The organism is Halopseudomonas phragmitis (assembly GCF_002056295.1).
Taxonomy (GTDB): Bacteria; Pseudomonadota; Gammaproteobacteria; order Pseudomonadales; family Pseudomonadaceae; genus Halopseudomonas; species Halopseudomonas phragmitis.
Window position 1 is genome coordinate 2,359,403 of the sequence record NZ_CP020100.1, and the last position, 115,343, is coordinate 2,474,745.

A 115,343-nucleotide genomic window follows, 5' to 3' on the forward strand; every position below is an offset into this window, starting at 1 on the left:
GTTGCAAACCGCCAGCGGTCGGATTGAGTGCGCTCCGCAAGCCATGCTTGATGACCTTCAGCGGGTGCTTGGCGAGTTGACTGGCGGCGCTGCGAAGTCTGGCGAGCTGCGCCTGATCGGTCGCCGGCATGTGCGCAGTAACAACTCCTGGATGCACAACTATCAGCGGCTGGTCAAAGGCAAACCGCGAGACCAGTTGTTGATGCACCCCGATGACCTGGCCCGTCACGCCTTGAATGACGGGCAGCAAGTGCGCCTATCATCCCGGGTGGGAGCGGTGACAGTGACTGTCCAGGCCAGTGACGAGATCAGCCCCGGGGTAGTCAGTTTGCCCCATGGCTGGGGGCATGATCGCCCCGGGGTGGCTATGGATGTCGCCCGTGCCCATGCCGGGGTCAGTGTCAATGATCTGACCGATGAGCGTTATTTCGATCCGGTAACCGGCAATGCTGCGCTTAATGGCGTACCGGTCCGAGTGGAAGCGCTCGGTTGAGTCTCCGAGTGAAAAGGTTGGTTGTTTTACGGTAGAATGTCGGATTGAGAGCCAAGGGGCGCTGACTGACGGCGTATGCCCCAAGGCCTGTCCAGCCGGCCAAGAGGAGCATCATGGATACCATCGATACCATCAAAGAACAGATCGCCAACAACCCGGTGCTGATCTACATGAAAGGTGCGCCGAATGCACCCCAGTGTGGCTTTTCCGCCCGTGCCGTGCAGGCGTTGATGGCCTGCGGCGAGAAGTTCGCCTATGTCGACATCCTGCAGAATCCGGATATCCGTGCGACCCTGCCGGGCTACGCCAACTGGCCGACCTTCCCGCAGCTGTGGGTCAAGGGTGAACTGGTAGGTGGCAGTGACATCATCCTGGAGCTGTTCGAGTCAGGTGAGTTGCAGACCATGGTCAAGGCGGCCAACGTCGAGTAACTGTGCCGCTTTCACCAAGCCCGCCGGGTTTATCCGCGCGGGCTTTTTTGTGCCTGATTCTGGGAGTTTCGAGCAGCATGCCGACGTTGCGGATGCAGCGGGGCTTGCGGAGGCCGACCCTAGCCCAACAACCCGGAAAACGGCAGAAACTGTACTGCCTCGCCGCGCCGGGGTGTCTGGCCAGCCGGGATCAGCAGCAGGCCGCTGGCCTGACTGGCACTGCTCAGTACGCCGGAGCTTTGGTTGCCGGAGGGTACTACCTGGCCTGCTTCCAGCCGGGCGCGCAGATATTCATCGCGCTTGCCAGCTCTGGGCCAGTCAAAACCGGCGGGCAGCGACAGGCTCAGCGGGGCTACGTCGGTGCCCCCCTGGCGGCGCAGCAGCCAGGGTTTGACCAGCAGCACAAAGGTCACCAGCACCGCTGCCGGATTGCCTGGCAAACCAATAACCGGGGTGCCATCGAAACTGCCCAGAGTGAAGGGCTTGCCGGGTTTGATGGCCAGCTTCCACAGGTTGACCTGGCCCTGTTCACGCAATACCTGGCCAAGGCAATCCGCTTCCCCAACCGAGACGCCGCCGGAGGTGATGATCAGGTCGGCCTGAGCGGCCAGGGCCCGCAAACGCGCACGGGTCTGCTCGGGGTCATCGGGCAGGATGCCGGCGTCGATGATGACCAGTCCAAGAGCCTGCAGCAGGCCGATCAGGGTGTAACGGTTACTGTTGTAGATCTGCCCTGGCCCTAGTGGTTCGCCTGGTTCACGCAGCTCATCACCCGTCGAGGCCACGGCTACCCGCAGCGGGCGTACCACTTTGAGTTCGGCAATCCCGATTGAGGCCAACAGCCCAAGATCCTGAGCGCGCAGACGTGTGCCGGCTTCCAACACCCGGCTACCAACACAAATGTCCTGCCCGCGTGGGCGTACATTGGCTCCAGGCGTCAGCGGTTGCAGCAGTTGCATCAGGGCGTTGCTGTTGAGCTGGGTGTTTTCCTGCATCTCCACCGTATCGGCCCCTTCGGGCAGTGGCGCACCGGTGAAAATCCGTGCGCAGGTACCCGGTTGCAGGGGTGCCGGCGCCGTGCCGGCGGTGATCCGCTGGCTGATCGGCAAGCCTTGCTCCAGTGCTGTAGCAATATCGGCACTGTGCAGGGCGTAACCGTCCATCGCGCTGTTGTCCCAGGGTGGCACATCCAGGGTTGCCTCAACCGGCTCGGCCAGAATGCGCCCCAGAGCGGCGTTCAGGGATACCTGTTCAGTGCCGAGCGCGGGCTGACTGGCGGCGTGCTCCAGCAGTAACTGCAGCGCCTGCTCGACTGGCATCAGGCTCATGCGCGGCTCTCGCAGGCGTCGGCCAGTTCCAGATGCGGAACGAAGTTGCAGGGCCGGGTACGGCTGTCCAGTTGTTCGCGCAGGATCCGGGTCCAGGCGGTGCGGCAGGCGTTGGTTGAGCCCGGCATGCAGACCACCAGAGTGCGGTTGGCCAGGCCGGCCAGGGCACGGGACTGCAGGGTAGATGTGCCGATTTCCTCGAAGGAAACCTGGCGGAACAGCTCACCGAAACCATCGACCTGCTTGTCCAGCAGCGGTGCTACGGCTTCTGGGGTGCTGTCGCGGCCGGTAAAGCCGGTACCACCGGTGATCAGTACAACCTGAACCTCCGGGCGGGCGATCCAGTCCGAGACCACGGCACGAATCCGATAGATGTCATCGGGGTGTAGCTGGCGGTCAATCAGCCGGTGGCCAGCCTCGCTGGCGCTGTCTGCCAGCAATTGGCCCGAGGTGTCAGTTTCCAGGCTGCGGGTATCGCTGACGGTCAGAACGGCAATGTTGAGTGGGGTGAATTCTCGGGGGGCGTGAGCCATGCTGGATTCCTTTGGCGGGTGATGCATGCGGGTGTTATAACACAGAGCCGCCTGCAACCGGGCTGCTATGAGGTACCTGATGAGTGAGAGCACAAAATTCCAATTATCCGGCCTGTTGCTGGCCGGCGGGCAGGGCAGTCGCCTGGGTGGGCGCGACAAGGGTTTGATGCCCTGGGCCGGTCGGCCGGTTGCCGAGCATCTGGTCGAGCTGCTGCGCACCCAGGTTGGCGAGGTGCTGATCAGTTGCAATCGTAATCAGCAGCGCTATCAGTTGTGGGCCGACATTGTGGTCGGCGATGCGCAACCGGATTACCCCGGCCCTTTGGCCGGTATTCTGGCGGGGCTCAAGGCGTGCAGTGGCAGTCATCTGTTGATTGTGCCCTGTGATTTGCCGCGCCTGGAGCAGGCGCTTTTGGCGCAGTTGTGTGAATTGGCCCGCGAGCAGCCTGAGCGGCCGGTTCTGACGCGTTCGGCAGAAGCCTGGCAGCCATTGCTGGCGGTTATCCCCAAAGCCTGTCTGCCGGCATTGGAGCAAGCCTGGCAGGCCGGCCAGCGCAGCCCGTTGCGCTGGCTGCTGGGTGAGAATGCCAGCGTGCTCGAGTTGCCCGCGGCTGATCCGCAATTGCTGAATGCCAACCGTCTGGAAGACTGGCAGTAGGTATAACTCCCTGCCGCAGCAAAGAATTTTTCATTTGCCCCTTGTGCAAAAACGACTTTTCGGTAAAATGCCGCCTCACTAACGGAGCGTAGCGCAGCCTGGTAGCGCGTCTCGTTCGGGACGAGAAGGTCGCTGGTTCGATTCCAGTCGCTCCGACCAATACGAAAACCCTGACTCATTGAGTCAGGGTTTTTTTATGCGCGTTGATCACGCAAAAAACAGCGGCAGAGTGTGTGCTCTGCCGCTGTGCTTGAGGTGCGGCTTCCCTGCTGCCTGATGAGTTCTGATCGGCTCAGAACCGGTAGTTCATGCCCACTTCGAAGGAGCGCTCCGGCCCTACGTAGATACCTTGACGCAAGCCGGTGATGTAGCGCTTGTCGGTCAGGTTCTTGACTGCACCCTGCAGACGCAGGTTGTCGTTGAGCTGGTACTGGGCCAGCAGGTCATAGACAGTGTAGGAACGCATCTGACCACCCCAGATGCCGCCAGCGGCGTTGTTGGGGATATCCTTGGTGTTGCTCGGATCACCATACTGCTTACCCTGATAGTGAGCGTTCAGCGCGGTGGAGAGTCTGCCGTAGGTGTAATTCAGTGCTGCATTGGCCAGGTACTTGGGAGCATAGGGCAAACGGTTGCCCTTGTTGTCACCGGTACGGAACTCCGACTCGGGCACCCAGGTAAAGTTGGTGTCCAGGCTGAAACCACCACCCAGTTCGACGCCAAGTGCTGCTTCCAGGCCGTAGTGGAGGGTCTTGCCGGCGTTGGACTGCGACAGGTTCGGATCGCTGTTGCCGGTGACTACCTGGTTGTCGAAGTTCATGTAGAACGCAGTGACATCGTAGGTGAAAGCACCGTTGGCGCCACGCAGACCCAGTTCGTAGTTATCCGAACGCTCGCCATCGAGTTTCTGGTCGACCAGGCCGTCCAGGGCAACGCCGTTAGAAGCCGGCGAGAAAGCCCGGTAGGCACCACCGTACAGTTGGGCGGCAGGCACCAACTGGTAAGTAAAGCCGATACCCGGCAGCCACTCGATGTTTGAGGTGTCTTCGGAGTCACCGTTCTGGGTCAGGATCTTGCGGGTCTGCTCATAGGACTCGAAGCGCAGACCGGGAGTGATCGCCAGTCGCTCATTGATGACGAAACGGTTCTGAACATAGCCGGCGATGCTTTCGGCCGAGTCCTTGATATGACGATCATTAATTCCGGTGCGGTCCTGGGCGCGGGTGGCACGGATGCGCTTGTCGTCAGACTCTTCTTTCATGAAGCGCAGGCCGAACTCAGCTTCGTTGATCAGTCCGAACAGGTCATGGTCCAGGCTCAGGCGTGACTCCAGGCCATAACGTTCGAAGCTGCGGTTGTTGCCAGTCAGAGTATCGCGATAAACCCAGCGTCCAGCAGCGTTGGAGGCCGGAGTATCGACATCGTAACGCCAGTAGTCTCGGGTCATCTCGCTCCAGTACGCAAGGGTGCGTAGGGTGGCGCGGTCATTCAGGTGCCATTCATGGTTGATGTCGAAGGCCCTGCGATCAGTCAGGTAGTAGTCGTCAGGTGCCGGGTTGTAGGTCTTGCCGGCCCGGTAATCCTGCAGAAAAATGCCGCGATAGGAGATATTGGCTTCATTGTCGTGCCAGGAGTATTTGACCGACACGTTCTGGTTGTCGCCCAGTGCAGTACCGGCTTTGACCATGATGTCGGTCATTTCGTAGTCCTTGTCCATGAACCCGTCACTGCGGGCATGGGTGGCGACGATACCGGCATAGGCGTCGCCGGACGGGTTGCGGCCGCCGGCTTCAAGCACCGCTTCACGCGTGTTAAACGAGCCAACGCGGCCGGAGACGGCTACGCCCTCTGGCGTCTTGGTCTTGTAGTTGATAACCCCACCGATGGTGGATGGACCATAACGCAGTGAAGACGAGCCCTTGAGAATCTCAATGCCTTCCATGCGCTGGATGCGCGGGTTGAAGTAGCGGTCATTGCCAATAAACAGGCCGGGCGCTACCGGTACACCATCTTCAAGTACCAGCGACTTGGCTTCGCTGGCGGACAACCCGCGAATACCGATGTTACTGACGATGGCGGATTCTTCTTCGGTTTTGGTGTGAACACCGGCTACGCGGCGCAGGACGTCTTCGGTAGAGGTCGGCTGGATGCGCTCGATTTGCTCGCGATCAAGGACCACCACAGCCCCGGTTTGGCGCGAAATGCTGTCCTGCTGGGAACCTACGACTTCCATGGACGGCAGGCGTACGGTGTTTTCCGATTGAGCCAGAACGGCGCCGGGCAGAGTGGCGGCAGCGATGGCCATGGCAAGGAGGTGCGGTGTAAATACTGGTGTTGGCTTCATTCTTGTTCCTGGGTTCAGTTGCCTCTTCTGCTCCCCGCAAAGAGGCTGCAAGCATGTACCGGGCTGGTCTGAAATAGCCGAATGCTCCTGGAGCGGTACGGTAGTGGCATGCCCCATAACCCGAACTGCTCCCCGGGATGCGGGGCTGCATCTGCCTTTCCCTTGAAGGCAGGTCGATCAGCCGGGGCAAAACTAAATGTAAATGATAGTGATTGTCAATTGTCTTGGTTTTAAAATTTATCGTCTCGTGTTCCGAATAGTGGAACTGGTCGTGTTTCATCAGCTCACGCGCTAAAGTGCCGGCATGGACATCAAACAACTGAGCTTTCTGATCGCGCTGGATGAAACCCGCCACTTTGGCCAGGCGGCGGTGCGCTGCCATGTCACCCAGCCGACGTTGTCGATGCGCTTGCGCAATCTGGAAGAGGAGCTGGGCCTGACGCTGGTCAATCGGGGCCAGCGTTTCGAGGGTTTTACCCCGGAAGGGGAGCGGATTCTGGCCTGGGCGCGTAGCCTGCTGGCGGCCCATGATGGCTTGCGGGCCGAGGCTGCGGCCTGTCAGGGGCAATTGGTTGGGACCTTGCGTCTAGGGCTGGTGCCGCTGGCCGGGGTGGATCCCATGCATCTGCTGGCGCGCTTTCGCCAGGCTCACCCGGGTCTGCAGTTTCATCTGCATACGCTCAGCAGTGAGCAGATCTTCGATCAGTTGGCGCGTAACCAGCTCGATCTGGGACTGTGCTATCTGGAGCATCCTGACCCGGCTCAGTTCGACTGGTTGCCGTTGCCGGAAACCCATATGGGGTTACTGCATGACAGCCGCCATTTCCTACTAGAGCAGACCGAACTGGACTGGTCTGACCTTGAGGCACTACCGCTTGGACTGCTGACCAGCGGTATGCACTTTCGCCAATCGATAGATCACGGCCTGCGTAGCCGAGGCGTACGGCTGCGGCCAGTGCTGGAGGTCGACTCGGTTCATCCGCTGTTGCAGGCGGTCGCTGCCGGCCTTTGCTGCGCGGTGGTGCCGCTGGATGCTGGCCTGGAAAACTTCAGTAGCGAGGCTCGATTATTGCCGATAACCGGGGCTGGCACCCTGTCGCGGCCAGGGCTGGTAATGCGTCGCCAGGTGCCGCATTCAGCCCTGGCCAAGGCATGCTTCGAATCCGCCCGGGAGTTGCTGGAGAGTGATTGATAGATACTGTCGATGATGGCATCAAAACCAGTGATTGGACTGTGCCAGCCAAGCCTCCTAACCTGAGCGGTATCGAACTCAGGCCGGTGTTGGTACCGGAGGTGTCCCATGTCAAGCAACGCTTTGCAGGTTGTCGCTGCAACTCCCGCCCACAGTTATACCCTGCTCGACTCGCCGATGCTGCAAACCCCGGCAGCGCTGGCCAGTGAATGCGCCTTGGCGGTCAGTTTCAATGGCCTCAATCATGCGGTTATGTTGACCTCACCGAGTGACCTGGAAGATTTTGCCCTGGGTTTTAGTCTGAGTAATGGGCTGCTTTCATCGATTGATGATGTCTATGGGATTGAGGTGTCCGGCTCCGGCGAACGCTATCAGGTTGAACTGAACATCAGTAGCCGGGCGTTCCAGGCACTTAAACGGCAGCGTCGCCAGTTGGCCGGCAGTTCCGGCTGTGGCCTGTGCGGGGTAGAGGCGCTGGAGCAGGCTCTGCCCAGTCTGCCGCTGTTGACGCCAGTGGCTTTACCGCCATATGAGCATTTCGCTGGTTTGCGCGAGCGTATCAGCGCCGCACAATCGCTGGCACGTGACAGCGGTGCCCTGCATGCCGCGCTGTATCTTGATTCCCAGGGTGAGATCCGGCTCTGCCGTGAAGATGTCGGGCGTCATAACGCGCTGGACAAACTGATTGGCGCGCTCTACCGGCAGGGCCTTGATCCGCGTCAGGGTTGCGTCCTGATCACCAGCCGTTGTGGTCTGGAATTGATCCACAAGGCGGTGCGGGCGCGGATTGGTACGTTGGTTAGCCTATCGGCACCTACTACCCTGAGCGTCGACTGGGCGCGCCAGCACCAACTCAATCTGATTCACCTGCCGCATCACAGCGCGCCACGGGTCTACAGTCATGTCTGACAACACCAAGCTACGCTATCAACCCTATTCAGGTCCGGCCGCCGGTTGGGGCGCGCTGCGCAGTGTCGCCCGGGCCTGGCTCGACAGTGGCCAGCCGATCAAAAATCTCAAGGCCATGCTCAAAACCAATCAGCATGGTGGTTTTGACTGCCCAGGTTGTGCCTGGGGCGATGAGCCGGGCAACGGCGCGGTCAAGTTCTGTGAAAACGGTGCCAAGGCAGTCAACTGGGAAGCTACCCGGCGGGCCGTGGATGCCCGGTTCTTTGCCCGTCACAGCGTCAGTCAGTTGCGCGAGCAAAGCGATTATTGGCTGGAATACCAGGGTCGGCTGACCGAACCGATGCGCTATGATCGGGCCAGCGATCACTACCAGCCGATTGGCTGGGATGAAGCCTTTGCTCTGATCGCCAAGCATCTGCAGAGGCTGGACAGTCCCGATCAAGCCGAGTTCTACACCTCCGGGCGGGCCAGCAACGAGGCGGCGTTTCTCTATCAGTTGTTTGTGCGTGCCTATGGCACCAACAACTTTCCCGATTGCTCAAACATGTGTCACGAAGCCAGTGGCGTGGCGCTCAATGCCAGCATCGGGGTTGGCAAGGGCAGTGTGACCCTGGCCGATTTTGCCCAGGCCGATGCCATTCTGGTGTTTGGCCAGAACCCCGGTACCAACCACCCACGCATGCTCGAACCTCTGCGCGAGGCGGTGCATCGTGGCGCTCAGGTGGTGTGCTTCAACCCGCTGCGTGAGCGCGGGCTGGAGCGTTTCCAGCCGCCGCAGGAACCGCTTGCCATGCTGGGCAATCGGGCCGAACCGCTCAATACCGCCTATTTCCGCCCGGCTCTGGGCGGCGATTTGGCGGTTGTGCGAGCCATGGCCAAGTATCTGTGGCAATGGGAGCGCGAAGCGCGGTCCAGTGGCGCTGCGGCGGTATTCGATCGTGAGTTTCTGGCTACTCAGACCCTGGGGGTCGAGGCGTATCTGGCGCAGCTGGACGCTACGCCCTGGGCGGTGCTGGTCGAGCAGTCGGGTCTGTCTCTGGCTGAGCTGGAGCAGGCCGCCCGGTTGTATGCCAAGGCCGATCGGGTGATCGTCTGCTGGGCCATGGGCATCACCCAGCACCATCACTCGGTGGCGACCATCCGTGAAATCGTCAACCTGCAACTGCTGCGCGGCAATCTTGGCCGCCCCGGCGCCGGCGTCTGTCCGGTGCGCGGGCATAGCAACGTGCAGGGTGATCGCACCATGGGCATCAACGAGCGCCCCCCGGCGGCGTTTCTCGATGCTCTGGAACGGCGCTTCGGGTTTTCCGTACCGCGCCACCACGGACACAATACCGTCGAGGCCATCGGGGCCATGCTGGCTGGGCAGGCCAGGGTGTTTATCGGTTTGGGCGGCAATTTTGCCCAGGCCACGCCCGATACCCCGCGCACGCATCAGGCGCTGATGAACTGCGAACTGACCGTGCAAATCAGCACCAAACTCAATCGCAGCCACCTGATGCCCGGCCACGAGGCGTTGATCCTGCCGTGCCTGGGCCGTACCGATATCGACCGCCAGGCCAGCGGCCCGCAGGCTGTGACGGTCGAAGACTCGTTCAGCATGATTCATGCGTCCTACGGGCAGTTGCCGCCATTATCGACGCAGATGCGCTCTGAGCCGGCAATCATTGCCGGGATTGCCGAAGCGACGCTGGGTAAGCATCCGGTGGACTGGAGCGTGTTGGTGGCCAATTACAAGGCCATCCGGCAACTGATTGCCGAAACCCTGCCGGGGTTTGGAGATTTCAATCAGCGTCTTGAACAGCCGGGTGGTTTCCATCTGGAGCATCCGGTCAGTACCCGGCAATGGCAGACCGCATCGGGCAAGGCTGAATTTGCCGCCCATCCGTTGCCGCCGACCCTGCTGCACAGGCGCATCCGGCAAACTGGCCAGCAACCCGACCTGATCCTGCAAAGCCTGCGCTCACATGATCAGTACAACACCACCATTTATGGCTTCGATGATCGTTATCGGGGCGTGCGCGGGCGGCGCGACGTGCTGCTGGTCAATGCGCTGGATCTTCAGCGTCTGGGTTGGGAAGCTGGGCAAGAGGTCGATATTGTCTCGCTCTGGGCCGACGGCATTGAGCGGCGGGTGCGAGGTTTCACTCTGCTGGCCTATGACATCCCACCAGGACAGGCCGCCGCTTATTACCCGGAGATCAACCCGCTGGTGCCGCTGGAGAGCGTGGGGGAGGGGAGCTACACCCCGACCTCCAAGTTCATCGCTATTTGTCTGGAACCGTGTTCGCTCAAAAATCCTGAGAAACTGTTGGGGGCTTTGCACTGAGCCCATGGATTGCCACGGGCCTACGGCCCTCGCAATGACGAGAAAAGGCAGTGAGCGATGCCTACGTGCTGCGCCTCACCTACCCCGTCATTGCGAGGGCCGTAGGCCCGTGGCAATCCAGTGGGTCAGGCCTGACGTCTGACTCGCTCCACCGCATCCAGCCATCCGCGATACAGGTTGTCGCGCTGGCTGGCGCTCATCTGCGGGGTGAAGTGACGCTCGCACTGCCAGTGCCGGGCGATATCCTCCAGGCTGGCGAACAGGCCGCTTTGCAGGCCGGCCAGGTAGGCGACTCCCAGCGCGGTGGTTTCGGTGACCTGAGGACGGTCGACCGGGACGCCGAGAATATTGGCCAGCGCCTGCACTACCCAGTTGTTCACCACCATCCCACCGTCAACCCGCAAGGCCGCAGTGCTGGTGGCGCCGTCAGCGGTCATCGCTTCGAGCAGATCACGGGTCTGAAATCCGACCGACTGCAATCCGGCGGTAACGATTTCGCCAATGCCGGTATCGCGGGTCAGGCCGAAAATGGCACCGCGCGCTTTCGGGTCCCAGTAGGGCGCGCCAAGGCCGGTAAAGGCCGGTACCAGATACACGCCACATTGCTCGCCGGTCTGCTCGGCCAGGGCTTCGGTATCACCGGCGCTCTGAATCAGCTTGAGGCCGTCGCGCAGCCACTGGATGGCGGCCCCGGCAACGAAGATGCTGCCTTCGATGGCGTAGCTGACTTCACCGTTGAGTCGATAGCCGACAGTCGTCAGCAGCCGGTTCTGCGATTTGACCGGGGTCTTGCCGGTATTCATCACCATGAAACAGCCCGTACCGTAAGTGCTCTTGACCATGCCAGGCTCGAAGCAGGCCTGGCCGATCAGGGCTGCCTGCTGGTCACCGGCGATGGCCCGAATCGGCACCGCTGCGCCTAGCAGATCCGGAGAACTGATGCCGAACTCAGCGGCGCTGTCCATCACCTCGGGCAACAGGCTGGCGGGAATCTCGAACAGCCGCAGCAGCTCGTCGTCCCATTGCTGGGTGTGAATGTTGAACAGCAGAGTGCGTGAGGCGTTGGTGGCGTCGGTACGGTGCACCTGGCCACCGGTCAGGCGCCAGAGCAGGAAACAGTCGACTGTGCCGAAGCGCAATTCGCCGCGCTCGGCTCGCTCCCGGGCACCTGCGACGTTGTCCAGCAGCCAGCGCAGTTTGGTGCCGGAGAAATAGGGGTCGATCAGCAGCCCGGTTTTGGCGCTGACCACGGCCTCATGGCCGTCGGCCTTGAGTTGGGCGCAATAGTCGGCGGTACGCCGATCCTGCCAGACGATGGCGTGGTGCAACAGCTCACCGCTGTTGGCATCCCAGAGCAGGGTGGTTTCCCGCTGGTTGGTGATGCCGATAGCGGCGATGTCCTGAGCCTTGAGACCGGCATTCTCCAGCGCCTGACGGCAGACCTTGAGCGTGCTGGACCAGATTTCCTCGCCATCGTGTTCGACCCAGCCGTCCTCGGGGAAGTGCTGGGCGAATTCCTGCTGGGCCGTTGCCAGTGGCTGGGCGTCACGGTCAAACACAATGGCTCGGCTGCTGGTGGTGCCCTGGTCGATGGCGAGTAGATGGTCTGGCATGGGGCTTGTCCTGCATTTTTTGAATGGATTAAAACTAACTCAATCACCACGCCCGATGGCGGCGAACTGACCTTGAGTCTGGCTTGCCAGGTCCTCGGGTGCCAGCTCGATTTCCAGCCCCCGGCGTCCGCCGCTGATAAAAATGCTAGGCCAGTCGCGAGCGCTGGCGTCGATGAAGGTACGCAGGCGCTTTTTCTGGGCCAGCGGGCTGATGCCGCCAACCAGATAGCCGGTGCTGCGCTGGGCGGCGGCTGGATCGGCCATGTCGGTTTTCTTCACCGCGGCGGCCTGGGCCAGGGCCTTGAGATCGAGCAGGCCATTGACTGGTACCACAGCTACCAGCAACTCGCCTTTTTCGCTGCTGGCCAGCAGGGTCTTGAACACCCGGCCTGGGTCGAGCCCCAGTTTGTCGGCGGCTTCGCCACCATAAGATTCGGCCTTGGGGTCGTGCTCGTAACGATGCAACTGGTAGCTGATGCGGGCCTTGTCGAGCTGTTTGGTGGCGGGGGTCATGCTGACATGTCCATGTAATTGTCTGCATGCGATTCTGCTGGGCGCGCGATAAAACGGCAACAGTGTATGCTCATATGAAATACCACGTTTTCTAGACCCAGGGAGGGTGACTAGCGTGTTCAGAGTTCATCCGAATGAACGGCCCCAAGGCAACCCAGCGGCCTTGAGCGAGTGCGACTTGCTGGTGATCGGAGGAGGGATCAATGGCGCAGGGATTGCCAACGATGCCGCCGGCCGTGGGCTCAAGGTCGTGCTGTGTGAACAGCATGACCTGGCTGCGCATACCTCCTCGGCCAGCAGCAAGCTGATCCATGGCGGACTGCGTTATCTCGAATACTACGAATTTCGGCTGGTGCGTGAGGCATTGGGCGAGCGCGAGGTATTGCTGGCCAAGGCGCCACACATTATCTGGCCGTTGCGCTTCATCCTGCCGCACCGCCCGCATTTGCGCCCACGCTGGATGCTGCGGGCCGGTCTGTTTCTGTACGACCACCTGGGGCGGCGGACTACCTTGCCAGCCACCCGCAGCCTGCGGCTCAACGGCCAGAGCCCGTTGCAGGCAAATATTCATTACGCCTTCGAATATTCTGACTGCTGGGTCGACGATGCCCGGCTGGTGGTGCTCAATGCCATGCAGGCACGCGCGCTGGGGGCTGATATCCGCTTGCACAGCCGTTGCGTCTCGGCTCACCGTGAAGCCGGTTTCTGGCAGGTTCAGATTGCTTCGGCTGAAGGTCGCAGCGAGGTTCGTGCGCGGGCGGTGGTCAACGCCACCGGGCCCTGGGCGGCCCGTGCCACGGAGGAGATCCTGGGCGAGCGCCCCAGTCAGGGGATGCGTCTGGTTCAGGGCAGCCACATCATTGTGCCGCGTCTGTACCAGGGCTCGCAGGCCTACATCCTGCAAAACGAGGATCAGCGGATCGTGTTCGTGTTGCCCTATGAGGGTGACTACTCCTTGATTGGCACCACTGATCTGGATTATCGAGGAGACCCGGCAGCGGTAAGGCCTACCGCCGAGGAAGAGGCCTACCTGCTGTCGGTGGTCAATGCTCATTTTCGTCAGCCGCTCAGTGCCGAGGCTATTGTGCATCGGTTTGCCGGAGTCAGGCCGTTGCTGGATGACGAGGATGGTAACCCGGCAGCGGTAACCCGGGATTACACCCTGACCGTGCAGGGTGGACGCGGGCAGGCACCGCTATTGAATGTATTTGGCGGCAAGCTGACCACCTATCGCCGCCTGGCTGAGGCGGCGCTGGAAAAGCTGCGACCCTGGCTGCCTGGCATGGGTCCTGCCTGGACCGGTCGGCATGCCCTGCCGGGGGGCGATTTCATCAGCCAGGCTGCGCTCAATGCCGAGCTGCAGGCCGATTATCCCTGGCTCGATGATCGCCAGCGCTGGCGTTATGTACGCAGCTACGGGCGTCTGTGCCAGCAATTTCTGGAGGGGGCCGATAGCCAACGTGATCTGGGGCGGGATTTTGGCGCCGGACTTACCGAACGGGAAGTGCAATATCTGCGTCAGCACGAGTGGGCCAGCAGTGTCGAGGATATCCTCTGGCGCCGGACCAAGTTGGGCTTGCGCCTGAGCTCGGAGCAGCAGCAGGATTTGGCGGAGTATCTGGGGCGGTTGGGCTGAAAACTTGGCTAGGTAATGCTAATGGCTCGGGTTTTCCTGGGAGCCCCGAGCATCTGCTCGAAGTTGGGGATGCACGTTGGTCTGCAGCGGGAGCGGATGCTCCCGCCTCCCGGGAGGGGTCTTCAGTGCTCGGGCTTGTAACCCAGGCGCAACCCGCCCCAGTGCCGGCCCTTGATCCACAGCGGCACCGACAGATCATGCATGATCTCGCCGGTATCGCGTTTATAGGTTTGCAATAGCAATGACTGTTGGTGACTGCCGCAACGGCCACCGGTGCGGTCGTTGAACAGGCGTTTGCTGCGGCAGTAGCGGGTGTCGTGCTCCAGGTCGCCGGTCGGCTGGCGGCTGAAGGCCTGATTATGGGTCGGCACGTAGCCTTCGGGTGTAGTGGCGATGGCATACACCAGTTCCGGATGGGCCTGCAGTAGTGGTTCCTGGAGGGCCGGCAGCACGCTGTCGGTGTACTGGTCAAAACGGCTCTTGTAGCGCTGTGGACGGCTGCCGGGAATGGGCGTCAGGTTGTGGTCGAACAGATCTTCCAGGCTGATTCGGCCACTGGCGATATCCTGTTCAAAACGCTGGCTGATCGACTCGGCAGCTTCCCGGGCCGCGTCGAAGAGGCGCTGGTGGTAGGGCGCCAGAGCTACTTCGGCGAGCATCTCGCTGACCTGCTCGGCCAACTCGACCAGATTGTCCGCCTCCTGACCCAACCGACGGGTCTGCTGATCACTACCGGCCAGATCGGCACGTACCTGCTCGACGGCACAGGACAAACTGCTCAACTGATCGCGGTTGGCGGCGCTGCTCTCGGCAATCTGGGCTGTTTCCTGTTTCACCGCCTCGCCATGACGGTTGATATCCAGCAGTTGGCTGCTGGCCTGTTCGATCAGACTGACACTGGTCTGGACCTGGCTGACCAGTTCGCCAATCCCTTCGGTGACCCGTTGGGTTTCCCGGTGCATTTCATCGATGATGGTGGCGACCTCAGAGGTTGAGGTGGCTGTACGAGCGGCCAAACCACGCACCTCGTCGGCGACCACCGCAAAGCCCCGGCCCATTTCCCCAGCCCTGGCCGCCTCGATGGCGGCATTGAGCGCCAACAGGTTGGTCTGGCTGGCGATGGTTTCAATGACCTGGGTGACCTGAACGATCTTGCTGGCTTTGTCATTGAGCTGGTTGAGCATCATCAGGCTGGCATCGGCCTGGCGTGACAACCCTTGCATGACGTCGACGGCCTGATCCAGTGCCTGTTTGCCCGATTGGCTACTACCGCGAGCGGACTCGGCGGCCTGGTCGGCCAGTTCAGCGAAGCGCGAGGTGTTTTCCACCTGATGGGCGATATGTTCGGCGTTCTGAGCCACCTGGGTGATGGCGCTGAGCTGGGAGTGCAGGCGTGCGGCCAGTTGTTCAACCGAGAACGACACCTCTGCTGCGGCCATGGCATTGCGGCTGGTCGAGCGCGACAAATTGCGAGCCAGGCTTTCCAATGCCTGATCAGTGTCCTGAGCGTTGGCCTGGGGAGCTTTGCCGCGTGCTAACAGCCAGGGCAGGGCGGCCAGCAGCAGGCTGAACGGTAGAGTCATGGGGCCGTATTGCAGCAGCAGCCAGAGGCCGGCGCCGAGCTGAATCAATGCACAAAGTGAGCGGATGGCGATACCGTGGGTCATGGCGCCTCTCCTGAATGACGTTATTGTTTTTGGGCCCTCAGGCCATGCGGGCAGTAGGCCAGTTGTCGCAAGGCGAGACAATAGGTCTTTGGTCGGGGTGGGATTGGTTATTGGATGCGGTGGTGGCTGATAAAACGGGTATCCAGCCAGGTTTTCCACCAGCGCGCCCAGCGCCCGGCGGCGGCTAGCGGGCCATAGCTGAGCAGGGCTCGGCCATCACTGGTATCCAGCAACGCCAGAGTGCGTGACTGAGGTTGGTAGCGCTGCAGCGGTTGCTGGCACAGCAGCGCCTGCAGATTGTCCGCCAGAGTCTGGCCCTGGCGGACCGCATGCACGCCGCAGTGGTGACTGTCCGGTACCTTGGCGCAATCGCCACTGGCCAGGATGGCGCTATGACTTAGACTGCGCAGGCAGCTATCGACAGCAATGAAACCCAGAGGGTCGCAGCGCAGGCCGCTGGTCTGTTGGCAGGCATGCGGCTGGGCGCCGGTAGCCAGAACCAAGGCGTCGAATCCCTCCAATTCGATGCCCGACGCCAACAGCAGGCGACCCTGGCGAATACCCGTGAGCTGGTCGAGCTGATAGTCGATACCGCGCTCATGCAGCAGGCGCAGTGCCCGGCGTTGCAGAGTCGATGGGTGCCGAGCCAGTAACGGAGTACTGCCGATCAGGCTGATTCGACTGTTAGGCAAGCTGGCCTGCAATGCCAGGGCCAGTTCAAAGGCCGCCGGTCCGGCTCCGGCCAACGCCAGATTGACGGGTGCATGGCCGTCGCGCCACAGGCGCCACTGTCGATACAGCGTAGCGAAGGGCTTGACCGGGATGACTGGCAGGCTGCCGTCCTGCAGCAGACAGGCCGGGCTGGATCCGATGTTGAGCGACAGCAGTTCGGCCTGATACTGGCGACCGTCGTCGAGCCGCAGCAGACGCTGATCGGCATTCAGTTCGGCGAGCTGGCCGATAACCAGCTCAATGCCCAGGTTTGCGCACAGTGGCTCAAGGGCTATTGCGCAGTCTTCAGGCTGGTAACGTCCGGCTAGTAGTCCAGGCATCATGCCCGAATACCAGGCTTCGGGGTCGGGATTGATCAGCACGCTGCCGGCTGGTGGGCGAAAGCCGCGATCACGCCAGCGGCGCAGGCCGACCAGGTGCGTGTGTCCGGCGCCAATCAGGGCCAGCGGCGTGCTCTGTAACGGGGCTTGGGTCATTTCTGAAGGCTAGCTGGTGCTGGTCGATTGGCCAAGTGACGAGTGGTCTGCTTCGCATCAATGGTGGTTACGATTGCTTAGATTGATAGGTCCGCATGTTGATCATTAATGGTGCTTTTTCGGAATCGACTTTCGCTGTGCGAACCTGATACTCTCCGTCGACTGGTATTCAACCAGCTTGAACGGAGTACGCCGTGACCAACAACAACAGTCTGTATCCCACGACCAAGCGCGCCTGGTTGACGGTTTCCATTTTGCTGCTGGCCTATGTTCTGTCGTTCATCGACCGGCAGATTCTCAACTTGCTGGTAGGGCCAATCCGGGCCGACCTGGGCATCAGCGATACCCAGATGAGCCTGCTAATGGGCTTGTCCTTCGCCATTTTCTACACCATTGCCGGGATTCCGCTGGGCCGGGTGGCTGACAGCCGCAGCCGTCGCGGTCTGATTGCCTGCGGGGTGTTTTTCTGGAGCCTGATGACCGCCGCCTGCGGTATGGCCAAGCAGTACTGGCACTTCGTGATTTTCCGCATCGGCGTTGGTGCTGGTGAAGCGGCGCTGTCGCCGGCAGCCTATTCGCTGATGGCTGACAGCTTCCCGCCGGAGAAGCGCGCCACGGCGATCAGCGTCTATTCCATGGGCATTTACCTGGGCGCCGGGATGGCCTTCCTGCTTGGCGGCATTGTGGTTACCTGGGCCAACGCCCGTGGTGATGTGATGCTGCCGCTGCTCGGGATGGTGCGTCCGTGGCAATTGATCTTCCTGGTGCTGGGTGCCGCCGGGATCATGTTCTGTCTGGTGCTGCTGGCGATCAAGGAACCGACCCGCAAGGGCGTGGGCGCCGGCGTGGCTGTGCCGCTCAAAGATGTTGGTGCCTATCTGTTGAGCATTCGCAAAGCGGTTATTTGCCACAACTTCGGTTTTGCCTGCCTGTCGTTTGCCTCTTATGGCGCCTCGGCCTGGATCCCGACCTTTTTTATCCGCAATCACGGCCTTACCCCGGGTGAGGTGGGTATCTATTATGGCAGTCTGGTGATGGTCGCCGGCTCGCTGGGTATCGTGTTCGGTGGTCGCCTCGCTGATGCCCTGGCACGCAAGGGTATGAAGGATTCCAACATGCGGGTTGGCCTGCTGGCGGCTATTCTGACTTTGTTGTGCAACGTGGTGTATCTGGTCGACAACATGACGCTGCTGTGGGTGATCATGTTCTTCAACGTGTTCACCGTGGCCATGCCCTTCGGCGTGGCGCCAGCGGCGATCCAGGAAGTCATGCCCAACTCCATGCGTGGCCAGGCTTCCGCTATCTATCTGTTTGTAGTCACGCTGATCGGCCTGGGTATCGGGCCGACCGCCGTGGCCCTGGTAACCGATTACGTGTTCCAGGATGACTATGCTGTGCGTTACTCGATCTTCTGGGTCGCCAGCATCATTACCCTCGGCTCCATTGTGTTGTTGTGGAAAGGGCTCAAGCCGTATCTGGAAGCCCGTGAAACCCTGGCAGCCTGGGGAGACCGACAAGAACAAAAGACGGCCCCAGCCGTTTAACCGAAACCGTTTCGCCTGCAGGCGTAGCTAATTGGAAACAGGAGCAGAACCATGACTGATGCAGTTATCGTATCCACGGCCCGTACCGGCCTGGGCAAGTCCTACCGCGGCGCACTGAACAACACCCACAGTGTCGACATGGCTGGTTTCGTCATCGCCGAGGCGGTCAAGCGTGCCGGTATCGATCCGGCCCTGGTTGAGGACGTGATTCTGGGTGCTACCTTCCACGAAGGTGCCCAGGGCAAGAACATGGCGCGTCTGGCCGCCATCCGTGGCGGTCTGCCGGTTACCACTGCCGGCATGTCGCTGAACCGTTTCTGCAGCTCCGGTCTGCAGTCGATCGCCATCGCCGCCCAGCGCGTGGTCAGCGAGAAAATCCCGGCCATCGTCGCCGGTGGTGTCGAGTCGATCAGCCTGTGTCAGAACGACAAGCTCAACATGTTCCACGGCACCAATGAGTGGATCATGAAGAACAAGCCTGAGCTGTACCTGTCGATGATCGAAACTGCCGATATCGTCGCCAAGCGCTACAACGTCAGCCGTGAATCGCAGGATGAGTACTCGCTGCTCAGCCAGCAGCGCGTAGCCGCCGGCCAGGAAAGCGGCAAGTTCGCCGATGAGATCGTGCCGTACAAGGTCACCATGAAGGTTCAGAACAAGGAAACCGGCGAGATTTCCGACAAGGAAGTGGTACTGGATCGCGACGAGTGCAACCGTCCGTCCACCACCCTGGAAGGCCTGGCCTCGCTGCAACCGGTTCGTGGTCCGGATCAGTTCATCACCGCCGGCAACGCCAGCCAGCTGTCCGACGGTGCCTCCGTCTGTACCGTGATGAACAGCAAGGTTGCCGAACAGCTGAACATCGAACCCATGGGTATCTTCCGTGGCTTTGCCGTGGCTGGTTGCGAGCCCGACGAGATGGGTATCGGCCCGGTCTTCGCTATTCCGCGTCTGCTCGAGCGCAACGGTCTGAAGATGGACGATATCGGTCTGTGGGAACTGAACGAAGCCTTCGCCTCTCAGGTCGTTTACTGCCGCGACAAGCTGGGTATCCCGGCTGAAAACCTCAACGTCAACGGTGGTTCGATCGCCATTGGTCACCCCTACGGTGTAACCGGCTCGCGCCTGACCGGCCATGCGCTGATCGAAGGCAAGCGTCGTGGCGTCAAGTACGTGGTCGTGACCATGTGCATCGGCGGCGGCCAGGGTGCAGCCGGTCTGTTCGAGATCGTCTGACCCGGCAGCGGTGCGGTTGCCAGTGAGTGGCAGCCGCGCCGAGTTTTCTCTGCCCAGCCCCGCAGCTTGCTGCGGGGCTGGTATTTGATCCATCCCTGTTTCAATGCGGGTCCCTGCATTACCCGCAGGAGTCCGTGTCATGTCACAAAAAATCGTATCTACCGATGATCTGGCGTTTCTGCTCTATGAGCTGCTGGATGTCGAACGTTTTGTCCAATTCCCGCGTTATGCCGACCATAGCCGCGATACTTTCGATGCCGCTATTGAGCTGGCACTCAAGGTTGGTGCGGAAACCTTCGCCCCGCATAACGCCCTGTGCGATGCCAACGAACCAACCTTCGAAAATGGCAAGGTGGTAATTCGTCCAGAAGTGTCAGCTGCGCTGGACGTGCTGCGTGACACCGGTCTGATGGCCGCCTCGCAGGATTACGAGCGTGGTGGCATGCAGTTGCCATCGGTGATCGCCCAGACCTGCATCGGCATTATCAAGGGCGCCAACGTCAGCACCCAGGCCTACGCCGGCCTGACCATCGCCGCCAGCAACCTGATCATGGCTCACGGCAGCGAAGAATATAAAAAGCGCTTCGCCGAGCCGATGATGGCCGGGCGTTTCTTCGGCACCATGTGCCTGACCGAACCGCATGCCGGCTCTTCGCTGGCAGACATCAAGAGCCGTGCGGTACCGGCAGAGGACGGCAGTTATCGGATCAGCGGCAACAAGATCTTCATTTCTGCCGGTGACCACGAACTGAGCGAAAACATCGTGCATCTGGTGTTGGCCAAGCTGCCCGACGCGCCGCCCGGGGTAAAGGGCATTTCACTGTTTATCGTGCCCAAGTATCTGGTCAATGAAGACGGCTCGCTGGGTGAGCGCAACGATGTACAACTGGCCGGCCTGATCCACAAGATGGGTTATCGCGGCACCACCTCGACCATGCTCAACTTCGGCGAGAAGGGCGGGGCGGTTGGTTATCTGGTTGGTGAACCGCATCAGGGCCTGGCGCAGATGTTCCACATGATGAACGAGGCGCGCATCGGCGTTGGTCTGGGCTCGGTAATGCTCGGCTACACCGGCTACCTGCATGCGCTGGAATACGCCCGTGAGCGCAATCAGGGGCGGCCGCTCAAGGAGCGTGATCCGCAAAGCCCGATGATCCCGATCATCGAGCATGCCGATGTACGGCGTATGCTGCTGGCGCAGAAGGCTTTCGTTGAAGGTGGTCTGGCACTGTGCCTGTTCACTGCAACCCTGATCGATGAGAAAAAGCACGCCGAAGACCCGCTGGCGCGTGAAGAGGCGGCTGGCCTGAATGACCTGCTGACCCCGATCGTCAAGTCCTGGCCCTCACAGTTCTGCCTGGAAGCCAATAGCCTGGCGATCCAGGTGCATGGCGGCTACGGCTATACCCGGGAATACCCGGTCGAACAGTTCTACCGCGACAACCGCCTCAACCCGATCCACGAAGGTACTCACGGTATTCAGGGTCAGGATCTGCTTGGGCGCAAGGTGGCAATGGCCGACGGCAAGTACTACCAGGCGCTGCTGGGCCGTATCCGTACCACCCTGAGTGAGTGTCAGGCGCTGGCAGAGCTCAAGGACGGCGCCCAGTTGCTCGGCAATGCCCTGGCCACCCTGGAAGAGGTCACCACCGCCCTGCAAGCCCTGCGCAAGAGCGATCCGGAACGGGCCCTGGCCAATGCCTACCTGTACCTGGAGTGCTTTGGTCATGTAGTGGTCGGCTGGTTGTGGCTGCGCCAGGCACAGACCGCACTGGCATCGTTGCAGAGCGGTGGTGAGCGGCCCAAGGCCTTCTATCAGGGCAAACTGCACGCCTGCGACTACTTCCTGCGCTACGAGTTGCCCAAGCCGCTGGCCCTGGCCAACGTCCTGCGCGACGCCGACCGCACCACGCTTGATATGCCGGTGGAGTGTTTCTAGGCTGCTTTCCCTGGGAGCCTGGAGCATCTGCTCCAGGATGGGGATGCAGCGGGCTTGCAGCGGGAGCGGATGCTCCCGCCTCCCGGGGGGGAAGCCTCAAGGGCTTGCAGCAGCGCCTACGCCTTACCCCACCTTCCTGAACGTCAGGTTATACCGCAGCGCCCCGGTCAACGGGTGCGCTGCGCGTTGGCCCAGCGGCGCGACGCCGTGAAAGAACAGCCGGCTCGGGCCACCCCAGACCACCACATCACCATGCTCCAGCAGCCAGCTTGCCGGCTTGTTGCCACGCTGCGGGCCGCCAAACAAAAAGCGGATAGGCGCGCCAAGCGACACCGATACAATCGGCGCGGAAAAATCCGCCTCATCTCGGTCCTGATGCAGCGCCATGCGTGCGCCGGTGACATAGCGGTTGATCAGGCAGGCCTCGGGTTCAAAGTCCGGATAGCCACAGCTCGCTGCGGCGTTGACTGCCAGTGCGCGGAAAGACTCGGGCATGGCTGGCCAGCGAGCGCCGCTGAGTGGGTCTGTTTCACTATAGCGATAGCCCAGACGATCGCTGGTCCAGCCATATCGCCCGCAATTGCTCATAGCCGCCGACATGCGTTGCCCGCCGGGTGTCAGCAGGTGACGGAAGGGCGCTTGCGCGCTGATCTCGGCGATGGTTGCAAGCAGATCCTCTGCCTGGACAAGGGCGAAACCTTTGAGCAGCCAGGCACCATCAGCCAGGCAGTGGCGCTCTTCGGTGTTGGGCGGAAAGTCCAGTGAGCCTTGCATGAGTATTCAGACGTCGAGGGCAGAGAGGTTAGGCTAGCACTGACGGGCATGGCTCGGCCATGCCCTGAGACTCCGACAACGACCTGGACAGTGTTTCCTGGGAGCCTGGAGCATCTGCTCCAGGATGGGGATACAGCGGGCTTGCAGCGGGAGTCCGAACGCGGCCCGAGATGCTCCCGCCTCCCAGGGGGGGCATGCCGCGAGCTTGGGATGGGGGTTTCCTGGGAGCCTGGAGCATCTGCTCCAGGGCGGGGATGCAGCGGGCTTGCAGCGGGAGCCGATGCTCCCGCCTCCCAGGAGGGTGGCGAAGGTTAGACCTTCATCCCCGGCAGGTTCAGCGAGGCGGTGTTGCCACCGTCTACCGCCAGGGCCTGGCCGGTGATGTAGCTGGCATCGTCGCTGGCGAGGAAGGCGATGGTCGCGGCGATTTCCTCCGGGCGACCATAGCGGCGCAGCTCGCAGCGCGCACCCAGCTTGGCTTCCTTGTTGTTGGCGCGGGCATAGTCGAACACCGGGGCAGTCATGCCGGTTTCGATCAGGCCCGGACACACGGCGTTGACGCGGATATTGTGTGCACCCAGATCACAGGCGCTGGTCATGGTGAAGTTGATCACCCCGGCTTTGGAGGCGCTGTAGGCGTTGCCGCCGGCACCGGAGCGAATCCCGGCCACTGAGGCGGTGTTGACGATGGCGCCCTGGCCCTGCTTTTCCATCTGCCGTGAGGCGTACTTGGTGAACAGCATCACGCCGTAGAGGTTGACGCTGATGATCTTTTGCCAGGTTTCCAGGCTCTGATCCTGGGCGGTACTGTAGTCACCACCGGCGATGCCGGCGTTGTTGCACAGTACATCCAGACGGCCAAAGTGGGTGATGGTGTCAGCGACGCACTGCTCGACGGCCGCTTCATCGGCTACGTCCAGAGCGCGCTGCAACACTTCGGTGCCGGCCGGCAGTTGCTCTACAGTCTGCTGCAGGCCTTCTTCGTTGCGATCCACCAGCATCAGCCGGGCGCCTTCGGCGGCCAGGCGTTTGGCGGTGGCGCGGCCAATGCCACTGCCGGCACCGGTAATCAGGGCAATTCGGTTTTCGAAACGTTGCATGTGGCGCTCCTTGAAAGGGGTCAGTGGTCAATGCTCGGGTCGTCGGCAGGGACGGCAGCGGTATCGTCGTCACGCGGCTCAATACCGAGCCTGCGCGCCAGAGCATCGCTGTCGATCTGCCAACTGGCGATATCGCGTTCAAAACGCAGCGGCGAAATGCTGATGCGCCCGGCGCGCAGGGCGCCGACGTCGGTATCCAGGCCGATGATACGTTCAGTCTGGCGCTGGAAACCGAGCCAAAAGTAGGGCACATCGCGGGTATCGCGGCGGCTTTCGATATTGATGCCGCCAATGCTGCCGGCGCGGGCGCGGCAGATGGCTACGCCGGTGACCTCAGCCGGGGCGCGGGCCGGGAAGTTGATGTTCATAGCGCAGTCGGTCGGCCAGCCGCTTTCGAGCAATTGCCTGACCACGCCGGGGCCATACTGGCGGGCGGTTTCCCAGTGGGTGTCACTGCCTTTATGGTAGGCCTGCGACAGGGCAATGGCAGGGATGTTCAGCAGGGTGGCAGTCAGGGCGCCGCCGATCGTGCCGGAATAGGCCACCGAGTCACTGATGTTGGCGCCGTTGTTGACGCCGGATAGCACCAGATCCGGTGGTTCTGGCATTAGCTCGCTGACCCCGAGCATCACGCAGTCGCTGGGAGTGCCGCTGACACTGAAGCGCCGTTCGCCAAAGTGATGCACGCGCAGTGGTTGGTGTAGCGAGATCGACATGGAGACACCACTCTGGTCGAGGTCCGGTGAAACGATCCAGACTTCCTCGGCGATTTCATGAGCGATATCTTCCAGCACCTTGAGGCCGGGTTCACGCCAACCGTCGTCATTGGTCAGCAGTACTCGCTTGATTGGTTTACTCATACAACCCTCAACAGTGTTCAGCCCTTCTGGGCGATTTCCCAGCCGATATCAGCCAGCAGACTGGCGCGCTTGCCGACTTCCAGTGCATCGGCGTTGCTGGCATTGCCTTGCAGGGCGCGGTGATAGACACCCTGGACAATAGCTGCCAAACGAAACAGCGAGAAGGCCAGAAAGAAGTTCCAGTCCGGCACGCTGCTGCGGCCAGTGAACTCGCAGTACCAGTCCAGAACCTGCTGTTCCTCGGGCACATTGTGGGCTTTGAGATCCAGACCCTTGAGCCCGCGCATGCCTTCAAGCGCCGCCGACTGGTGATAGGGCAGGCAACAATAGGCCAGATCAGACAGCGGATGCCCGAGGGTTGCCAGCTCCCAGTCGAGAATCGCCACCACCTGCGGTTCGCTCGGATGCAGAATCAGGTTGCCGATGCGGAAGTCGCCATGGGCGATGGTGGTGAAGTCATCCTTGGGTGCATGCTCGGGCAGCCAGGCCATCAGTGCATCCATCGACGGCATGTCGCCAGTACGGCTGGCTTCGAACTGACCGCCCCAACGTTTGATCTGGCGCGCCACGTAGCCTTCGGGCTTGCCGTAGCCTTCAAGGCCCACCGCGCGCCAGTCGACATTGTGCAGCTTGGCCATAGTCTCGATCATCGAGCGGTGGATTGGCAGCCGTTGCTCAATGGCGACTTTCTCCAGCAACGGGTGCGAATACACCCGACCCTCGACGTGATCCATGATGTAGAAATTGGTGCCGATCACCTCGGGGTCTTCGCACAGCAGTCGGGCCTTGGGTACCGGGACGCCAGTTTCACCCAGAGCGTTGATCACCTGATATTCGCGCTCGACCATGTGTGCCGAGGGCAGCAGCTTGCCCGGCGGCTTCTTGCGCAGCACGTAGCGCTTCTCACCAATCTGCAACTGGAAGGTCGGGTTGGACTGGCCACCCTGGAACTGCTTGATACCGATGCCTTTTTCCACGTCGGGCAGACGGCCCTTGAGGTAAGCAGCCAGCTTGGCTTCATCGAAGCGATGGGCGGGCAGTACGTCGATCAGGGTGGCTTCGCTCATGTAGAAGGTCCCATTTTCTTGGAGGTTGTTAGGGAATCTCTGGGTATGCTTTCTGTGTCATTGCGAGGGCTGCAGGCCCGTGGCAATCCATGCGTGGGACTGTGGATTGTCACGTTGGCGGATGGCCGCCCCTGCTCCTCGCAATGACGGGGGTTCAGATGTCCCTCAGGCGATGGTATCACCACCATCGGCGACAATGGTCTGGCCGGTGACGTAAGCACCAGCCGCCGAGGCCAGAAACAATGCCACCCCGGCGATATCAACCGGTTCGCCAACCCGGCGCAGCGGCAGCTTTTCCTCGACCTTGCGCAACCGGTCGGGATCTTCCAGCAGCGCCTGGGCGAAGTCGGTTCGGATCAGGCCGGGCGCAATGCTGTTGACCCGAATACCCTTGGGACCCCATTCCAGCGACAGGTTGCGCGCCAGCCCGGCTTCAGCGGCCTTGGACATGCCATACACACCGATATTGGCACTGGCCCGCAGGCCGGCGATGCTCGACAGCAATACGATGGAACCGCCGCCTTGTTCGACCATGTGCGGGATGACCATATTGCACAGCCAGAAAGTACCCTTGACGTTGGTGCCCATGATCTTGTCAAAGGCCTCGTCGCTGACTTGGTGGGTCGGGCCATAGACCGGGTTGGTCGCGGCGTTGCAGACCAGGATGTCGATTTTGCCGAAGGCTTGCAGGGTCTTGTCGACCAGGTTCTGCAACTGCGCCTTGTCGCCGACATGACAGGCCACCGGCAGGGCGTCGAAACCCTGAGCCTGAAGCTCGCCGGCGACCTGTTCACAGGCATCGGCCTTGCGGCTGGAAATGACTACTTTGGCGCCGGCCTTGGCATATTCCTCGGCAATCGCCTTGCCAATGCCCTTGGTCGAGCCGGTGATGATGGCGACCTTGCCGGTCAGGTCAAACAGTTTACTCATGCTGCTCTCCTATGGATTGCCACGTCGCTGCGCGACTCGCAATGACGAGGGGGTGGATGGGCCTTGTCGACTCCACCACACCACCGTCATCGCGAGGGCCGTAGGCCCGTGGCGATCCAGTTGTTTTACAGATACTGCCCCATTTCCAGCTTGGCGATGGTGCCCAGGTGTACTTCGTCCGGGCCGTCGGCCAGGCGCAGGGTACGGGCCTTGGCGTAGGCGGAGGCGAGGAAGCTGTCCTGGCAAACGCCCTTGGCGCCGTGTACCTGAATGGCACGGTCAATCACGTTGCAGGCCATAGTCGGTGCGACGGCTTTGATCATGGCGATCTGCTGGCGGGCGACCTTGTTGCCGTACAGGTCCATGCTGCGAGCAGCGTGCAGGGTCAGCAGGCGGGCCTGGTCGATTTCGCAACGTGATTTGGCGATGGCTTCGGCGGTGCTGCCGTGCTTGTACAGCGGCTTGCCGAAAGCGACGCGCTCGGCGGCGCGGCGGCACATGGCTTCCAGTGCGCGCTCGGCAATACCGATGCTGCGCATGCAGTGGTGAATACGGCCTGGCCCGAGGCGACCCTGGGCAATCTCAAAGCCGCGGCCTTCGCCGAGCAGCATGTTGGAAGCCGGAACGCGGACGTTGTCGTAAATGATTTCGGCATGGCCGTGTGGCGCATGGTCGTAACCGAATACATGCAGGTCACGCACAATGGTCACGCCGGGGCTGTCGAGCGGCACCAGAATCATGCTCTGTTGCAGGTGCTTGGGCGCGTTCGGGTCGGTCTTGCCCATGACGATGGCGATCTTGCAGTGTTCATTCAGAGCGCCGGAGGACCACCACTTGGTGCCGTTGATCACATACTCGTCGCCTTCACGGCGAATTTCGCACTGGATATTGGTGGCGTCGGAGGAGGCGACATCGGGTTCGGTCATGGAGAAGCAGGAACGGATTTCACCAGCCAGCAGAGGCTTGAGCCACTGTTCTTTCTGCGCCTCGTTACCGTAGCGCTCGATGGTTTCCATGTTGCCGGTGTCCGGCGCGCTGCAGTTGAAGACTTCACCGGCGAAGGACACGCGACCCATGATTTCACACAGGTGGGCGTATTCTTCATTATTCAGTCCGGCGCCACGCTCGGAGTGCGGCAGGAACAGGTTCCACAAACCCTGGCTGCGGGCTTTCTTTTTCAGTTCTTCAAGGATCGGCGGGTGGCCCCACTTGTTCAGTTTGACCTGCTCGTAGAACAGAGCTTCGTTAGGGTAAATGTGCTCATCCATAAAGGCGTTGAGCTGGTCCTTGAGTTCCTGCACGCGGGGGCTGAGTTCGAACATGGTGGTTCCTTGCTGGAGTTGGTTGAGCCGGGCGGCCAGCCGGGGCTGACCGATGAGCTGACCATACAGTCATCCTCCGGGGCGGAGAACCAAGTCCCGGCGGTGGAATGCATGCTCATAAGCAAATGTAATGGTAGTGAGGTACTACTATAGGCGTCAGCGAGATTCGCGCCTGCGCTCAACGCCAGCGTGCCAGATCCTCGGGGTCGTCAAGATCCCACAATGTAGGCCCGAGCCACAGGCTCAGGTTGGCCTCTTGCAGGCGCTGGCGGGTGTCAGCCAGAACCTGAGCGTGACTCCAGCTCATGTCTCGAAAGGGCGCTGGGTGTGGTTGACGCTGGCCGATCAGCACATAGCCGCCGTCGTCACTGGGCAGGATGACGCAATCATGAGTTTGCAGAGCCTCGGCTGCGGCCAATAGATGGGCATTGGTCAGCACTGGGCAGTCGCTGCCAACCAACAGGGCGCCTTGGGGGTGTTCACTGAAAGCTTGAGCCATGCGCTGACCCAGATCCCCGGTAGCTTGGGGGCGAAGTTGCAGATGCTGCTCACGTGCCAGTGCCGCGAACAGCGGATCATCAGTGTCTGGCGCGCAATACAGAACGCGTGGGCCAGGCCAGTCGCGGGTTTGCTCAAGCGTGAGCACCAGCAGGCGACGGTATAGCGCGCAAGCGCCCTTGGCTCCGAGCGCGGGTATCAGCCGGGTCTTGACCTGACCGGGTACCGGCGCCTTGGCGAAGATCAGCAGCGGCAGGGGCGGTGTATCCGAGGGGCGGGGCATGGTTCTGGTTCCTGGCAAGCTATAGGTCGTTGTGCCTGGACGGTTGCCGATACAGTTGTGCCAACCTTTCAGGCGCCACTCCCAGCCAGTACAGCAGTCGCAACCGCCACATCAGCAGTATGGTGGGCAGCGTGCCGTGTTGTTGCCAGCGTCGGCTGGATGTTGTCAGTGGTGTGCTGATACACAGGGGCGGGCTGCGGCGGCGCAGACGTTTGCTCAGCTCAATATCCTCCATCAGCGGAATCTCGGCGTAGCCGCCCAATTGCTCAAACAGGGTGCGGTGCACAAAAATCGCCTGGTCGCCGGTACACACGCCGGTCAGGCGCGAGCGTCGGTTCATCATCCAGGCGACCAGACGCAGTAGCGGTGACGAGGGCTGCAGGCGCACATCGAACCTGCCCCAGGTGTGGTTGGTCGTGTTCGCTTCAGCATCCAATGGCAGCAATTGCATAAAACCTTCTGGCAATCGGGTATCGGCATGCAGAAACAGCAGCCACTCGCCTCTGGCCAGCAATGCCCCGGCATTCATCTGTCGTGCACGTCCCGTCTCGGTGACGATAACCTGATCGGCCAGCGGTTCTGCCAGCACCCGGGTGGCATCATTGCTGTTGCCATCGACGACGATGATTTCCAGTTCGCCGCGCAGCTCCTGCAGGGGCAGCAGGGCTTGCACGATGCCTGCGGCCTCGTCGCGCACGGGCAGGATAACCGACAGCCTCACCGACGCCTCCAGGCGTGATAGTGTGTCAAGCAGGCCAGTAGCCTTTGTGGTGCGTGGTTTCTCTTCCACTGGCCTGCAACGTATTTGTTGGCCTCAGCCAGTGTCGGGTAGCTGTGGACAGTACCGAGAATCTTGCTCAGGCCGATGTTGTGCTTCATCGCCAGCACGAACTCGGCGAGCAACTCGCCAGCATGCTGACCGATGATGGTAACCCCCAATATCCGGTCCTTGCCCGGTGCCGTGAGTACTTTGACGAAACCCTCGGCCGCTTCGTCGGCAATGGCCCGGTCCAGGTCATCAAGGCCGTAGCGGGTAACTTCACAGGCAATCCCTTGGGCCTGAGCTTCAGTTTCGGACAGCCCGACCCGCGCCACTTCCGGGTCGGTGAAGGTACAGTGTGGCAGCACCCGGTAATCGACCTTGAAGCGCCTGAAACTGCCGAACAGGGCGTTTACTGCGGCATACCAGGCCTGATGTGCCGCAGCGTGGGTGAACTGGTAGGGGCCGGTGACATCGCCTACTGCATAGATGTTGGGAAAACGGGTGGCCAGATACTCGTTGGTTTCCAGAGTGCCGTCGGCGCGACGAGCCAGTTTCAGCGTTTCGGCACCATAGCCTGCGGTATTGGCCGTGCGTCCCAGTGCTACCAAGACGCAGTCAAAAGCAATCTGCAGGGCCTGGTCGTCATCCAGTGAGCGGGCCAACAGGGTCGGCTGGCCGTTCATGTGTTCGAAACGCTCGGCCTGACAATGCAGATGCAAGGTCACACCTTCTTGCTGCAGGCTACTGATTACCAGCGCGCTGACATCCGGATCTTCGCGAGGCAGCAGGCGCGGGTTACGGCCAACCAGAGTGACTTGACTGCCCAGACGCTGGAAGGCCTGAGCCAGTTCGCAACCTATCGGACCTCCGCCCAGAACCAGCAGGCGCCTGGGCTGCTGGCGTAACTCCCAGACCGAGTCAGAGGTAACCATCGGCATTGCATCAAGGCCCGGCAGGTCGGGTACCAAAGGCTTGGCCCCAGCAGCGATGATGATGTTGCGGGTGCTTATACTGCGACCGTTGACCTCGACAGTCCAAGGTGAGCTGATACGGGCTGAACCTTTGATCACTTCGACGCCGAGATCGGTGTAACGCTCAGTCGAGTCATGAGGTTCGATCTGGCCTATGACCCGTTGCACCCGCGCCATCACTGCCGCGAAATCGACCGTGGCACTTGCCGCGCTGAAACCGAGCTGGTGAGCCTTGTTGACTTCGGCGATCAACCGGGCCGAACGAATCAATGCCTTGGATGGTACGCAACCGGTATTCAGGCAGTCGCCGCCCATGGCGTGTTTTTCGATCAGGCTGACATCAGCCTTGACCGCAGCGGCGATGTAGGCGCTCACCAGTCCTGCGCTACCGGCACCGATAACCACCAGGTTGCGCTCGAAACGCCTGGGTCTTGGCCAGCCACGGTATACCCGACGGGCCTTGAGCAGGGCGAGCGAGCGGCGTGCCAGCAGTGGGAACAACCCAAGCAGCACAAAGGCACCAATCAGGCCCGGAGACAGAATGCCAGCCAGAGACTCAAGCTGGCCCAGCTCTCGACCAGCATTCACATAGACTACTGTTCCGGGCAGCATCCCCACCTGGCTGACCCACCAGTAGGTCCGTACCGGCAGCTTGGTAAGCCCCATCGCCAGATTGATCAGAAAGAACGGAAAGGCCGGTACCAGGCGCAGGGCAAACAGATAAAAGGCACCTTCCTGGGCAATGCCACGGTCCAGGGCTTCCAAGCGCTGATTCAGTCTGGCCTTGACCCAGTCGCGTAGCAGAAACCGGCTGATCAGCATGGCCAATGTGGCGCCCAGGGTCGAGGCAAAGGACACCAGCAGGGTGCCCCACCACAGGCCGAACAGCGCACCGGCTATCAGGGTCATCAGCGCCGCGCCGGGCAAGGATAGGGCGGTAACCAGCACATAAATTGCGAAGAACAGGCCGCCAGCCAGCCATGGATGGGCATTGACGCCACCCTGGAGCGCGCTCTGGTAGGTTTTGAGGTTATCCAGCGTTAACAGTTGAGCAGCATCCGACGCGAAAAACCCTATGACCAGGGTGATGACCAACAGGCCCAGCAGCAGTCTTGCGATCTTCATGCCAGAGCACCGCCACAACTGGAACCCTGTCCAGCGGTACAGGCGAAGCAGTGGTCGCGGGTGACGATCGGATTGTTGTCCAGTGTGTCGGTGAGCAGATCACGCAGATGGCTGCGATCACGAGCCAGTAGACGCATGGGCAGATCAAGCATCTGATTGAAATCGCAGTCGTAGAGATAGCCCTGCCAGTCAACGCTGACGGTGTTGCGGCACATGAGGTTGGCCAGGTTGGTGGCGCTGAAATTGTCGCGCAGCAGTTGCATGTAATCGTTGAACTGCCCCTTGCTGACCAGCGTGCTGCCAAACCGGGCAATTGGCTGGTTGGTAATGGTGTGCAGATGGTTGAAGACAATGCCGAAGTCTTCCCGCAGATGTTGCTTGTAATCGGCCTCCAGCGCGGCTTGCGGTGGGGGCAAATAAGGACCGAGCGGGTTGTAGACCAGATTCAGCTCCAGCCCGGTGTCAGGTTGACCATAGCCAAGCCGGTTAAGCTGTTTAAGGCCCAGAATGCTACGTTCGAACACCCCATCGCCGCGCTGGCGGTCGACATTATCGCGGGAATAGCACGGCAGTGAGGCGGAAATGCGCACTGCCTGGCCTGCCAGGAATTCCGACAAACCCTCATAGCCAGGCTCGCTGAGAATGGTCAGGTTGCAGCGGTCGATCACCTCCAGACCCTGTGCCCGGGCATGCTGGACAATTTGACGAAAGCGCGGATGCATTTCCGGGGCGCCGCCTGTCAGGTCCAGAGTGGCTACCGGATGGCGGTCGATCACGGCGTATAACACTTCAACCAACTCGTCACTCATGGCTTCAGTGCGGGTAGGGCCGGCATTGACATGGCAGTGCAGGCAGCGCTGGTTGCAGCGGTAGGTCAGATTGACCTGCAGGATCTCCAGATGCCCGCGTCGAATCGCAGGGAAGCTGAGTTGGTCTAATAACGCAAGCATGTTACGCACGAGCCTTGTCCTATGTTTGTCAGTCTGGGCTGGCTTCTTGGAGTGAGTGCAAACCTTGATGTTACACCCTGCTAAAAATCCTCAATGACGTTAATGTATCCAACTGTTAGGGTAGTTAAGGAATTCATCAACATGGAAACGCACATGCTGAAAATGCTGGCAGGTGCCGTCGTTTTGGCGATGGCCGGGTGGGTAACGGCGCAGGAGACGGTTGCGCCACCTCAATTGTCACTGGAACACCAGGAAGCACTGCGCCAGGCGGTTGGCAGCAACAACCGCTCAATCACCAATATCATGCGTGATGCTCACCGTAATCCCGAGCAGACGCTGAATTTCTTCGCCGTCCAGCCTGATCACACTGTGGTTGAAATCTGGCCGGGGGCTGGCTGGTACACCGAGATACTGGCGCCGCTTTTGCGTGAGGATGGCAAGCTGATTGCCGCGCATTTCGACCCGGAAAGCGAGGTGGAGTTTTTCCGCCGTTCGCGCAGCGAATTCGAAGACAAACTAAGCAGACGACCGCGTGCGTATGATCGGGTCGAGCTGACGGTGCTCGACTATGACCCGCAGCGGCCGATTGCCGAGCCGGAAAGCGCCGACCGGGTGCTGACCTTCCGCAATGTGCATAACTGGCTGGCGGCCGGCATGGATGAAACCCGTACGGTCTTCGCCAAGTTTCATGCTGCGCTCAAGCCCGGCGGCATGCTGGGCGTGGTCGAACATCGGGCACGCCCCGGCACCAGCCTTGAAGACATGATCAAGACCGGGTACGTCAGCGAAGATCTGGTGATTGAGCTGGCTGAGGAGGCCGGCTTTACCCTGGTATCACGCAGCCCGATCAATCAGAATCCCCAGGACAATACCGACCACCCCGAGGGCGTCTGGACCCTGCCGCCCACCCTGCGCCTGGGCAATGAGAATCGCGCGCACTACCTGGCTATCGGCGAAAGCGACCGTATGACCTTGTTGTTCGTCAAATAGTCACCCGCGAATCTCCCCAGGCCACATGCGGCATATTGGGTAGGAGCGGCCTGCGGCCGCGAAGGGTTGCCGGTGATGCAAGGCCCATTCGCGCTCGCAGAGCGCTCCTACCAGGCCCTAATCCTTCTGCGTAACTTTACGCCGGAACGCAGTGGGGCTCATGTCGGTCCAGCGCCGGAATGCCCGGGTAAAACTGCTGGGGTCGAGAAAGCCTAGTTCATAGGCAATGCTGGTCAGCGATAGCTGGCCTTCGCTGATCATTCGTACCGCCGCCTCTTTACGCACCTCATCCACCAACTGTTCGTAGGAGGTATCTTCCTGACTCAGTTTACGCCGCAAATGGCGCGGGCTGATGTTCATAGGTACGGCTACCCGTTCGGCCGACACATCGCCGGAGCCGAGTAATAGCTGAATGCGGCGCTTTACCTGCTCCACCAGATCGCTGCTGGGTAGATTGGCCAGCAGGTCCTGCATCGCTTCGGTCAGGCGCGGCAACAAAAAAGGGTCGGCACTGGCCAGCGGTTTGTCGAGCAAGTCGCGGCTGATGACCAGGCTGTAATGTTCCGCACTCACAGCCTCCGGGCCATCCAGCAGGCGGGCACAGGCAACCAGTTCGCTATCCGGACGAATCAGATTGACGCGAGTCACCAGCCCCTGGTTATCCAGGTCCAGTTGGGTCAGTAGCCGAGCGAGGTAGCCGAGAATGGCTTCAATATGCTGGGCATGTGGCGTGCCCTGTGGTTGAAGGCGAATTTCGGTTTCAGCGTCCAGCAGGCGCATCTCCAGCTTTACCTGGGTGCTGACAATCGGAAAGAAGCGGGTCAGGTTGTTGATTGCTGCGCCGATATTACCGCTGGCCTGGGCTGTCAGGGCCAGAGCATTAAGCGGGGTAGGGCAGAACAGGCGATTGATGCGCAGCCCGAGCAGGTCATCTTCTGCCAGTCTGGAAGCTTCGGACCAGACCAATGAGCAAGAGGCTTGTTCGATGAAGGGGCTGCGTTCCTGGCTGTCACTGAACAGATTCTGGACGATACCGGAATGTTTGAGGGTCCGCTCGTAGTGATGCAGAGCCTGTTCGATGACTGGCAGCCAGAAGGCACGTTCACGAATCCTTGCGGTTTTGGACGCCTTTTGGTTATTGAGCATCGCGGGTGTCGGTCCTTGTAATTATGAGTGACAAAATAAACCTTTGTCTCGCTGTGCAGACTATCGATGCGGCCAGGGGGCGTCAATTACCTGAAATGGGATTCCGCATTGCGAAATGTTACACGGCGCTGAATACCCCATAGGGCTTGTAACTGGCATCATGGCATTTCCGCCAAGACCAAGGGTGCATGGGCGCTGAGGAGAGATCGTCGTTCTCTGCTGCCATAGCTGCTACCCAGGCCAATAATAGCGTTTTGACGCGAGTTAGGCTAATTCATGGAAGAGCGGGGCGGGCTGTCCGCCGGGTTGCAAAGTGAACCCATGGTCATGAGTGGACTAGGCGTTTTTGTCTTTGATTCACTTTGTGAATGGCCGTTTTGGTCAAGTAAATTGGCCTTCAAGGGCAAGTCTGAATTGCGCTGCTCATGACAGACTGCCATGGTCCTGAAGGTATCGGATGATACAACAGGTTCAAGTTACCCAAACGGAGCAGCACAATGACAAAAACAAAACAAGCCTGGCAGCTAGCTGCCTTGCCCCTGGCTATTGGACTGGTCAGCTTTGTCGGTTCGGCAAACGCAGCAAACTTCACCATCGGTGAGCTGGAAGGGCAGTTCGACTCTCAACTGTCGGTTGGTGCCAGCGTGTCCACTGCTGGTCGTGACTCTCGCCTGTATTTTGGTAATCCGGCCAACACCGACTTCGGTCAGGGTCAAGCTACCGCGCGGACTTCCGATGACGGCCGTCTGAACTACAAGAAAGGCGACGTTTTCTCCAAGATTTTCAAAGGCTCCCATGACCTTGAGCTGCGCTACGGCAACTCGGGCGCCTTCTTCCGTGGCAACTACTGGTACGATTTTGAAACCAAAGACGGCAGCCAGCGTTTCTACGATATCAGCGATTCCGGTCGTCACCCGCTGCAGAAGGGGTCAGGCGTACAACTGCTGGATGCCTTCTTCTACCATAACTACTTCATTGGCGATAACCCGGGTAACTTCCGAGTTGGCCGCCAGGTAGTGAGCTGGGGTGAAGGTCTGTTCATCCAGAACGGTATCAATGCGATCAACCCGATCGATGCATCCGCTTTCCGTCGCCCAGGCGCGGAAATCAAGGAAGGTCTGCTGCCGGTCGAAATGCTCTACTTGTCGCAGGGTTTGACCGAAAACCTCAGCATGGAGGCCTTCTACCAGCTCAAGTGGCATGAGACTGTTGCCGACAACTGCGGCACCTTCTTCTCAACCACTGATGTTGCCGCTCGTGGCTGTAATGATCGTCTGATCTTCGCTACTCCTGACCTGGAGCCGGGTCACCCAGCTTTGGGTAATGCTGTGCTTGGGCAGCCTGGTTACATCGTGCGTGCATACAAAGATCGCAAGGCCCGTGACGATGGCCAGTTTGGTGTGGCCTTCCGCTGGTTTGTTCCTGCGCTGAACAACACCGAGTTCGGCTTCTATGCCATGAACTACCATAGCCGCAACCCGCTGTATTCAAACATTAAGGGTGGGGTTGGTGCTGCCGGACAACAGACTGTACCGGGTATCGATGGTACTCAAGGTGTAGGTGGCTACTTCTTTGAATATCCTGAAGATATTCGCCTGTATGGCGTTAGCTTTGGTACTGATATCGCCGGCATGTCTGTTGCTGGTGAGCTGAGCTATCGTCCGAACATGCCGATCCAGATCAATACTGGTGACTTGAGCCGTGCAGCGATTGCTGAACTTGTCGCCCCTGGCGATCCGAGCTGGCGTGGTAATGAAAATGCTGCTCCTGGCACCTATCTGCAGGGTTATGAGCGTAAGGAGTTCTGGCAGGCCTCTCTGAGTGCTGTTCACTTCATTGATCGCGTACTCGGCGCCAGCCGACTGTCGCTGGTGGGTGAAGTCGGTGCCAACTACATCAGTGGCATGAAAACCGGTTTCGGTGTGACCAAGTACGGTCGCGACTCTCTGTTTGGTCAAAGCCCGGATGCCAACGGTAACTGTTTCTCCGAAACTGTAGGTCGTGGCGCCAGCTGGTGTGAGGATAATGGCTATTTCACCGACTTCTCCTGGGGCTACCGCATGCGCGCTTCCCTGGATTACAGCAACGTGTTCGCCGGTATCAACCTGAGCCCGAACGTTGCTTTCTCGCACGACGTTGAGGGTTACAGCCCCAACTTCAACGAGAACGCCAAGTCGGTCAGCATCGGTCTGAACGCCGATTACGCCAACAAGTACAACGCCAGCATCAGCTACACCAACTTCTTTGATGGCAAGTACAACACCCTGGTTGATCGCGACTTTGCCGCCATCAGCTTCGGCGTAAGTTTCTAAATCAGGACTCTGGAGACAAGAATAATGAAACTCAAGAAAGCCCTAATTGGTGCCGGTGGTCTGGCACTGAGCATGATTGCCTCTAGCGTCATGGCCCAAGGCCTCACTCAGGCTGAAATCGATTCGCTGGGTACCACTCTGACCCCGATCGGCGCCGAGCGTGCCGGTAATGCTGCGGGCACCATCCCGGAGTGGACTGGCGGTCTGCCGGTCAACGCCGGTGCTCAACTGGAGCGTGGCTTCCGTGAAAACCCCTACAAGGGTGAGCAGCCGCAATTCGTGATCACTGCCCAGAACTACCAGCAGTATCGCGATAACCTGACCCCTGGTCAGGTAGCGATGTTCGAGCGCTACCCGGAAACCTTCCGCATGCCGGTCTATCAGACCCAGCGTAGCGTCAGCTTCCCGCAGGCGATCTACGATCAGGTCAAGGCCAACGCTGGTCAGGCTCGTCTGGTCAACGGTGGCGACGGCATCGAGAACTTCACCCATGGCACTTTTGCCTTCCCGATTCCCAAGGTCGGTGCTGAGGTGATCTGGAACCACATGACCCGCTATCGCAAGAACATCAAGCGTTTCTATGTTCAGGCGATGCCGCAGGTCAATGGCTCCTACACCCTGATCAAGTTCGAGGAAGAAGCCGCCTACCCGCAATACATGCCCGACGTGGATCTGGACAAGGCCGCCAACACCCTGTTGTTCTTCAAACAGCGTGTAAACGCTCCGGCGCGTCTGGCTGGTAACGTATTGCTGGTACACGACACCCTGGATCAGTTGAAAGAGCCGCGCATGGCCTGGGTATACAACGCTGGTCAGCGTCGTGTACGCCGCGCCCCGCAGGTAGCTTATGACGGCCCGGGCACCGCTTCGGACGGCATGCGTACTTCCGACAACTTCTCCATGTATAACGGTGCTCCGGATCGCTACAACTGGACGCTGGTGGGCAAGAAGGAAGTCTACATTCCCTACAACAGCTACCAGCTGCTGGATCCGAACCTGAAGTACTCGGACATCCTGCAGGCCGGTCACATCAATCCGGAGCATACCCGCTTCGAATTGCACCGGGTCTGGGAAGTGCAGGGTAACGTCAAGGACGGTCAGCGCCACATCTACGCTCAGCGTAACTTCTTCGTAGATGAGGACTCCTGGCTGATCACCCTGGCCGACCACTACGATGGTCGTGGCACCCTGTGGCGTGTAGGTGAAGGGCACGTTGCCCATGCCTATAACGAGCAACTGCCGGGCTATGCCGCTGAGACCCTGTACGACCTGTTGGCAGGCCGTTACATCGCTCTGGGCATGTACAACGAGGAGTCTTCGGCTCCTGTGTATGGCACCAGCCCGTCGATGAACGAATTTACCCCGGCCGCCCTGCGCGCCGCTGGTGTTCGCTAAATCGGCAAGCGCTCACCCATTCGGGTGAGCTTGAGAAAGGGAGTCTATGACTCCCTTTCTTTTTGATCAAAAAATAAATGAACGTTCATTCCTTTTTGTAATAGGCTGCTTTCCGACTCAGTAAGCTGGGTTCAGTGATCTTCACACACAAGGACAACAACAATGACAAGAACACGTGATCCGCGGTTGCTGGCCGCACTCCCGTTGGCGGTCGCCCTGGCCTTTGCTCCAGCAGCATTGGCAGGCAGCTTCACCTGGGGAGAGGTGGAGGGCCAGTTCGATAGCGATTTGTCCATCGGCGCAAGCTGGGCAATGTCGAATCCCGATAAAAACTTCATTCACCCCGACAACGGCGGCCGGGCATCAGCGCGGACCACGGACGACGGGCGGCTGAACTTCAAGAAAGGCGATGCCTTTTCAAAGATTTTCAAGGGCAGTCATGATCTGGAGCTGCGTTATGCCAACTCCGGGGCATTCCTGCGCGGCAAGTACTGGTACGACTTTGAAACCAAGGACGGCAGCCAGCGCTTCTACGATATCAGCGACCGTGGCCGTGACCGCCTGCAAAAAGGCTCCGGCATCGAGCTGATGGACGCCTTCTTCTACCACAACTACTCCATTGGCAATAACCCGGGCAATATCCGGCTCGGGCGTCAGGTAGTGAGTTGGGGCGAGAGTCTGTTTATCGGTAACTCGATCAATAGCATCAATCCGATCGACGTATCGGCCTTTCGTCGGCCAGGCGCAGAGGTCAAGGAAGGTCTGATCCCGGTTGAAATGATTTACCTGTCCCAGGGGCTGACCCAGAACCTGACCGCCGAGCTGTTCTACCAGCTCAAGTGGGCACCCAGTGTAGTGGACAACTGCGGCACCTTCTTCTCCGCCAGCGACACCCTGGCCAAGGGCTGTAATGACCGTTTGACCATTGTCCAGGACCTGCCGCACCGTGACCCGGCGCTGGTCAATGGCGGGCCGGCCGGGCTGGCCATGTACAACGTGCGCTATCGCAAGGATCGGGAAGCGCGTGATGACGGCCAGTTCGGGGTGGCGTTGCGCTGGTTCGTGCCGCAACTGAATGATACCGAGTTCGGCTTCTACGCCATGAACTACCATAGTCGGGCGCCGGCGTTCTCCACGGTCAAGGGTTATGCGACCCTGCTGCCGGGTGTGCCGGGCATTGATGGTGCGCGAGGTGCCGGCGGTTACTTCCTTGAGTATCCGGAAGACATCCGTCTGTATGGTGTCAGCTTCCAGACCAGCATCGGCGGCGCTACGGTAGCGGGCGAGCTGAGCTATCGGCCCAATTACAACCTGCAGATCAATACTTCCGACCTGAGTCTGACAGCCTTGCCTGGCGCCTTCCTGGGGGGCTTTGACTATGGTTCGTTCAGCCCGGTTTATAACGGTCAGAACGTAGGGCTGCAGCCCGAGGACGAGATTACCGGTTACCGGCGCAAGGAACTCTGGCAGGCGCAGGTTTCGGTGATCCAGTTTATCGACCGGGTCTTGGGCGCCAGCCGCCTCAGCCTGGCAGGCGAGGTTGGTTACAACTACATCGGCGCGCTGGAAAGCGGCAAGAACGGCACTACCCGTTATGGCCGTGACCCACTGTTCGGGCAAAGCCCGATCACGCCGGTGGTGGGCGGCTTGTGTCTGGCGCATACCGGCGACAATGCCCAGCGCTGGTGCGAAAGTGACGGCTACGTGACTCGTAGCTCTTGGGGTTACCGAGTGCGCGCGGCGCTGGATTACAGCAACGTGTTTGCCGGTATCAACCTGTCGCCAAGCCTGGCCTGGTCCCACGATGTCAAAGGCTATGGCCCCAACTTCATTGAGGATGCCAAATCGGCCAGCCTTGGCCTGAATGCCGACTACGCCAACAAGTATTACGCCAGCCTCAGCTACACCTCATTCTTCGACGGCAAGTACAACACCCTCAAGGACCGTGACTTCATGGCCCTGAGCTTTGGAATGAGCTTCTGATGGCAGCCACTGGAGAATATTCGATGCACAAACAACACACCCTGCTGGCAGCCGGGGGACTGGTCTTGAGCCTGTTGGCTACCAGTGTCATGGCGCAAAGCGTTAGCCCGGCGGAAATCGCCCAGCTGGGCAGTAACCTGACACCTGTCGGTGCTGAGCGTGCCGGCAATGCCGCTGGTACCATTCCCGAATGGACAGGTGGTTTGGGGCCGGATTCTGGTCAGACCGTCGGCGATAACTTCCAGACCAACCCGTTCGCGGGCGAGCAGCCGCAATTCGTGATCACGGCCCAGAATTATCAGCAGTATCGCGACAATCTGAGCCCTGGCCAGATCGCCATGTTTGAGCGCTACCCGGAAACCTTCCGCATGCCGGTCTACCAATCGCACCGGAGCGTGGGTTACCCGCAGGAAGTCTACGATCAGGTCAGAGCTACTGCCGGCCAGGCGCGGCTGGTCAACAACGGTGACGGGATTGAGAACTTCACTCACGGCTCATTTGCCTTCCCGATCCCCAAATCCGGTGCCGAGGTAATCTGGAATCACAACACCCGCTATCGCCTGAACGTCAAACGTTGGTACATGCAAGCCATGCCGCAGACCAACGGCTCCTACACCCTGATCAAGATGGAGGAAGAGGTTGGCTATCCGCAGTACATGCCGGATGTCGATGAGGCCAGCGTGCCCAATACCTTGCTCTACTTCAAACAGCGGGTGAACGCCCCGGCGCGTCTGGCCGGTAACGTCCTGCTGGTGCACGACAGCCTGGATCAGTTGAAAGAGCCGCGCATGGCCTGGGTATACAACGCTGGTCAGCGTCGTGTGCGTCGCGCCCCGCAGGTTGCCTATGATGGCCCGGGTACTGCCTCTGACGGCATGCGCACCTCCGACAACTTCTCCATGTATAACGGTGCGCCGGATCGCTACAACTGGACGCTGGTGGGCAAGAAGGAAGTCTACATTCCCTACAACAGCTACAAGATGGCCCAGCGTGACGTGAAGTACGCCGATGTGCTCAAGGCGGGTCACATAAACCCGGAGCACACCCGTTTCGAGCTGCACCGGGTCTGGGAAGTGCAAGGCAACGTCAAGCAGGGTCAGCGCCACATCTACGCTCAGCGTAACTTCTTCGTGGATGAGGACTCCTGGATGATCACCCTGGCTGACCACTACGATGGCCGTGGCACGCTGTGGCGTGTTGGTGAGGGGCACATTGCCTTCAACTACAAGGTCAAGCTGCCGGGTTACACCATCGAAACCCTGTATGACCTGCTGGCCGGTCGTTACATCGCGCTGGGTATGTATACCGAAGAAGTGTCTGCACCGCAGTTCGACTTTGTTCCGACCTATAACCAGTTCACCCCGGCGGCGCTCAGAGCATCCGGCGTGCGCTAATTGTCTGGGAGCGGATGATCGCGGTTGCGATCGTTTGGGTTTGGGGGCGCCTGGCGCCCCCTTTTTTGTATAAAGCTATTCGTACTGTTGCTGTCAGGCCTTCTTGAGCCCTTGATCCCTGAATGCTGTCGGACTCATACCGGTCCAGCGGCGGAAGGCGCGGGTGAAACTGCTGGGATCGAGAAAACCCAGCTCAAACGCAATGCGGCCCAGGTTCAGCTTGCCATCCTGAATCAGGCGAATGGCCAGCTCCATGCGCACTTCGTCCAGCAGCTTCTCATAGGTGGTGTGGGTTTCACTTAGCTTGCGCCGCAGGTGCCGCGGGCTCATGTTGAATGGCGTGGCCACCAGCTCTTCAGATATCTCGCGCTCGGCAACCAGCACCCGAATTCTCTGTTTTACCTGCTCGGCAAAGTCGACATTCGGCAGATCACCCAGCATATCTTCCAGTGAGGCATCCAGCCGCTTGCTCAGGAACGCATCGGCCGTTTCCAGTGGCACTCGCATCAGTTGCTGGTTCAGACGCACGGCAATGCGTTTTGCTCCAAGCCGGACTCGCCCGTTAAGCGCATCCTCCACCCGCTGGCGGGTTTTTTCATGGTCGCCGACCAGCCGGGTTTCCAGCACCAGAGAAGACGGGCCCTGATCCAACGCTTTCCAGATCTTTGAGCATTGTCCCACCAGTGCTTCCAGATGCAGTGGGTGCGGAGAGCCCTTGGGCTCGAAGTAGATGGTCAAATATTGATCGTCTTCAACTGAGTAGAGCTGTACCTGGGTGCTGAAAACGGAAATGTACTTGATGATCCGGCGGATCCCGGTGCCTATCGTCTCGCTTGAGGTAGCGGCCAGGCCCAGAACCTTGAGGGTATTTGAGCAGAAGGTCTTGCCCAGCTTGAGTCCAAAGCACTCATCACCGGACAGCACTGCTGCCGAATGCCATAAACGATTCATGTCGGTCTGACTGATCTGAGCCAGACTGTGATCTTCAGGCGAGCAATGATGGCGCAGGTCTGCCGGCAAATCCTTCGCTGATTTACCGTACTGCTCCAATGTCTTGCTAATTGCTTTTGCCCAGAATGCCCGCTCCTGCAACCGTTGGCAGGGCAGGGGATGCAAAACCTGATTCATGCCTGAGACTCTCTTGTTTTTATTGTGGAGGTCGGCAGTCTCTTGCTGCCTTAACGGTCTCCAAGATAGTGCAATCCAGATGATTATGCAAAAGGATGCAACAGATTATTCCATGCTGTGGATGATGCCTATTCAGCGCATGAATGTCCTGGTAGGACAAAATATTCGTCCTAATCGGTCAAAACAACTCCGCGCGCCGTGACAGACTAAATCCCGATGCCAGACACCTCCCAGAGGTCTGGCGTCCATGATTCACTCTAACGGAGCAGCACAATGACAAAAAAAATGCATGCTTGGTCGCTCGCGGCATTGCCCCTGGCAATTGGATTGGCCAGCTTCAGCGGCTCAGCGAACGCCGCCAATTTCAACATCGGCCCGATTGATGCCCAATTCGACTCCACCCTGTCGGTTGGTGCCAGTATGTCCACCCAAAATGCGGACAAACGTTTCATTGGGGTCGCCAATGGTGGTCAGGCTGCGGCACGGACCTCGGATGATGGTCGTCAGAACTACAAGTCTGGTGACTGGTTCTCCAAGATCTTCCGTGGCGTTCATGACCTGGAAATGAAGTACGAGAACTCTGGCGCGTTTTTCCGCGGCAAGTACTGGTACGACTTCGAGACCAAAGACGGCAGTCAGCGTTTCTACGATATCAGCGATCGGGGGCGTCCGCCGCTGGTCAAAGGGTCGGGTGTTGCGCTGCTGGATGCATTTTTCTATCACAACTATTTTATCGGCAATAACCCAGGCAACATCCGTATTGGCCGTCAGGTCGTAAGCTGGGGTGAAAGTACCTTCATTGGCAACTCGATCAACTCGATTAACCCGATCGACGTAGCTGCTTTCCGTCGCCCTGGTGCGGAAATCAAAGAAGGCTTGATGCCGGTTGAAATGCTCTATATCTCTCAGGGTCTGACCGACAGCCTGAGTCTGGAAGCCTTCTACCAGCTCAAGTGGCATGCTTCGGCAATCGATAACTGCGGTACTTTCTTCGGTGCCGATACCCTGGCAACTGGCTGTCTTGACCGCCTGGTTGTTGCAGGTCAAGACTTCCCGCAGGGCCAGCAGCCTCCGGGAACCTATATCGTCCGCGCGCAAAAAGACCGTGACGCTTCCGATAGCGGCCAATTCGGTGTTGCCCTGCGCTGGTTCGTACCGGCACTGAATGATACCGAGTTCGGGTTCTTTGCCATGAACTATCACAGCCGTGCGCCGTACTATTCCAACATTGCAGGCTTGCCGCCGGGAGTAGGTAACCCGATTACGGGTCTTGATGGTGTTAATGGTCCGGCTGGTTACTTCTTCGAGTACCCGGAAGATATTCGCCTGTATGGTGTCAGCTTCCAGACCAACGTTGGCGGTACTGCGCTCAGCGGTGAATTGAGCTATCGCCCGAACATGCCTCTGCAGCTCAATACAGGGGATATGAGCCGTACCGCTTTGGTTAACCCGGCAACCGGCCAAGACAACACTCACCGTGGTCTGCAGGTTGGGGTTGGTGATGAGATCAGCGGCTATGAGCGCCAAGAAGTGTATCAGGCGCAAATCACCGCAATTCACTTCATCGAGCGCGTAATGGGTGCCAGCCGCCTGTCGCTGGTGGGTGAAGTGGGCGTCAACTACATCGCTGGTATCGGTGATCTCAAGTTCGGTCGTGACTCACTGTTCGGCCAAAGCCCGTTCGTGGAAGGTGACGGCGGTGCTGGTGTTCTTCCGCCCGGCCAGTGCTCTTCATTCCAGGGGACTCCGGTTGGTGGTTCGCCCAAGGCTGCAAGCTGGTGTGAGAACGATGGTTTCATGACTCGCTGGTCGTCTGGCTATCGTCTGCGTGCTGCGCTGGATTACAGCAACGTGTTCGCTGGTATCAACCTGAGCCCGAGCATCAGCTGGTCGCATGATGTCGATGGTTATGGCCCGAACTTCACTGAAAATGCCAAAGCTATCAGCCTGGGTCTGAACGCCGATTACGCCAACAAATACAACGCCAGTATCAGCTATACCAACTTCTTTGATGGTAAGTACAACACTGCCGTTGATCGCGACTTCCTCGCCCTCAGCGTCGGTGTAAGCTTCTGATAACTGGCCACTGGAGACCATAATATGCGTAAACAAACAACTCTTCTGGGTGCCGGTGGATTGGCCCTGAGCCTGTTGGCAACCAGCGTCATGGCGCAGGGCGTCACTTCTGCGGAAATTGCCCAGTTGGGCAATACCCTGACGCCGGTCGGCGCCGAGCGTGCCGGCAACGCTGCAGGCACCATTCCCGAGTGGACTGGTGGCCTGGGCCCGGATGCCGGTCAGGCTCTGGCTGACAACTTCCAGACCAACCCGTTTGCGGGTGAACAGCCGGAATTCGTGATTACTGCTCAGAACTACCAGCAGTATCGCGACAATCTGAGCCCCGGCCAGATCGCTATGTTCGAGCGCTATCCGGAAACTTTCCGCATGCCGATCTACAAGTCGCAGCGGACCGTAGGCTATCCGCAGTACGTCTATGATCAGGTCAAGGCAACTGCTGGTCAGGCGCGTCTGGTCAACAACGGTGACGGGATCGAAAACTTCAGTCATGGCGTGTTTGCTTTCCCGATTCCCAAGGCTGGCGCCGAGGTAATCTGGAACCACAACACCCGCTACCGGGTGAACATCAAGCGCTGGTATATGCAGGCCATGCCGCAGACCAACGGCTCCTACACCCTGATCAAGCTGGAAGAAGAAGTCGGTTATCCGCAGTACATGCCGGATGTTGACGAGTCGGCCATGCCCAACACCCTGCTGTTCTTCAAGCAGCGTGTAAACGCACCGGCGCGTCTGGCTGGTAACGTGCTGCTGGTACACGACACCCTGGATCAGTTGAAAGAGCCGCGCATGGCCTGGGTATACAACGCTGGTCAGCGTCGTGTACGCCGCGCCCCGCAGGTTGCCTATGACGGCCCAGGTACCGCTTCGGACGGCATGCGTACTTCCGACAACTTCGCCATGTACAACGGCGCACCAGATCGTTACGACTGGAAGCTGATTGGCAAGAAGGAAGTCTACATTCCTTACAACAGCTACCGGATGACCGATCGTGACGTGAAGTACGCCGATGTGCTCAAGGCCGGCCATATCAACCCGGAACACACCCGTTTCGAGTTGCACCGGGTTTGGGAAGTGCAGGGCAACGTCAAGCAGGGTCAGCGCCACATCTACGCTCAGCGTAACTTCTTCGTAGATGAGGATTCCTGGATGATCACCCTGGCTGACCACTACGATGGTCGTGGCACGCTGTGGCGCGTAGGTGAGGGTCACCTGGCCTTCAACTACAAGCAGAAGCTGCCGGGTTACTCGATCGAGACCCTGTATGACCTGTTGGCTGGTCGTTACATCGCGCTGGGTATGTACACCGAAGAGGTGTCTGCACCGCAGTTCGACTTTGTACCGACCTACAACCAGTTCACCCCGGCCGCTCTGCGTGCTGCAGGTGTGCGTTAAGGTCTAAAGCTGCTCATAGATGTTTGGGTTTTAAGGGGCATCCTCGGATGCCCCTTTTTTTATTTGCGCTCGCAGGTCGCAAACAGCGCTCTCTACGGTGACCTAGGCCACAATCTGCTAAACTCCCGGCAACTTCCGTGACCATCAAAGAGCTCTGTCGCCTTGTCCAGCCAATCCCAGTTCAGCCAATTCAATCTGCACGAACGTATCCTCAAAGCCATCGATGCCCTTGGCTTCGAAGAGCCTACTGCCGTCCAGCAAGCGACCATCCCGGCCGCCCTGGATGGCGACGATCTCTACATCATTGCCCGTACCGGCAGCGGCAAGACTGCCGCCTATCTGCTGCCGATCCTGCAGCAATTGCAGCTCGATGAGAGCAAGCCCCTGGCACCTCGGGCTCTGGTTTTGTCACCGACCCGTGAATTGGCCAAACAGATCCTTGATGATGCCCAGCAGTTGGCCCGTTTTACCTTTCTCAAGGCCGAACTGGTCATCGGCGGTGAAGACTTCAAGGTGCAGGCGGCCAAGCTGCGCAAGAACCCGGATATCATCATTGCCACCCCAGGCCGTGCCCTTGAGCAACTGGCCGCCAGCAACCTGGATCTGACCCAGGTTCGTACCCTGGTAATCGATGAAGCCGACCGCATGCTTGATATGGGCTTCAGCGACGACGTTATCCGCCTGGCTGAAGCTTGCAGCGGTCAACCGCAAACCCTGCTGTGTTCCGCCACCAAGGGCAATGCCGGCCTGCGCCGGATGATCGATAAAGTGCTTGAAGAGCCGCGCTGGCTTGAGCTGGACAGCATTCGTGACGACACCCCGGCTATCCGTCAGCAGGTGGTCCCAGCCGATGACAACAGTCACAAGGAAGCGCTGCTCAAGTGGCTGCTGGCCAATGAGAACGCCGGCAAAGTGATTGTCTTCACCAACACCCGGGTCATGGCTGACCGGCTGAACGGCGTCTTGCGGGCAGCGGACATCCGCACCTATGTGCTGCATGGCGAGAAGGATCAGAAAGACCGCAAGCAGGCGATCGAGCGCTTCCGGCAGGGCCAGTTTGCCGTATTGGTGGCGACTGACGTGGCTGCGCGGGGCCTGGATATCGATGATCTGGATCTGGTTGTCAATTTTGATATGCCGCGCAGTGGTGACGATTACCTGCACCGGGTCGGGCGTACCGGCCGGGCCGGGGCCGAAGGGCTGGCAATTTCGCTGGTGACACCTCATGAATGGAACCTGATGTCGAGCATTGAGCGCTATCTGCGCCGTCAGTTCGAGCGGCGGGTGGTCAAGGAGGTGCCCGGCAGTTTCAAGGGGCCGAAGAAGGTCAAGGCATCTGGCAAACCCGTTGGCGCCAAGAAGAAAAAGGCCGACAAGAAAACCGCCAAGCCGAAGAAGCCCAAAGCGGCCAAGCCCGCTGCCAAGCGCAAGCCGTCAGGCGCGCCCCAGGGCCAGGTGGTTGCCAGCCCCGACGGTCTGGCCCCACCCAAACGCCGCTAAGTGTCGGCTACCTGTGTAGCCGCCGCCGGCACAGGTAGCCATAGCCACCGATCAGCACCAACCCGGCAACGATACCAGCGCCGTTGGCATACAGATCATTCCAGTCTGCCACCCGCATGGGGTGGAATGACTGCACATACTCAATCAGCACACCAACACCAAACAGCAAAAGCCCTCGCAGCCACCAATACCAGCGCGGAAACGCCAGATAGCTCACCAGCGTCAAAGCAAACAGCCCGACAGCATGGTACAGATCACTTTGCCAGTGGTAAGTGGCTGGTGCCGGAGTAGGGCGCATGCCCAGATACAGTGCCAACAACAGCATCAGGAAAAACAGCAGCTTGAACATCGGGCGAAAGGCCAGCCAGTACCGCACAATCCTTAGCCACATGGTCTACCCACCAAACTGCCAACTGAGTGCATCAATCGTCATTACTCCGGATATCGTCAACGGGCACAATCACTTCCTGGCGCGACAGGGTCGGCAGCATCTGGCTGATCGTGCGGTTCCAGCGAGTCAGGCCGGTTGCACCAACAAACACCAGATCACCAGCCTTCAGCCTGAAATCACCGGCAAGCAGCAGGGCTTCGGGGGCGCTCGCATCCAGGTGGAAGCGCTGGGTGTATTCGCCAGCATCACGCATGACCCAGATTGCCCGCGGGTCCGCCGCATCCTGGCACAAACCGCCAGCACTCATCAGAGCCTGCAACAGGGTCAGGTTCTGCTCGGAGCCTAGTTGCCGGGGAGATTGTACCTCGCCCAACACTGTGACCGGTTTGTATTCCAAGCGTTCAAGATTCAACAGGTCGCCAGCGCGCAATAACAATTGAGCTGCGGCGGCAGACTGCACGGCCTCTGCCGGCAGTTCGTAGCGCGTGTCATCACGGGTCAGCGTCAGCAAATACTGTGGTTTGGCCTGATAATCCAACTCCAGCAACGCTTCATGCAGTGACAGTGGCTGGCCGGGTAGTGGCAGGCTCGCTCTGCCGTTGAAGCCCGGACCCAGCAGCACGCGGCGGCTATTGGCCTGAGCCAGGCGCACATCCACCTGGGGATTGTCGATAAAGCGTGACAACTGCTCGGTCAGTGCGTGACGAAGCTGCGCCGGAGTCAGGCCGCTGGCGCGAATCTGGCCAACAAAGGGGAAAAACAACACGCCGTTGGCATCAACGGCCCGCACATTGACCCCGCCCTGTTGCTCTGCGCCGCCAGGCACGGTCAATTCGGGATAATCCCACACGGTAATGTACAGCTCGTCCAGTGGCCCGAGCCGGTAAGGCTGTGGCTCAGCCTGGAGTAATTCTTGTGGCAACTGTGCCTGCGCAGGGGAGGCTTGCTGCTGAATCAGTGCCTGATCAATGCTGATTAACTGGGCTTCGGCATCCATCCGGCCAACGGCTGGCTGATGCAGACCAGGCGCCAGCGCGCAGGCTTGCAGCAAAACGGCGGTGGTAATGACTGTCCATAGGCGATAAGAAAACATGAGGTGCTCCTGGCCTCGTCCGGTTGCTTGCTGAAATTCAGGGGCAACATGGTAACCCGTATTGGCTGGCATGCCGAATCGACAAAGCGTGCACTGGCGCACTCTGCGGTATGGCGCAATGACATACACTTGCCGCTTACCGACGACGCACAGGGAGTGCCCGGCATGACAACCACTTACCCCTTCATCGAGCATCACGGCGCCACGCAGGGCGTTACCGGCTCCTGCCATCAGCTCTGGTTGAGTGCCAAAGACAGCCTGCTGATCGACTGCGGCCTGTTTCAAGGCGTGGAAAGCTCCGTTCAAGGAGCTGGAGCCCATAGCCTTGTCATCGAATTCAAACTCGACAGCGTCAAGGCCCTGATCGCCACCCACGTACACATTGATCATATTGGCCGCTTGCCCTGGCTGATCGCTGCCGGCTTCAAGGGGCCTGTGTACTGTACCGAGCCTTCGGCCATGCTGATGCCCACCGTGCTGGAGGATGCCTTCCTGGTTGGCGTGCAGCGTGACCGTGAGCTGGCCAGCAGGTTTGTTGGCATGGTTCAGCCGATGCTGCGAGGCCAGCCCTATGCCCAATGGATTGAAGTGATTGGGCGGGACGACCTGCGCTGTCGCATCCGCTTCAAACCCGCCGGGCATATCCTGGGTTCGGCCTGGGTCGAATGCGACGTACATTACCCCAACGAAAACCGCAGCAAACGGATCGTCTTTTCCGGCGACCTGGGCGCCCCGCACGCGCCCTTGTTACTAGCACCCGGCAATGCCTGGCGCGCCGATACCGTAGTGCTGGAAAGCACCTACGGCGACCGCCTGCATGAAGACCGCCGCAGCCGCCGCCAACGCTTTCAGCGAGTACTGGAACATGCCCTGGCCGATGGCGGCACCGTACTCATTCCCGCATTCAGCATTGGCCGCACCCAGGAACTGCTCTACGAGCTGGAAGACATAATCCACTCATGCACAGCGCAAACAGCTACTCCCCCTGGGAGCCTGGAGCATCTGCTCCAGGACGGGGATGCACGTAAGTCCAGAGCGGGAGCAGATGCTCCCGCCTCCCAGCACCTACCCACCAACTGGCCAACCCTACCCATCATCCTCGACGCCCCACTAGCCAGCCGCTTCACCGCCCTATACCGACAACTCAAACCCTACTGGGACAAAGAAGCCCTCAAGCGCATCGCCAATGGCCGCAAGCCCCTGGCCTTCGACAACCTGCTCACCGTCGAAACCCACGCCCAACACCTGGCCATGGTCAATCGCCTGGCTCACACCCGCCAGCCCGCCATTGTCATCACCGGCAACGGCATGTGCAGCGCCGGGCGCATCGTCAATTACCTCAAGGCCATGCTGGGTGACCCTCGCCACGACGTGATCTTCGTCGGCTACCAGGCCAAAGGCACCCCCGGTCACGCCATCCAACAGCACGGCCCACGCGGTGGTTATGTCAACCTGGAAGGAGAGCGCATCCAGATCAAGGCTGGCGTCCACACCTTGGGCGGCTACTCCGCCCATGCCGACCAGAAAGGCCTGGTGAACTTCATCACCCGCATGCGCCACTGGCCCAGTGAAGTACGGCTGGTGCATGGTGATCCTGAGGCGAAGGAGGGGTTGGCCAGAAAGCTGAAACAGCACGCTGAAGATAAATGCAAGGAAATGAAAATTATTATCCCTTAGTGAGTGGCTGGTGGTCATTTTTAGCCTGATGATGTTTTTTTGATATCCATTTAATGTTTGTGAGGCATTATGGCTTGCGTGGCCAAGGTCATGGCTCTGCAACCCGTCAGAATGTTCAGGCAAATGGTCTTGTCAAGCCTTGTAACACAACAGAAGCCGTGTAACATTCCGAGCTAAGACACTCCTTATCAGGGTGTAAGTCGCTTTATAAAAGGGATCAGCTTGTTCCCGGTTTCGAAGCAAAGGCTTAACACGCAGTGGCTCAAAGCCTGCGCTAGAAGGCAAGAATGTCGAATACAGCAAGCTCGGAATGGTATCTGATACAGTGCAAGCCCCGTCAGGAGCTTCGTGCTGAAGAAAACCTGCGCAAGCAGGGATTCGCATGCCTGTTGCCGCTGTGCTGGACGGAAAAGATCAGGCATGGAAAGCGCCAGTTGGTTCAAGAGCCCTTGTTCCCTGGTTATCTGTTCATCAACCTCTGTCAGTTGACTGACAGTTGGTATTCCATCCGCTCCACCCGAGGTGTGCGCCGGCTTGTCACTTTTGGCAGTCTGCCGGTAGCTATTTCCTCACCCATCATCGATGGCATTCAAGCCCGCCTGGCGCAAGTGGGGGCCAAGCCCCTGTTTCAGCATGGTGATTCAGTCGTTATCACTGAAGGCCCGCTGAAAGACCTCACAGCAATTTTCAACTGCTGTGATGGCGAAGAGCGCGCAGTGATTCTCCTTACCCTGCTTCAGCGTGAGCAAGCCGTAAAAATCAGGCTGGGCGCGCTCAAATCGATAGCTTGATCACAGAGTGTTTCTGAATTTTTCTCTGGAATTGGGGTCAGTTCCAGGTAGGGCCTTATGGTCCATGACAATTTGCTCAATACCTGTCCTCAAGAAAATGACGCTTAATCTTGGGGCGGTAGCGTGCTAGAAGTAGTCCAGTCTAGAGGCATATATTGTGCGTGGCTGAATAGCTGAATAAGTGCCGCCGGGGCCGTTTTGATGGCTGAAAATCATGAGGCGGTAGGGGCATGCACGCGGTTATAAAGGGAACTAGAAGTGAAATTGATACCTGTAATAATGTCTGGTGGTGTTGGCAGTCGACTCTGGCCAGTATCCAGAAAGACCCACCCAAAGCCGTTTATGCTGCTGCCGGATGGACAAAACCTGATTCAGAAAACCTTCTTGCGAGCTACGGGTCTTAATAATGTGGCCGAGGTGATGACAGTTACCAACCAGGAGCTGTTCTTCAAGACCGAGGACGAGTATTTGCGGGCTCGTAAGGTTCGCAGTCCTCTGAGTTTTATACTAGAGCCCTTCGGTCGTAATACTGCAGCTGCTGTTGCTGCTGCTGCGCTGGAGTTGGAGAGCGTATACGGCTCGGACGCCCAGATGCTAGTGCTTGCTGCAGATCACTTGATTGTTGATCAGCCAGCCTTTGCCAAGGCTGTCAGCAAGGCTCAGACTTTGGCTGCCGATGGTTGGCTGGTGACCTTTGGAATTCAGCCTGAGTATCCTGAAGTCGGTTTCGGTTATATCGAAGCAGACACTGATATGCCGCTGGGCGACGGCTTGAAAGTGCAGCGTTTTGTTGAGAAGCCTGATCTTGCTACTGCTCAGGAATACCTGACAGCTGGGAACTACTATTGGAACTCTGGTATGTTTTGCTTTCGCGTTGGAAGCGTTCTAGATGAGTTGCGTAAGCACGCAGTGGATGTGCTTGAGGCCATACGGGTAACTCTCGAACAGTCGCAACTCAGTGAAGGGGATATGCACCGCTGCCTGCGCTTGAATGTCAAGCACTTCGCCGAAGTGCCGGATATTTCTATCGACTACGCGTTGATGGAACGTTCTGATAGGGTAGCCACTGTACCTTGCGATATCGGCTGGAGCGATATCGGTTCCTGGAATGCTTTGAGCGAGCTCACAGCAGCGGATGATACCGGAAACCGCTTGGAGGGCGAGGTATTAGTTCATGATGCGCGCAATAACTACGTGCGAAGCCCTGAGCGCCTTACTGCGTTGGTTGGGGTGGACGATTTGATTGTCGTAGACACTCCCGATGCTGTGCTGGTAGCACACAAGAACCATGCACAAGAGGTCAAAAACATCGTCAGCCAACTCCAGAAGAGCGGTCATGATGCCCACTTGCTACATCGTACCGTTCACCGGCCTTGGGGAACCTACACTACCCTGGAAGAAGGCGAGCGCTTCAAGATCAAGCGTATTGTTGTCAGGCCTGGTGCATCTCTGTCTTTGCAAATGCATCATCACCGAAGCGAACACTGGATTGTAGTCAGTGGCATGGCGCGTGTGGTTAATGATCAGCGCGAGTTGCTGCTCAATACCAACGAATCTACCTTCATCTCCGCCGGTCACAAGCATCGGCTAGAGAACCCCGGTGTTATAGACCTCGTGTTGATTGAGGTACAAAGCGGTGATTACTTAGGCGAGGACGATATTGTTCGATTTGAAGATAACTACGGTCGTGCCTGAGTCAAGCATGCAGAGTGATACATGAAGGTCTTGCATTTTTACAAGACCTACTACCCCGAGTCGATTGGAGGGGTAGAGCAGGTCATTTATCAGATTGCCTCTGGCGTTAAAGAACATGGAGTAGTCTCCAGCGTTCTTTCATTGAGTAGAGGTAATAATTCAGAGCCCGTGAGTATTGGTAGCCATACTGCTCACAAGGCAAAAATGGACTTCGAAATTGCGTCGACAGGCTTTTCCCTGTCTGCGTTCTCACGCTTCAAGGACTTGGCCAGTGAAGCTGATATCGTTCATTATCACTTTCCTTGGCCTTTCATGGATCTTGTGCATTTCGTCTCTAATATCCAGAAACCAACGCTTGTGACCTACCACTCAGATATTGTCCGTCAGGCTTTATTGCTGCAGCTTTATCGCCCCTTGATGGATAGGTTTTTGAGGAGTGTGGACCGCATTGTTGCTACTTCCCCAAATTACGTAAGCACTAGCCAAGTTCTGAGCAAGCACCTCGATAAAGTTGAAGTTATCCCTATCGGCATCAATAAGGCTGCTTATCCTGCGCCTTCGGCTGATACTCTTGCGCTTTGGCGTGACCGGTTTGGCGAGCGTTTTTTTCTATTCGTCGGTGTTCTGCGCTATTACAAGGGCTTGCATATCCTTCTGGAGGCTATGAAAGGCGCCGATTACACATTGGTGATTGTTGGCACTGGCCCGGTAGAGCAAGATCTCAAAGAGCAGGCCCTACATGACGGGCTGGATAATGTCTTTTTCACCGGGGCCTTGCCTGAGGAAGACAAGGTAGCACTGTTGCAGCTCTGTTACGGGGTCACCTTTCCTTCAAATCTAAGGTCTGAGGCCTTCGGCATTTCCTTGCTAGAAGGTGCAATGTACGGCAAGCCGATGATCTCAAGCGAAATCGGAACGGGAACCAGCTTTATCAATGCCCACGATCAGACAGGTTTGGTTGTTCCCCCCGGTAACTCTGCACTACTCAGAGCAGCTATGGATATGCTTTGGGACAACCAAGAGCGTGCAGTCACCATGGGGGCTCAAGCGCAAGCGCGTTACTGGGAGCTGTTTACTGCAAGCCGCATGGCGCAGAGCTACGCTGATTTATATGCCGAGCTGCTAGCCGCTAAATCAGAATAGCAAGAAAGTAGGTACTACTCATCGAATTGATAGCGGCCTCGGGCCGATAGTAAAAGGAAGGAAGCATGACCCATAAAGTTGCACTTATCACTGGCGTTACTGGACAAGACGGCGCCTATCTTGCCAAGTTCCTTCTGGACAAGGGCTACATCGTTCATGGCATTAAACGCCGCTCGTCATCCTTCAATACGGATCGTATTGATGGTCTTTATCAAGACCCACATACTAAAAATCGTAATTTCGTCCTGCATTATGGCGACCTGACTGACACCAGTAATCTTGTGCGAATTATTCAGGAGTGTCAGCCCGATGAAATCTACAACCTTGGAGCCCAGAGCCATGTTGCTGTGTCTTTTGAGTCCCCAGAGTACACGGCAGATGTGGATGCACTAGGTGCCCTGCGAATTCTAGAAGCCATTCGTATTCTCGGTTTGGAAAAGAAAACTCGTTTCTATCAAGCTTCGACCTCCGAGCTTTATGGCTTAGTACAAGAGATTCCGCAGAAGGAAAGCACGCCGTTCTACCCGCGCTCGCCGTACGCGGTTGCCAAGCAGTTTGCTTACTGGATGACGGTCAATTATCGTGAGGCTTACGGCATCTATGGCTGCAATGGCATCCTGTTTAATCACGAATCACCGCTGCGCGGCGAAACTTTCGTGACCCGCAAGATCACCCGTGGCTTGACTCGTATCGCTGTGGGTCTTCAGGACTGTCTTTATATGGGGAACATGAGTGCCTTGCGCGACTGGGGGCATGCTCGTGATTACGTGGAAATGCAGTGGCTTATGCTGCAGCAGGAAACACCGGACGACTATGTAATTGCTACCGGTCGCCAGTATTCTGTACGCCAATTTATAGAAACCTCCGCACGTATGCTTGGCGTCACCGTAGAATGGCGTGGCGAGGCTGAAGAAGAAATCTGTGTGGTCAAGAGCGTGGATAATCAAGCCGTCACTGGCATGAATGCAGGTGATGTTATCGTGCGTGTGGATCCTCGCTACTATCGTCCGACTGAGGTTGAAACGCTGCTGGGTGATCCTAGCAAGGCCAAGCGCGAACTGGGCTGGGAGCCTAAAATCACATTCGAAGAACTGGTCGCTGAGATGGTTGCCGAAGACCTCAAGCTTGCACAGCGCGACGCGCTAATCGAGGAAAACGGGTACCAGATCATGTCCTACCATGAGTGATTGGCGAGCATAGAGAGCAGAGTCTAATGATCACACTTCCCCTTACTACTCGTATCTATGTTGCCGGTCACCGTGGCATGGTCGGTTCGGCTATTGTCAGAAAGCTGCGTGCGCAGGGCTATGAAAATATCGTGACTCGTACCCATGCTGAGCTTGATCTGACCTCTCAGGGCGATGTTCGGGCCTTCTTTGCAGAAGATAGCATTGAATACGTTGTATTAGCTGCCGCCAAAGTGGGCGGTATCCATGCCAATAACGAGTACCCAGCCGATTTTATCTACGAAAACCTGATGATCGAATGCAACGTCATACATGAAGCATTTACTGCTGGTGTGAAGAAGTTGCTATTCCTTGGTAGCTCGTGCATATACCCCAAGCTGGCTAGTCAGCCCATGCAGGAAAGCGCCTTGCTTACCGATACGCTTGAAAGTACCAATGAGCCCTATGCAATCGCCAAAATTGCTGGGATCAAGCTGTGCGAGTCCTATAACCGCCAGCACGGTACTGACTATCGTTCGGTGATGCCGACCAATCTTTATGGCCCTTACGACAACTATCACCCGGAAAATAGTCACGTCATTCCTGCTCTGATTCGCCGCTTTCACGATGCAAAGCGCAATGACGCGGAAGAAGTTGTTATCTGGGGTACTGGCAAACCAATGCGTGAATTTCTACATGTTGATGACATGGCTGCAGCCTGCATCCATGTGATGAACCTTGATGCCGAGATCTATCAGGCCAATACTCAACCTATGCTTTCGCACATCAATGTTGGTACCGGCTGTGATGTAACCATTCGCGAGCTTGCCGAATCGCTTGCTGATGTTGTTGGTTACAAGGGGCGGATCATCTTCGATAGCAGTAAGCCGGATGGTTCGCCGAGAAAGCTAATGAACGTTGATCGCCTGAGAGCTCTGGGGTGGCAGTATAAGATTGAGCTCAAGGAAGGGCTCGCATCGGCGTACCAATGGTATGTTGACAATCTGGATGATGAAGCCATCAGGCTTTGAGGCGTTCGATGCTTTATGGTTTCGTGAAAGACCTGGTTCGGTTCAAAGGCATGATCTTTGAACTGGCCAGGCGCGACTATCAACAACAGAACCAGGGCTCTTATCTCGGGTTCGTTTGGAATTACTTACAACCCCTGCTGTACATCGGCGTACTGTATGGCGTTTTCACTCTGGGCTTTCGCCAGGGAGCCGTACTGGATGGTTTGCCTTTCGGGCTCTACCTGCTGAGTGGGATGGTCTGTTGGCTGTATTTTGCGGCCAACCTGTCGTCTATCACCGGAGTCATTAGTGCCTATTCATTTCTGGTGAAGAAGGTTGATTTCAGGCTCAGCGTGTTGCCCTTCGTCAAGCTGCTGGGCTCCCTGCTACCGCATGTCGTCCTCATTGCGTTGCTGCTGGTACTTGCCAGCTTGAGTGGCTATCCTCCGGGGGTGCACAGCCTGCAACTGCTGTATTACTACCTGTGCATGGCGGCCTTGCTCATTGGGCTGGGTTGGATTACTTCATCCACCAGCCTGTTTGTGAAGGACATTCGCAACGCGGTTGGCATCGTCACTCAATTTGGCCTGTGGTTGACACCAATATTCTGGAGCATTGCTCAGGTCCCTCAGCAGTACCAGTGGATAGCCAAGCTCAATCCGGTCTATTACCTGGTCACGGGCTATCGCGACAGCATTACTGGATCACATTATTTCTGGCAGCGTCCGGAGGAGGGCTTAATCTTCTGGTCAATTACTCTGCTTCTGCTCGCCCTGGGTACGATGGTATATCGCAGGTTGAAGCCTCATTTCGCGGAGGTCGTGTGATGGAGCAGCCTGTTATATCCATCCGGGATGTCTCCAAGTTCTACAAACTGTACAAAGTTAGTAGGGACCGCCTGAAAGAGGCTTTGCACCCATTTGGCAAAAAGTACCACGAGGATTTTTATGCTATTCGTGGCTTGAGCCTCGATGTAAGAAAGGGCGAGATCCTGGGGATTGTCGGGCGTAATGGATGCGGTAAATCGACGTTGCTCAAGTTGATATCGCGTGTGTTGACACCTAATAGTGGTGAAATTCGCGTCCATGGCAAGGTCACGGCGTTGCTCGAACTGGGGGCGGGCTTCAATCCAGAGTTTACCGGACGAGAGAATATCCGTTTCTACTCTACGATCCTTGGGCTGTCAGCAAAGGAGATAGACGCCCTGACCCCGGTAATTATCGAGTTTGCTGAGTTGGGCGAATTCATTGATCAGCCGGTAAAGACTTATTCTAGCGGTATGAAGTCCAGGCTTGGTTTCGCAGTGGCTGTCCATGTTGAACCTGATATCCTTATTCTTGATGAAGTGCTCGCCGTGGGGGATGCCGTCTTCAAGCGCAAGTGTTTTGCAAAAATGGAGGAGTTTTTCAATGCAGGCAAGACAGTCCTTTTTGTTTCACACGATGCGAGTGCTGTGAACAAACTTTGTAATCGAGCGGTACTTATACATGATGGCGGTATCATCCTTGACTCTGTGCCGAAAGAAGTAACCAAATTTTATGAGAAGCTGATTTTCGCTAAAGAAAAAGACAGGGCTGCCATACTGTCTGAGATAAAGGCTTTTAATGCGCAGGAAGCACCGTCTATTGATGAGCGAGTTAGTGAAAATTCAGAGGCTTTGCTAGAGTCGTCAGCCGCCATCGCCACCGCGGAAAAACTTGAAGCTTATTACGTTAAAGGGTTGGTTCCAAAGTCTACGGTTAACTATGCCTCGGATCGTGCTGAGATTATCGATCCTCACTTTACGACTCTTTCAGGTAAACGTGTAAATGTCTTGGTTAGCGGAGAGGAGTACTTGTATGTGTACAGCGTAAGGTTCAAAGACGCTGCACGCAATATCTCATTAGGTATGCAAATAAAGGATGTTCATGGTTTGCCAATCACAGCAGCGTCGCTTCATTATGATGTGAATGGCTTGATTGAAAGCATACCTGCCGGTAAAAACATAAGAGTTCAGTGGCGATTCCTTTGTTCATTGCTCGCGGGTCACTTTTATACAAATGCTGGGGTGGCCGAAATAGTAGGTGGTGAGCCGGTATTCCTTACTCGCATGGTTGATGCGGCCGTGATCAAGGTGATCGTTGATAATAAAAGGATTGCGCGCGGTATAGTCGATATGGGGCAAGCCCCTGAATGGGAAATGCTTTAAGAGGGCTAGATATGCGTGATGACCAACTGATTTTCATGATTTCACTACCCCGCAGTGGTTCGACCATGCTGCAGAAAATACTAGGAACTCACAGTGAAATCTATACGCGCTCCGAGCCATGGTTGATGTTACATCCACTCTATGCGCTAAAGAACGATAATATTCAGACTACCTATAATGCGCGGTTGGCGGCAGATGGTGTGCATGATTTTATCTCTGGTATGGGCGAGGATGGGGAAAGTCTTTACTACCAGAATATACAGTCTTGCTATTTGTCTATGTATGAACCGTATTTGCAGTCCAGTGGTAAGTCACGCTTTCTCGATAAAACACCGCGCTACTATGAAGTTTTTGATGAGCTGCAACGTACTTTTCCACGCGCAAAATTTATTATTATTTATCGTAACCCGCTGGCGGTTTTGAATTCCATTTTAGAAACTTGGGTCAAGGGGCGCTTCGAGCTTTTAAAGGGCTACAAGAGTGATCTTGAACAAGGTCTGGAATTTCTGACGCGTGATTTTTCAAATTATACAAATACTTACTGTGTTTATTACGAGGAGCTGTTGGCGAGTCCTGAAGACCAGGCCCGTTTGCTTTTTGATTTTTTGGAGTTGGACTTCGATCCTCAGTGCATAAACTACGGCAAGGCTCCAGCGGAGAAGTGGTTGTACGGCGATCCGAAAACAGTATATGAGAAAGATTCTCCGGATGCTGTGCATGCGGATGAGTGGGTAAACAAACTGAGCAATCCGGAGTCGTATAAAGTGATTGCTGAGTATTTCCAGTGGCTGGGCAAGGACCGCTTGGAACAACTGGGCTACGATGCTGATCAACTGGAGGCTCAACTGAAGGAGGCTCGTGAGACCTATTCGCACCCTGATGATATCAAGCTGTCGTGGCGTAGTTTGATGCGCAGTGAGAAAGGTTTGCTGGAAGATGCCCGAAAACAACTGGCGACGTTGAACAATACAGTCCGAAGCCTACGAGATAGAAATAAAATTGTCGAAGATCGGCTTAATGAGTCCCGAGAACTACTAAAACAGAAAGATATACGTATAGATGATTTTCACAAGATAGTTCAAGGAAAGGATCTGCTAAACAAAGACCTTAACGAACTGATAGCCAGCAAAAACTCCAGAATTGAAGGGTGCCAACTGGACATCAAGGTCAGGGATGAGCAACTCCGAGCATTGAGAGAAGAGAACAGAGCTCGGGATGACCAGATTCAGGTGTTGGTTGAAGAGGGTAAGGCTCAGGTTAAAAAGCTGCAGGAGTTTGCTGAACAGCTAGAAGAGAAAGAAAAACTGATTGGGGCTAGGGATGAAGACCTAGAGTCTGTGCAAAGCAAGGTCGATGTCCTTGAAGGATTGTTGAAGGAAAGCGTTAAAGAGATCCAGGAAAAAGAAAGGGAAATAGAAGAAAAATGTGCACGGACAGAACGACTTGAAGAGGTGCTAGATGTGTTGCTTGATGCGAAGGAAGAACTTGTGGCGCATAAATTACTGTTTAGTCCACGAAAAAAGATTAATGCTTATAGGGATTTGTTAGTTAAGTTTAGGGCTGTCCGTGATCGTGAATAAGAGTTTGTTTTGCTTTCTTGGGAAAGCGTAATGGTATTTGAACTGTTTAACGGTTATAAGGGGGGGGTGAGGTGGGAAAGCCTGTATTTTCAGTTGTAACAGTTGTGCGTAATGCGAAAGAGTCACTTCAGAAGACAATTGATAGCGTTTTATCTCAGGTTTTTGACGGTGTGGAATATATAATTGTAGACGGGGGGTCTACTGATGGTACTCTTGATGTTATAAAAAAAAATACAAGTGAAGTCTCTGCTTGGATAAGTGAGCCTGATTCCGGTATTTATGAGGCGATGAATAAAGGGGTCTCGTTGGCAACTGGGCAATGGGTAAGCTTTATGAATGCTGGGGATGTTTTTGTTGACGAGTTTGTGCTTTCTAAAGTTGCGGAGTCTCTGAAAGGTGATGCTGGTGTGATGTATGGTGATCGCTATTATGTGACAGCTAATGACGGCCGAGTTTTGCAGAGATCAAAGCCTGTCACCACAATTTTTGAGCGCATGCCTTTTGGGCACCAGGCTGCTTTTGTGCGAAGAGATATATTAAAAATTTTTGGCTTTAATGAGACTTATAAGTTTGCTGCTGATTATGACCTGTTTGTACGTCTTTACATGCAAGGGGTTGTGTTTGAATTTGTTGATTTCCCTATTTGCGAATTTGAAGCAGGCGGCCTAAGCGAATCTGGTCTTCGCCCGTATCTCGAGGTTTTGAAGGTTCTTCTTGATAATACATCAGACAAGGAAGTTATTTCGAGAAATGTTTATTTTAAAAAATTCTTAGAGGTGGGTAGGGGGTTGGCTTTGAAGGTTGTTGAATAAGTGAGGTTGTAAAGTTTGTAAGAGTGTTTTTGGGAGGTGCGTGTGAGTGACTCTTCTTTTGATCTTGAACCAAGGCATAAGCCATATATTTCAATTGTTATTGGTAGCTTTAATCGATTTAAGATGATTCGTCTATGTATTCAGGCGGTAAGGGACGAGCTCTCTGGTAAGGCGCTTGAGATAATTGTTATTGATGGAGGGTCTACTGATGGCACGTTGCAGTGGCTGCTTGAACAGAAAGATGTCATCACAATAGTACAGCACAATCGCGGTGAGTGGCTAGGTAAGAAGATTCAGCGAAAGCCTTGGGCTTATTTCATGAATTTGGGATTTAGGGCTGCATCAGGGAAGTTTGTATGTATGCTCAGTGATGATTCATTAATTGTTCCTGGAGCTATAAATAATGGCCTTGACCTGTTTGAAGAGAGGCTCTCGCTGGGAGAGAGGTTAGGGGCTGTTGCGTTTTATTTTAGGGACTACCCTCTGCGTAAGAAATATGCTGTTGCGGTGAATGTTGGTAATCTATACGTTAATCATGGTATTTTTTTGAAGCAAGCTCTTGAAGAGTCTGGTTATTGTGATGAGAACTATCACTTCTATTTTTCAGATACTGATCTTGTCTTAAAGATAAAAGATCATGGGTATACCTGCATTCCTTCTCCGAAGTCATTTGTTGAACATTATTTCGAAGCAACACCCGAATTGCGTGCTGCTAATAATGATGCTAAGAAGGTAGAGGATAGGCTGAGGCTAATAGAGAAATGGAAAGGGCGGGCGTACCCTGAAAATAACTATAAGAACTACTTGAAACACGTTGGTTATTGGGATTATCACCCAGAAGAATATATTGATGAGTCCGGGACGATTGAAAGGCTTATGAGGGCTTATCATGATTGATTATGATCAGGTTCTTTATGCTGATCGCTACGGTCTTGTCCAAAGGGCGGGTATAGGGCGAAGAGGGAATCTTCTTGTTGCAATAAAGAATCTATTTTTTACAGTCTTTAGGTTTCCGGAGTGTCGTTCTTGTGAGTTTCTGTTTTTTCGTAGCTTGGTGCGAGGAGACTATAAAAACCTGCTTTCAGATGTTGCTTCGTCGGTTGGTTCGGGTGAAAGGGTAATAGTTGAGGATTACATAAGAAAGTCATCTAAGCCTGCGCTCAGAGCTTTCTGGGTTGTTTTTAAGCTATTGCCAAGGTTCTTCTCGTTTAAGGCAGATAGCTTTTATGAGAGGGTTTTTCTTTATCTGCGGCTGTGTTTTTATTATAGGATTCTAGCTGCTGTTTCAAAGTTCGAGTTTGGTGTGCTAGTGCTTTTTGCGGACATGCAGCCGACAGAAAACCTCCTTGCGCAATATTTTAGAAGAAAAGGAAAGAAGACAGTTACGTTACAGCATGGGTTGTATGCAGACTATCGCGATTACCCAACAGTGAATGTTATTAATTATCTTCATCAGCCCTCGGAGTATTTTCTTGCATGGGGGCGTGACACTGCTGAGCTAATTTGCCGCTCAGGTGACAATCGAAAGGTCGTAATCTGCGGAAAGCCGAGTGTTGCTGTATCTTCTCCTGTTAAGAAGGCTAGAGAGGAGGGCAAGGCTGAGGGGCTTAAGTACTTTACAGTGGTTCTGGATCAAAATGTTTTTCAGGAACAGAATGTAGAAATGCTCGGGCTGATGGTTGAATACGCAAAGAGCAAAGATCTAATAATGAATGTTCGATACCATCCCGGTAACAATAGGAGGTTTTATGCTGATCTATGTGCCGGCTGCGTCTCAGATTTAGACTTGGATGGCTCTGTTTTTGTGGTTGGGCATACGAGTTCGTTGTTGCATGAAATGATGGTTTTAGGGGTTCCGGTTTTTAAATTTTTGTCCGATATTCCTTGCGTTACGTTTCCTGATGATCTTGTATTTGACTCGATAGATGACTTGCGTAAAGTGATGGGCGCGGCAAGAGAAACAGATTTTCGATCTTTATCTAATGAATATATTGCATATTTTGGAGATGAATCATTAGAGAAGTATGGCGAGTTTTTTTCTGCGCTAAAAAATGATCGTGCTGTCGCTCTTTATGAGCGGCTATGAGGAGGGTTGGAATGAAGAGTGACGTGATAATTTTGGACTGCACCCTTCGTGATGGCGGTTATTATAACGCCTGGAACTTTGATCATGGGCTGGTCAACGATTATCTCCAGGCTATGTCCGCACTCGGTGTGAGTTACGTTGAGCTGGGGCTGCGATCACTGCGTAATGATGGTTTTAAGGGGGCTTGTGCCTTTACTACCGAGGAGTTTGTTAGCACCTTGCAGGTGCCGGACAACCTAACACTAGGCGTTATGGTCAATGCTGTTGAGCTGGTAGACCCTAACACTGACTTGCACTTGGTGCTTGAGAAGTTGTTCCCAGTTGATGCGGAAAATTCTCGAGTGAAACTGGTGCGTATTGCCTGCCATGTTCACGAGTTTTCCAAGGCACTGCCTGCCAGTGCCTGGTTAAAGGAGCGGGGGTTTTCTGTTGGCTTCAACCTGATGCAGGTGGCTGATCGCAGCCAGGAGGAAGTCGAGGCACTGGCTGAGGAAGCACTAAAATGGCCATTAGATGTGCTGTATTTTGCTGACAGCATGGGCAGTATGGGGCCTGATCAGTGCTCACAGATCATCCGTTGGCTTCGTAAGCTTTGGCAAGGCCCTTTGGGTATTCACACCCATGACAACATGGGGTTTGCCTTGCAGAATAGCCTGCGGGCGATGGACGATGGAGTTACCTGGCTTGATGCGACTGTTACCGGAATGGGGCGTGGGCCTGGTAATGCCAAAACGGAGTATCTGGTGCTGGAGCTGGCTGACCATGGGCATCTTAAGCCTAATATCACTCCGCTAATGGGTCTAATCCGAAAGTTCTTTCTGCCCATGCAGCAGCAGTGTGGCTGGGGCACCAATGCTTTCTATTATTTAGCCGGCAAATATGGCATTCATCCGACTTATATCCAGGAGATGCTTAGTGACTCGCGTTACAACGAGGAGGATATTCTGGCTGTTATTGAGCATTTGCGGGTTGAGGGTGGTAAGAAGTTCAGTGCACATACGTTAGATGCAGCGCGTCACTTTTACCAAGGTAACCCGCGAGGCCAGTGGCACCCTGCAGAGGTTCTGGTTGGGCGTGAAGTATTGATTCTTGGGTCTGGACCGGGAGTTGAGGCGCACCGTTGCGCGCTCGAGCGTTATATTCGTCATGCCCGCCCCTTCGTTATGGCGCTAAATACGCAGTCGATGGTTGCTGCTGAGCTGATCGATGCTCGAGTGGCTTGCCACCCGGTACGCTTGTTGGCTGACTGTGCCGAGCATACGCGCCTACCTCAGCCGTTGATTACTCCGGCAAGTATGCTGCCAGAGGATGTGCAGTACTCGTTGGCTGGAAAACCTTTGCTGGATTTTGGTTTAGGTGTACAGAAAGAGACCTTCGCCTTTGCTGAGACTTACTGCGTATTGCCTTGCTCATTGGTGATTGCTTATGCACTGGCCGTTGCCAATAGTGGCAAAGCATCCCGAGTCATATTGGCAGGTTTTGATGGTTACACTGCTGATGATCCCCGTACCACTGAAATGCAATCCCTACTTGGTGCCTACATGGCATTGGAACAGCGCGTAGAACTCTGTTCTATAACACCTACGCGATACACCATCCCCACTAAATCCGTTTACGCTATCTAATTAATATTATGAAAACTGTAGTAATAATTCCTGCTCGCTATAAGTCCTCGCGCTTTCCAGGTAAACCCTTGGTTCCGCTGTTAGGAAAACCTATGATTCTTTGGGTGGCGGAGCTCTCTGCAAAGGCTGTTGGTAAAGAAAATGTTTATGTTGCAACGGATGATGAGCGTATTTCAGGGGTTGTCCAACAGGCTGGATTTTCAGCAGTGATGACTGGCGAGGCGGCTTTGACGGGTACTGATCGCCTAGCAGAGGCCGCAAAGCAAATTGATGCCGATATTTATATTAATGTGCAGGGCGATGAGGCGGTTATCGACCCAATAGACATTTGCAAGGTGCGCGACACGAAAATCGAGCACATGGATACAATTATCAATACTTACTGTTGGATTTCGGAAGAAGAAAATCCTGATAGTGTCAATATTCCCAAAGTCATCACTAATGAGCAAGGTCGCCTTGTCTATATGTCTCGCAAGGCGCTTCCCGGCTATAAGGACGAAAAGAATGCGCCGGCACGTTACAAAAAACAAGTCTGTATTTATGGGTTCACCAGGCAAGAGCTCTTGGCATTTCAAACGTTTGGCCGGAAAAGCGCTCTGGAATCCTGTGAGGATATCGAAATTCTTCGCTTCCTAGAAATGGATAACCCTGTGTTGATGGTTGAGTCTTCAGGCGGAAGTCTGGCTGTAGATGTACCGGATGACGTCGCACCTGTAGAAGCTGCACTTAGGCGGGTGCATGGGCTATGAAGATAACTGATTATAAGACACTAGTTTTCGATTGCGATGGTGTTGTGCTCGACTCCAACAAAGTCAAGACTCAAGCTTTTTATAATGCTGCTCTACCATACGGCTCAGTTGCTGCTGATGAGTTACAGCGTTTCCATACGACAAATGGTGGAATATCGCGCTACAAAAAGTTTGAATATTTGCTGAGCGAGGTTGTCGCTAATGATGCGGTTGGCCCTGATCTTGGCAGCTTGCTTAATGCTTACGCAACGGAGGTTCGTCAGGGGCTGCTTAAATGCAAGGTGGCTGACGGGTTAGCTGAACTCCGAGAAATGACTTGTAATAGCAGGTGGTTAATAGTTTCTGGGGGAGATCAATCAGAGCTGCGTGAGGTGTTCGAGTCTCGTGGGCTTTCTGAGTTATTTGACGGTGGTATTTATGGCAGCCCGGATAACAAGGAGGAAATTCTTCAGCGTGAGATAGCAAGACGGAATATTGTGAGACCCGCGCTTTTCCTCGGTGACAGCCGCTATGATCATGTTGCCGCAGCTTTAACCGGGATTGATTTCTTGTTCATTCGCGGTTGGAGCGAGTTTAAAGGGCATGCTGACTACTGCGCTGAGCATCGCCTGCCTGTAATAGATGCACTCAAGGACCTGTTAGGTGGTGATACTCGTGAGCTAAATGGCTGAAGTGTGAAACCAAATCCTGAACGTCAGCCTGTTGTTAGTGTGATTGTGCCGGTGTTAAATAATCGGGATGGCTTGGTACATGCTCTTAACTCACTGGGGATAGAAAATCAGCTATTGGAAGTTATTGTAATCGACGGTGGATCTGTAGATGGAACTGTCGATGAAATTATTTGCCGTGATAAAAATATTGCCTACTGGGAGACCGGAAAGGATCAAGGGATTGCTGATGCATTCAATCGGGGCATTGCGCGTGCAAAAGGTGAATACATTGCTATATTAAATAGCGATGACTACTGGCTACCTAACACATTGAGGCGGTTTTTAGTCGCGCACAAAGAACAGCCACAAGCAGACATTTTTTATGGTGCTGTCCGATACGTTGACCCGGTGAGCGGTTATGCCTACACGCGTTCGCCCCGTTTGAATGCTATGAAATACCGAATGTGGCTCTTTCATCCTGCAATGTTTGTGAGGCGAAGCAGCTATTTGCGGATAGGTCTGTACGATCCGGCTTTTACGCATGCGATGGATTCGGAGTGGTGTCATCGGGCGATGGCTATGGGGGAGAGGTTTGTGCAGGTCCCTTCAGTGCTGGCGAATATGTCGTTGCGCGGGGTTAGTGATCGGGAATACCGTATAAGCTTGAAACAGTATCGAGATTCATTAATAAAGAATAAGGTATGTAGTAAGCTGGAGGCGCACTTTTATTGCTTCTTCTTTAGCTCCCTCAAGAGGCTGATGTTACAAAGATGGATGTATCCTCTGAAGCTGCTGCGCGACAAGCTTGTTAGATAGCTTTTTATGCTTGATTTATGTTGTATTATTCTTGTTTATTGTTTTTGTAGAAGTGTCTGCATGGTTTTTGAGCAAGCCTTCTCCCAGCTGAATTTTTTTAATTGCTCTGTAGTGGACTCTGCATGCTTTTTATATGCAGTGGTGTCTGTTAGCAGCTTAGCTATTGCTTGGCTGATACTGGCGGTATCATGAGGGTCAACCAAAAGTCCGCCAGCTCCAGCCACTTCGGGCATTGAGCTGACGTTGGATGTGAGTGCTGGTATTCCAAATTGAAATGCTTCAAGAATAGGTAGGCCAAAGCCTTCATACAAAGACGGCATTAACAGTAGTTTTGCCTTGGAGTAAACATAGCCGAGGTTTTCATTGCTGATGGCGCCCAGTACAGTTGTGTGATCAGTTAAGCCAGCGCGCATTATCATTTCTTCGAGTGATAGTTTCCAGCCGTGACCGCCAGCCAGAACCAGTGGGTAATTGTCTTTTATTTTGCTAGGTAAGCAAGAGTATGCCTCTAGTAACCTAAGCAAGTTTTTTCTTGGTTCAGGGGTGCCAACAAATAGCAGGTATTGATCAGGAAGGTTCTCCAGTGGGGATAGGGTGTCGAATCGGCTGGCACCACAGGGTATGACATTTATTTTGGCCTCAGTGCGTGGATAGAAATGGATAATTTCACTGCGGCTTGCATCTGAGATTGTAATTATTTTGTTTGCGCGTTTTATAGAGTAAGGCATTTGTAAGCGCTCGGACCAGTACTGTAAGAAACGCATGCTTTCGGGGAATCGCTTCCACGTCATGTCATGGATTGTCAGCACCGTATTCAGTGTGCTGGGGAGGTATAATGGGAGATGATGTCTGGGCGACCAGAATACGTCTATTGAATCCTTTCTTAGTAGGGCTGGAAGTTTAAAATGATACCAGATCATTTCGGTCAAACTGTTCTGGGATTTTCCGAATCTTGTGGTGACGTTGGGGCGGAGAGGAATATCAACCAAGATAGGGCGGTCGGAATATAGAACCCAATGTACCTCCTGTGCTTGCATCAACCGATTCAGGAGCTCGCTGGTGTAACGCCTGATACCGGATAACGGTCGGGCTAACGGCCTGCAGTCCACACCAATTTTAATCATGCGAGTGTCCACTATTGAGATTGTCTTGTGCTAGATTTTAGTTGCTTTGTGATTTTCGAGTAAAGGGTTTGTGCAATAATGACTGGCGTAAAGTTTTCTGGTTAATGGTAAGCTCGTTCGTAAAATTTATTTGAAGTGGGTTGCATGAATAAGAACACCAACATTACCTGGCAGGCCAGCAAAGTCAATAAGACTGAGCGGTCTAAGCAAAAACACCAGCAGCCGTGTATCCTTTGGTTTACTGGTTTGAGTGGGGCTGGTAAGACGACCCTTGCCAACGCTCTAGAGCAGAAGCTGTTTGAACTCAACCACCATACCTATTTGCTCGATGGCGATAATGTCCGTCATGGCCTGAACAAAGATTTGGGTTTTTCCGATGCAGACAGGCAAGAGAATATTCGCCGTATTGGTGAGCTGGCAGCGCTCTTTGTTGATGCAGGGCTGTTGGTATTGGCGGCGTTTATTTCGCCGTTTCAAACTGAGCGCCGTCTGGTTCGCGAGTTGGTGGGACCTGATGAATTTATAGAGATTTATGTAGCCACCCCCTTGAGTACCTGTGAGCAACGTGATCCCAAGGGGCTGTATAAAAAGGCACGGGCCGGTGAAATACGCAATTTCACGGGTATCGACTCGGAATATGAAGCGCCAGCCAATCCAGAGCTGGTAGTCGATACTTCGGTGCAGACGCTTGACCGGTCGGTTGAGCAGATTGTGGCGTTTCTGAAGGCGCGGGGCATACTTAAGGAGGCTTGAGATGCAGGCCTGTGTGTATTCAACAGCGACGCCGATGAGTTGGCGTGTAAGTCCCCATTTGGCTGAGGGCGCAAGGCTGCAGCCGGTATCAATACATTACCGTGTGATCAGTTAGCTGGCTTTATCTGGGCCATGCAGCGACAGTGCTTGCCAGTGGTCCCTGAGTAGCATTAAAGCGTATTGTGTTGGCTCCTTAAGTATCCTTAATTAGGGCTGCAAGCCCATCGAATGATTGCCGCTAGGGGATGAACACTACGTGGAACTGGATGCCATTTTAACCTTGGTGGTGCTTGCCGGTGTGTTGTTGTCACTGGCAGTTACCCGCCTACCCGCTGATTTGATCTTGATGGCAGCTTTGGCTTTTCTGGTTGTCAGCGGGATTCTCACTCCTCCTCAGGCTTTGGCGGGGTTTGCCAATACAGGAGTAATAACCATTGCTACGCTTTATGTCGTTGCGGCTGGTTTGAAGGAGACTGGCGCCGTGCAGTGGGTTGCTTCGCGCTTGCTCGGGCAGCCCCATTCAATTCGGGGTGCTCAAGTCCGTATACTGTTGCCAACCAGCGTGCTCAGCGCATTCATGAACAACACCACGGTAGTAGCTATGTTCATTCCAGCGATTCAGGCGTGGTCTCAACGCTTGCAGATTTCGGCTTCCAAACTGCTTTTACCGCTTAGCTACGCCACTATTCTTGGGGGCACCTGCACGCTGATTGGCACCAGTACCAATTTGGTGGTTGACGGGTTGTTGCGTAGTGAGACGGGGACGCATCTGGGGTTGTTTGAGCTGGCTTGGGTAGGCATACCTCTGTTGTTGGTTGGGGGTGGCTTTATGGTGCTGTTTGCAGACAAGTTGCTGCCGAGCCGGGGCGGGGTCGCCGAACAGTTGGAGTTGGTGCGTGAGTATGGGGTTGAGGTCGAGGTGGAAAGCCCAGGGCCGCTGGTGGGCAAGACCATTGCTCAGGCCGGGTTGCGTAGCCTGTCATATGGCTACCTTGCGGAGATTGACCGTCTGGGTCGCTTGATTACTGTAGTGGAGCCAGATCGCATGCTCCAATCAGGTGACAAACTGTATTTTATTGGTGCTCCGGAATGTGCGAGTGAGCTGCGTCGTATTCAGGGACTGAAACCGGCTAATGGTAGTATTCACAAGCTCGATGTAGAGAACCATCAACGTTGTATCGTTGAGGTGGTCTTGAGTGCTGAGTTTCCTGCTTTGGGTAAAACGGTGCGGGAGTCGATGTTTCGTACTCGGTTTAATGCGGTCATCCTGTCTGTTTCTCGTGAGGGCAACCGTATTCCGGGCAAGCTGGGTGATATTCGCTTGCGGATGGGGGATACGCTTTTGCTTGAAGCAAGTCACCAGTTTGTTGAGCAGTACCGTTTCCGCCGCGACTTTCTGCTAGTCAGTGCGTTGAATGACTCTACGCCTCCGGACTTTCGTAAGGCGCCCTTGGCTTTGGGCATCTTGCTGGCAATGGTTGTGGTTTCGGCATTCGGTCTGCTGTCAATAATGGAGGCTGCCTTCCTGGCTGCCGGGGCAATGATTGCTACTCGCTGTATTACAGCCAGTAAGGCTCGGCGCTATATAGATCTGCCGGTTCTCATTGTTATTGCTGCATCCTTTGCGTTGGGCAATGCAATGAGGGTTACAGGCGCTGCCGAAAGCATTGCCGGTTTGATGTTGATCAGTGAGAGCATGTCGCCTTGGCTAGCTTTGGCATTGGTGTATTTGCTGACAGTCGCATTCACGGAGCTGATTACCAACAATGCGGCAGCGGTATTGATGTTCCCAATTGCCTTGGCTTTGGCTGAGCAACTGGGCGTGAACCATTTACCGTTCGTGATCGCGGTGATGTTCGCAGCGTCAGCCAGTTTTATCACTCCGCTCGGGTATCAGACCAATCTGATGGTATATGGGCCTGGTCGTTATCGGTTCTCCGACTATCTAAAGATAGGAATTCCGCTGAGTGTGCTGGTAGGCACAACGGCGGTCGCATTAATACCTTTGGTATGGAATTTCTAATGTGGTCTTGGTCTTGGCTTTTTAGTTGCCAGAATTTGTCAGTCGACTGGATAAACGATGAAGATTTTGCTAACAGGCGGTAACGGCCTAGTTGGGAGCGCACTAGCCAAAGAACTGTGGGCTGATGGCTCAAGGCTTGCCTGTGCTGCTCGGCAACCCCTGGGCCTTTCGCTAGAGGCAGAATATTTTCCGATTCCAGATCTGGCCACTCCTGTTGACTGGTCAGCGGCTGTGCAGGACGTGGACGTTGTTGTGCACTGTGCTGCCCGTGTGCATGTGATGCACGAGTCTGTCTCCGATTCTTTGCAGGCGTTTCGCGCTGTCAACGTTGAAGCGACTCTGGCGCTTGCACGGCAGGCGGCCAGTGCTGGGGTCAGGCGCTTTGTGTTTGTCAGTTCGATCAAGGTTAACGGTGAATACTCCCCGCCAGGGCAGCCATTCACTGCGCAGGATAAGCCCAACCCATGTGATCCCTACGCTCAGTCCAAGTGGGAGGCTGAGCAGGGGTTGCTGGCTCTGGGGCGTGAAACTGGGCTGGAGATTGTAATTGTGCGCCCGCCGTTGGTTTACGGGCCTGGGGTGAAGGCCAATTTTGAACGGATGCTGAACTGGTTAAACCGAGGAATACCTTTGCCGTTGGGTGCTACGAATAATCTGCGTAGCCTGGTGGCGCGGGATAACCTGGTTGACCTTTTGGTGACCTGTGTTGATCATCCGGCGGCGGCCAATCAGGTTTTTCTGGTCAGTGATGGCGAGGATTTGTCGACAACAGACCTGCTTCGGCGTTTGGGTAGCGCGTTAGGTAAACCCGCTCGGCTGCTACCTGTACCTTCCAGGTTGCTGCATTGGGTGGCTACATTGTTGGGCAAGCAGGATGTGGCATCACGTCTTTGTGGTTCACTCCAGGTCGATATGAGAAAAACCTGCGAATTGCTGAACTGGGAGCCTCCTGTGCCGGTGGATGATGCATTGGCCGTGGTCGCTCAGAGCTATCTGGATAATATGAAAAAATGAGTCTGCTGGTCTTGCTGGTGATGGTTATTGCGTTGGCTGGCTGGCTTACCGCTCGTTTGCGACGTTATGCATTGGTCCGCAGTCTGGTGGATGTGCCCAATGCTCGCAGTTCACATCAGATACCCACCCCTCGCGGAGGCGGTGTGGCAATCGTGGTCAGCTTTTTGCTTGTTTTACCGTTGATGGAGTGGCTTGGCGTTATGGCTGGGGCTATGGTCATTGCGCTCTGGGGGGCAGGCGCCTGGGTTGCGATTGTTGGTTTTGTGGATGATCACCGCCACATTGCTGCGCGTTGGAGACTGCTGGCGCACTTTCTGGGGGCATGCTGGCTGCTGTACTGGTTGCCGGAGCTGCCGCCGTTGATGTTGCTGGGGCATGTGCTTGAACTGGGGTGGCTGGGTTATGCGCTGGCCGCGCTGTTTCTGGTGTGGCTGCTGAATCTGTACAATTTTATGGATGGCATTGATGGTATCGCCAGTGTCGAGGCGTTGACCGTGTGTATGGGCGGGGCGGCGATTTATTTTCTACTCGACCAGCCGGTGCTTGCTCTGGCCCCTACGCTGCTGGCAGCAGCGGTGGGCGGTTTTTTGTTCTGGAATTTCCCGCCGGCAAAAATCTTCATGGGTGATGCCGGTAGCGGCTTTCTGGGGCTGATGCTGGGTGGGTTGGCGCTGCATGCAGCTTGGGTCGACCCGGTGCTGCTTTGGAGTTGGCTGATCATGCTCGGGGTGTTTGTCGTCGACGCGACCTGGACTCTGCTGCATCGTCTGCTTCGGCGTGAAAGGGTTTTTGAGGCGCATCGTAGCCATGCCTATCAGTTTGCCGCTCGTAAATATGCCAGCCATCGGGCTGTGACCCTGACTGTACTGGCCATCAATGTGCTGTGGTTGATGCCTTGGGCACTGGTTGCGGCGTTGCAGTGGGTTGATGGTGTGATTGCTCTGGCATGTGCCTACATCCCACTGTTTTGGCTGGCGCTACGATTTAAAGCGGGTTATGCGGAAACCGAACGCTCTGTCTAACTGTCTTAGAGAACGTGAATAAATAAAACCTCGCCGCGATGCCTGAGCTAAGGTGATAGTTAAGTGCGGATAAGCCGCCTCTGGGCTTGAGGTTCTGCCTGAAACAGAGGACTGTGAATTGACGATCCGTGAAAAATTACTGGGCTTGCGCCGCCGTTATAAGCGGTTGTTGCAGATAGCGGCTGATACGGTGCTGATCTGGCTGGCGCTGTGGCTGGCTTTTGTTGTGCGGCTGGGTACCGATGAGCTGGTGCATCCTCTGGGTGGACACCTGTGGTTGTTCGTTGCAGCGCCCGTGCTTTCTATCCCCATATTCATTCGCATGGGTATGTACCGTGCCGTGTTGCGTTACATGGGCAACCAGGCTCTGTTGACCATGCTCAAGGCGGTGAGTCTGTCTACGCTGCTGCTGGCACTGGCCATTTACTGGTATCGCGATTCTCCGGTAGTTATTCCCCGTTCATTGGTGATCAATTACTGGTGGATTAGCTTGGTCATGCTTGGCGGCTTGCGCCTGGTGATGCGCCAGTACTTTCTTGGTGACTGGTATAGCCTGGGCGGGTTGCCGTTCAGCAAGCGTGATGAGAGCTTGCCCAAAGTGGCTATCTACGGGGCAGGTACTGCAGGTAATCAACTGGCGGCGGCTCTGCGGATGGGCAAGTCGATGTTGCCGGTTGCCTTTGTGGATGACGATGAAACCATTGCCAATCGGGTGATTGCCGGCATCAAGGTGTATTCGCCTAATCGTATCAGGCAGATGATCGATGAAACGGGGGTAGAGGAGGTTCTTTTGGCGATACCGTCCGAAAGTCGGGCGCGTCGTCGGGAGATTCTCGACAGTCTGGAGTCTTTCCCCGTACAGGTGCGCTCAGTGCCCAGCGTGACGGATCTGGCCAGTGGTAAGGTTCAGGTTGATGATCTGCAGGAAGTGGACATCTCCGATTTGCTTGGGCGCGACCCGGTACCGCCAATTGGTGCTCTGAGTGAGCTGTGTGTGACTGAACAATCGGTCATGGTTACTGGGGCGGGTGGATCGATTGGGGCTGAGCTGTGCCGGCAAATCATTGAGTTGAAGCCGCGTACGCTGATTCTGTTTGAGCATAGTGAATACAATCTTTACAGCATTCACAGCGAGTTGCTGGGCCGGATCGAGCGTGAGTCCTGGCCTGTTGAGCTGATTCCGGTCCTGGGTTCGATTCGCAATGCTAGCCGTCTGGCTGAGGTCATGCGGACCTGGAGGGTCAATACCGTCTACCACGCGGCTGCTTACAAGCATGTGCCATTGGTGGAGCACAATATTGCCGAAGGGGTGCTCAACAATGTGATGGGTACTCTCAATACCGCGCAGGCGGCGATTCGCACCGGGGTGCAGAACTTTGTGCTGATTTCCACCGACAAGGCGGTGCGGCCAACCAATGTAATGGGTAGCACCAAGCGTTTGGCCGAGATGGTGTTGCAGGCACTCAGCCAGGAGCCGGGCCCGGTACTGATGGGCGATACCTCTGGCGCACATCAGGTCAACCGTACCCGTTTCACCATGGTGCGTTTTGGCAATGTGCTGGGCTCTTCCGGGTCGGTGATTCCGCGTTTTCGCGAGCAGATTCGCCAGGGCGGGCCGGTGACGGTGACCCATCCGAAGATTACCCGCTATTTCATGACCATTCCCGAGGCGGCGCAGTTGGTGATTCAGGCCGGTTCCATGGGCCAGGGCGGGGATGTGTTTGTGCTGGATATGGGCCAGCCGGTAAAGATTCTCGACCTGGCCGAGAAGATGATTCATCTGTCGGGCTTGTCTGTACGTAATCGCAAAACGCCCAAAGGCGATATCGCCATTGAGTTCACTGGCCTGCGCCCGGGTGAAAAGCTCTATGAAGAGCTGCTGATTGGCGACAATGTAACGATGACCGAGCACCCGATGATCATGCGCGCCAACGAGGATTGTCTGAGCTGGGCTGAGCTGCAGGCCGGACTGGGCCGGTTGATGAACGCCGTGGAGCGGGAGGATTTTACCGCCGTGCGCCAACTGCTGCGTGAACTGGTGGACGGCTACCGGCCCGAGGGTGAAATCGTTGACTGGATTCACCTGCACAAGAAGCGTGAGGTGTAGGGGGCGGGTTCGGTACCTGGAAGTTGGCGCTGTGATTCGCTCTGTTATGATTGTGGAGAGTCGGGAATTAGGTTGAAAGCAATGAGTCAGGCACAGGATATTCGCTGGCACCAGCGGTTGCAGAACTTTCAGGCGGCCTTCAATGAATTGGATGAGGCTGTGGCGTTGAATAATGAGCGCAGCCTTTCCAAGCTGGAAGAGCTGGGCTTGATTCAGGCGTTCGAATATACCTATGAGTTGGCCTGGAATACGATCAAGGATTTTTATCTGTATCAGGGTGAGGGCGGGATTCAAGGGAGCCGCGATGCTATCCGGTTGGCATTCGAGCGAGGATTGATTGCTGAGGGGCCGTCGTGGATGGCCATGATCAAGAGCCGGACGTTGACTTCCCATACCTACAATCGCGAAACCGCTCGCTTGATCGCGGGTGAAATTCTCAATACCTACCACCCGTTGCTGCAAGCGCTGCTGGTTACTTTGGTGAAGCAGCGTGACAACGGCTGATTCGGTTTCATCTTTACCAGCAAATCTGCTGGGGCCTGTACGGGATGTGCTGGCGTCTTGTCCGGCTGTGCGCCGGGCGGTGCTGTTTGGTTCCCGTGCTTTGGGCACTCACCGCCCGAATTCGGATATTGATTTGTGCCTGGATGCGCCTTCTCTGGCGTTTGCTGATTACCTGAAATTGGCGGCTACGTTGGATGAATTGGTGGCGCCCTATAGTCTTGATCTGGTCTTGATGCACCATATCGAAAATCCTGATTTTCTGGCACATATCCAACGGGTTGGGGTAACGGTGTACCCTTAAAGCAGGGTTGCTTGATCATCAATTGTGATGCAAGCTGGTGATGGTATTGATGATTGGAGAATGCCGATGCGTACAACAGTGTCCATTGATGATGAGCTATATCAGCAGGCTTTGGCGTTCGCGGGACCGGACGTGAGTAACGTCGACCTGGTCCGTGAGGCCATGCGTACTTTTGTGCGTGTTCAGGCGGCTAAGCGCTTGGCCGCTCTTGGTGGTACAGCCCCAGAGATGAAGACGATACCGCGTAGGCGAGCGGCGGGTGACAGTGAGTGAATGTTCTGGTTGATACCTCCGTCTGGGTGTCGCATTTCAAGAGGGCTAACGAGAGCTTGGTTAGTCTGTTGCTGCAGGATCGGGTGCTGACACATTCGATGGTAATTGGTGAGTTGGCTTGTGGAACGCCACCATCGCGCCAGCAAACTTTTACCGCACTCTCTCAGCTGGAGCCTGCAGTTACGGCGACAAATGACGAGGTCATGGCTTTGATCGACAGGGAGCAACTGTTTGGTCTGGGCTGTGGTTGGGTGGACATATCGCTGCTGGCTTCCGCATTGATTACGCCTGCTTGCCGTTTATGGACTCTCGACAAGAGGTTGGCAAAACTGGCGGCCCGCTTTGAGGTTGGCTTCCCCGCTGGGTATTAGGCGGCTGAAATAGTTGAAGACTGGAAAGACTCAACTGAGTCTGGTTAGGAGTTTGAGTTTCTGTGAAAGTTTCCAAGGCGGTGTTGCCCGTTGCCGGGCTGGGTACTCGTTTTTTGCCGGCTAGCAAGGCCATCCCCAAAGAGATGGTCACGGTGGTCGACAAGCCAGTGATCCAGTATGTGGTGGAAGAGGCGCTGGCGGCAGGGATTACCGAGATCGTGTTGGTGACCCATGCCAGCAAGAAGGCGATCGAGGATCACTTCGATATTAATTACGAGCTGGAAGCCGAGCTGGAGCGTCGTGGCAAGCATGAGCTGCTGGAGGTATTGCGCAGCATTGCGCCGCCACAGCTCAAGGTGTCGGCCGTACGTCAGGGCCGTGCCCTGGGGCTGGGCCATGCGGTTGCCTGCGCCCGCCCGGTGGTGGGTGATGCGCCCTTTGCGGTGTTGCTGCCGGATGTGTTGGTGAAGCAGGGCAGTACTCCAGACCTGGCGCAAATGACCGAACGCTTCAACCAGACCGGGCATGCCCAGATCATGGTTGAGCCGGTGCCAATGGAGCAGGTGCACCAGTACGGGGTGGTTGACCTTGGCGGTCAGCCGATTCAGCCGGGCGGTATGGCGGCGATGCAGCGGGTGGTGGAAAAGCCGCCGCGTGATCAGGCTCCGTCCAACCTGGCGGTGGTCGGGCGCTATGTATTGCCGGCGCGTATCTTCGACCTGCTTGATCAGACCCAGCCAGGGGCTGGTGGCGAGATTCAGTTGACCGATGCCATCGAAGCACTGCTGGCCGAACAGACGGTTGAAGCCTATCAGCTTCAGGCCCGCTCCTTTGATTGCGGCAGCAAGCTCGGCTACCTGGAGGCCACGCTGGCCTACGGCACGGCCCACGCGCAACTGGGTGAGGCGTTCAAGGCGTTGATTCGCCAGTATCAAGTTTAGTGCTGTAGCTATTATTGCGCTGGTTTGTTTCTCATTTTTGACTATTCTTGGTTGTGATATACAATGAGAAACAAACCGGCCCGTTGATACTTCTTCGAAATGCCTTCCAAGCCGCCGAGTACTCCACCAAAAATCGCAGCCCATGCTTTGCAGATGGGAGCGCAGATTCGTGCCCGGCGAAAAGAGTTGGGAGTCAGTGCCACGGTGGTAGCTGAGGCGGCAGGTATGTCGCGTATTACGCTGTACCGGATTGAAAAGGGTGAGTTGTCTGTAACCCTCGGGGCTTATCTGAATGCCCTGGATGCTCTGGGCATGAGCGTGAGCCTGAAGGAACATGATCAGCCGGAAGCAGGCGATAACTCTCCCGACGCTAAAAGCTGGATTCCTGTGCGCATCAGGTTGGCAGATTACCCAGTGCTCAAGCGCCTGGCGTGGCACGTTCATGTGGATGAACTGAGCCCTGTGGAAGCCTGGAGTATCTATCAAAGCAACTGGCGTCATGCTGAGTCCATGGGTATGTCGGAATCAGAGACTGAATTGGTTGAAGCGCTGCGTGCAGGCCTCTCCAGTGGAGAAAAAGGTGTTTGAGCGTGTCCATCACCAGCGGGTTTTCAATCGTGATCTCATTGATCTGGCTATGATGAAACCAGGGCTGCAGTTGCTCCGGGAAGCAATTGCCAAGGCCGAGACAGCATACGGTTCAGCGATTGTCAGAGACCTGATGAGGGCTTTGGAAGAGTTGCAGAGCCGTCAGGGGTGGCTGGATCGTTGTATGGAGACAATGGCGATGACCATGCCGAAGGCCGTGTTATGGAAGAATATCAAAGCTGTGCAGAGGCTGTTGCTAACTCTGCCACAGGCTGCTGACCAGTAGAGTTTTTATGCATATCGACGTATACGGCGACACTCTGTGCGCCCATGTGGCGGCTGCGGCGCTGGCTTCGAGCGGGCATGCGGTGACGCTGTTCGTGAGCGATGCCCAGCAGTTGGCGGCGTTGCAGGCTGGGCATTTGCCTTGGCGTGAGCCGGGGCTGATGGAGCTGATGGCTGATCAGATTGCGTCTGGGCGCTTGCGGCTAGGCGATGCGCAACAGTTGCCGGCAGCGGTGGGGCAGGTGCTGTGGTTGGCCAAAGCGCCCAATCGGGTTGAACAGGCCCATGCCTTGTTGCAGCGTTTGGCCGCGCAGGTGCAGGGCGACTGGCTGGTAGTTAATCAGTCGACCTTTCCGGTCGGCTCGACCGAGACTTTGCAGGCTACCCTTGATCAGTACCAGTTTGCTGCTGGTGCGCACCATGAAGTGATCAGCTTGCCGGACCTGCTGACCGAAGGTGCGGCGCTGCAGGGCTTTCTGCGGGCCGAGCAGTGGCTGCTGGGCGCTGATTCAGAGTGGGCCAGACGTCAGGTGATGGAACTGCTGCGGCCGTTCAATCGCCGCCGCGATGTGGTGCAGGTGATGCGCCCGCGTGAGGCGGAGTTCACCAAGCTGGCGATCAGCGGCATGCTGGCGACCCGTTTGAGCTATATGAACGATATGGCCAATCTGGCAGATACCTTGGGTGTGGATATCGAACGGGTGCGTTTGGGTATGGGGGCGGACTCGCGGATCGGCGAGGCCTATCTGTATCCGGGCTGTGGCTTTGGTGGTTTGAAATTTTCCCGCGATGTGATGAGCCTGGCTTCGACCCTTGAGGTCAGCGGTATGCAGGCCCAGTTGCTCGATCAGGTGTTGCGGATCAACGAGCGCCAGAAAGAGGTGCTGTTTCGCAAGCTGTGGCGCCATTATGGCACTCATCTCAAGGGCCGTCGGGTGGCGATCTGGGGTGTGGCATTCAAGCCGGAAACCGGGCGGATCGACAACGCGCCCTCGCTGCGCATGCTTGAGGCGCTCTGGGCGCAGGGTGTGCAGGTGCATGTGCATGACCCGCAAGCCTTGCCCGAGTTGCATAGCTGGGCTGGTGAGCGTGCCGATCTGATTCTGCATGATGACCCCTACAGCGCTGCTGAACAGGCCGATGCACTGGTGCTGCTGACTGAATGGAAGGCTTACTGGAGCCCGGATTTCCCGCGTCTGGCCCATAGCATGAAAGCACCATTGCTGCTGGATGGGCGCAACATCTGGGACCCGGATTTTGTCCGTGAGCATGGGTTCGACTATTACGGCATTGGACGGCGTTGATGACAGCAGTGAATGAAACCCAGTGGGCGGCGCTTGAGCAGCACCGTCAGCAGATTCAGGGTCAGCACCTGGCCCGGTTGTTTGCCGCCGATCCGGAGCGCTTCAAGCGTTTGCACCGGCGTTTGGGACCGCTGCTGCTGGATTTTTCCAAGCAGCGTTTGAATGAAGACACCTTGCAGCACTTGTTTGCGCTGGCTGAGGCCTATGATTTGCGCGGCTGGATCGATCGCCTGTTTGCCGGTGAGCCGGTCAACCATACCGAGGGCCGCCCGGCCATGCACTGGGCATTGCGCCTGCCTACCGGCAAGACCTGTCTGGTTGATGGTAAGGATGTCACTGCGCTGGTGCAGGCCCAGCTTGAGCGGATGGACGTGCTGGTGTCCAAGATTCATGCCGGGCAATGGCGTGGAGCGACCGGTGAGGTTATCACCGATGTGGTCAATATCGGTGTGGGTGGCTCTGACCTGGGGCCGCTGATGGTGTCTGAGGCGTTGGCAGACTTTGCTGCTGATACGGCTGCGCCGCTGCGCATGCATTTCGCATCGACCATGGATGGCAGTCAGTTGGCCCAGTTGCTGCGCACCCTGGACCCGCACGCGACGCTGTTTGTGATTTCGTCCAAATCCTTTACCACGGTGGACACGCTTAGTAATGCTGCGACGGCCAGGCAGTGGCTGGAGCGCTCGTTGGGCGATTGTGCCGGGTTGTTGGATTGTCATTTTCTTGGGGTATCTTCGGCTGCTGGCAAGATGACCGAATGGGGAATTGCGCCAGACAATCAGTTGCAGATCTGGGACTGGGTTGGTGGGCGTTACTCGTTCTGGTCGGCGATTGGTCTGCCGATTGCCTTGACGGTGGGCATGCAGGGTTTTCGCGACTTGCTGGCGGGCGCCCATGCGGTGGATGAGCATTTCCGTGAGGCCGAGTGGGCGCAGAATGTGCCGGTGCTGATGGCGCTGATCGGGGTCTGGAACGTCAATGTGCTAGATATCAACGCACTGGCGGTGTTGCCCTACGATGGCCGGCTCAAACAGTTGCCGCTGTATCTGGAGCAGTTGGAGATGGAGTCCAACGGCAAGAGCGTGCGGCGCGACGGTACGCCGGTTGAGCATTCAACTTGCCCGATTATCTGGGGCGACGTGGGCCCGAATGCCCAGCATGCGTTTTACCAGTTGCTGCATCAGGGGACCGAGGCGGTGGCCTGCGATTTCATCATGCCGGCCCGGCGTTACCGTGAGCAGGCCCACAGCGTGGCTGCGCGTGAGCTTCTGGCCCAGCATGAACTGGCGCTGGCCAATTGTCTGGCCCAGTCGCGCCTGTTGGCGTTGGGAGATGGGGCGTTGGATGATCCGGAAGCGTTGCCGGCCTATCAGCGTTATCGCGGCAACCAGCCCAGTTCGACCCTGTTGCTGGATGAGCTAACGCCGTACACTCTTGGTATGCTGATTGCCTTGTACGAGCACAAAGTGTTTGTGCAATCGGTACTGTGGGATATCAACCCCTTCGATCAGTGGGGGGTGGAAATGGGCAAGCGCATTGCCGTGCAGACTCTTGAGCGTTTGCGCGGCGCAGCTGTCACCGAACGCAGCGATGCTTCTACCGAAGGGTTGCTGGCGTTTATTCAGGGCAATCATAAATAAACCAGCCCGACTTTATCTGTGCTCCTTGATCGTCAGTGCGGTGATGTGGCGGCCATTTTCGCGTCATTGCGAGGAGCGCAGCGACGTGGCAATCCAGGGTGCGCATGGATCACCACGCGGCTGCGCCGCTCGTGATGACGGAGAGGGGGGCTCGTTGATGCGAGTGCTTGGGGCGCGTCTTTTACGTCATTGCAGGGTGCGGTGATTTAGCGGCTCATTTTCACGTCATTGCAGGGTGCGGCGACGTGGTGGCCCATTTTCGCGTCATTGCGAGGAGCGTAGCGACGTGGCAATCCAGAGTGCGTATGGATCACCACGCAGCTACGCCACTCGTGATGACCAAGTAAAACCTATTGGCTTTTTATATGGAGATCACATGACCACTTTGACCTGTTTCAAGGCATACGACATCCGTGGTCAGCTTGGCACGGAGCTGAATGATGACATCGCCTATCGCATTGGCCGGGCATTTGCCAGGTTCCTGTCGCCCAAGCGTATTGTGCTGGGTGGCGACGTGCGGGAAACCTCGCCAGCCCTTAAGGCGGCATTGGCCAATGGTCTGCGCGACGAAGGCGTCGAGGTGTTGGATCTGGGCCTGACCGGCACCGAGGAAGTTTATTTCGCCACCTTCCACCTGGGTGTGGATGGCGGTATCGAGGTTACGGCCTCGCACAATCCAATCGACTACAACGGCTTCAAACTGGTGCGCGAGGGTTCGCGGCCGATTTCTGCCGATACCGGCCTGGCCGACATCCGGGCCATGGCCGAGCAGATGCAGATCAATCTGGTCGATGGCCGCGACCCCTCGGTGCCGGAAGCGGCACGTGGTAGTTATCAGCAGGTGGATACCCGAGCGGCCTTTGTCGAGCACCTGTTGGGCTATATCGATCCAGCCGCGTTCAAGCCGCTGAAGCTGGTGGTCAATGCCGGTAATGGCGCTGCTGGGCCAGCTCTGGATGCCATCGAGGCAGCATTCAAGCGCTTGGGCGTGCCGGTTGAATTCATCAAGATCTGCCATGAGCCTGATGGCAGCTTCCCCAATGGCATTCCCAATCCGCTGCTGGTGGAAAACCGGGCGGTGACCCGGAATGCGGTGCTGGCGCACAAGGCGGATATGGGCATTGCCTGGGATGGCGACTTTGATCGCTGCTTCCTGTTCGATGAGCAGGGCCGTTTTATCGAGGGGTATTACATCGTCGGTCTGCTGGCCGAGGCGTTTCTGCAGAAGGAGCCGGGCGCGCGGATCATCCATGACCCGCGGCTGGTCTGGAATACCGTGGAGCAGGTGCAGGCCAACGGTGGGGTGCCGGTGCAGACCAAGGCTGGGCACGCTTTTATCAAGGAGCGGATGCGCAAGGAAGATGCGGCCTACGGTGGCGAGATGAGTGCGCATCACTATTTCCGTGATTTCGCCTACTGTGACAGCGGCATGATCCCCTGGCTGCTGGTGGCCGAACTGATGTGCCGCAAGGGCAAGCCGTTGTCGGCGCTGGTCGATGAACGGATTGCCGCTTACCCCTCATCCGGTGAGATCAACCTGAAGGTGTCCGATGCGCCTGCGGTGTTGCGGGAGATCGAACGCCAGTTCGCCGCTGGCGCCGAGGATGTGGATTATACCGACGGTGTCAGCGTGGCCTTTGCCGACTGGCGCTTCAACCTGCGCGCGTCCAATACCGAGCCGGTGATCCGCCTGAACGTCGAGAGCCGGGCAGATCAGGCGTTGATGGAGGCGAAGACCGAAGCGCTGCTGGCGGCTATCCGTAGTCTTTGAGTTTGCTTTCGCGGTCGTAGGCCGCTCCTGCCGGGATGCAGTGTGCCTGGGTTGTGCAGTTCATCCCTGGTGAGTGTAACCTGTGCGTGTTAATTGAAGTCTTTGACCGCACTGGGCGGCAAACCCGGGGCAGGGGAGTTGAGTAATGGGCAAGACCATTCTGGTCACTGGTGGGGCTGGCTATATCGGTTCGCATACCTGTATCGAGCTGCAGGCTTCGGGGTATGAGGTAGTGGTGCTGGATAACTTCAGCAACAGCAGCCCTGAGGCGCTGCGCCGGGTTGAGCAGATCACTGGCAAGCCGTTGACCCTGGTGGAAGGCGATATTCTGGATGCTGAGCTGCTGGCGCGGCTGTTTGCCGAACACACCATCGAAGCTGTCATTCACTTTGCCGGACTCAAGGCGGTGGGCGAGTCGGTGCAGCAGCCGCTGCGTTATTACCACAATAACGTCGCTGGGACCCTGACCCTGTGTGAGGCCATGCAGCGGGCAGGGGTGCGCAATCTGGTATTCAGTTCTTCGGCAACCGTCTATGGCGACCCTACCGAGCTACCGCTGCGTGAGGATATGCCTACCAGCGCGACCAATCCCTATGGCCGCTCGAAGCTGATGATCGAAGAGCTGCTCAAGGATCTACACCGTTCCGAACCAGGCTGGAATATCGCTCTGTTGCGTTACTTCAACCCGGTTGGTGCTCACCCCAGTGGCCTGATCGGTGAAGACCCCAGTGGTATTCCCAACAATCTCATGCCCTATATCGCTCAAGTAGCGGTGGGGCTGCGTGCGGCACTACAGGTATTCGGCTCGGACTACCCGACGCCCGATGGTACCGGCGTGCGTGATTACATCCATGTCATGGACCTGGCCAGTGGGCATGTGCGGGCTCTGGAGTGGCTGGCCAAGGGGCAGGGTGTGCGGGCCTTCAATCTGGGGACTGGGCAAGGGTATTCGGTGCTGGATATGCTGCGTGCCTTTGAGCAAGCCTGTGGCAAGGCTTTGCCCTATGAGCTGGTTGACCGCCGCCCGGGGGATGTGGCCAGTTATTATGCCGATCCTTCACGCGCCGAAGCCGAACTGGGCTGGCAGGCCAAGCAGGGAGTTGAGCAAATGTGTGCCGACACCTGGCGCTGGCAGTCGCAGAATCCGCAAGGCTACCGCAGCTAACCACTCGGGCGCGCAGGGGGCATATGCCTTGCGACGCTCGTGTTAAACTCCGACTTTCTTTGCCCGTTGCATCAAGGACATCATCATGTGTGGAATCGTTGGCGCCATTGCTCAGCGCAATATCACCCCCATCCTGCTTGAGGGGCTGCGCCGGCTTGAATATCGCGGCTATGACTCAGCTGGCGTGGCGGTTCTGGCCAGCGACGGGAGCATTCAGCGGGTACGTGCGGTAGGCAAGGTGATCGAGCTGGAAAAGGCATTGGAGGCCGCGCCGGCTGGCGGTCATCTGGGGATTGCCCACACCCGTTGGGCTACTCACGGCAAACCGGCCGAACACAACGCTCACCCGCACCTGTCGCAGCGTCTGGCGATTGTCCATAACGGCATCATTGAAAACCATGCACCGCTGCGCAAGCGTTTGATCGACTTGGGTTACAGCTTCACCTCGGAAACTGACACTGAAGTGGTAGCGCACCTGCTGGCGCACTATTACGGTGAAAAGAAAGACTTGCTTGAAGCCTTCCGCGCGACCCTGGGCGATATTCATGGTGCTTACGCCTTGGCGATCATTCACCAGGATCAGCCGGAAACTCTGTACTGCGCCCGTGCCGGCAGCCCATTGGTGATTGGTGAGGGCAGCGACGAGCATTATCTGGCGTCTGACCCGCTGGCGCTGTTGCAGGTCACTGACCGCTTCCGCTATCTGGAAGAGGGCGACTACGCCCGTATCACCCGCACCGGCTGCGATATCTGGAGTCGTGATCATCAGGTCGCTGAGCGCCCGGTCAAGCGTTATGAGCATGCCGCGCACAGCCTGGAAAAGGGCGAGTACCGGCATTACATGCTCAAGGAGATCTTCGAACAGCCCGATGCCATCAGCGATACTTTGGCAGGCACTCTGGGCGATGATCATGTGCTGACTGCTGTGCTGGGCCCGGAAGCGGAAACCCGCCTGGGCGAGATCCGTAACATTCACATCGTTGCCTGTGGCACCAGCTATCATGCTGGCCTGGTGGCGCGGTACTGGATTGAGGAGCAGGCCGGGATTCCCTGTCAGGTCGAGGTGGCCAGTGAGTACCGCTACCGCACTGTTGTCGTGCCTGACGGTACGCTGCTGATCACCATCTCCCAGTCGGGAGAAACCGCCGACACCCTGGCGGCGCTGCGCTATGCCAAGGATCAGGGCTATCTGGCCACTCTGGCAATCTGTAACGTGGCCGGCAGCTCACTGGTGCGCGAGGCTGACTGGCGGCTGTTGACCCATGCTGGTCCGGAAATTGGCGTGGCCTCAACCAAGGCCTTTACTACTCAGTTGGTGGCGCTGCTGTGGTTGACCACGGCGCTGGTGCAGGTGCGTGGTGGGGATGCAGCATTGGTGGCGCGCAATGTTGCTGCGCTGCGCAGCCTGCCGGGCCTGGTATTGCAGGCGCTGGGGCTGGAGCCGCAGATCACTGCGCTGGCTGAGCGGTTCGCCAACAAGCATCATGCGCTGTTCCTTGGCCGTGGCCCGCATTATCCGATTGCCATGGAAGGGGCGCTCAAGCTCAAGGAAATTTCCTATATCCACGCCGAAGCCTACGCCGCAGGTGAACTCAAACACGGCCCGTTGGCGCTGGTAGATGAAGATATGCCGGTGGTTAGCGTGGCGCCCAGCGACAGTCTGCTGGAAAAGCTCAAGTCCAATCTGGAAGAGGTGCGCGCGCGCGGTGGCCAGTTGATTACCTTCGCCTGTGAAACCGTGGAGCACCACGACGACAGCAACAGCGTGACCTATACCTTGCCCTGGGTGGAGGACTGCATCTCGCCGGTGTTGTACACCATTCCGTTGCAGTTGCTCAGTTACCACGTGGCCCTGGTCAAGGGCACCGACGTGGACAAGCCGCGTAACCTGGCCAAGTCGGTGACAGTGGAGTAACAGCGCGCAGCTTTTGCTCGGAAGCTCGGGAGTCTTGAGCCGCCTGGGAGCCTGGAGCATCTGCTCCAGGATGTGGGTGCAGAGAGTTCGCAGCGGGAGCAGATGCTCCCGCCTCTCGGGGGCCGATCAACGCCGGTTGAAGCGCTCTACCAGTGCGGCCTGATTGGCGGCGGTGCCTGCCAGTTCCTGGCTGAGGCTGGCGCTGCGTTGGGCCTGATCGGCGGTGGTGTCGGACAGGGTCGCGATGTTCACCACGTTGCGGTTGATCTCTTCTGCTACCGCGCTCTGCTCTTCAGCAGCACTGGCGATCTGGTTGGCCATGTCGTTGATCCGTTCGATGGCAGCGCGAATGCCATCCAGCGCCTCATCAGCTTCAATCACCTGAGCCACCCCGACTTCAGCCTGCTCGTTGCCGGCACGCATGGTATCCACGGCGCGTTGGGCAGCCTGTTGCAGGTTGGCGATCAGCCCATGAATCTGCTCGGTTGAGTCGGCGGTACGGCTGGCCAAGGCCCGGACCTCATCGGCTACCACGGCAAAACCACGTCCCTGCTCACCGGCCCGGGCCGCTTCGATGGCGGCGTTGAGGGCCAGCAGGTTGGTCTGTTCGGCAATTCCCTTGATCACATCGACCACGGTGCCAATCTCCTTGGCATCGCTGGCCAGTTGCGCCGAGACGCTGGCGGCTGAGTTGACCGATTCGGACAGTAGTTCGATGGCGTCGCGGGTCTTGCTTGCCACCACCTTGCCGTGGTTGGCCAGTTCGTTGGCGTCACGGGTGGCTTCGGCGGCGCGCTGGACGTTGCCGGAAACTTCCTGAGTGGCCGCTGCCATTTCATTGATGGCGGTAGCTACCAGATCGGTTTCCTGCCGTTGCCGGCTCAGACCTTTGTGGCTTTCGCCGGCCAGGTGGCTGGCTTCGCCGGCTTGCAGGCGCAGTTGCTCGGCGCTGTCGAGCAGCCGGGTCAGACAGGTACGCAACCGAGCCTGCTGACTGTGCAGGGCCATTTCCAGTTGTCCCAGTGTACCGTTGTAAGGGGTGTACATCTGGGCCAGCAGTGGGTCGCTGATGCTGTTGTCGGCAGCTTGCAGAATGCGTTGCAGCCGCTGCTCGTGCAGCGCTTTCAGGGCAAAGGCCGAAGGTACGCCCAGCGCTGCTGCCAGTACAATGCCCCAGCCGCCCAGAGCCAATCCGGCAACTGCACCCAGCGCGGTCAGGGCGGTGACCGGCAGCACTTGCGAGACGCTGCCGGCCCAGTCGGTGCGGATGGCTTTCTGGCCCTTGTTCAAGCGGCTGTACAGTGCCTCGGCACGGCTGACCTGGCCTGCAGTGGTCTTGATCCGGACCGACTCGAAACCGGCCACCTGGCCTTTCTCCCAGATTGGCGTGACGAAGGCGTTGACCCAGTAGTGGTCACCGTTCTTGCTGCGATTCTTGACGATCCCCATCCAGCTGCGTCCGGCTTTCAGGTCTTTCCACATGTGTTCGAACACCGCGGCAGGAACATCCGGGTGGCGGACCAGGTTGTGCGGGCTGCCGATCAGCTCCTCGCGGCTGAAACCGCTGATGTCCACAAAAGCGTCATTGCAGTAGGTGATGATGCCCTTGAGGTCGGTAGTGGAGATCAGTCGTTGGCTGTCACTGAAAGTGCGTTCGCGTTGAGTGACGGGCTGGTTGTTACGCATGGGGGTGTCCTGTGCAGCGGGTGGCCATTGGGCAACGGTGGCCGAGATTCTTGTCTATGCTGGGTATATCGGCCTGAGCCATGGGTTCTTGAGTAAGGCCGGGATAAATGTTCTCTGTACTGCCATACCGTGGTGAGTATAACAGTAGAGCATAAGCCTGATGCAGAACTACCACTAAAAGGAGGTTGCGGTCATGCCCAACAGTCTGGATACCCTCAGCACCTTGCAGGTTGGAAGCACCAGCTATCGCTATCATGCGCTACCCAAAGCTGCTCAGGCACTGGGCGATATCAGCCGCTTGCCGATGTCGCTCAAGGTGCTGCTGGAGAACCTGTTGCGTCACGAGGATGGCGTGACTGTCACCCGGGATGATATTCAGGCGATGGCTGACTGGCTCAAGGCCCGGCACTCCGATCGTGAGATTCAATACCGCCCGGCCCGGGTACTGATGCAGGATTTCACCGGGGTGCCGGCGGTGGTCGATCTGGCAGCCATGCGTGAGGCGGTGGCCAAGGCAGGTGGTGATCCACAGCGGATCAACCCGCTGTCTCCGGTTGATCTGGTGATTGACCATTCGGTGATGGTTGACCGTTTTGCCGATGCTTCGGCGTTTCATGACAATGTGGCCATCGAGATGCAGCGCAATGGTGAGCGCTATGCGTTCTTGCGTTGGGGCCAGAAGGCTTTCGACAACTTCCGGGTGGTGCCGCCGGGCACGGGTATCTGCCATCAGGTCAATCTTGAGTATCTGGCCCAGAGTATCTGGGCTGAGGAGCGTGATGGCGAGCGCTGGGCTTATCCGGACACGCTGGTTGGTACCGACTCGCACACCACCATGGTCAATGGCCTGGGGGTGTTGGGCTGGGGTGTTGGCGGCATTGAGGCTGAGGCGGCGATGCTGGGTCAGCCGGTGTCGATGCTGATCCCCGAGGTGATCGGCTTCAAGCTGACCGGTAAGTTGCGCGAGGGCATGACCGCTACCGATTTGGTGCTGACCGTGACCCAGATGCTGCGCCAGAAGGGCGTGGTCGGCAAATTTGTCGAATTTTATGGCGATGGCCTGGCTGACCTGCCGTTGGCCGACCGGGCGACTATCGCCAATATGGCCCCGGAGTATGGCGCGACCTGCGGATTTTTCCCGATTGATGATGTGACGCTTAGCTATCTGCGCTTGAGTGGCCGCAGTGATGAACTGGTAGCACGGGTCGAGGCCTACAGCAAGGCTCAGGGACTATGGCGCGAGCCGGGTCATGAGCCGCTTTTCACCGACACGCTGCATCTGGATATGGGCCAGGTTGAGGCCAGCCTGGCCGGGCCGCGACGGCCGCAGGACCGTGTGGCGCTCGGCGATGTGCCCAAGGCCTTCAATGAACTGCTGGCGTTGCAGGTGGCTCCGGCCGATCAGGATCAGGCCAGACTGGAAGGCGAGGGTGGCGGTACGGCGGTTGGTAGCCCCCGGGGTCTGGCTTCGGTGCACATGGCTGGCGAAGAGTTCACTCTGGGCCATGGCGCGGTGGTGATCGCGGCGATTACCTCCTGCACCAATACCTCCAATCCGAGCGTGATGATGGCCGCCGGGCTGCTGGCGAAAAAGGCTGTGCAGCGTGGCCTGAAACGCCGGCCATGGGTCAAGTCATCGCTGGCGCCGGGTTCCAAGGTGGTCACCGATTATTTGCTCAAGGCTGGTCTGACCGACTACCTGGATCAGTTGGGCTTCAATCTGGTCGGCTATGGCTGCACCACCTGTATCGGCAACTCGGGGCCGCTGCCGGAGCCGATTGCCAAGGCGGTCAGTGAGCAGGATCTGGTGGTTTCGGCAGTGTTGTCCGGCAACCGCAACTTCGAAGGCCGGGTGCATCCGCAGGTCAAGGCCAACTGGTTGGCTTCGCCGCCGCTGGTGGTGGCCTACGCGCTGGCTGGCAGTTCCCGAATCAACCTGCACGATGAGCCGTTGGGGCTGGACAGCAACAACAAACCGGTATTTCTCAAGGATATCTGGCCCAGCAATGCGGAAATCGCCGAGGCCGTGGCGCTGGTCGAGGACAGCATGTTCCGTGAGCGCTATGCCGATGTGTTTACCGGCGATGAACACTGGAGGTCTATTCAGGTCGGTGAAGGCAAGACTTACCAGTGGGATAGCCAGTCTACCTACGTTCAGCACCCGCCATTTTTCGAGCGGATCGACGAGCCATTGGTTGGGCTTGAGCCGGTTGAGCAAGCCCGCGTGCTGGCGGTGTTCGGTGACTCGATCACCACTGATCACATTTCGCCGGCGGGTAATATCAAGGCCAGCTCGCCCGCGGGTGAGTACCTGCAGAGCCTGGGCGTCAAACCCGAAGACTTCAACTCCTATGGCTCGCGGCGCGGCAATCATGAAGTGATGATGCGCGGCACCTTCGCCAATATTCGCATCCGCAACCTGATGCTGGCTGGGGAGGAAGGCGGCGAGACCATCCATGTGCCCAGCGGCGAGCGGATGTCGATTTATGATGCCGCCATGCGTTACCAGCGTGACGGCACTGCGCTGGTGGTGCTGGCAGGCAAGGAATACGGTACTGGCTCAAGCCGTGACTGGGCGGCCAAGGGCACCAATCTGCTGGGGGTTAAGGCGGTGATTGCTGAGAGTTTCGAGCGGATTCACCGCTCCAACTTGGTAGGCATGGGGGTATTGCCGCTGCAATTCGTTGATGGTGAGTCGGTGGCCAGCCTGGAGCTGGACGGTCATGAAGTCATCGATGTGCTGGGTATCGACGATGAACTCAAGCCGGGGCAACTGCTGAACGTAAGAGCCACCCGCACCAACGGCGAGCGTATCGAGTTCAAGGCCAGGTGCCGAATCGATACCGGTAACGAGATCGATTACTTCAAGGCTGGCGGGATTTTGCATTACGTGCTCAGGCAGGTGATTGCCGGCCACTGAAATACAGAGATCGGAGGGTGGCCTGGGTAGCGTCGTCGGAGTGCCGCCCAGCACCTGCGCGATGCTGGAACTGTCTGACGGCTCGGAGGGGCAGGATGGCTCAGTGTTCGGGCTTTATTCGATACAGTCCGTTATCAATATCCGAGCCGAAGTAAATCACTCCGTTGTTATCTACCGCCACGCCAGTCGGGATACCGCTGGGTGGCATCCCGGGGCCGGCGGGGAAGCCGATCGGCAGGTTTTCGGCAAGCACTCGGCGTTCGCCGTTTTCCGGATTCACCAGGGTCAGGCGCTGGGCGGCAGTTTCGGCAATGATGAACTGACCATCGGCCTGTTGGGCCAGTCCTTCAGGCATCAATAGGTCCTGGGCCAGGCGTGTGATTTGACCACTACTAGGATCTACCTGGGTGAGGAAACCGGCAGCCTCGGTCAGGTAGAGCATGCCATCCTGGCCCCGGACCATCTGTACTGGTCCTTGCAGACCCTGAGCAAGGGGCTGTCGTTCCTGCCATTGCTCGCCGCTGAGTATCACCAGGGTGCCTGCCCCCATTTCGCTGACCACCACCCGGCCAGGTTCCAGCTCGACCGCGGCACTGGGCGCGTTGAGTCCATGGATCATGGCCTGGGTGCTGTAATCGCTGCGGTTCAGGATTTGCAGGGTGCCGGTGGCGAAGCTGGTCAGCAGCAACTGCTTTTGCCCCAGGCCAACAGCGGTGGGGTACTCGACGTCAGAACCATGGGCCCGGCGGATATCGCGAACCTGACCAGTTTCAGTGTTAACCGCACGAAAAGTAAAAATGTCGCTGATATAGAGGGTCTTGGCGTCTTCGCTCAGGGTCAGGCCGGCCGGTACGGCCAGATCACCCTGGGTAATCACACGGCTTTCGCCTGTTAACGGGTTGATCTGCTGGATGCTGTTGTCGGCCATGTTGGAGACGAATATGCGGTCCTGCTGATCAATTGCCAGGTTGTCGAGCGAGCTGGCCAGCTGGGCGACCTGTTCGACCTGCCGGTTCTCGGCAGTGATGCGCAGCAACTGCCCGGTGAGGGTGTCGACGACGTACAGGTTGCCCTTGCTGTCGAAATTGACGGCCGCCGGGGTGCCGAATCCGTCGGCAACCACTTCCTGTCTGGCGCTGGCAGGATCAATACGAACCACTTGTCCCTTGAACCACAGGGGGCCATAAAGCCAGCCATCTTGTCCCACCTCAAAGCCGTTGAAGCCACCAAGGTCTTTGCCTATCAGCCGTGGCGGTTGCTGCGCGTTGATGTCAATTTCCCACAGCGCATCGCCGAGAAATACCTGGCTGGCATAAAGGGCGCCGGTGTCCTGGTTGAAGGCAATCGAGTTGATACCCGGCAGGCCGTCAGCCAGCACCCTGATGGGGGCCTGATCAGTTTCCCGGTACAGCACCTGGCCTGAGTAGAAACCGGTCCAGGCCATTTCCCCGCGCGGGCCAATGGCGATGTCATCGGCCTGTCCCTGGTCCGGGCCAATGAAGGTGCTCACCTGGCCCGTCTCTATATCGACCTGATAGATGCTGTTGCCTACCACACTGCCGGCCAGCAGACGACCTTGCTGGTCTACGGCCAGACCATGGACTCCTTTGAATGCAGATGGCGCAACCAGAACTTCAGGGGGCGAATAGCTGGCAGCGAAGCTGCAAGTGCTGATCAGGGTAGCGAGTACTGTCAGGGAGAAGCGGCCTGGCATGGAGCATCCTTGTTGTTGTGATTTGATTCTCGATTCTAGTCGGCTTGGTGGGGGTGAGAGGCTTTATTGCCGGGTGTGATGTTTGGTTATTACTACCAGACAGATCTGTTCGCGCTCGCAGAGCGCTCCTACCGGTGGTGCGGTGTGCTTGGGGTAGGAGCTGTCTGCGGTCGCGAAGGCATGCGGGCAAAGGTGTGGTTGAGTCAGGGGGCTGGGCGGCGCCAGACGCTGGCGAGCCAGGGCTGTTGGGCGCGGGGTAAACCCTGGGGGCGGTAGTAGTGTTCGAGCTCTATGAACCCGGCGTCCTGCAGCAATGCACGCCAGGTGGGCCAGTTGTAATAACAACCGTAGCGGTCATCGTTCCAGCCTTCTTCGTTATTGCCCCGGGGATTAGAGCTGAACAGGATGCCGGCTGGCTTGAGGCTGGCATAAAGCTGTTTGAGCACGCGGGGCAACTCCTGACTGGGGATATGAAACAGTACGGCGTTGGCAAAAATGCCGTCAAACCGGTTGCCAGGCAATTGCAGGTCAAGAAAATCCTGATGCCAGACTTCACAGCCGCTGGCCTGGTGGGCCATTTCGACGAATCGGGGGCAGCCGTCGAGACCTATGGGGCGGTGCCCGAGTTGGTTGAAGGTGCAGAGGTCGCGCCCCGGTCCGCAGCCCAGGTCGAGCAAATCAAAAGGGGCTTGGCCTGGTATGTGGCGTAGCAGGGCGTCGATGTTCTGGCTGACGTCATGCTCCCAAGTGCCGGCGCGAAAGCTTTCGGCCTGGTTTTGGTAGTGTCCGAGAGTCAATCCGCTGATCTGTTCAAGGTGGCTTGCGCTGAGTTTCATGCGGGTCCGGAAAAGGGTAGTGGGGCGCACAGTGTAGGCCGTGTGGAGCTGCTCGGGCCAGCAACCAGTGTCAGTGTCTGGTCTGGCGAGGTTTGAACGGGATAATCCGGGCTTGGATCGATTCAGAGCGCTGAGCGGAAGGGCCGTTGAGCATGACTTCACGTAATTCGCAGACCGAGTCCATCATCATTTGCGAGATTTTGAGACAGGCTTGCATGGGAGTCTTGGCGCGTTTGCGTTCCAATTCGATCCGAAAGATCAATCCCAGCAGACGCCGCCGCCTAGGTTCGGGCAGGTCTTCAAGGATTTCGTTGATCATGCGTTCGCGCAGACGTTCCAGGTCATCCGGCCGCTGTTCGGCCATAGTTCGCAGTTCATCGAAACTGGGTAATGCCATAGGTTGCCTGGCCATGTCGGCTCCTTGCGGAGAACCTGTGGGGTTCAGCCCGGTCATGCTGGTCTATAGCCATAGTGACCGTGCAACTGTCGGTTAATTCCATCCCCTGTAGTTGACTATAGATTGGAACAGGCCGTTTAGCTTCAGTGGCTGTGTTTTTCTGAGTGCATGGTACCGCTCAGGTGTGAGCCAGCGCACAAGCCGGACGCTTGGGTAGCGCATTCATTTCCCATGCCTGGCTCGGATGAGTATGGTCGGATCTCGGGCCAGGAGTGAACTTGACACAAATTGAAATGTCTCTTGGCTGGCGGAGCCCATAAGTGGAGCTTGACTGTACCGCCTTTCGACACCCTGCGAGGTTATCGAAGGGGAAATCCGTATTGAATTGAAGATATGTATGCCCATGACTCGTCACCTAACCGCATCAGTACCCCGTTTCAATCGTTCTTCCCGTCTGCGCTATGTGCCGGTGGCCTGCCTGCTGGGCGGTATGCTGTTGTTCAGCGGCGTTCTTCAGGCCCAGAGTGACAATACTCGCTGGGTCAGCGATAGCTTGAGCACCTACGTGCGCAGTGGCCCGACCGATGGCTATCGGATCGTTGGTACCCTGCAGTCCGGGCAGCGTGTTGAACTGGTAGCCAGCCAGGGCAATTACAGCCAGGTACGCAGTGAGTCAGGCAGCCTGGTCTGGATTCCCAGCGCCGATTTGCAAGAAGTACCGGGGCAGGCCGAGCGTTTGCCGCAACTGGAACAGAGAGTAGCTGAGCTCAGTGCTGAGCTGGGCAGCATCAATGAAACCTGGGAAACCCGGGTGCAGGGCATGCAGGAAACTCTGGACTCTCGCAAGGCCCTGATCGAAGAGCTGGAGGCAATGCGCTCCGCTTTGAATGAAGAGTTGAGTGCCACTCAGTCAGAGCTGCGCAGCGTCCAGGCACGCCTGGGTGATGAAAATCGTGGGGCGATGATGGATTACATGGTCTACGGTGGGAGCATTGCCGGGGTCGGCTTGCTGGCCGGGTTGATCCTGCCGAGCATGTTCCGGCGACGTAAGCGTAACGATGGCTGGGTATGAGGCTCGTTGCTGCTGGTAGTATGTGGGGATAAAGGAACCTCTGACTGGAAAAATGCATGCGCCAAGATGTAGTCAAGAAAGTATCGGTACACCCCAAGGGTAGCCTGGAAACCCTGTCCCAACGTGAGGTTCAGCAACTGAGTGAAGTCGGCTCGGGCAGTGCCTATGAGCTGTTTCGCCAGTGTGCCCTGGCGATTCTCAACACCGGAGCGCAAAGCGACAACGCCAAGACGGTGCTGGAAGCCTACCGGGATTTTGAGGTCCGCATTCATCAGGAAGACCGAGGGGTGCGGCTGGAGCTGATCAACGCCCCGGCCGATGCCTTCGTCGATGGCGATATGATTGCCAGCACCCGGGAAATGCTGTTCAGCGCCCTGCGCGATATTGTCTATACCGCCAGCGATCTGGGCCAGCCAGGGGCTGACCTGAGCAGCTCGCAGGGGATTACCGATTACGTCTTTCACTTGCTGCGCAACGCCCGCACCCTGCGACCTGGGGTAGAGCCGAAAATGGTGGTCTGCTGGGGCGGGCACTCGATCAGCATCGAGGAATACAAGTACAGCAAGAAGGTTGGTCATGAACTGGGGTTGCGCAGCCTGGATATCTGCACCGGCTGTGGTCCGGGAGTGATGAAGGGGCCGATGAAAGGGGCAACCATCGCCCATGCCAAGCAGCGAATCATTAACGGCCGCTACCTGGGCCTGAGTGAGCCCGGCATCATCGCCGCCGAAGCCCCCAACCCGATCGTCAACGAACTGGTGATCCTGCCTGACATCGAAAAACGTTTGGAAGCTTTCGTGCGGGTTGGTCACGGGATCATTGTATTCCCTGGTGGAGCAGGGACTGCCGAGGAGTTTCTGTACTTGCTCGGCATTTTGATGCACCCGGACAACGCCGATCTGCCATTCCCGGTCATTCTTACCGGTCCGCGCTGCGCCGAGGCCTATCTGCGCCAGTTGCATGAATTTGTTGGCGCTACCCTGGGTGACAAGGCTCAGGCCCGTTACCAGGTGATCATCGACAACCCCTCGGAGGTTGCCCGGCAGATGGCCAAAGGGCTCAAGGCCGTGAGCCAGTTCCGCCGTGAGCGTGATGATGCCTTTCATTTCAACTGGCTACTCAAGGTCGACGAAAGCTTCCAGCGTCCGTTCGATCCGACCCACGACAACATGTCAGCCCTGCAACTGCGTCGAGAGCTGCCGGCCCACCAACTGGCTGCCAGCCTGCGCCAGGCGTTCTCCGGCATTGTTGCCGGCAACGTCAAGGACCGCGGCATCCGCCTGATCGAGCAACACGGTCCCTATGAAATTCATGGCGACCCCAGTGTGATGCAACCGCTCGACCGACTGCTGCAGGCCTTCGTCGACCAGCAGCGAATGAAACTTCCAGGCGGCACGGCCTATGAGCCTTGTTATCGGGTGGTGAGTTGAGATTCTGGGCTTTCCTCCTGGGAGGCGGGAGCATCTGCTCCCGCTGAGAACTCGCTGCATCCCCTGCCTTGAGCAGATGCTCAAGGCTCCCAGGATCAGTATTTTATCTGGGACTTGCCAGGCCAGCCGCTGATCCGTTAGAGTCGAACTCAGTTAAATCGGAGCTATCCATGTCATCCAGCATTGCACACAGCCTTACTCGCACCAGCGCCCTTCGCGCTGCGGCGGTTTGTGCGCTGTCGTTGCTGGGCAATGGGTATTTCTATTTTGGGTATTGGTTTAGCCGCTTGCGCGCCTGATACCCCAACAGGCGCCCGCGTTTCAGGGTCGCCACCAGACACAGCAAAACCCCGGTCGGCAACCCGACCGGGGTTTTTTGTTTTTGCCATGCAGCAATGAGGACAGCACAGATGAACACTTACCGCACCTACTCGGGTTATTACCGCACCTGGCGATTTAGCAGCGCTAACGCCTGCACATCCGGACACCATTTACGAACACTTCGCTAGTGCCGAGGCGCGAGAGGCGCCCGGCCAAGGAACCCGAATCATGACTGCTACCGTTACCGCCCTGTCAGCCCGCGACCTGACCCTGATCGATACTTCGTCACCCGCCCGTCGCCGCAGCCAGCCGCTGCCAACTCCGGCCATTCTGCGCCAGCGCCTGCCGCTCAAGGCTGCGCTTGCCGAGCAGATTGAGCAACAACGCAACAGCATTCGCGCCGTACTCGATGGTGCCGACCGGCGTCTGCTGGTGATCGTGGGGCCCTGTTCCCTGCACGATCCGGTGGCGGCACTGGAATACGCCGACCGCCTGGCCGAGTTGAATGCTCAGGTCGATGATCAACTGCTGCTGGTGATGCGTGCCTACGTTGAAAAGCCGCGCACTACAGTAGGTTGGAAAGGCCTGTTGTACGATCCGCATCTGGATGGCAGCAGTGATATGGCCGAAGGGCTGGCGCTGTCACGGCGGTTGATGCTGGCCATTGCTGAGCGTGGCTTGCCGGTCGCGACTGAGCTGTTGCAGCCACTGGCGGCCGGTTACCTGGATGATCTGCTCAGTTGGGCGGCGATTGGCGCGCGTACCAGTGAGTCGCAGATCCATCGGGAAATGGTTAGCGGTTTGGATTTGCCGGTTGGCTTCAAGAACGGCACTGACGGCAGCCTGGCGATTGCCTGCGACGCCATGCGTTCGGCTGCGCATCCGCACCAGCACTTCGGCGTCGACGATCATGGCCTGCCGGCGCTGATCCAGACTCAGGGTAACCCTGACACCCATCTGGTCCTGCGTGGTGGTCACGCGGGCCCCAACTTCCATTCGGCGGCAGTAGCAGAAGCCAAGGCTGCGCTGGACAAGCAGAGCATTGAAGCCAAGCTGATTGTCGATTGCAGCCATGCCAACAGTGGCAAAGACCCGCTCAAGCAGCCGGCGGTGCTTGACTCGGTCATTGATCAGCGCCTGGCAGGCGACAACACCTTGCGTGGGGTTATGCTCGAAGGTCATCTGTTCGATGGCTGCCAGCCGCTCAAGGCTGAGCTGCGTTACGGGGTGTCGATCACCGATGGTTGCCTGGGCTGGAGCGCGACGGAACAGGCTTTGAGCAAGGTGGCTGCGCGGTTGCGTAGCGCATGAGCACTCCTGGGATCTGCTCAGGTTCCTCTGAGCAGATCGTGCTCGTTGAGCAGCTCGTACGCAACTTCTGGATTACGTTCCAGCCCCCGGCGAATGGCGGCCGGGATGGATTGGCGGATTTTACGGCATAAGCCGTCCTGCTCATGGACCACAATCCGGATGCCGCGCATGCTGCGCACTTCGTTGTGGCCAGGGGTTATTTCGGTGCGTAGCCCCAGTTGTTGCTCCATGCGCTGTTGCAGTTTGCGCAGGTCGTCCAGGCTGGCACAGTTTTCCAGTCGTGCCAGCAGGCGCTTTTCTTCATGCTGGGTTAGCAGCAGAATGCGCGGGTCGGCTGCGGGGTTGTCCAGCAGGGCATCCCGGTTGCAAATGCAGGTGCCGGGAGGGCAGGGCTGGCGAATGGGTGGGCTGGATGTCGTTATTGGCATCAGGTCGCTTTCGGCGCTGGCGGATGCGCTTATCCTGCGACCTTTGCCGCTGCGGTGCAATCTTTGCCTGCGTTCAGGTTTGCTCGCTATTGATCCATTTCACCACGCGGGGTGGCTGATAGTCGCTTACGGCCTGCAGCAGGCTTTCGACACTCGGCTCTACGATCAGCATGTCGCGGTACACCGGCTTGAAAAAGCCCTGCTCGACACAGTGGTCTAGAAAGTCGATCAGCTTGTCGTAATAGCCGCTGACATTGAACACTGCGCAGGGCTTGCGATGATGACCAAGCTGGGCCCAGGTCCAGACTTCGAACAGCTCTTCAAAAGTGCCGACGCCGCCGGGCAGGGCAATGAAACCGTCGGACAGCTCGGCCATCATGGCCTTGCGTTCGTGCATGGAGCCGACCACCTTGAGTTTAGTCAGCCCTTCATGGGCCAGCTCGCGATCCACCAGTGCCTTGGGGATTACCCCGATGACTTCGCCACCGGCAGCCAGTGCCGCATTGGCGACTTCGCCCATCAGGCCGACCTGCGCCCCACCATAGACCAGACCAATCCCCGCCTTGGCGAGTGCCGTACCCAGTTGATTGGCTGCTTCGAGATAGTCGGGCCGATTACCACTGCTGGAACCACAAAAAACACAAATGCGCACAGTCACTCCTTGGCGTTGGCGGAAAAAGGGGCAGGCTAACCTGCATGGCGAGTCATGATATACGCTGAGGTTGCAGTTTCAATAGTGACAGTTAGCCTCAAAATTTCAGTGAGAAAGAAGGCGTAGGTCTGGTTTGTGTAAACTGTGTTTCGCATGTTCTGATTCATAACTTACGGTTTTCATTATGCATATCCGCCCCATGCACCCCGATGACCTCTCTGCTGCAGCCGAGGTCCACCGTCTGGCTTTTGTGCGGCAGAAGCAGTCGGAGCAATGGCTGGCTTCGACGCTGGCGGCGTTTCCGCGTTTCTTGTGTTTTGTGGCCGAAGAGGCAGGGCAGGTGCTGGGTTTCATTCTCTGGGCGCAGAAGAGCGGCTTTCGTGATCAGGCTGTGCTGGAACTGGATCAGTTGGCGGTGCTACCGGCGGCCCAGGGGCGCGGTATCGGACGCCGGTTGATTGTGCAGTCGCTGCCGCTGGTGCGTGAACAGTTGGTGCGTCAGGGCTCGAGTCTCAAGCATGTGATTGTCAATACCCGCGCCGACAACCACGCGCAAAAACTCTACCGCGATACCCTGGGGGCGCAGGTGGAGGCTACTATCCGTGATCTCTATTCCGCTGATGAGGTGTTTATGGTCGCGCGCCAGGTAGATGAGGGCGCACGGGGCCGATAACCCTGTCAGCCTCGGCGCTGCACCCGCTTGAACGTCTCCGAGGGATTTTCCCCGAATAACGCTTTGTAATCACGGGCGAACTGGCCGGGGTGCCAGAAGCCGTGCTGCGCGGCGATGGCTGCGACCGTGCTGTCTGGCGCTGGGTTGCTGAGGGTGCGGCGTACCTGATTGAGGCGGGCGCTGCGCAGAAACTGTAGCGGGCTGATACCGAGGATGCTTTCAAAACTGTATTGCAGGGTGCGCCGGCTGACGTGCAGGCGCTGGCAGAGTTCAGGAATGCTCAGGTCGGCGTTGGGCTGCTCGTGGATCAAGGCCTTGATCCGGTCCACTACCTGTTTGCGTCGGGCGTAACTTGGCGCGCTGCGCTCGGCCTGCGGGCTGTTGTCGAGCAAATCGAGCAGCGCTTCGCTGGCCAACTGGCGTTGCTGGCTGGAGCCGAGGCCACGGGCGTTCAGATCAAGCACTTGCTGCAATATCTGCCGGATGCGGTTGAGTTGCCCCTGGCTGGCGCTCAGGCGCGGGCTGTCGGACAGCCGGGTCAGGTCGATGCGGCGCTCCTGCTGCTCGGCAAGCTTTAGCAGCATTTCCTCGCGGATGACGATGCCGTAGATGTCGAAGCTGTCCGGGGTAATAAGTTCGAAATCGCGCTCACCGGGGCGGCACATCAGTTGCTCAGCGCTGAGCGGCAGGCCGTTGATGCGGCAGTCGGCATTCTGCACAGGAATGCCCAGCCAGAGTGCGTCCTTCCAGACATTGCATTGCTGGCGCAGGGCGCGGTTGGTGTGCTCGCGGAACAGCTGGCAACCCTCCAGCGCCACTTCATCGATGCGGCCATAGAAGCGCCCACCACCCAACTGATCGTATTCCTGTTGCCAGTTGGTCAGGTTGTGCGCATGTTCATCGGCGTCCTGTGCCTCACGCGTGCTCCGGTTTGGTGCGTTCACGGTTGTTGGATGCTGCATGGTTGCGCGCTCGCTTGTGGGGTAGAGCCATCCTACTCTGGTCGATTACTGATGTGTATTTATAACTATCTGATTTAAATAATAAAAACTAAATTTGCCGAATCTTGATAGACGGCTGGAACAGCCATCGCATTGATCTTGGTCACAGCAATTTGCATGCCCGAGGTTACTGCATGAGTTATGCCTATCGTTACACGCTGGGTAGCCACACCTATCAGTTCCGTGATCTGGCTGAACTGATGGCCAAGGCGACCCCTGCACGTTCTGGCGACCGCCTGGCCGGGGTGATTGCGCTGTCGGCTGAAGAGCGTGCGGTGGCGCAGATGCTGTTGGCCGAGCTGCCGCTCAAGACCTTTCTCAACGAAGTGCTGGTGCCTTACGAGCAGGACGAAGTCACCCGGCTGATCATTGATGAGCATGATGGGGTGGCTTTCGCGCCGATTGCCCATCTGACTGTGGGTGACTTTCGTAACTGGCTGCTCAGTGATCAGGCTACGCCTGAACTGCTGCAGTCGGTGCGCGCTGGTATTACCCCGGAAATGGCGGCGGCGGTGAGCAAGATCATGCGCAATCAGGACCTGATTCTGGTGGCGCGCAAGTGCCATGTGGTCAGCGCCTTTCGCAACACCATTGGCCTGCCGGGGCGGCTATCGACCCGGTTGCAGCCGAACCACCCGACCGATGATGTGAACGGTATTGCCGCAAGCATTCTCGATGGTCTTTTGTACGGCAATGGCGATGCGGTGATTGGCATCAACCCGGCAACCGACAATGTGGTCCAGGCCACGCGATTGATGTCGCTGATGGCCGAGGTAATCGAGAAGTACCAGATTCCCACTCAGTCCTGCGTGCTTACGCATGTAACCAACACCATTGAATGCATCGACGCCGGTGCCCCGGTGGATCTGGTGTTTCAGTCAATTGGCGGCACTGAGGCGACCAACAGCAGCTTCGGTTTCAATCTTGCCACCCTGGCTGAGGCACAGCAGGCAGCGCTGAGCCTCAAGCGCGGCAGTGTCGGCAACAATGTGATGTATTTCGAGACCGGGCAGGGTAGTGCGCTGTCGGCTAATGCTCACCACGGGCTCGATCAGCAGACCTGTGAGGCTCGGGCCTATGCGGTGGCGCGCAAGTTCAGCCCGTTGCTGGTCAATACCGTGGTTGGCTTTATCGGCCCGGAGTACCTCTTCGATGGCAAGGAGATCATTCGCGCGGGGCTTGAGGATCACTTCTGCGCCAAGTTGCTTGGCCTGCCGATGGGCTGTGATGTCTGCTACACCAACCATGCCGAGGCCGACCAGAACGACATGGACAATCTGCTGACCCTGCTCGGGGTGGCGGGCTGCTCGTTCGTCATGGGCATCCCCGGCTCGGACGACATCATGCTCAATTACCAGACCACCTCGTTCCACGATGCACTCTACGTGCGCCGGGTACTGGGCTCGCGCCCTGCGCCTGAGTTTGAACAGTGGCTGATGCGCATGCAGATCATGCGTGATGCTGATCGGCACATTCTGCACGAGACCTTGCCTGAGCCGTTCGCCCGATCACTGCGGGCATTACCGGGAGGCCGGGCATGAAACCTACCGTCATTGAAAACCCCTGGCGGCGGCTGCGTGCTTTTACCGATGCCCGTATCGGTCTGGGGCGGGCCGGCATCAGCCTGCCGACCAGCGAGTTGCTGGCCTTTCAACTATCGCATGCCCAGGCGCGTGATGCCGTGCACTGCCCTCTGGATGTGCCGGCGCTGTGCTCGGCGTTGGCTGGGGTACCGGCGTTGGCGGCGCAGGGCCGGCCGCTGGAATTACACAGCCAGGCCAGTGACCGCCAGACCTACCTGCAACGCCCGGATCTGGGCCGGCGTCTGGATGAGACTTCACGCCAGTTGCTGATTGCCCAGGCCATTGAGCAGCCGAGCGATCTGGCCATCGTCATAGTCGATGGGCTGTCGTCGCTGGCGATACAGCAGAACGCCGCACCCTTTCTTGAGGCTTTTCTGGCTCTGCTGGCTGAGCAGGTTCCCGACTGCCAACTGGCACCGATCAGCATAGTACGGCAGGGCCGGGTGGCGATTGGCGATGACATAGGTGCGCTGCTGAATGCGCGCGCGGTGTTGCTGCTGGTGGGGGAACGCCCAGGGCTCAGCTCGCCGGACAGTCTTGGTCTGTATCTGACCTGGGCGCCGCGTCCGGGGCTGACCGATGCGGCGCGCAACTGCATTTCCAACGTGCGCCCTGCCGGGTTGCCCTGGGCTGAGGCGGCACACCGGGCGCTGTATCTGCTGCGTGAGGCGCAGCGCCTACAACTCTCCGGCGTGGGGCTGAAAGATCGCAGCGCCTCGGCGGTGATCGAGCATGGCGCCAGCCGGCGCAATTTTCTGGTTTCCGAGTAACGCCGGGGAGGGCGTTGCTCACGTTGTGGTAATCATCTGGGTTGAGGAGTGATCATGTCCCATGACAATCGGGCCTATCTGGCCAAACGGCAGCTCAAGCGCGGCAGTGCAGGAGCCATCCTGCTTGCCGGGTTGGGTGTTTCCTATGTTATTTCCGGTAATTTTGCCGGCTGGAACTTTGGTATTGCAGAGGCGGGCTGGGCCGGCTTCGCTATCGCCGCAGTGCTGATGGCGGTGATGTACCTGACGTTGGTGCTGTCGCTGGCGGAAATGTCGGCGGCGATTCCGGCTGCTGGTGGTGGCTACAGCTTTGCTCGGCAGGCCATGGGCCCGACCGGTGGCTTCTTTACCGGGCTGGCGGTGCTGATCGAGTATGCCCTGGCCCCGGCGGCTATTGTCATCTTCATTGGTGCAGCGGTGGAAGCGCTGATCGGCGTCAACGGCCCCTGGGTCTATGCGGCCTTCTACGCGGTGTTTATTGGCATTCATCTGGCGGGTGTTGGTGAAGCGCTGAAGACCATGATGATCATCAGCGGTCTGGCGGTGTTCGCCATTGTCGCCACGGGGGTCGCGTTGGTGATGCACTTTGATGTGTCCAACCTGTTCGATGTACCGGTCAGCGAAGCCGCTGGTGCCAGTGCATTGCTGCCGCTGGGCTGGTACGGGGTGTGGGCGGCGCTGCCGTTCGCCATGTGGCTGTTCCTGGCTGTCGAGGGCGTGCCGCTGGCTGCCGAAGAGGCCAAGGATCCGGGTCGTGACGTGCCGCGCGGTATCATCGGCGCCATGCTGTTCCTGCTGTTTACCGCGCTGCTGGTCGTGGTGCTGGTGCCGGGTGCTGGTGGTGCCGCCGCCATGGGCGGTAGTGAAGTGCCGCTGGTGGACGCGCTCAACGCTACGGGCCAGGGCGGTCTGGCAACGCTGGTCAACGTGTTGGGGCTGGCCGGTCTGGTGGCCTCGTTCTTCTCGATCATCTACGGCTACAGCCGCCTGGTATTTGCCCTGTCGCGCGCTGGCTACCTGCCCACCTCGTTGTCGCTGACTACCGAGCGCAAAGTACCGGCGCGGGCTCTGATCGTGCCTGGTGTATTCGGCTTTCTGGCTTCGTTGAGTGGTGAGGGCGACCTGATGCTGGCGATGGCGGTGGTGGGCGCTACGGTGTCCTATGCACTGATGGCGTTCAGTCACATCCTGCTGCGGGTACGTCAGCCGGAGCTGCTGAGGCCTTATCGCACCCCGGGCGGGGTCGTGACCTCGAGCATTGCACTGGTGCTGTCGCTGGTGGCGCTGACCGGAGTCTATGCCTTCGACCCGCGTGCGTTCTTCTTCACCCTTGGTCTGTTCGTGATTGGTGCGGTCTACTACTTCGGTTACAGCCGTAAACGCCTGGTACTCAAATCTGCGGACGAAGAGTTTGCCATGCTGGCGGAGGCGGAGGCCGAACTGGCACCGGCAGTCTGATGAGACGGCAAGGGCGCTAAACACAACAAGGGCTGCTGTCAGGGTGGCCCTTGTTGCGTTGGCGTTGCCAGAGTGTGTGACGGAATATTAGTGGCTGCAGGTGCCTCGAGCGACACATTGGGACAATGTCCAGACCCACCCGATTCTTGTCGGATATCACGAAGACTTGCGTAGAGCAGGCTTCAGCTATTACTTCGCCGTGTACGTAATAGGATTCGCCTTCAACAGGAACAAAACTTACCGAAGGGTCACAAGGATAGGTGACGTTATGGCCATGCCAGGTAAACATACTTTCCACACTGATACGAGAGCCGGCTGGTATGGTCACCGGCCCATTTTTGGGTGATTTCACGCTAAGGCGACTGCTATGGATACATATCCACGGATCAGGCAGTGATGAGAGGTCAATCTGGGCTGTGGCGCCCTGAGGTTGAATGTCGTAGTTTTGATAGGTTTGGCAGCCGACAAGTCCCACGGCCAGAATAATGCAGATGAGGTGTCTCATTTTCTGGACCCTTTTACGCCGTCGGTGTATTTCGCAATGATCTCGTTGGCAGAGAATGAGTTTGCACGCGGGGAGTCTTCCTGAAGAACAAATACTTTCGCAGTGGGCTTGCCATTAACGCTTGAGATGTTGAGGAAAATACATAGGTGCCTTTTTAATGCTTCGCAGCAAGTGCTGGGTCTGATTTAACCGACCACTTAACTACATGCTATAAATTATTCAGGTTCAGCTTGTTGTTTTACGTGCCAAATCGAAAAAGGACATCAATTGCATATCAGAGCTTGGCTCCATCAGGCAGTTGATCCATCCGCCCGAGCACAGGGCGTTTCGCTATTCAATCTGGTGATTTGTGGGCTGATCCTGATAGCGGTTCTGATTGCTGTTCTCGAAACCGAGCAAACATTGGTTGATCAGTTCCCGGTCTTTTTCTACTTGGCCGAATGGCTGTTCTTTATCGTTTTTGCTGCCGAGTTTTGCCTCAGGGTTTATGTCGCTCCGCTTAACCCACTGTTCACTGGCCGTTTTGGCCGTATTCGCTATCTGTTCAGTCTGTGGGCCCTGATAGACCTGCTGGCGCTGTTGCCGTTTTTGCTCACAGGTACCGATGTCACCGCCTACTACCTGCGCCTTGCGCGTCTATTGCGTGTATTACGGATCGCCCGGCTCGGCCGTTTTACCCACGCCTGGGCCATGCTCGGTGGTGCCTTTCATGCTCGCCGCTATGAACTTTTGATCAGCGCACTGATTGCTTTATTACTGCTACTGGTATCCAGCACCTTTCTCTATCTGCTTGAGGCCGAAGGCCAGCCGGACGCCTTTGGAAGCGTACCCCGTGCCCTGTGGTGGAGTGTGGCGACACTCACGACGGTGGGCTATGGTGATGTAACACCTCTGACGGCAGCCGGTAAGTTTTTTGCGGGTATTACAGCCGTAGCCGGTATCGGTTTGGTGGCCATGCCCACTGGCATCCTGGCGGCGGCGTTCAGTGATGCGTTTCAGAAGCAGCGGGGAGAAAAGCAAGGTGGGTAAGCTGGTTATGTAGCTGCATTGTTATAAACACAATAAAAAGGATGACCGCACATGGAACGCCCAGATTTTGCAGTTCAAGGCGAAGTCGCTCGATTGATCCCTGTTGTGGCTGACACAAGCCGCGAACAGCGCGCAGCATCAGTTCTACTTGCCGCATTGCGTGGCGTGTATGAATTTCGACAGATGATGTTTGCATCTCTTGGGCATCGTGTCAGCGGTAGGGCACGCATAGGTGCCTGGACTGAGGTCGCATTGGAGTGTGATTTGGACGTGCCGAAAAAAGACCGTCCTGATGGTCTGGTGCAAATGGTTACCGGCAGTAAGCAATGGTCAACCTTGATCGAAGCCAAGATCGGCAATGCCGAGGTCGATGCCGAACAGCTCAAGCGCTATCTGCTACAGGCCAAAAAGAACAAGATCGACGCGGTCATTACCATCACGAACCAGTTTGTTGCACTGCCAACCCACCACCCGGTCAAACTTCCCAAGTCATTGCTGAAGGGACTTGAGCTGTATCACTGGTCATGGATGTATGTGGTTACCCAGGCCACGCTATTGCTCGATTCAGGAGAAATTACCTCCCCGGATCAGCGCTTCATTCTTGAAGAAGTGCTTCGCTTTTTTAGTCATGATTCCAGCGGCATTACGCGCTTCGAGAGCATGAACCGGGAATGGAAAGACGTTGTTGCCAAAGTGAAAAGTGGCGCGGTACTCAGCAAGACCAGTGAAGAGGTTGAAAACACGGTTTCCAGCTGGCATCAGGAGCAGCGCGACCTGTGCCTGGTAATGAGCCGCAAGCTGCGCAGGCAGGTCAAACAGAAGATCAGCAAGGCGCATCGAGGAGACCCGGTGCTGAGGTTGAAAGAGGAGTGTGAGCAGTTAGCCAAGGAGCAAAAACTGGTTTGCTGCCTGGATATTCCAGATGCTGCAGCCGACCTGGAAATCGTCGCGGATCTGACCAAACGCACCATAATCTGCTCAATGCGCCTTGCTGCTCCGCAAGACAAGCTTCGGAGCTCAGCCCGTGTAAACTGGCTTATCAAGCAGGTGAGCAAGGCAAAAACAGACGGTATTTACGTCAAGGCCATCCGCCCCGGTCGAGCAGAAGAAACACAAACCCCATTGGCCAAACTCCTGGTAGACGGCAATGCATTGGAGACCTTGTCAACCAACGTAGCGCCCAGTGCATTCGAGGTCTTTTACATGGCCGATCTGGGTGCTCGCTTCTCAGGCCCCAAAGTCTTTATCGAAGAACTTGAAAAGGCCGTACCGCACTTTTACCAGGAGGTCGGGCAAAAACTCAGAGCCTGGGTGGCCCCGCCTCCCAAGTTGCAGAAGCGCGATCCGGTCGAAATTTTGGCGATCGAAGATAGTGAGGAGGCAGAGCAGGCAGTCAGTGATTCTGCTGAGTAAGTCTTTCCGAAGACCGGATTTTATACAATGCAGTAGTGGTCTTTATCGCCGGAAGCGGTTAACTTGACTGCATGGCATTAAGCCACTGGCAGGAGCCCAAGGATGGCACGTAGACGTACCTCGGATTTTGAAAAGCTGATAGACGTACTTGCCAAGCTGCCCTGGTGGGTCAGTTTGTTGATCGGCTTTATTGCCTGGTTGATACTCCATCAGGTTGCTTCCAGCCCGGCGGTTACGTCCACCACAGGCAAGCTAGAAGATATTTCTGGTCTCTTCCTGAGCCAGATATGGCACGCTTTCGCGCAGTTTGGTCAATACCTGATCCCCGTTGCCTGTGCGCTCGGTGCACTCGGCTCCATTGCTGCCCGCCGTAAACGCAAAAAACTCCTCCAAAACGTCAATGCTGCGACCCAGCCTGGCAGAGCCATAGATGGCTTGAGCTGGCAGGCGTTCGAGTTGTTGATTGGTGAAGCCTTTCGCAAAAAGGGTTACAGCATTACCGAAACCGGTGGCAAAGGGGCTGACGGCGGCATAGACCTTATCCTGCGCAAAGAAGGCGAAAAGTATCTGGTGCAGTGCAAGCACTGGCGCTCGTTAAAAGTGGGCTTGCCGGTGATGCGCGAGTTCTTTGGGGCTATGGCAGTGGAGGGTGCTGCGGGTGGATACGTGGTCACTTCGGGGCAGTTTACTGCGGAAGCTAAGGCCTTTGCGGAAGGGCGGAATATTCAATTGATTGATGGCAACGAGCTCAAGCCGTTGCTGGGAAATCCAAGCCCTACATCTGCTGTTGTCGAGCCAGCCATTGCTACCAGACCTTTCCAACAGCCATTGGCTTCAGAGCCTTTGTGCCCGCTTTGCAGGAGTGCAATGGTCAAGCGCACCGCTAGGCAGGGTAGAAATGCGGGCAATGATTTTTGGGGGTGTAGCGCTTATCCGAAGTGTAAAGGGGTGGTGAATGTATAGAGTCAGCGGAAAGCGCTGTCGTGAGGAAACAATATTCAGGGGGCTTGAAGCCAACAAGAGGTGAGGCCTGCCCCCCCCTGACACTTTCAATGATCCCTAACCGCAGTTTGAAAATCAACTTCAGTACAACGCCCAATATACAGGGGAATGCTATGAAAAAATTGATAATGGTTATGCCGCTTTTACTTGTGAGTCTTTTTATTTCTGGGTGCGCATTGAAACCTCCACCCGCTGTTACACCGCCTGATAACGCCAGGATAGGCTTTATGGTGCTGATAGATGAGCAACCCCAGCATTTTCATGTTGGAACCTTGAGGTATCAGAATTTCATTCGTTCCGACGTTTCAGATTGGGGTATCAAGGAGGAGCTTAATGCTTATGTTGTGGAGAAACTTGATGGTGTGAATGGTCAGCAGGTTGTTCTGGTTGAGCCAACACCTGGGCTTCAGTCTCGGGCAACAAAGATGATCAAGCCAGGCTGGGACAGTCTTTTGTTCAATGATGCAATTGAGGATCATGTACTCGCATCCCTAGCCGGTCATGATCTCGACTTTCTTCTCACTGTAGAGCCGATGGAAGGTGATATTGAATACGGCGTATCAGTAACAGCCAGCAATTACGGGCTATATACTCGTTGCCACTTTATACAGGGATGCAATGCAAGGGCGCTTCGACATTTTACTGTCAGAGCTTATGCGCTAAACCCCCTCAGGCTTGCCGCGATGGTTGATATACAACAAGGCACGACAGCAGTTGAGGATAGTCGTGTGGAAATCAACTGGCCAGAGGATATAAACAATCTTTCCGCACAGGAATTAGACAGGGCGAAAGAGCTTGTGACTGCATCTGCGTTACGGTCAATAGATATGGTCGCTAAAAACGCCAGTTTTCATTCGCGTTAAAAGCATCGAGTAAATGGGGGGGTTACCATCACTTGGTTTTGCTCAACGATTTGAACTTGCCTGGCCGCATGGCGATTGACCAGATAACCTGCTTGCGCCCCTTGTGCTTATCCCGTTTTTGAACGCCGGTATAGCCAGCTTTACCGCACACATGGAAATAGTCGGGGTCAGATGAAGATTCATTCAGGATCAGTTCAGAGAAGCAGGGATATTTTCATCTGACCCGATTTCTGTGACCCCGATTTCCTCCAGTTTGCTGATCGTGACCGCACGATAGGCATCTATAGCCTTTCGCACATTGTCTGCATTCCCCTTTTGGCTGTTTTGGTAGTGCTTTAACGTCTTGTGCAGGTAACGCCTTGCAATGCTCTCCTGTTTGAGGGTGTCTGCCTGCCAGATTTTATCGCCTACGGGGCTGATCTTTTGCCACTCGGCCATTTCCTTTTGCTCCGCCGAGACGAGCAACACCTCATAAAAACGTTGGTTTTCGCTCACCAGCACCTCCTCTTTGAGTCTGAAATCCAGAGCAATCAATTGCTGGCGCAGAGGGTATTCCTGATGAATTGGGCAGAGCAGAAAATCGAGCTGGGCGCGGGGATGCTGGTGATGAATCGCCTGGATAAACCGCGTAGTCAGGTCTCCACCCACACCGGCAATGATGATCAGATGCTTGCCGGGATAGTGCTCCAGTGGCAGTGCGGCAGTATCCAGGCAGTGGGTATACCAGTTGTTGGATGTCACTGGATAAAAGCGCTGGAGTTTTTCGTTCAACTGATTGATCAGCCTGGGCAGCACGTCAACAAAGTGGATGTGCGGTGCCGCCTGATCGGAGAGCAGCGCTGCGCCGAGCAGGCCGTGATCACAACAGCAGTCCCAGATGTGGGTATAACCGGGCGGGACCATGGATCTGATTTGATTGAGGCGTTTGCTAAGTTTCACAATCTGGCCTGGGGTGCATGCCCGGAAAGGGCGTGGGGTGATTGGGTGCTAGTGTAATGGTCCGAGATGAATTGGCGAAGGCGATTGCTCAAGTGCAAACATAGGCTGCCGTTGGCGTCTGGAGAGAAATCAGGGTCAGACAGTCAAGGCGTTCGGGTCATTGATATCACTCCCCAAACGCCCGCCCATCCAGATAAAACAACCACTCCGCCACCAGCGTAGGCCGTCCATCCTCCAGTTCAAGCTGCACGTGCTGCTTAAGCAAACAGCCCCCATTGGGCTTGTGTGCCAGCTCACGGGCACCCACACGCGCCCTAAACTTCACCCCCACCGGCATCTGGCCGACAAAGCGCAGCCGATCAAAGCCGTAGTTAAGCGCAAAGTTCTTGTCGATGGCGGGCCGGGCTTTCATGGCTTCGGCGTGCAACTTGATCAGGTGCGACACCTGCAAGAATCCCTGCACGATGGTGCCGCCATAGTCGGGCTCCTGGGAGGCGCGTTGAGGGTCGAGGTGGACCCATTCACCTTCACCGTCGCCGGTCAGTGCGGCGTACTCGTCTACCATCTGCTGGGTGATCACGTGCCAGTCGGACAGGTGGTCCTGGCCATTCAGTACGGCCGTTTCAAAATCGCTGCGTAGCGTGTTCATGTTTACCTCGTTCCATTATCGGGGTTGTCAGGCCAGCCCTGGCTTGCTTCGGTTCTGCTGCCAGACCATGGCGACCAGCAGCGCTGAAAACACGCCGCCGATCAGGGTTGTGATCAGGCCTGGGAAGCTGAAGGCGAAGCCTGCGGCAATCATGGGTAACCGCTGCCAGGGTTTCAGCAAGCCAGCTCCGAGCAGGTAGCCCTCCAGACCGCCGGAAATCAACATGATGCCGATGATGATCGAGGGTAATACGTAAACCAGTGGTGTCAGATCGCCCTGCAGAACCAGCGCGGGCTGGAACAGGAAAAACAGCGGCACAAAGTAGATGACAATGCCCAGGCGCATGGCGGTGAAGGAGGTTCTCATCGGCCTGGCTCCGGCTATGGTGCCAGCCAGAAAAGCCGCGGCGCCGACCGGTGGGGTGATGGCCGAGAGCATGGCGTAGTAGACAATAAAAAAGTGCACAGCAATGGTGTTCAGCCCGCCAACTTCAATAATGGCTGGGGCCAGGGTGACGGCCAGAAAGATATAGGCGACGATGGCCAGACCGGCCATGCCCATGATGAAGCAGGCGATGATGCCGAACAGGATCACCAGAAACACGTTGTCACCACCCAGACCCACCAGGCCGGAGGTCACTGAGCCGGTGACGCCGGTAATGGTCAAGGCGCTGACCACAAAGGCGATTGGCAGGATGATGGCGGCGGTCTGGGTGACCAGTACGCCGATTTGCCGAATGGCGCTGAACAGGCGGGCGGGCGTGAGGCGGGTCTCCTTGCGTAGGAACGACAGGCCGATCATCAGGATGCAGGCATACCAGGGCGTGTAGTACTCCCAGCGCATATACAGCAGCCCCCACATGAGAAACAACATCACGAACAGGAAGGGCCAGCCGCTCAGCAGCACCTTGCGGGTGGAGGGCAGTTCGTCCTTCGGCATGCCCTTGATGCCGGTACGGGCGGCGTAGGCATCGACCTGCAGGATCAGGCCGAAGTAGAACAGTAATGATGGCAGGATCGCAGCGATCATGATCACCGCATAATCCACGCCGATGGTGATGGCCATAACAAAAGCGATGGCGCCCATTACCGGCGGCATGACCACACCACCGGTGGAGGCGCAGGCCTCGATGGCGCCGGCGTAGTGGGGCGGATAGCCGGCTTTTTTCATGGTCGGGATGGTGATGGAGCCGGTGCCGGCGATATTGGAAAAGATCGAGCCGGACAGGCTGCCCATAAAGGCGCTGGCCACCACAGCCACCTTGGCCGGACCGCCGCGATAGCGGCCGAAACTGGCGTTAGCCAGATCGATGAAGAAGGTTCCCGCTCCGGTCGCCAGCAGAATCCCGGCAAACACCAGAAAGCCGAGGATGATCTCGGCAACGATCTTGGTGGTGATGCCCATCATGCCTTCGGCGCGGAAGATGTAAGACTCCAGCATGTGGTCGAACTGATAGGGCACGCCCATGATCAGCCCAGGGAAATGGTTGGCGACCAGCGGGTAGAGTCCGATCACCAGCACCACCAGCAGAAACGGCAGGCCGCCACTGCGCCGGGCCAGCTCCATCATCAACAACCAGACAACAATGCCCAGATACAGGCTGCTCCAGCCAGCCTGGACCATTTCCCAGGCGTTGGTGGCAAAGTAAAAGCTCACGGCCAAGATGGCGATAGCCGCGAGGATGTCATAAACCGGTATCTTCGACTGACCGGACTTGGCAGGCAGGGCCAGAAAGGCGGCTGCGGCGAAGAAGCCAATGAAGATCCAGTAGTACTCACCTTCTAGCATGCGTCGGCCGTCCCAGGTCAAACCGAAGATATAGGCTATCCCGGTGACCAGCCCGCAGACGCTGAGCAGCACAAAGGCAATGCTCTGCCACGAATACGCCTCACCCAGCCGAGTGACCTCGTTACCCTGTGCAGCTTCTTCAGCAGTGATGGTGTCGGTGTTCATGGTGATCCTTTTTCAGGCCCGGTTTATGACGACGCTGGTCATGACAACCCTGGGTATGGCGTGCTTTTTTGATCAAAGACGGGTACGGAAGCCTTCCAGCCCGTGCGTATGCTTTTCCACAATGGCCATAAAGGCTTGGTTGTTTCTGCCCGGTTGGATTCCCTTTTCTTTGGCCTCATCCAGGGCCGCCTGCCTGGCGGAGATCCAGCTGTCCATCTTCTCGATAGCCTCCTGATTCCAGCGGTCGTCCTCCTCGGTCCAGGCACCGATCTCCTTCAGGTAGCGGACAGTGCCCTCGTGAATGGGGAGAGGGGAGCGGTCCAGGTAGTCCCGGAACACCTCCAGGCTCATCCGTGTGGACAGCGGGTGGGAGCCCTTGTAGCGATCAAAGGCCTGGTGAAACCACCTGGCCAGGGTGTAGGCGAGGGCTTCGTCGAGATCCGCTGGTGCGGCATAGAGGAAGTTCGAGGCGAGGCCATCCACGCCTCTGGCGCTGGCAACGCCCATGGTGATGGGGCCGGGTACGGCCATGGGACTGTGCTCGAGGAAGCGTTGCCATCCCGCTTCGTCATCCAGATCCATGGCGAGCCAGCGAATGCCACCGGGCGCACCTTCCAACTCGGCCATTACCGAACTGACGGATGCGCAATAGGCAACATCAGCCCGGCCTTCAATAACCGATCGGCAGTTTTCGACATAGCTGCTGGCGGCGATAAAGTTGAAGTGTGTGGCGCTTTCCTCTGGGGTCATACCCAGGAAAGCCGGGAGCCCGTCCCTGACGGTGGTCATCATAGGGATCGAGAATTGCCCCTGGGCAACCCGCAGACCGCTGCGTTTGAGATCGTCCATGCTGTGCAGATCGGAATCGCCTGCGACGACGAAGGTCCAGGGGGTATCGTTGTGATGCCAGATGACGCGTTGTGGGACCGGCATCATGGTGGCGTAGTGACCGATGCCCTGGATTTGAAAGCGCAGTTCAGCGGCAGAGACCGAGCTCAGCAGCAGATCGCGCCGCTCGGTAAGGCGCCGATGCCGCTGGATTTCGCTGTCTTCCGGCACGACGCGGACGTTGGAGCCCAGCTCTTGCTGCAGCATTGGCCCCCAGCCATTGGTCGAAGCAAAGCTGCCGCTGGAGGTGCCGGGGGTGCCTATCACCAGCAGGTGCGGCATATCGTAGGTGTCCGCATTGGCCAGACTGGTGCTGCCAAACGCAAGCAGGCCTGCAAGCGACAAGCTTGCACTCAACCTGCTCTTGGGCGATGTGATTCTCATGAGCTTCTCCGATCTTTTATTTTTATCGTGATTGCTCGTCCCTGCTCTTCACTCACAACTGGTCAATCCAAACTACGGTTGATGCTCTGCCAGTGTCAATAAAGCGGGTCTACCATGCCGGCTGGAGAAAACACCTGATTCATGTGGTGAATGACAGACAAGCTGACAGGTTTGTATTGTGGTAGTGACTATCGATCCGGGCGCTGTCATTCGCTATGGGGCTGTCGCTCCTACAGATACACGCAGATCTGGGTGCTTTGATCTAACCCGCTATGATGTGCTTCCCACCGTGCAACGGCTTGAACAGGTCGCCATGTCCAGCAACGCTATCTATACCGACCTGTCGGCGTATTACGATGTGATGTGTGCGGATATCGACTACAGGGCGCAAAACCAATGTGCATGCAGGCTTGGCAAGCGGTGTGCTGTTTTGCTTTAACGCGGTCGACAACCGCAGGATCGATAACCAGTCCTTTGTCTCGCACAGCGTTCGGCACGTGGGTACGGAATTCAATTTCAGCTCCGGTTGGTACTATGCGGGTGAGGGCGAGCAACAGGTGTGGCAGGACCAGCACGCTATGGTGGCGGTGAGTTTCAACGAACTGGCTACGCTGCTGGAGCCCTATTTTGAGGTGCACGTACTGGAGCATGATTACCAGTGCATCATTCCCTGGGATGATGTCTCAGGGAATGCCCTTTTTGCCTGTGTAAAGATCTGAGGGCCCAAGAGTACTTCTACCCGAAGACGCTGACGGTTTGCCGACTGATTACCGTTACCTCGCCGTGCTTGTCCCACAGGGTGGCGTCGATATGGCCATAGCCGTTTGCCGAGCTATGAATGTCCGCCAGGTATTGCCACCAGTCATTGGCACTGCAGTTGTCCGGCAGGTTCACAAAACTGATAGTCCAGGTGAGAGAGCTACCGGAAGTGGGCTTTTTCAACATGCTGAATACCGCCGGTGGCCAGGCGTCGAGCAGGGCAAGTGTCTGTGCGACTGAAACGGCTTGCGTTGATTCCTCGCGCAATTTGATCCAGCCACCCATCACCTTCTGCGTCGACCCCATAAACGGCATCTTGCCCACTGTATAGCGGTAATCGAAGTACTGGGTGAAGTCGGGCGTCAGGCCGGGCAGAAAAGGGAAGGTATGCCCCTCGTCCGGTGCGCTAAAGGCGGGGGCTTTGTCCGGTTCAACATGCACCATCGATTCCCTTTCTCCGCCAAAACTGGCCAGCATCACAGCGCAGACCTGATCGCCCTGATATGCCGTGGCCTGGATTTGGCTGGCGGCTTTGCCTTCGCGCAATAGCTGCACCCGAATATCCATAGCGCCGGGTGCGACCGGCGCCACGAACGACA

Annotated in this window: 97 protein-coding genes, 1 tRNA gene and 2 pseudogenes (2 of these 100 running past the window's edge); 65 read left to right on the forward strand and 35 right to left on the reverse strand. The window is 57.1% G+C overall.

Annotation, left to right across the window (positions count from 1 at the left end; genetic code table 11):
• Both BVH74_RS10915 and grxD read left to right on the forward strand, forming a co-directional pair.
• On the forward strand, positions 1-493 hold the 3' end of the coding sequence (locus BVH74_RS10915; protein WP_080050098.1) for a molybdopterin oxidoreductase family protein. 1,601 nt of this gene lie to the left of the window's left edge; only the last 493 of its 2,094 coding nucleotides appear in the window; its start codon lies beyond the left edge, outside the window; it ends in the stop codon at positions 491-493.
• Positions 494-606: 113 nt separating this feature from the next.
• Complete coding sequence (gene grxD / locus BVH74_RS10920; RefSeq protein WP_080050099.1) at positions 607-924, forward strand: Grx4 family monothiol glutaredoxin; 318 nt, start codon at positions 607-609, stop codon at positions 922-924.
• Between the two features lie 119 nt (positions 925-1,043).
• Here grxD and BVH74_RS10925 read toward each other — a convergent pair whose 3' ends face one another.
• Positions 1,044-2,252, reverse strand: a complete 1,209-nt coding sequence (locus tag BVH74_RS10925; RefSeq protein WP_080050100.1) for a molybdopterin molybdotransferase MoeA — start codon at positions 2,250-2,252, stop codon at positions 1,044-1,046.
• On the reverse strand, positions 2,249-2,785 hold the full coding sequence (gene moaB, locus BVH74_RS10930) for a molybdenum cofactor biosynthesis protein B (RefSeq protein WP_080050101.1): 537 nt from the start codon (positions 2,783-2,785) through the stop codon (positions 2,249-2,251). Before moaB ends, BVH74_RS10925 begins: the two co-directional genes overlap by 4 nt.
• A gap of 79 nt (positions 2,786-2,864) precedes the next feature.
• On the opposite strand from moaB, the gene mobA reads away from it, so the two are divergent.
• Positions 2,865-3,443 (forward strand): molybdenum cofactor guanylyltransferase MobA, encoded by a 579-nt coding sequence (mobA, locus tag BVH74_RS10935; RefSeq protein WP_080050102.1) that lies wholly within the window; start codon positions 2,865-2,867, stop codon positions 3,441-3,443.
• A gap of 82 nt (positions 3,444-3,525) precedes the next feature.
• Positions 3,526-3,602 (forward strand) — tRNA-Pro (locus tag BVH74_RS10940).
• A gap of 133 nt (positions 3,603-3,735) precedes the next feature.
• Here BVH74_RS10940 and BVH74_RS10945 read toward each other — a convergent pair.
• Positions 3,736-5,787: a TonB-dependent receptor family protein gene (locus BVH74_RS10945; protein WP_080050103.1), complete on the reverse strand. Its 2,052-nt coding sequence runs from the start codon at positions 5,785-5,787 to the stop codon at positions 3,736-3,738.
• A gap of 304 nt (positions 5,788-6,091) precedes the next feature.
• On the opposite strand from BVH74_RS10945, the gene BVH74_RS10950 reads away from it, so the two are divergent.
• The 3 genes from BVH74_RS10950 (at position 6,092) to BVH74_RS10960 (ending at position 10,217) form a co-directional block, all read left to right on the forward strand.
• Complete coding sequence (locus tag BVH74_RS10950) at positions 6,092-6,979, forward strand: LysR family transcriptional regulator (RefSeq protein ID WP_080050104.1); 888 nt, start codon at positions 6,092-6,094, stop codon at positions 6,977-6,979.
• A 177-nt stretch (positions 6,980-7,156) separates the two neighbouring features.
• Positions 7,157-7,888 (forward strand): formate dehydrogenase accessory sulfurtransferase FdhD, encoded by a 732-nt coding sequence (gene fdhD / locus BVH74_RS10955; RefSeq protein ID WP_231705611.1) that lies wholly within the window; start codon positions 7,157-7,159, stop codon positions 7,886-7,888.
• On the forward strand, positions 7,881-10,217 hold the full coding sequence (locus BVH74_RS10960; protein WP_080050106.1) for an FdhF/YdeP family oxidoreductase: 2,337 nt from the start codon (positions 7,881-7,883) through the stop codon (positions 10,215-10,217). Before fdhD ends, BVH74_RS10960 begins: the two co-directional genes overlap by 8 nt.
• Before the next feature lie 125 nt (positions 10,218-10,342).
• On the opposite strand, the gene glpK is transcribed toward BVH74_RS10960, so the two are convergent.
• Together glpK and ybaK are read right to left on the reverse strand one after the other, a co-directional pair.
• Positions 10,343-11,830 (reverse strand): glycerol kinase GlpK, encoded by a 1,488-nt coding sequence (gene glpK / locus BVH74_RS10965; protein ID WP_080050107.1) that lies wholly within the window; start codon positions 11,828-11,830, stop codon positions 10,343-10,345.
• Positions 11,831-11,869: 39 nt separating this feature from the next.
• Positions 11,870-12,343: a Cys-tRNA(Pro) deacylase gene (gene ybaK, locus BVH74_RS10970; protein WP_080050108.1), complete on the reverse strand. Its 474-nt coding sequence runs from the start codon at positions 12,341-12,343 to the stop codon at positions 11,870-11,872.
• A 115-nt stretch (positions 12,344-12,458) separates the two neighbouring features.
• Here ybaK and glpD point away from each other — a divergent pair, with 115 nt between their 5' ends.
• Positions 12,459-13,979 (forward strand): glycerol-3-phosphate dehydrogenase, encoded by a 1,521-nt coding sequence (glpD, locus tag BVH74_RS10975; RefSeq protein ID WP_080050109.1) that lies wholly within the window; start codon positions 12,459-12,461, stop codon positions 13,977-13,979.
• Between the two features lie 122 nt (positions 13,980-14,101).
• Here the strand turns inward: glpD and BVH74_RS10980 are convergent, their stop codons facing one another.
• Together BVH74_RS10980 and BVH74_RS10985 are read right to left on the reverse strand one after the other, a co-directional pair.
• On the reverse strand, positions 14,102-15,646 hold the full coding sequence (locus BVH74_RS10980; protein ID WP_080050110.1) for a methyl-accepting chemotaxis protein: 1,545 nt from the start codon (positions 15,644-15,646) through the stop codon (positions 14,102-14,104).
• Between the two features lie 107 nt (positions 15,647-15,753).
• Positions 15,754-16,854 (reverse strand): FAD-dependent oxidoreductase, encoded by a 1,101-nt coding sequence (locus BVH74_RS10985; RefSeq protein ID WP_080050111.1) that lies wholly within the window; start codon positions 16,852-16,854, stop codon positions 15,754-15,756.
• 194 nt (positions 16,855-17,048) lie between these two features.
• On the opposite strand from BVH74_RS10985, the gene BVH74_RS10990 reads away from it, so the two are divergent.
• The 3 genes from BVH74_RS10990 to BVH74_RS11000 all read left to right on the forward strand — a co-directional run bounded on the left by BVH74_RS10990 (position 17,049) and on the right by BVH74_RS11000 (position 21,573).
• Positions 17,049-18,398: a spinster family MFS transporter gene (locus BVH74_RS10990; protein WP_080050112.1), complete on the forward strand. Its 1,350-nt coding sequence runs from the start codon at positions 17,049-17,051 to the stop codon at positions 18,396-18,398.
• 51 nt (positions 18,399-18,449) lie between these two features.
• On the forward strand, positions 18,450-19,634 hold the full coding sequence (locus BVH74_RS10995; protein WP_080050113.1) for an acetyl-CoA C-acyltransferase: 1,185 nt from the start codon (positions 18,450-18,452) through the stop codon (positions 19,632-19,634).
• A 139-nt stretch (positions 19,635-19,773) separates the two neighbouring features.
• Complete coding sequence (locus BVH74_RS11000; RefSeq protein ID WP_080050114.1) at positions 19,774-21,573, forward strand: acyl-CoA dehydrogenase; 1,800 nt, start codon at positions 19,774-19,776, stop codon at positions 21,571-21,573.
• Between the two features lie 123 nt (positions 21,574-21,696).
• Here the strand turns inward: BVH74_RS11000 and alkB are convergent, their stop codons facing one another.
• The 10 genes from alkB to arsS form a co-directional block, all read right to left on the reverse strand.
• Entirely contained in the window at positions 21,697-22,347 is a 651-nt protein-coding gene (alkB, locus tag BVH74_RS11005) for a DNA oxidative demethylase AlkB (RefSeq protein ID WP_080050115.1), read from the reverse strand.
• 311 nt (positions 22,348-22,658) lie between these two features.
• On the reverse strand, positions 22,659-23,447 hold the full coding sequence (locus tag BVH74_RS11010) for an SDR family NAD(P)-dependent oxidoreductase (RefSeq protein WP_080050116.1): 789 nt from the start codon (positions 23,445-23,447) through the stop codon (positions 22,659-22,661).
• Positions 23,448-23,467: 20 nt separating this feature from the next.
• A complete protein-coding gene (surE, locus tag BVH74_RS11015; RefSeq protein WP_080050117.1) occupies positions 23,468-24,307 on the reverse strand; it encodes a 5'/3'-nucleotidase SurE in 840 nt (279 codons plus the stop codon).
• A gap of 17 nt (positions 24,308-24,324) precedes the next feature.
• Complete coding sequence (locus tag BVH74_RS11020; RefSeq protein WP_080050118.1) at positions 24,325-25,374, reverse strand: phosphotransferase; 1,050 nt, start codon at positions 25,372-25,374, stop codon at positions 24,325-24,327.
• A gap of 165 nt (positions 25,375-25,539) precedes the next feature.
• Complete coding sequence (locus tag BVH74_RS11025) at positions 25,540-26,304, reverse strand: SDR family NAD(P)-dependent oxidoreductase (RefSeq protein WP_080050119.1); 765 nt, start codon at positions 26,302-26,304, stop codon at positions 25,540-25,542.
• A gap of 125 nt (positions 26,305-26,429) precedes the next feature.
• A complete protein-coding gene (locus tag BVH74_RS11030) occupies positions 26,430-27,626 on the reverse strand; it encodes an acyl-CoA dehydrogenase family protein (RefSeq protein ID WP_080050120.1) in 1,197 nt (398 codons plus the stop codon).
• Between the two features lie 178 nt (positions 27,627-27,804).
• A complete protein-coding gene (locus BVH74_RS11035) occupies positions 27,805-28,407 on the reverse strand; it encodes a TIGR04282 family arsenosugar biosynthesis glycosyltransferase (RefSeq protein ID WP_080050121.1) in 603 nt (200 codons plus the stop codon).
• A 19-nt stretch (positions 28,408-28,426) separates the two neighbouring features.
• The gene (locus BVH74_RS11040; RefSeq protein ID WP_177344525.1) at positions 28,427-29,128 is read right to left on the reverse strand and encodes a TIGR04283 family arsenosugar biosynthesis glycosyltransferase; all 702 of its coding nucleotides are present in this window, start codon (positions 29,126-29,128) and stop codon (positions 28,427-28,429) included.
• The gene (locus BVH74_RS11045; protein WP_080050123.1) at positions 29,125-31,266 is read right to left on the reverse strand and encodes a dihydrolipoyl dehydrogenase family protein; all 2,142 of its coding nucleotides are present in this window, start codon (positions 31,264-31,266) and stop codon (positions 29,125-29,127) included. The genes BVH74_RS11040 and BVH74_RS11045 overlap by 4 nt, the downstream gene beginning before the upstream one ends.
• On the reverse strand, positions 31,263-32,216 hold the full coding sequence (gene arsS / locus BVH74_RS11050) for an arsenosugar biosynthesis radical SAM (seleno)protein ArsS (protein WP_080050124.1): 954 nt from the start codon (positions 32,214-32,216) through the stop codon (positions 31,263-31,265). Before arsS ends, BVH74_RS11045 begins: the two co-directional genes overlap by 4 nt.
• Positions 32,217-32,357: 141 nt before the next feature.
• On the opposite strand from arsS, the gene BVH74_RS11055 reads away from it, so the two are divergent.
• On the forward strand, positions 32,358-33,206 hold the full coding sequence (locus BVH74_RS11055; RefSeq protein ID WP_080050125.1) for a class I SAM-dependent methyltransferase: 849 nt from the start codon (positions 32,358-32,360) through the stop codon (positions 33,204-33,206).
• A gap of 117 nt (positions 33,207-33,323) precedes the next feature.
• On the opposite strand, the gene BVH74_RS11060 is transcribed toward BVH74_RS11055, so the two are convergent.
• Positions 33,324-34,352 carry an AraC family transcriptional regulator gene (locus BVH74_RS11060; RefSeq protein WP_080050126.1) on the reverse strand — a complete coding sequence of 343 codons (1,029 nt, stop codon included), beginning with the start codon at positions 34,350-34,352 and terminating at the stop codon, positions 33,324-33,326.
• Positions 34,353-34,849: 497 nt separating this feature from the next.
• Between BVH74_RS11060 and BVH74_RS11065 the strand changes: the two genes are divergently transcribed.
• The 4 genes from BVH74_RS11065 (at position 34,850) to BVH74_RS11080 (ending at position 41,436) form a co-directional block, all read left to right on the forward strand.
• A complete protein-coding gene (locus BVH74_RS11065) occupies positions 34,850-36,664 on the forward strand; it encodes a DUF1302 domain-containing protein (protein WP_080050127.1) in 1,815 nt (604 codons plus the stop codon).
• A gap of 24 nt (positions 36,665-36,688) precedes the next feature.
• Positions 36,689-38,059: a DUF1329 domain-containing protein gene (locus tag BVH74_RS11070; protein ID WP_080050128.1), complete on the forward strand. Its 1,371-nt coding sequence runs from the start codon at positions 36,689-36,691 to the stop codon at positions 38,057-38,059.
• Positions 38,060-38,221: 162 nt separating this feature from the next.
• The gene (locus BVH74_RS11075) at positions 38,222-40,042 is read left to right on the forward strand and encodes a DUF1302 domain-containing protein (protein ID WP_080050129.1); all 1,821 of its coding nucleotides are present in this window, start codon (positions 38,222-38,224) and stop codon (positions 40,040-40,042) included.
• Between the two features lie 23 nt (positions 40,043-40,065).
• Complete coding sequence (locus BVH74_RS11080) at positions 40,066-41,436, forward strand: DUF1329 domain-containing protein (protein ID WP_080051703.1); 1,371 nt, start codon at positions 40,066-40,068, stop codon at positions 41,434-41,436.
• Between the two features lie 93 nt (positions 41,437-41,529).
• Here BVH74_RS11080 and BVH74_RS11085 read toward each other — a convergent pair whose 3' ends face one another.
• A complete protein-coding gene (locus BVH74_RS11085) occupies positions 41,530-42,564 on the reverse strand; it encodes an AraC family transcriptional regulator (RefSeq protein ID WP_080050130.1) in 1,035 nt (344 codons plus the stop codon).
• Positions 42,565-42,837: 273 nt separating this feature from the next.
• On the opposite strand from BVH74_RS11085, the gene BVH74_RS11090 reads away from it, so the two are divergent.
• From BVH74_RS11090 to BVH74_RS11100, 3 genes are all read left to right on the forward strand, one after another.
• The gene (locus BVH74_RS11090) at positions 42,838-44,640 is read left to right on the forward strand and encodes a DUF1302 domain-containing protein (protein ID WP_080050131.1); all 1,803 of its coding nucleotides are present in this window, start codon (positions 42,838-42,840) and stop codon (positions 44,638-44,640) included.
• 24 nt (positions 44,641-44,664) lie between these two features.
• Entirely contained in the window at positions 44,665-46,035 is a 1,371-nt protein-coding gene (locus tag BVH74_RS11095) for a DUF1329 domain-containing protein (RefSeq protein WP_080050132.1), read from the forward strand.
• A gap of 162 nt (positions 46,036-46,197) precedes the next feature.
• The gene (locus tag BVH74_RS11100; protein WP_080050133.1) at positions 46,198-47,535 is read left to right on the forward strand and encodes a DEAD/DEAH box helicase; all 1,338 of its coding nucleotides are present in this window, start codon (positions 46,198-46,200) and stop codon (positions 47,533-47,535) included.
• 7 nt (positions 47,536-47,542) lie between these two features.
• Here the strand turns inward: BVH74_RS11100 and BVH74_RS11105 are convergent, their stop codons facing one another.
• Together BVH74_RS11105 and BVH74_RS11110 are read right to left on the reverse strand one after the other, a co-directional pair.
• Positions 47,543-47,926, reverse strand: coding sequence for a VanZ family protein (locus BVH74_RS11105; protein ID WP_119701879.1), 384 nt, complete (start codon positions 47,924-47,926; stop codon positions 47,543-47,545).
• 31 nt (positions 47,927-47,957) lie between these two features.
• Positions 47,958-49,019 carry a polysaccharide biosynthesis/export family protein gene (locus BVH74_RS11110; RefSeq protein ID WP_177344526.1) on the reverse strand — a complete coding sequence of 354 codons (1,062 nt, stop codon included), beginning with the start codon at positions 49,017-49,019 and terminating at the stop codon, positions 47,958-47,960.
• 165 nt (positions 49,020-49,184) lie between these two features.
• On the opposite strand from BVH74_RS11110, the gene BVH74_RS11115 reads away from it, so the two are divergent.
• From BVH74_RS11115 to BVH74_RS11190, 16 genes are all read left to right on the forward strand, one after another.
• A complete protein-coding gene (locus BVH74_RS11115; RefSeq protein ID WP_080051704.1) occupies positions 49,185-50,696 on the forward strand; it encodes an MBL fold metallo-hydrolase RNA specificity domain-containing protein in 1,512 nt (503 codons plus the stop codon).
• A 287-nt stretch (positions 50,697-50,983) separates the two neighbouring features.
• On the forward strand, positions 50,984-51,487 hold the full coding sequence (gene rfaH / locus BVH74_RS11120; protein WP_080050136.1) for a transcription/translation regulatory transformer protein RfaH: 504 nt from the start codon (positions 50,984-50,986) through the stop codon (positions 51,485-51,487).
• A gap of 258 nt (positions 51,488-51,745) precedes the next feature.
• Positions 51,746-53,182, forward strand: a complete 1,437-nt coding sequence (locus BVH74_RS11125) for a mannose-1-phosphate guanylyltransferase/mannose-6-phosphate isomerase (protein WP_080050137.1) — start codon at positions 51,746-51,748, stop codon at positions 53,180-53,182.
• 21 nt (positions 53,183-53,203) lie between these two features.
• Positions 53,204-54,325, forward strand: coding sequence for a glycosyltransferase family 4 protein (locus tag BVH74_RS11130; protein ID WP_080050138.1), 1,122 nt, complete (start codon positions 53,204-53,206; stop codon positions 54,323-54,325).
• A 65-nt stretch (positions 54,326-54,390) separates the two neighbouring features.
• Positions 54,391-55,512: a GDP-mannose 4,6-dehydratase gene (gmd, locus tag BVH74_RS11135; RefSeq protein WP_080050139.1), complete on the forward strand. Its 1,122-nt coding sequence runs from the start codon at positions 54,391-54,393 to the stop codon at positions 55,510-55,512.
• A 26-nt stretch (positions 55,513-55,538) separates the two neighbouring features.
• Positions 55,539-56,522: a GDP-L-fucose synthase gene (gene fcl / locus BVH74_RS11140; RefSeq protein WP_080050140.1), complete on the forward strand. Its 984-nt coding sequence runs from the start codon at positions 55,539-55,541 to the stop codon at positions 56,520-56,522.
• Positions 56,523-56,530: 8 nt separating this feature from the next.
• Positions 56,531-57,328 (forward strand): ABC transporter permease, encoded by a 798-nt coding sequence (locus BVH74_RS11145; RefSeq protein ID WP_080050141.1) that lies wholly within the window; start codon positions 56,531-56,533, stop codon positions 57,326-57,328.
• On the forward strand, positions 57,328-58,689 hold the full coding sequence (locus BVH74_RS11150) for an ABC transporter ATP-binding protein (protein ID WP_080050142.1): 1,362 nt from the start codon (positions 57,328-57,330) through the stop codon (positions 58,687-58,689). The genes BVH74_RS11145 and BVH74_RS11150 overlap by 1 nt, the downstream gene beginning before the upstream one ends.
• 11 nt (positions 58,690-58,700) lie before the next feature.
• Positions 58,701-60,269, forward strand: coding sequence for a sulfotransferase family protein (locus BVH74_RS11155; protein WP_177344527.1), 1,569 nt, complete (start codon positions 58,701-58,703; stop codon positions 60,267-60,269).
• 71 nt (positions 60,270-60,340) lie between these two features.
• A complete protein-coding gene (locus BVH74_RS11160) occupies positions 60,341-61,081 on the forward strand; it encodes a glycosyltransferase family 2 protein (RefSeq protein ID WP_080050144.1) in 741 nt (246 codons plus the stop codon).
• Between the two features lie 42 nt (positions 61,082-61,123).
• The gene (locus tag BVH74_RS11165) at positions 61,124-61,978 is read left to right on the forward strand and encodes a glycosyltransferase family 2 protein (protein ID WP_155121711.1); all 855 of its coding nucleotides are present in this window, start codon (positions 61,124-61,126) and stop codon (positions 61,976-61,978) included.
• Entirely contained in the window at positions 61,971-63,167 is a 1,197-nt protein-coding gene (locus tag BVH74_RS11170) for a hypothetical protein (protein WP_080050146.1), read from the forward strand. The genes BVH74_RS11165 and BVH74_RS11170 overlap by 8 nt, the downstream gene beginning before the upstream one ends.
• 11 nt (positions 63,168-63,178) lie before the next feature.
• Positions 63,179-64,792 (forward strand): aldolase catalytic domain-containing protein, encoded by a 1,614-nt coding sequence (locus BVH74_RS11175; RefSeq protein ID WP_080050147.1) that lies wholly within the window; start codon positions 63,179-63,181, stop codon positions 64,790-64,792.
• 8 nt (positions 64,793-64,800) lie between these two features.
• Positions 64,801-65,541: a 3-deoxy-manno-octulosonate cytidylyltransferase gene (locus BVH74_RS11180; protein ID WP_080050148.1), complete on the forward strand. Its 741-nt coding sequence runs from the start codon at positions 64,801-64,803 to the stop codon at positions 65,539-65,541.
• Positions 65,538-66,212, forward strand: coding sequence for an HAD family hydrolase (locus BVH74_RS11185; protein ID WP_080050149.1), 675 nt, complete (start codon positions 65,538-65,540; stop codon positions 66,210-66,212). The genes BVH74_RS11180 and BVH74_RS11185 overlap by 4 nt, the downstream gene beginning before the upstream one ends.
• A gap of 3 nt (positions 66,213-66,215) precedes the next feature.
• On the forward strand, positions 66,216-67,007 hold the full coding sequence (locus BVH74_RS11190) for a glycosyltransferase family 2 protein (RefSeq protein ID WP_080050150.1): 792 nt from the start codon (positions 66,216-66,218) through the stop codon (positions 67,005-67,007).
• A gap of 35 nt (positions 67,008-67,042) precedes the next feature.
• Here BVH74_RS11190 and BVH74_RS11195 read toward each other — a convergent pair whose 3' ends face one another.
• Positions 67,043-68,131 carry a glycosyltransferase family 4 protein gene (locus BVH74_RS11195; protein ID WP_080050151.1) on the reverse strand — a complete coding sequence of 363 codons (1,089 nt, stop codon included), beginning with the start codon at positions 68,129-68,131 and terminating at the stop codon, positions 67,043-67,045.
• A 144-nt stretch (positions 68,132-68,275) separates the two neighbouring features.
• Here BVH74_RS11195 and cysC point away from each other — a divergent pair, with 144 nt between their 5' ends.
• From cysC to glmS, 17 genes are all read left to right on the forward strand, one after another.
• Positions 68,276-68,884, forward strand: a complete 609-nt coding sequence (cysC, locus tag BVH74_RS11200; protein ID WP_080050152.1) for an adenylyl-sulfate kinase — start codon at positions 68,276-68,278, stop codon at positions 68,882-68,884.
• Positions 68,885-69,140: 256 nt separating this feature from the next.
• Positions 69,141-70,907, forward strand: a complete 1,767-nt coding sequence (locus BVH74_RS11205; protein WP_080050153.1) for an SLC13 family permease — start codon at positions 69,141-69,143, stop codon at positions 70,905-70,907.
• Positions 70,908-70,964: 57 nt separating this feature from the next.
• Positions 70,965-71,921: a UDP-glucose 4-epimerase family protein gene (locus tag BVH74_RS11210; protein WP_080050154.1), complete on the forward strand. Its 957-nt coding sequence runs from the start codon at positions 70,965-70,967 to the stop codon at positions 71,919-71,921.
• A complete protein-coding gene (locus BVH74_RS11215) occupies positions 71,918-72,943 on the forward strand; it encodes an MraY family glycosyltransferase (RefSeq protein ID WP_080050155.1) in 1,026 nt (341 codons plus the stop codon). The genes BVH74_RS11210 and BVH74_RS11215 overlap by 4 nt, the downstream gene beginning before the upstream one ends.
• 124 nt (positions 72,944-73,067) lie before the next feature.
• The gene (locus tag BVH74_RS11220) at positions 73,068-75,050 is read left to right on the forward strand and encodes a polysaccharide biosynthesis protein (protein WP_080051705.1); all 1,983 of its coding nucleotides are present in this window, start codon (positions 73,068-73,070) and stop codon (positions 75,048-75,050) included.
• An 81-nt stretch (positions 75,051-75,131) separates the two neighbouring features.
• Positions 75,132-75,554: a nucleotidyltransferase substrate binding protein gene (locus BVH74_RS11225; RefSeq protein ID WP_080050156.1), complete on the forward strand. Its 423-nt coding sequence runs from the start codon at positions 75,132-75,134 to the stop codon at positions 75,552-75,554.
• A complete protein-coding gene (locus BVH74_RS11230; protein WP_080050157.1) occupies positions 75,541-75,855 on the forward strand; it encodes a nucleotidyltransferase domain-containing protein in 315 nt (104 codons plus the stop codon). Before BVH74_RS11225 ends, BVH74_RS11230 begins: the two co-directional genes overlap by 14 nt.
• 66 nt (positions 75,856-75,921) lie before the next feature.
• Positions 75,922-76,128 (forward strand): type II toxin-antitoxin system VapB family antitoxin, encoded by a 207-nt coding sequence (locus BVH74_RS11235; RefSeq protein WP_080050158.1) that lies wholly within the window; start codon positions 75,922-75,924, stop codon positions 76,126-76,128.
• Positions 76,125-76,499: a PIN domain-containing protein gene (locus BVH74_RS11240; protein ID WP_080050159.1), complete on the forward strand. Its 375-nt coding sequence runs from the start codon at positions 76,125-76,127 to the stop codon at positions 76,497-76,499. The genes BVH74_RS11235 and BVH74_RS11240 overlap by 4 nt, the downstream gene beginning before the upstream one ends.
• A gap of 62 nt (positions 76,500-76,561) precedes the next feature.
• Positions 76,562-77,440: a UTP--glucose-1-phosphate uridylyltransferase GalU gene (gene galU / locus BVH74_RS11245; RefSeq protein WP_080050160.1), complete on the forward strand. Its 879-nt coding sequence runs from the start codon at positions 76,562-76,564 to the stop codon at positions 77,438-77,440.
• A gap of 153 nt (positions 77,441-77,593) precedes the next feature.
• Positions 77,594-78,028 (forward strand): helix-turn-helix domain-containing protein, encoded by a 435-nt coding sequence (locus BVH74_RS11250; protein ID WP_231705614.1) that lies wholly within the window; start codon positions 77,594-77,596, stop codon positions 78,026-78,028.
• Positions 78,021-78,314, forward strand: coding sequence for a hypothetical protein (locus BVH74_RS11255; protein WP_080050162.1), 294 nt, complete (start codon positions 78,021-78,023; stop codon positions 78,312-78,314). Before BVH74_RS11250 ends, BVH74_RS11255 begins: the two co-directional genes overlap by 8 nt.
• A gap of 7 nt (positions 78,315-78,321) precedes the next feature.
• The gene (locus tag BVH74_RS11260; RefSeq protein WP_080050163.1) at positions 78,322-79,617 is read left to right on the forward strand and encodes a UDP-glucose dehydrogenase family protein; all 1,296 of its coding nucleotides are present in this window, start codon (positions 78,322-78,324) and stop codon (positions 79,615-79,617) included.
• On the forward strand, positions 79,617-81,257 hold the full coding sequence (gene pgi / locus BVH74_RS11265) for a glucose-6-phosphate isomerase (protein WP_080050164.1): 1,641 nt from the start codon (positions 79,617-79,619) through the stop codon (positions 81,255-81,257). Before BVH74_RS11260 ends, pgi begins: the two co-directional genes overlap by 1 nt.
• Positions 81,258-81,633: 376 nt before the next feature.
• Entirely contained in the window at positions 81,634-83,028 is a 1,395-nt protein-coding gene (locus BVH74_RS11270) for a phosphohexomutase domain-containing protein (RefSeq protein WP_080050165.1), read from the forward strand.
• A gap of 145 nt (positions 83,029-83,173) precedes the next feature.
• Positions 83,174-84,193 (forward strand): UDP-glucose 4-epimerase GalE, encoded by a 1,020-nt coding sequence (gene galE, locus BVH74_RS11275; RefSeq protein WP_080050166.1) that lies wholly within the window; start codon positions 83,174-83,176, stop codon positions 84,191-84,193.
• Positions 84,194-84,278: 85 nt separating this feature from the next.
• Complete coding sequence (glmS, locus tag BVH74_RS11280; RefSeq protein ID WP_080050167.1) at positions 84,279-86,108, forward strand: glutamine--fructose-6-phosphate transaminase (isomerizing); 1,830 nt, start codon at positions 84,279-84,281, stop codon at positions 86,106-86,108.
• A gap of 126 nt (positions 86,109-86,234) precedes the next feature.
• Here the strand turns inward: glmS and BVH74_RS11285 are convergent, their stop codons facing one another.
• Positions 86,235-87,794 carry a methyl-accepting chemotaxis protein gene (locus BVH74_RS11285; RefSeq protein WP_080050168.1) on the reverse strand — a complete coding sequence of 520 codons (1,560 nt, stop codon included), beginning with the start codon at positions 87,792-87,794 and terminating at the stop codon, positions 86,235-86,237.
• A 193-nt stretch (positions 87,795-87,987) separates the two neighbouring features.
• Between BVH74_RS11285 and acnA the strand changes: the two genes are divergently transcribed.
• Entirely contained in the window at positions 87,988-90,714 is a 2,727-nt protein-coding gene (gene acnA / locus BVH74_RS11290) for an aconitate hydratase AcnA (RefSeq protein ID WP_080050169.1), read from the forward strand.
• Between the two features lie 100 nt (positions 90,715-90,814).
• Here acnA and BVH74_RS11295 read toward each other — a convergent pair whose 3' ends face one another.
• From BVH74_RS11295 to BVH74_RS11305, 3 genes are all read right to left on the reverse strand, one after another.
• A complete protein-coding gene (locus BVH74_RS11295; protein WP_080050170.1) occupies positions 90,815-92,428 on the reverse strand; it encodes a Vgb family protein in 1,614 nt (537 codons plus the stop codon).
• Positions 92,429-92,631: 203 nt separating this feature from the next.
• Positions 92,632-93,264, reverse strand: coding sequence for a class I SAM-dependent methyltransferase (locus BVH74_RS11300; protein ID WP_080050171.1), 633 nt, complete (start codon positions 93,262-93,264; stop codon positions 92,632-92,634).
• A 70-nt stretch (positions 93,265-93,334) separates the two neighbouring features.
• On the reverse strand, positions 93,335-93,676 hold the full coding sequence (locus tag BVH74_RS11305) for a DUF3135 domain-containing protein (protein ID WP_165443836.1): 342 nt from the start codon (positions 93,674-93,676) through the stop codon (positions 93,335-93,337).
• Between the two features lie 388 nt (positions 93,677-94,064).
• On the opposite strand from BVH74_RS11305, the gene BVH74_RS11310 reads away from it, so the two are divergent.
• The 3 genes from BVH74_RS11310 (at position 94,065) to BVH74_RS11320 (ending at position 97,795) form a co-directional block, all read left to right on the forward strand.
• Positions 94,065-94,733, forward strand: coding sequence for a TIGR04211 family SH3 domain-containing protein (locus BVH74_RS11310; RefSeq protein ID WP_373279446.1), 669 nt, complete (start codon positions 94,065-94,067; stop codon positions 94,731-94,733).
• A gap of 56 nt (positions 94,734-94,789) precedes the next feature.
• Positions 94,790-96,163, forward strand: coding sequence for a nucleotide 5'-monophosphate nucleosidase PpnN (ppnN, locus tag BVH74_RS11315; RefSeq protein WP_080050174.1), 1,374 nt, complete (start codon positions 94,790-94,792; stop codon positions 96,161-96,163).
• A 549-nt stretch (positions 96,164-96,712) separates the two neighbouring features.
• Complete coding sequence (locus BVH74_RS11320) at positions 96,713-97,795, forward strand: 3-deoxy-7-phosphoheptulonate synthase (RefSeq protein WP_080050175.1); 1,083 nt, start codon at positions 96,713-96,715, stop codon at positions 97,793-97,795.
• Between the two features lie 17 nt (positions 97,796-97,812).
• On the opposite strand, the gene BVH74_RS11325 is transcribed toward BVH74_RS11320, so the two are convergent.
• Together BVH74_RS11325 and BVH74_RS11330 are read right to left on the reverse strand one after the other, a co-directional pair.
• Positions 97,813-98,223 (reverse strand): hypothetical protein, encoded by a 411-nt coding sequence (locus tag BVH74_RS11325; protein WP_080050176.1) that lies wholly within the window; start codon positions 98,221-98,223, stop codon positions 97,813-97,815.
• A gap of 73 nt (positions 98,224-98,296) precedes the next feature.
• On the reverse strand, positions 98,297-98,875 hold the full coding sequence (locus BVH74_RS11330) for an LOG family protein (protein ID WP_080050177.1): 579 nt from the start codon (positions 98,873-98,875) through the stop codon (positions 98,297-98,299).
• A gap of 184 nt (positions 98,876-99,059) precedes the next feature.
• Between BVH74_RS11330 and BVH74_RS11335 the strand changes: the two genes are divergently transcribed.
• A complete protein-coding gene (locus tag BVH74_RS11335) occupies positions 99,060-99,548 on the forward strand; it encodes a GNAT family N-acetyltransferase (RefSeq protein ID WP_218189129.1) in 489 nt (162 codons plus the stop codon).
• A 5-nt stretch (positions 99,549-99,553) separates the two neighbouring features.
• On the opposite strand, the gene BVH74_RS11340 is transcribed toward BVH74_RS11335, so the two are convergent.
• Positions 99,554-100,492 carry a helix-turn-helix domain-containing protein gene (locus BVH74_RS11340; protein ID WP_218189130.1) on the reverse strand — a complete coding sequence of 313 codons (939 nt, stop codon included), beginning with the start codon at positions 100,490-100,492 and terminating at the stop codon, positions 99,554-99,556.
• Between the two features lie 191 nt (positions 100,493-100,683).
• Between BVH74_RS11340 and BVH74_RS11345 the strand changes: the two genes are divergently transcribed.
• From BVH74_RS11345 to BVH74_RS11375, 7 genes are all read left to right on the forward strand, one after another.
• Positions 100,684-102,090, forward strand: coding sequence for an ethanolamine ammonia-lyase subunit EutB (locus BVH74_RS11345; RefSeq protein ID WP_080050179.1), 1,407 nt, complete (start codon positions 100,684-100,686; stop codon positions 102,088-102,090).
• Positions 102,087-102,902: an ethanolamine ammonia-lyase subunit EutC gene (gene eutC, locus BVH74_RS11350; RefSeq protein ID WP_080050180.1), complete on the forward strand. Its 816-nt coding sequence runs from the start codon at positions 102,087-102,089 to the stop codon at positions 102,900-102,902. Before BVH74_RS11345 ends, eutC begins: the two co-directional genes overlap by 4 nt.
• A 54-nt stretch (positions 102,903-102,956) precedes the next feature.
• Complete coding sequence (gene eat, locus BVH74_RS11355) at positions 102,957-104,360, forward strand: ethanolamine permease (protein WP_080050181.1); 1,404 nt, start codon at positions 102,957-102,959, stop codon at positions 104,358-104,360.
• Positions 104,361-105,132: 772 nt separating this feature from the next.
• Positions 105,133-105,894, forward strand: a complete 762-nt coding sequence (locus BVH74_RS11360) for a potassium channel family protein (RefSeq protein ID WP_218189131.1) — start codon at positions 105,133-105,135, stop codon at positions 105,892-105,894.
• Positions 105,895-105,945: 51 nt separating this feature from the next.
• Positions 105,946-107,307 carry a hypothetical protein gene (locus BVH74_RS11365; RefSeq protein ID WP_080050182.1) on the forward strand — a complete coding sequence of 454 codons (1,362 nt, stop codon included), beginning with the start codon at positions 105,946-105,948 and terminating at the stop codon, positions 107,305-107,307.
• Between the two features lie 102 nt (positions 107,308-107,409).
• Positions 107,410-108,270 (forward strand): restriction endonuclease, encoded by an 861-nt coding sequence (locus BVH74_RS11370; RefSeq protein WP_080050183.1) that lies wholly within the window; start codon positions 107,410-107,412, stop codon positions 108,268-108,270.
• A gap of 152 nt (positions 108,271-108,422) precedes the next feature.
• Positions 108,423-109,172: a hypothetical protein gene (locus tag BVH74_RS11375; protein ID WP_155121712.1), complete on the forward strand. Its 750-nt coding sequence runs from the start codon at positions 108,423-108,425 to the stop codon at positions 109,170-109,172.
• 37 nt (positions 109,173-109,209) lie between these two features.
• Here the strand turns inward: BVH74_RS11375 and BVH74_RS19105 are convergent.
• From BVH74_RS19105 to BVH74_RS11395, 5 genes and pseudogenes are all read right to left on the reverse strand, one after another.
• Positions 109,210-109,323, reverse strand: a pseudogene (locus BVH74_RS19105) (IS5/IS1182 family transposase); the annotation flags it as partial.
• A gap of 38 nt (positions 109,324-109,361) precedes the next feature.
• Entirely contained in the window at positions 109,362-110,111 is a 750-nt protein-coding gene (locus BVH74_RS11380) for a tRNA (adenine(22)-N(1))-methyltransferase (protein WP_080050185.1), read from the reverse strand.
• Between the two features lie 166 nt (positions 110,112-110,277).
• Complete coding sequence (locus BVH74_RS11385) at positions 110,278-110,760, reverse strand: MaoC/PaaZ C-terminal domain-containing protein (protein ID WP_080050186.1); 483 nt, start codon at positions 110,758-110,760, stop codon at positions 110,278-110,280.
• Between the two features lie 27 nt (positions 110,761-110,787).
• Entirely contained in the window at positions 110,788-112,713 is a 1,926-nt protein-coding gene (locus BVH74_RS11390; RefSeq protein WP_080050187.1) for a TRAP transporter permease, read from the reverse strand.
• A gap of 72 nt (positions 112,714-112,785) precedes the next feature.
• Positions 112,786-113,985 carry a TAXI family TRAP transporter solute-binding subunit gene (locus BVH74_RS11395; protein ID WP_080050188.1) on the reverse strand — a complete coding sequence of 400 codons (1,200 nt, stop codon included), beginning with the start codon at positions 113,983-113,985 and terminating at the stop codon, positions 112,786-112,788.
• A 395-nt stretch (positions 113,986-114,380) separates the two neighbouring features.
• Here BVH74_RS11395 and BVH74_RS11400 point away from each other — a divergent pair.
• Positions 114,381-114,704, forward strand: a pseudogene (locus tag BVH74_RS11400) (SAM-dependent methyltransferase); the annotation flags it as partial.
• A gap of 16 nt (positions 114,705-114,720) precedes the next feature.
• Here BVH74_RS11400 and BVH74_RS11405 read toward each other — a convergent pair.
• Positions 114,721-115,343 carry the 3' portion of an acyl-CoA thioesterase gene (locus BVH74_RS11405; protein WP_080050189.1) on the reverse strand. The gene runs 172 nt beyond the window's last position, so only the last 623 of its 795 coding nucleotides appear in the window; its start codon lies off the right edge, out of view; its stop codon occupies positions 114,721-114,723.

Coding starts and splice junctions, on each gene's coding strand:
- grxD (WP_080050099.1), top strand. CDS start 607: ATGGATACCATCGATACCATCAAAGAACAGATCGCCAACAACCCGGTG.
- BVH74_RS10925 (WP_080050100.1), bottom strand. CDS start 2,252: ATGAGCCTGATGCCAGTCGAGCAGGCGCTGCAGTTACTGCTGGAGCAC.
- moaB (WP_080050101.1), bottom strand. CDS start 2,785: ATGGCTCACGCCCCCCGAGAATTCACCCCACTCAACATTGCCGTTCTG.
- mobA (WP_080050102.1), top strand. CDS start 2,865: ATGAGTGAGAGCACAAAATTCCAATTATCCGGCCTGTTGCTGGCCGGC.
- BVH74_RS10945 (WP_080050103.1), bottom strand. CDS start 5,787: ATGAAGCCAACACCAGTATTTACACCGCACCTCCTTGCCATGGCCATC.
- BVH74_RS10950 (WP_080050104.1), top strand. CDS start 6,092: ATGGACATCAAACAACTGAGCTTTCTGATCGCGCTGGATGAAACCCGC.
- fdhD (WP_231705611.1), top strand. CDS start 7,157: ATGCTGCAAACCCCGGCAGCGCTGGCCAGTGAATGCGCCTTGGCGGTC.
- BVH74_RS10960 (WP_080050106.1), top strand. CDS start 7,881: ATGTCTGACAACACCAAGCTACGCTATCAACCCTATTCAGGTCCGGCC.
- glpK (WP_080050107.1), bottom strand. CDS start 11,830: ATGCCAGACCATCTACTCGCCATCGACCAGGGCACCACCAGCAGCCGA.
- ybaK (WP_080050108.1), bottom strand. CDS start 12,343: ATGACCCCCGCCACCAAACAGCTCGACAAGGCCCGCATCAGCTACCAG.
- BVH74_RS10980 (WP_080050110.1), bottom strand. CDS start 15,646: ATGACCCACGGTATCGCCATCCGCTCACTTTGTGCATTGATTCAGCTC.
- BVH74_RS10985 (WP_080050111.1), bottom strand. CDS start 16,854: ATGACCCAAGCCCCGTTACAGAGCACGCCGCTGGCCCTGATTGGCGCC.
- BVH74_RS10995 (WP_080050113.1), top strand. CDS start 18,450: ATGACTGATGCAGTTATCGTATCCACGGCCCGTACCGGCCTGGGCAAG.
- BVH74_RS11000 (WP_080050114.1), top strand. CDS start 19,774: ATGTCACAAAAAATCGTATCTACCGATGATCTGGCGTTTCTGCTCTAT.
- alkB (WP_080050115.1), bottom strand. CDS start 22,347: ATGCAAGGCTCACTGGACTTTCCGCCCAACACCGAAGAGCGCCACTGC.
- BVH74_RS11010 (WP_080050116.1), bottom strand. CDS start 23,447: ATGCAACGTTTCGAAAACCGAATTGCCCTGATTACCGGTGCCGGCAGT.
- surE (WP_080050117.1), bottom strand. CDS start 24,307: ATGAGTAAACCAATCAAGCGAGTACTGCTGACCAATGACGACGGTTGG.
- BVH74_RS11020 (WP_080050118.1), bottom strand. CDS start 25,374: ATGAGCGAAGCCACCCTGATCGACGTACTGCCCGCCCATCGCTTCGAT.
- BVH74_RS11025 (WP_080050119.1), bottom strand. CDS start 26,304: ATGAGTAAACTGTTTGACCTGACCGGCAAGGTCGCCATCATCACCGGC.
- BVH74_RS11030 (WP_080050120.1), bottom strand. CDS start 27,626: ATGTTCGAACTCAGCCCCCGCGTGCAGGAACTCAAGGACCAGCTCAAC.
- BVH74_RS11035 (WP_080050121.1), bottom strand. CDS start 28,407: ATGCCCCGCCCCTCGGATACACCGCCCCTGCCGCTGCTGATCTTCGCC.
- BVH74_RS11045 (WP_080050123.1), bottom strand. CDS start 31,266: ATGAAGATCGCAAGACTGCTGCTGGGCCTGTTGGTCATCACCCTGGTC.
- arsS (WP_080050124.1), bottom strand. CDS start 32,216: ATGCTTGCGTTATTAGACCAACTCAGCTTCCCTGCGATTCGACGCGGG.
- BVH74_RS11055 (WP_080050125.1), top strand. CDS start 32,358: ATGGAAACGCACATGCTGAAAATGCTGGCAGGTGCCGTCGTTTTGGCG.
- BVH74_RS11060 (WP_080050126.1), bottom strand. CDS start 34,352: ATGCTCAATAACCAAAAGGCGTCCAAAACCGCAAGGATTCGTGAACGT.
- BVH74_RS11065 (WP_080050127.1), top strand. CDS start 34,850: ATGACAAAAACAAAACAAGCCTGGCAGCTAGCTGCCTTGCCCCTGGCT.
- BVH74_RS11070 (WP_080050128.1), top strand. CDS start 36,689: ATGAAACTCAAGAAAGCCCTAATTGGTGCCGGTGGTCTGGCACTGAGC.
- BVH74_RS11075 (WP_080050129.1), top strand. CDS start 38,222: ATGACAAGAACACGTGATCCGCGGTTGCTGGCCGCACTCCCGTTGGCG.
- BVH74_RS11080 (WP_080051703.1), top strand. CDS start 40,066: ATGCACAAACAACACACCCTGCTGGCAGCCGGGGGACTGGTCTTGAGC.
- BVH74_RS11085 (WP_080050130.1), bottom strand. CDS start 42,564: ATGAATCAGGTTTTGCATCCCCTGCCCTGCCAACGGTTGCAGGAGCGG.
- BVH74_RS11090 (WP_080050131.1), top strand. CDS start 42,838: ATGACAAAAAAAATGCATGCTTGGTCGCTCGCGGCATTGCCCCTGGCA.
- BVH74_RS11095 (WP_080050132.1), top strand. CDS start 44,665: ATGCGTAAACAAACAACTCTTCTGGGTGCCGGTGGATTGGCCCTGAGC.
- BVH74_RS11105 (WP_119701879.1), bottom strand. CDS start 47,926: ATGTGGCTAAGGATTGTGCGGTACTGGCTGGCCTTTCGCCCGATGTTC.
- BVH74_RS11110 (WP_177344526.1), bottom strand. CDS start 49,019: ATGTTTTCTTATCGCCTATGGACAGTCATTACCACCGCCGTTTTGCTG.
- BVH74_RS11115 (WP_080051704.1), top strand. CDS start 49,185: ATGACAACCACTTACCCCTTCATCGAGCATCACGGCGCCACGCAGGGC.
- rfaH (WP_080050136.1), top strand. CDS start 50,984: ATGTCGAATACAGCAAGCTCGGAATGGTATCTGATACAGTGCAAGCCC.
- BVH74_RS11130 (WP_080050138.1), top strand. CDS start 53,204: ATGAAGGTCTTGCATTTTTACAAGACCTACTACCCCGAGTCGATTGGA.
- gmd (WP_080050139.1), top strand. CDS start 54,391: ATGACCCATAAAGTTGCACTTATCACTGGCGTTACTGGACAAGACGGC.
- fcl (WP_080050140.1), top strand. CDS start 55,539: ATGATCACACTTCCCCTTACTACTCGTATCTATGTTGCCGGTCACCGT.
- BVH74_RS11145 (WP_080050141.1), top strand. CDS start 56,531: ATGCTTTATGGTTTCGTGAAAGACCTGGTTCGGTTCAAAGGCATGATC.
- BVH74_RS11150 (WP_080050142.1), top strand. CDS start 57,328: ATGGAGCAGCCTGTTATATCCATCCGGGATGTCTCCAAGTTCTACAAA.
- BVH74_RS11155 (WP_177344527.1), top strand. CDS start 58,701: ATGCGTGATGACCAACTGATTTTCATGATTTCACTACCCCGCAGTGGT.
- BVH74_RS11170 (WP_080050146.1), top strand. CDS start 61,971: ATGATTGATTATGATCAGGTTCTTTATGCTGATCGCTACGGTCTTGTC.
- BVH74_RS11175 (WP_080050147.1), top strand. CDS start 63,179: ATGAAGAGTGACGTGATAATTTTGGACTGCACCCTTCGTGATGGCGGT.
- BVH74_RS11180 (WP_080050148.1), top strand. CDS start 64,801: ATGAAAACTGTAGTAATAATTCCTGCTCGCTATAAGTCCTCGCGCTTT.
- BVH74_RS11185 (WP_080050149.1), top strand. CDS start 65,538: ATGAAGATAACTGATTATAAGACACTAGTTTTCGATTGCGATGGTGTT.
- BVH74_RS11195 (WP_080050151.1), bottom strand. CDS start 68,131: ATGATTAAAATTGGTGTGGACTGCAGGCCGTTAGCCCGACCGTTATCC.
- cysC (WP_080050152.1), top strand. CDS start 68,276: ATGAATAAGAACACCAACATTACCTGGCAGGCCAGCAAAGTCAATAAG.
- BVH74_RS11210 (WP_080050154.1), top strand. CDS start 70,965: ATGAAGATTTTGCTAACAGGCGGTAACGGCCTAGTTGGGAGCGCACTA.
- BVH74_RS11215 (WP_080050155.1), top strand. CDS start 71,918: ATGAGTCTGCTGGTCTTGCTGGTGATGGTTATTGCGTTGGCTGGCTGG.
- BVH74_RS11225 (WP_080050156.1), top strand. CDS start 75,132: ATGAGTCAGGCACAGGATATTCGCTGGCACCAGCGGTTGCAGAACTTT.
- BVH74_RS11235 (WP_080050158.1), top strand. CDS start 75,922: ATGCGTACAACAGTGTCCATTGATGATGAGCTATATCAGCAGGCTTTG.
- BVH74_RS11250 (WP_231705614.1), top strand. CDS start 77,594: ATGGGAGCGCAGATTCGTGCCCGGCGAAAAGAGTTGGGAGTCAGTGCC.
- BVH74_RS11260 (WP_080050163.1), top strand. CDS start 78,322: ATGCATATCGACGTATACGGCGACACTCTGTGCGCCCATGTGGCGGCT.
- pgi (WP_080050164.1), top strand. CDS start 79,617: ATGACAGCAGTGAATGAAACCCAGTGGGCGGCGCTTGAGCAGCACCGT.
- BVH74_RS11270 (WP_080050165.1), top strand. CDS start 81,634: ATGACCACTTTGACCTGTTTCAAGGCATACGACATCCGTGGTCAGCTT.
- galE (WP_080050166.1), top strand. CDS start 83,174: ATGGGCAAGACCATTCTGGTCACTGGTGGGGCTGGCTATATCGGTTCG.
- glmS (WP_080050167.1), top strand. CDS start 84,279: ATGTGTGGAATCGTTGGCGCCATTGCTCAGCGCAATATCACCCCCATC.
- BVH74_RS11285 (WP_080050168.1), bottom strand. CDS start 87,794: ATGCGTAACAACCAGCCCGTCACTCAACGCGAACGCACTTTCAGTGAC.
- acnA (WP_080050169.1), top strand. CDS start 87,988: ATGCCCAACAGTCTGGATACCCTCAGCACCTTGCAGGTTGGAAGCACC.
- BVH74_RS11295 (WP_080050170.1), bottom strand. CDS start 92,428: ATGCCAGGCCGCTTCTCCCTGACAGTACTCGCTACCCTGATCAGCACT.
- BVH74_RS11300 (WP_080050171.1), bottom strand. CDS start 93,264: ATGAAACTCAGCGCAAGCCACCTTGAACAGATCAGCGGATTGACTCTC.
- BVH74_RS11305 (WP_165443836.1), bottom strand. CDS start 93,676: ATGGCCAGGCAACCTATGGCATTACCCAGTTTCGATGAACTGCGAACT.
- BVH74_RS11310 (WP_373279446.1), top strand. CDS start 94,065: ATGACTCGTCACCTAACCGCATCAGTACCCCGTTTCAATCGTTCTTCC.
- ppnN (WP_080050174.1), top strand. CDS start 94,790: ATGCGCCAAGATGTAGTCAAGAAAGTATCGGTACACCCCAAGGGTAGC.
- BVH74_RS11320 (WP_080050175.1), top strand. CDS start 96,713: ATGACTGCTACCGTTACCGCCCTGTCAGCCCGCGACCTGACCCTGATC.
- BVH74_RS11325 (WP_080050176.1), bottom strand. CDS start 98,223: ATGCCAATAACGACATCCAGCCCACCCATTCGCCAGCCCTGCCCTCCC.
- BVH74_RS11335 (WP_218189129.1), top strand. CDS start 99,060: ATGCATATCCGCCCCATGCACCCCGATGACCTCTCTGCTGCAGCCGAG.
- BVH74_RS11345 (WP_080050179.1), top strand. CDS start 100,684: ATGAGTTATGCCTATCGTTACACGCTGGGTAGCCACACCTATCAGTTC.
- eutC (WP_080050180.1), top strand. CDS start 102,087: ATGAAACCTACCGTCATTGAAAACCCCTGGCGGCGGCTGCGTGCTTTT.
- eat (WP_080050181.1), top strand. CDS start 102,957: ATGTCCCATGACAATCGGGCCTATCTGGCCAAACGGCAGCTCAAGCGC.
- BVH74_RS11365 (WP_080050182.1), top strand. CDS start 105,946: ATGGAACGCCCAGATTTTGCAGTTCAAGGCGAAGTCGCTCGATTGATC.
- BVH74_RS11370 (WP_080050183.1), top strand. CDS start 107,410: ATGGCACGTAGACGTACCTCGGATTTTGAAAAGCTGATAGACGTACTT.
- BVH74_RS11375 (WP_155121712.1), top strand. CDS start 108,423: ATGAAAAAATTGATAATGGTTATGCCGCTTTTACTTGTGAGTCTTTTT.
- BVH74_RS11385 (WP_080050186.1), bottom strand. CDS start 110,760: ATGAACACGCTACGCAGCGATTTTGAAACGGCCGTACTGAATGGCCAG.
- BVH74_RS11390 (WP_080050187.1), bottom strand. CDS start 112,713: ATGAACACCGACACCATCACTGCTGAAGAAGCTGCACAGGGTAACGAG.
- BVH74_RS11395 (WP_080050188.1), bottom strand. CDS start 113,985: ATGAGAATCACATCGCCCAAGAGCAGGTTGAGTGCAAGCTTGTCGCTT.